Raw genomic sequence first — 115343 nt, forward strand, 5'->3', positions numbered from 1 at the left:
TCATCGCGGCCCTGCGCGCGCGGGACGCGGCTTGCGCCGAGATCGCCATGCGGTTTCACCTGACGGCCACGCACCTGCTGTTTCGCAGCCAGCGCAAGCCGCCGGCGGACACGTAGGGTTGGCCCCTTTTCCTGAAGTCTTCTATGTATTCGCCCCAGATTCTTGTTGCCCTGTTCGTGCTGCTGCTTGCCGTGGCCATTCCGCTTGCGACCATCGTGGTGCAGTTGTTCCGGCTGGCGCAATGGGCGTCACAAGGCGACCCGGCCACGCGCGGCGAGCCCCCGCGCTTCACCGGGCCGGTGCTGGCGCTGCTGTTCAGCACGCTGGCCGCCAGCGATTTCACGGCGCTTGAGCCGCTGCGCAGCATTGCCGAACACAACCCGGTGCCGCTGGCCGCGCGCGCCTACTTCACCGTGGCGATGCTGGTGCTGGCGGTGCTGTCGTGGGCCTACGGCGGCGCAGTGCTGGACCGGCTGCTGCGCCGCCTGGGGCTGAAGCGGGACTGAAGCCCAGGCCTTCACCCGCTTATTGATCAGGGCCCAGCGCTTACGGCTTCCAGCCCTGCGCCTGCATCCGCGCGTCAATCCACGAGGTGTCCAGCGTGCCGGCGGCAATCTGCGCCATCATCCGTGCTTCGACTTCCATCTTGGCCGTGGCCGCTGCATAGATCGCGTCCACCTGCTCATACGGCACGCACAGCAGGCCGTCTTCATCGCCCAGGATCAGGTCGCCCGGCGTGATCGTCATGCCGTCCAGCGCAATCACCGTATTGATCTCGCCCGGGCCGTCCTTGTAGGGGCCGCGATGCGTGATGCCGGCCGCATACACCGGAAACGAACCCCGACGGATGGCGCCGCAATCGCGGATGGCGCCGTTGATCACAATGCCGGCCAGACCGCGCGTTTGCGCGTAGGTCGTCATGATTTCACCGATGATGGCGTTGGTGAGGTCGCCCCCTGCGTCCACCACCACCACGTCACCCGGCTGGGCCAGTTCCAGCGCCTTGTGCACCAGCAGGTTGTCGCCGGGGCGCGTGCGCACCGTCAGCGCGGGGCCGGCCAGCGAACTGCCGTCGTGCATGGGGCGCAGGCGCGCCCCGCCCGCCGTCATGCGCCACATGCAATCACTGATGTTCGCCACGGGAATGGGGCGGAATTTTTCAACCACATCACTGCTGACCGCACGCGCGCGCGGGTGGATGTCAAAGCCGATCATGGGGTGCTCCAGGTGCTGTCGATGTGGGCTTATTGCTTGGGAATGCCGGCTTCCTGCACGACCTTGCCGAAGATGTCGTGGTCGGTGCGGTGGCGCTTGGCCAGGTCGGCAGGGGTGCCCGCCATGACGCTGTAGCCGGCGGCTTCCAGCTTCTTCACCAGTTCCGGCTTGGCCTGCGATGCGTTCAGCGCCTTGTTCAGCGTGGCCACCACGTCGTCGGGCGTCTTGCCCGGCGCCATCAGCCCCCACCAGATGGTCTGGTTGATGGACTTGAAGCCGCTTTCAGCGAAGGTGGGCACATCGGGCAAGGCGGGCGAGCGGGCGTCCGCCACCACGGCCAGCGCGCGCACCTTGCCGCCACGGATCTGCGGCAACAACGATGCGACGGAACCCGTGTAGAGGTCGATGCGGCCGCTGGCCAGATCGGGAAACGCCTGCGACCAGCCGCGATACGGCACGTGCATCAGTTCCATGCCGGCCGCCTTGCGCCACAGATGGCCGATCAGGTCGCCGCTGCCGCCGATACCGGGAATGCCCAACGACACTTGGCCGGGGCGCGCCTTGGCGGCCTTCACCACGTCGTCCAGGGTCTTGTAGGGCGAATCGGGCACCACCACGAATACGCTGGGTGACGACGCCACCAGGCCGACCGGTTTGAAGTCCTTGAAGGTGTCGTAGCTGAGCTTGTTGTAGAGCCACGGGTTCAGCACGATGTTGTCCGTCTGCGCCATGACCAGCGTGTGGCCGTCCGGCTTGGCGCGCGCGGTGGCGTCCAGCGCCAGGTTGCCGCCCGCGCCCGGCTTGTTTTCCACCACGATGTTCCAGCCGGTGTCCTCTGCGATGGCGGTGCCGATCATGCGGGTCAGCGTGTCGGTGCCGCCGCCGGGCGGAAAGGGCGAGATCAGCGTGATCGGGGCCGAGCCCATATCGGCCGCGCCGGCCGCGGCCGTCGAAACGAGCAGCGTGGTCGCGACCAGCAGTTTTTTCAGGGATGTCATTGTCTTCCTCACTATTTTGTTTGGGATGGTTCGGGCGGCCCTCTTTGGGGCCGGTCCTGGGATCTTGAATACTTAAAAGCTCTGGTCAGGACGTCCGCGCAAGCGGCGTCAGCCAGGCCAGGCGCGCTTCAACCGAATCCGGCACGTTGAACGAGCCGGCCTCGCGCGCCGCTTCGATGCCCTGGGTGGTGCGCGCGAAGAGACGCTCCACGCCATCCAGCACCAAGGGCTGCAAGCCGGCTTGCACCAGTTGTTCGCGGGCTTCGCGCACTTCGGCCAGACGACGCGGCGCATGCAGCACATGCGAGCGCACGAAGGAATCCACGAAGGTGGTGAGCGGCGTGCGGTCGATGTCCGACAGCACCTCGTACAAAGACGCGCGCAGGCCCATGCTTTCAGCGGCCACCATGCATTCGACGGCCAGGCTTTCCATGCCCTTGGTCATGATGCTGCGCAACAGCTTCAGGCGAACCGCATCGCCCGCCTGCCCGGCGATGGCCTGGGCTGGCGCGCCGCAGCCGGCAGTGAACGCCACGACCGCTTCCGCCCCCGTTCCGGCGCAAAGCAGCGGCGTGCGCGCGCCCAACAGCGCGATGGCGCCCATGATGGCAACGTCGGTGTAGGGAATACCGGTCGACGCGGCAACGCTGGCCGCCGCGCGCATGTCCGCTGCGCTGGCCGTGGTGAAGTCGGCATAGGCCGCGTCCTGGCGCAGATGCGGCAAGGCCTGCCGGGCGACGGCAAGCGCGGCGTGCCCGAACACGGCCGAGACCACGATGTCCGCCTCTTGCAGCCAGGGGCCCGGTTCGGCGTACAAGGCGCTGCCGAACGACTGCGCGCGCGCCTGCATCGGGGCGTCTTGCCGCAGTTCGCAGATGCCCACGATCCGGTGGCCACCCGCCACCCAGGCCTCGGCATAGCAACTGCCCACTTCCCCACAACCGATCAATGCGATTTTCATCATCGTAAGTACATTAAAAATACATACGGCGTTATAACGCACGGAAAAGGCCGGAATATACCCGTGTAAACCCGTGGTTTTGAACAATGAAAGTACATTAAAAGTACAAAACAGGCATCAGCACGGCGGTAGGCAATTGCTGGTAGTCTTGCCCCAGCCGCGTGGCCCCGCCGCCGCGCCCGCCTACCCTTATTCCCAAGCGAGTCCTCCATGACCTACCCCCTGTACGACGCCTCCGTTCCCGTCATCAAGCAGATGCTGTCCGCCTTGTCCGACGTGCTGAAGAAGGCCGAAGCGCACGCCACCGCCAAGAACATCGACGCGGCCGCCTACCTGGGCGCGCGCCTGTACCCGGACATGTTCCCGCTGTCGCGCCAGGTGCAGATCGCCACCGACTTCGCCCGTGGCATCACGTCGCGCCTGACCAGCACCGACGTGCCGTCCTGGCCCGAAGGCGAGGCCACGTTTGCCGATCTGCAAGCCTTGATCGCCAAGACGCTGGCGCACGTGGGCGCGTTCATGCCGGAACAGTTCGAGAAAAGCGCCTCGCTGGAAATCGTGCTGCGCCCGGGCACGCCCAAGGAAAAGAAGCTGTCGGGCAGCGCCTATCTGCTGCACTACGGCCTGCCGCAGTTCTTCTTCCACGTCACCACGTCCTACGCGATCCTGCGCCACAACGGCATCGAAGTGGGCAAGCGCGACTACATGGGTACGTACTAAGTTGGCGTGGCGGCCTCCCGCGCATCAGGCGGGGCGGCCGCTGAATGATTCAGGGTTTTCCCTGATCGAATCGGTGTCGATTCTGGTGTCGTCTGTTCGTCGTAGCCATACGACCCACTCACTTTTCAAGGCGGACACACCATGACTACCGGCACCGTGACTTTCCACCGCGTCCTGCGCGCCACCCCCGACCGCGTCTACCGCGCCTTTCTCGAGGCCGACGCCGTCGCCAAATGGCTGCCCCCCTACGGCTTTGTCTGCCAGGTCCATCAACTGGACGCCAAGGTTGGGGGCATCTACAGGATGTCGTTCCGCAATTTCGGGTCGAACCAGATCCACGCCTTCGGCGGCGAATACCTGGAACTGGTGCCCTCGGAAAAGCTGCGCTATTCCGACCGCTTCGACGACCCCAACATGCCGGGCGAGATGATCACCACGGTGACCTTGCGCAAGCTCAGTTGCGGTACCGAAATCGCCATCGAGCAAAGCGGCATCCCCGCCGCCATTCCCACCGAGATGTGCTACCTGGGCTGGCAGGAATCGCTGATGCAGTTGGCGACGCTGGTGGAACCGGACGTGTCGGAGTAAGGCCCGAGGCCCCAAGACCCCGGAAGGGGAACCGCAAAGCGCTACGACCCGCGGCCGCCCTGGAACACCATGGCCGGCCGTACCGCATCGCAGCCCCCTTCCCACTCTTTGCGCATCCGACCCAGGAAGTCGCCGTCGACACGATGTTTTTCGTCGTGCAGCACCTCTTGCATGGCGGTGGCGATGCGGTCAATGACGGCTTCCGGCTGCGCGACGCCGCACACCGTGCGGCCAAACTGCAGCAGCGCCTTACGGGTCGGATACTCCCTTTTCTTGTTCAGCTTCAGCGCCAGGGTGCGATCCGACAGAATGCGCCCGGATTGCGGATCTTCAAAGTCGTACACGCTTGTGGTCACGACGTCGAACAACGGCGCCAAGGCGGCGGGCGCAGCGCCCGGGTGGCGATACAGCAGGCCGAAATTCTTCAGATGTGCATCGCCGTTGCGCACCAGGACCGATAGCGTCACGTAGTCGAAAAAGCGGGCAAGGCTCTCATTGCGGTTCGCGCCGCACAACAGGCCGATCAGTTGCGCAATCGTCTCGTAAGAGCTCAGGTACTTTTCGCGGGCGGTCTTGCGCAACAGCACCGCCATGTCTTCAAACCCCAGTTGCTGGCCGCCATCCAGATCAAAGCGGCGCATCACGAATAGCGATCCATCATTCGACAGCCAGAAGTCCGGCACCCGGATGCCCGCTTTTTTCGCGGCGCTCATGCACAGGAACTCGTTCTGCGCCAGAAAGGCATAGTGCTCGCCGGCGGCTTTCACGATGAGATCAGGCGTGAATGGGGTCGACTTGTCGACGATGGCCTGTCCCGCCACGCCCTCCGCGTCCGGCATCAGGACCTTGGGCTGGAAACCGGAGATTCCGGACGTGAGATAAGCACTGACCAAATGGTCGAAAAGTTCAACGCTGGCCCCGCTGGCCAATAGCGTCGACAACCCGACCTCGGGGCGCAGCGGCGGCATCTCGCGCCCGGGTTCGCGGTATCGCAATCGGCCGATCTGGTTGCTGCCCGTCAACGCCAGAAGACGCATATCGTCCAGCGCCACCGCTTTGCCAAAGCGCTCCCAGAGCTTTTCGTACAGATAGCCCTCGGGGCGGTTCATCGCAAAAATGGGCGGCAATGCGGTGTCGGCATAGCTTTCGGCGCGATGCGGCATGATCAACGACACCTCGCGGTCCTGCTCGGGGTGGGTGTAGTTGAAGACAAACCTGGATTCTTTTTCCAACAAGCCCGACTCGCCTTGCGGGGTGCTGATCTCCAAACGCTTGATCTTGTCGGCCTTACTCATCGTCCAGGCGCTCCACGTCATCGTAGTTGATGCCCGCGGTGTCGATGCGTAGCCCCATGTTCAAGGCGGCAAGCGCTCGCATGATGGCATGCAGGCCGACGTTTTCGCCTTTCTCGATCTGAATGATGAGTTGGCGCGGCACACCCGCGCGCTCGGCCAGCGCAGCCTGGCTGAGCTTGCGCTGCTTGCGTTCACGCTGAAAATTCGCGCCGAACTGCGCGGGGAAAACGGCGGTGGAAAAGTACGGCATAAGCGGCATTCCTGGGCCGTAGCGGCCGGATGATGGCTATACCGTACATCTAGCGAGGGTAAAAATGTACGATAAAACAGACTTTTTTTATTTCTTTTAATCAAATGTCGGCTATTTCGTACAAATCCACCTGCTCTGAGGGTTGACTACCCGCCCCTATTTCCGCCGCCCCGCCTCAACCTGGATCTTCAGTTCCACTTCCGGCTTGAAGCCCATGTCCAGCCCGAAGTCCAGGCCAAAGTCCTTCCGGCTGAATTCCGTGGACACGTCCGCGCCGCAGACCTCGCGCTTTTCCATGGGGTGGTCGATGCACTTGAAGTCGTCGATGTCCAGCTTCACCCGGCGCGTGACGCCGCGCAGGGTCAGGTCACCGGTGGCTTCCTCGGGGCGGTCGCCGTCGAACTTGGTGAAGGTGCCCTTGAACGTGGCGGTGGGGTAGCGAGCGGCGTCGAAGATGTCGGGCGCGACCGCGTGCTTGTTCATTTCATCGTGGCCGAAGTCCACCGAATTGATGTCCACGGTGACTTCAACGGTGCCGGTGCGGGCCTGGCGGTCCAGCACCACCACGCCCTGCGATTTGTTGAACTTGCCGCGCCACGTGGACAGGCCGCCGAAGTGATCGGCTTCGAAGCTGGGATAGGTGTGCGAGGGGTCGATGTCGTAGGTGACCGGCGCGGCGGCGGCGGACAGCGACAGGGCCAGCGCGCTTGCGCCCAGCAGGGTCGGGATCAGCTTCATCAAGGTTCTCCTATTCGGCGTAGCCGGGGTTGCGGCGATCCAGGCGGCGCAGCAGGCCCGGCCAGGCCAGCGACGCCTTGTATGCGCGGTCGGCGGGGGATTCGACGGCGGCGCGCGCCAATACCTCGGGCGGAATGAAGACCAATTCGCCGCCCCCGGCCTGCGCCCGCACCTGCGCCATGCAGGCGGCTTCCAGGCGGTGCATGGCCTGGAACGCTTCGGCCATGGTCTGGCCCACGGTCAACAGGCCGTGATTGCGCAGGATCAGGTAGTTGTTGCTGCCCAGGTCGTGCACCAGGCGCGGTTGCTCTTCGGGGTTCAGCGCCAGGCCTTCGTAGTCGTGGTAGCTAAGCGAACGCAGCGCAATGAAGGCGAACTGCGACAAGGGCAGCAAGCCCGCCTTCTGCGCGGACACGGCCACGCCGTTGATGGAATGCGTGTGCAAAACACACATCGCGTCCTTGCGGGCCGCATGGATACAGCTATGGATGGTGAAGCCGGCGGGGTTGATGTCGTATTCCGAATCCATCACCTTGTTGCCGTGCAGGTCGATCTTGACCAGGCTGGACGCGGTGATCTCGTCGAACATCATGCCGTAGGGGTTGATCAGGAAATGCTCGGTGCCGGGCACCTTGGCGGTGATGTGCGTGAAGATCAGGTCGTCCCACCCGAATAGCGCCACCAGCCGATACAAGGCCGCCAGGTCGGTACGCACCTGCCATTCCGTTGCGCTGACCTGTTCGCGCACGCTGTTGCCTTGCTTGCTTACCGTATCCATCCCATCTCCAGTTTTCGTTTTGAGTGTCTTGAATCTTGGTGGCGATGCCGCCACGGGTCCGCTGAATACTGTATTAGTTTTGGACCGGTTCGGCATAGGGGCCATGCGGCGTCGTCCGTCTGATGCAAACAATTTTCCTGGCCCGCGCCCTCCATCCGCTCTGCCGCCGGGCTTTTCGCTTGCATAATAAAGGCCGCCCCCTCGCCCGGAGACCCGCCATGCCACAAGGCCCCCACCGCCGCCTGTCGGCTTTTTTCCAGTCGCACCTGGAATCGCTGTCTGGCGTGGGTTTGCTGCTGGGCACCCTGTTCTTCGCGGCCTCGCTCACCCCCACGCTGGTTCCCCGCACCCACCTCACGCAGGGCGTGCTGGCGGGCGCCTGCCTTGCGGTGGGTTACGGGCTGGGCGTGTTGTGGCATTGGCTGTGGGCGTATATGGAACTGCCCGAACCCCGGGGCCGCGCGGCGCGCATCGTCAACGCGACGATCACCCTGGCCTGCCTGGCCGTGCTGGTGTTGTTTCTGTGGCGCGCGGCCCATTGGCAGAACACGATCCGCGCGCTGATGGACATGGCGCCCGTGACCAGCGCGCATCCCTTCAAGGTCAGCGCGACCGCCTTGCTGACCTTTGCCGTGCTGCTGGCGCTGGGCCGGCTGTTCAAGCTGGTGACGAGCGCGCTGGCCGCGCAGGTGCGTCGCGTGGTGCCCCGGCGCGTGGCCAACGTGGCGGGTGCGGTCATTGCCATCGTGATCTTCTGGTCGCTGGCCAACAACGTGCTCTTTCGCGCGGCGCTGCATGTGCTGGACGCCTCGTTTCGTGAGTTTGACGCGCTGCTGGAACCCGATCGCCCGCAACCCACCGCCCTGGGCAAGACGGGCGGCCCCGAGTCGCTGATCGGTTGGCAACAACTGGGCCGGGCCGGTCGGGAATTCATTGCGTCGGGTCCCAGCGCGAGCGACATCCGCGCCATCACGGGGCGCGACGCCATGGAGCCGATTCGCGTCTACGTGGGCCTGCCCGGGGCAGACTCCCCCGCCGCCCGCGCCAAGCTGGCGCTGGCCGAAATGAAGCGGGTGGGTGCATTCAATCGGTCTACCTTGGTGGTGGTGACGCCCACCGGCACCGGCTGGATCGACCCCGCTGCGATGGACGCGCTGGAAACCCTGCTGCATGGCGACGTGGCCAGCGTGGCTTTGCAGTATTCCTACCTGTCCAGCCCGCTGTCGCTATTGGCCCAGCCCGAATACGGCTCGGAAGCGGCGCGCGCGCTGTTCGCCGAGGTCTACGGCTACTGGACGACGCTGCCCAAGGCCAGCCGACCCAAGCTGTACCTGCATGGCCTGAGCCTGGGCGCCATGAATTCCGCACGGTCGGCCGAGCTCTTCGAAATGATCGGCGACCCGATCCAGGGCGCGCTCTGGAGCGGCCCGCCCTTTGAAAGCCGCGTGTGGCGCACCATTACCGACGCCCGCAACCCCGGGTCGCCCGCCTGGCTGCCGGAATTTCGTGACGGCGCGTTCGTGCGCTTCATGAACCAGCACGGCTCGCCCGTGCCGGCCGACGCGCCTTGGGGCCCCATGCGCATCGTGTTCCTGCAATACGCCAGCGACGCCATCACCTTCTTCGACTTCCGCGACCTGTACCGCCGCCCCGCCTGGATGTACCCGCCCTACGGCCCCGACGTGTCGCCCGAACTGCGCTGGGTGCCGGTGGTGACCATGCTGCAACTGGCGCTGGACATGTCCGTCAGCACCGAGACGCCCATCGGCTTTGGCCACGTCTACGCGCCGCAACACTATGTGGACGCCTGGCTGGCCGTGACGGGCGCGCCGGACTGGACGCCAGACGCGCTGGCCAGCCTGAAGCGCCACCTGATCGCGCGCGCCCAAGCCGCCATGGACGACCGCAACGACGGCCAAGCGGCATACGAAAATCGCGGGGGATAAGGCCAGTGGACCCGACATGCCAGACGCGCTGACGTCATTCTTTCGCAGCGGCAACATGCTGCGCAGCCGCGACGTCAGCACACGCGTGCTGACCGCCACCCTGGATGTGCCCGCCCCACCGCCCCGGCTCGTGGCCGATTGGCAACGCGAGATCACGTCGCGGCTGATGCTGGACGCGGGCGACGTCGAGCAGATGCCCCTGGCCCGCACGCAAACGCGATGGCCCGAGACCGCCCGCTGCATCCAGGCCATGCGGGACTGGACGCGCGCGCTGGGCTGGCAAGACGTGCTGGCGCACAGCGACATGGCCTTGATGGCCTGCCGGGGCGCGCGCTACCACCACGACGGCGGGCAATATGGCGGCGCGGCTTTCTGCAACCTGTTCCTGAGCGACGACAAGGGGCTGGACGTGCATTTTCCGGGCACGGGACATCGCATCCCGCTGGTGCGCGGCACCGCGCTGGTCTTCGACACCTGCCAGCCCCACGCCGTGGTGCCGCGCAATGGGAGCCGCTTTGATGAAGCGGACTTTCCGGCCGACCAGGACTTGTCGCAATTGTTCCTAAGCTGGGAGCTGCCGATCGACACCCCCGCCGTGGCGCAAACGCTGGGTATACGCTTTGATGTCGCGCCGCAGGCCGCCGCGCGTTGCGATGACGAGCAGGTCTGGGTGAATGGCGCGCGCGCCGAACTGGATCCGGCTTGCGGGCAGTGGCTGGGCTAAGGGTTCGGGCCCCGCTTGCGCCCCTGCTTGCGCCATTGCCGCGGCTTGTATTCAGTGACGCATGTGCGTGCCGGCAACGTCCCTGATTTCCCTCTGCCGCCGCTGCGTGCGCCACGGGCTACGTGTCAGCCGCCGCCGCTATACTTTTCCCCACGCGGTGTTTCCGACCCGCTTTTCCAACCCTAAGTTACTTGCCGCGCAGCGCCCTCGCTGCGCCTTTTTATGCCCGCCTTGATGGACATGCCGCGCCCGCTATCCCGGGCGTTTTTCCGCACCGCCCGCCCCCTCGTTGCCGCCCTCGCCGCCGCGCTCTTTGCCGCCCTGGCCTTGGCTCCCGCTCCGGCACGGGCCGCCCCGCCCACGCTGGCCGAATGCAACGGCATCAAAGACCTGGCTTTCGTCGCCCATCTGGATGACGACCTGCTGTTCATGAACCCCGACATCGCCTCCAACGTCGAGGCGGGCGGCTGCGTGCGCGTCGTCTACCTGACCGCCAGCGACGCCGGTGAAGGCGAACCCTATATGCTGGGTCGCGAACGCGGCGTGCGCGCGGCCTACGCCTACATGGCACACAAGCCCGACGTCTGGAAGGCCGACACCGGCATTGCCGCCGGCCGCCAGATTGCGCGCTTCACCTTGCAAGACAATCCGCGCGTGCAGTTGTGGCACATGCGCTTGAAGGACCCATGGCTGGGCAAGGGTTGGGGCAGCCTGACGCCGCTGAGCCGCACGGAATCCGAACCCGGCCATGACGTCGATACGCTGGGTCCCTATGCCGAAACCTACTCGCGCGAGCAATTGGTCGACACCCTGGCCGAACTGATCCGCCAATATGCGCCAACCACCGTGCGCCATCTGGACGACACCATCGCCGTGCCGTACACGCAATTGTGCTGGCGCTGCGCGGGCCATGGGCACCCCGACCACATCGCCAGCGCAAGGCTGGCGCGCGAGGCCATGCTGCGCGTGCCCGGCAACTATGCCGAAACCGGCTACATCGACTACCCCAGCCAGGAACGCGCCACCAACCTGGCCGATTCCGAAATCGCCAGCAAGTCGGTGATCTTCCAGCACTACGCCTGGAACGACTACCACTATTGCGCCGGCCCCACCGGCTGCAAGGAACCGGCCGGCCCCGCTGCCGCCTGGGTGCAACGCGCCTATTACGTATCGCGCCAGGACATCGCGCCGCAGTTGTACCCGGACGGGCGCGGCGGATTGGTGGTATTTGCGGCGGGAGAAACCAGTGCCGCCGTCAGCCACTGGGACTCTGGCCAACGCCGCTGGCAAAGCCTGGGCGGGCGCACCACCGGCCCGGTGGTCTCGTTTGCCCATGCCGACGGCACGGCCGGCCTGATGGCGCGCGATCCGCTGGGCGGCGTGTGGGCCAACAAGCAACGCCACGACGGCACCTGGCAGGGCTGGCAAGCGCTGGGCGGCCTGCGCGTGACGCAGATTCCGGCCGTGGCGCCGCGCGGCGAAGCCGCCGCCGTGGCGCTGGGCTATGACGGCCTGCTGCACTGGATTGCCCCGTCCGGCATCGATGGCAGTTGGAGCACCTGGCAGGCCCTGCCGGCGCTGGACGGCGTCACCGGCGCACCGGCCGCCGCGCGCGGGGCCGACGGGCGCTACGTGGTCTTCGCCAACACCGCCCAGGGCAAGCTGTTCTACACCCGTCAACTGCCCGCCTCGCAAGGCAAGCAGGCCCCCTGGCAAGCCTGGCGCCCGGTAGCCGCGCCGATCACCGCGGGCGGCCTGGCCGCCATCCGCAACCAGGAAGACCGCGTCGAACTCTATTTCCGCGAACGCGGCGACAACCATCTGACCAAGCTGGTGGAAACCGGCGACACCACCGACCTGAACATGGACTGGAGCCCCCCCACCGACCTGGGCCTGCCCTTCATCGGACGCCCCGCCATCCAGGCCGACGCACGCGGCAACGTGATGCTGGCGCTCTTGGAACGCGCGGGCGGCCCGCTCTGGCTGGTCGAGCGCGGCATACCCATCAAGCTGGACGCCGACGCGGCCTCGCCGCCCGCGCTCAACATCATCGACGGCGTTGTCTATGTCGTGGCCCGCAGCGCGGGCGGCCCGCAACGCTATCAAGTGCTGTCACGCCGCAATGGCGCCTGGGCGGAACGCCTGACGCTGGACGGCGTGCCGGGCAGCGGCGGCGGCCCCTTCGCCGCGATGGCGGCACGCCCGGCCGACCTGCCCAACCTGGGCGCGAATGCCGCAAGCAATACCGTCGTGGTGCGTCCCTCGGCCAACGACAGCGGCACGCTGACGGTGGAACGCATGCCCACGCAGGCATCGCGCACCGCCACGCGCTAGCAGGAAGGGTCCGAAATCCTAAGTGAAATGCCCGCCACGCAGCGCGGCGGCAACCTCGTCCAACACCGGGCCCCATGCGTGGGGCTCGGGTTGGCGAAACAGCCGCATGGACGGATACCAGGGCGTGTCGGCGCGGTGTTGCAGCCAGCGCCAGTCCGGCGCAAACGGCAGCATGACCCACACCGGGCAGCCCAGCGCGCCAGCCAGATGCGCCGGCGCGGAATCAACCGACACCAGCACGTCCAGCAGCGTGATCAAGGCGGCGGTGTCGTCGAAGTCCTGGATGCCATCGCTTGGAGACACCAGCGCCATGCCGGGCGGCGGCATGGCTGCCTGCGCCGCCGCCGGGCCTTTTTGCAGGCTGATGAAGGAGGCCTGCGCTTGAGCCAGTGGCGCCAGGTCGGCCAGGTTCAGGGAACGTTCCGCGTCGTTTGGATGACTGGGCCTGCCGGCCCACACCAGCCCCACCCAGGGCCGCGGCAAGGCCGCCAGGCGCTCGCGCCAGTGCGCCACGCGCAGCGGGTCGGCGCGCAGGTAGGCCGTGCGCACCGGCAGGTCGTTCAGGCGCAGGCCCAGCGCCAGCGGCAGGCTCATCAATTCGCAATGAAAGTCGAACGCGGGCGGCAGCGTGCCCGCCCGAATGATCTGATCATGGCCGCCACCGCGTTCGGCCAGCGCATGGCATTCCGTATTGACCTCCAACACCACCCGCGCCCCGCTGCGCTCTCGCGCCCAGGCCAGCAGCCGCAGAAACTGGAAGGTATCGCCATAGCCTTGTTCGTCATGGATCAGCAGGGTTTTGCCGGGAATGGCCTGCCCTTCCCAACGCGGCTTGTGCATCGGCCGGCCTAGCATCGTGGTATGCGGCATCTGGTAGCGAAAACGGTATTCGCGCCAGCCGGTGTCAAAGTCGCCTTGCTGCAGCGCGACCTCGGCCAGGTCGAAGCGCGCACCGGCATCGGCAGGCGTGGCTTGCACCAGGTTTTCAAGCAGCGCGCGGGCCTCGTCCAGCTTGCCCTGTTTGCGCAATGCCTGCGCCTGTCGTCGCGCCTGTGCCAGAGCTTGCGCCAACTCGGCTTGCGCGGGTGGGCCGGCACGGGTGCCTTCGGCCCCCATCGCCGCAGCGCGCGCAAGCTCGATCTGCCGCAGATTCTGGTGCGCTTGCGGCATCAAGGGGTCGATGTCGATGGCGCGGCGCGCCGTGGCCAAGGCCGCGTCATGTTGGCCATCATCGCTTAAGGCCACCGCCATGTTGCCGAGGGCTTGCGCGTAGTTCGGATTCAGCGCCAGCGCCCGGCCATAGTGCAGAAGCGCCTGCGCGTTGTCGCCCAGACGCTTGCAGGTATTGCCCAGATTGTTGTGCGCCTCGGGGCTGTCGGGCAGGATCGCGGCCACGCGCCGCAGGCAGTCCAGGCTGTCGACCAGTTGGCCAGCCTCTTGCAGGATGATGCCCAGGTTGTTCCAGCCCTGCGCCTCGTCAGGCGCCAACGCCACCGCGCGCCTTGCCGCGCTTTCCGCTTCGGCCAGCGCGCCCTGGCGGCGGCAGATTTCAGCCAGGTTGCCGTGATAGCTGGCGGGCGCAAGCGGCGACCGGCAGGCGACGCGCAGATGCTCGATCGCCACCTTCGGCAAGCCATAGGCGTGGGCCATCAAGCCCAACAGGTGCCGGGCATCGAGTTGGTCCGGCGCCACGTCCAATACCCGCAGACAGAGCTGCTCGGCTTCTGGCGCCTGGCCCGCGTTCCAGTGCGCATACGCCTGGCTCAACGCGGCGGAAACGGTCAATGGCGCAACAGAGGAAGGGGTTTGCTTGGCCAAGATGTCAGCGCCGCGGCGGCGCGCCCGAATCGGAAAAGCTTGATTATCCCCGCAGCGGCACCGAACGTTCGCCATCAGCCGCAGAGCCAGTCCCCGTGCGGCTCGCCGCTTGCGCAAGGGGGGATAAATCGATATCAGCAGGCAAAAACACCACTTTTTCAAGCAAATGCCAGAACGGCAAATACGGTATTAATGACGCGGAATTTTCCCGCCCACTGATAAGCCATTCCCGAAACCTCCTCTGCCCCCCTGATGCGGGCGTCGGACACACGCGCGTTTTTTTCTGACGCGTCGAGGAATGTCCGCCCCCCCTTGGAGGACCGCATTTTGAATCACATTTACCGGCTGGTATGGAATCGTAAATTGCGCGTCTGGCAGGCGGCGTCGGAACTGGCCACGCAATCGCGCGGCGGGCGCTCATCCGCGCAGGGCAATGTCGCGGCGCGCATGCCGCGTTACGCGGCCGGGCTGGCGCTGGCGTTTGGGCTGAGCGGCGTCAGCGCGGCGGTGCAGGCGGCCTGTTCGGTTGTCGACGTCACCGTCACGTGCACGGGCGCGGCCGATCCCGGCGCGCCCGGCTTTGCCAGCAATGCCAACCTGCTTGATGTGACCGTGGAGCTTGGCGCCACGGTCGGCGTTGACCCCACGACCGGCGGCACGGCCATGAGCCTGACCGGCAGCAATATCACCTTGAGCAATGCCGGCCGCATCGACGCCAATCTGCTTGGTGCATCGACGGGCGCCTCGTCTGGGCTGGTGGTGGGCAATGCGTCCGCAAGCACGATCCACATTTCGAACCTGGCGTCGGGCACGCTGGGCGGCGTGGTGGATTCGATAAGCCCGCTGCCCAGCCTGGCCGGTCTGGCGTTGGCCGTGCAGAACGGTACGGGCGGGGTCAGCCATCTGACAAATGCGGGCATCATCCAAAGCTCGCCCAGAGCCGGCATGTCGACGTCAAACGCGGACATGCCGGTGATCGCCGCATATGGCGGCGGCCGCGTGGACTTCGTCAATCAAGGCACGATCACGGGACGGATCGGTTTCCAGGCGACCGGCACGCCGGGCGTGGGCCACAGCTTTGTGAACGCGGGCACCATCCTGGGTGGCGTGTCGCTGGGGCAAGGCGGCAACAACACCTACACGGCAGTGTCGGGTTCGTACCTGGCGCGAGGCACCGGCCTTGCCATCGCAGACTGGTTCGTGGCCGACATACCGGGGCTGAGCTTTGCGCCGCCCGGCACGGTGGATGGCGGCACGGGCGCGGGCGACACGCTGGTGCTGCAAAACGTATTGCCCTCGGCCGGCGTCGGCGTCGGCACCGGCGGCGGCGTCATGTCCATATCGGGCAACACATACATCAACTTTGACGTCTTGCGGGTCAATAGCGGCTCGTGGAACCTGGACGGCGTGTTGCTGAACAGCAGCGGTGTCGCGGAACTGAATGGCGGCCAGGCCAACCTAGCCGACGGCAGTGTGTTGGGCACCGCCGAGATCCGGGCAAACGGCGGCGCCATCGCCCTGGCCATGGGCGGCCAGACGCTTGCCAACAACATCGTGCTGGGCGCCCAGGGCCTGCGCACGACGGGGGCAAACGATTTCACCCTGTCGGGCAACCTGTCCGGCTCGGGCGGCTTGACCAAGGAAGGCGCGGGCACGCTGACGCTGATCGGGACGAATTCCTATACCGGTGTGACGCTCATCAACGCGGGCACCTTGCAGGTTGGTGACGGCGCCGTGTCGGGCAGCATTGCCGGCAACGTGAATATCGCCAGCGGCGCCACACTGGCCTTTGACCGTAGCGACCGCGTGGTGTTCGGCGGTGCGGTGAGCGGCGCGGGCCAATTGCGCCACGCCGGCGCGGGCACGCTGGTGCTGACCGGCCAGAACACTTTTACGGGCAACACCCTGATCGACACGGGCACGCTGCAAGTGGGCGATGGCGGCACCATCGGGTCCATCACCGGCAACATCGCCAACCAGGGCAGCCTGGTCTTCAACCGTTCGGACGACCTCGTCTACGCGGGTGCGATATCCGGCGCGGGCGGCACAAGCAAACTGGGCGCGGGCGCACTGGTCCTGACCGGCGACAGCAGCGCCTACACCGGCATCACGCAGTTGTCGGCGGGCACCTTGCAAGTGGACGGAAAACTGGGCGGCAGCGTGCTGGCGGCAACGGGTACGACGTTGGCCGGCGCGGGCGGCTTGAACAGCGTCACCGTGGGTTCGGGTGCAACGCTGTCGCCGGGCAACGCGACCACGCAGCAGCGCCGCATGACGCTGTCGGGCGACCTGACTTTCCAACCCGGCTCCACGTACCGCGTCACCAGCACGGCCAACGGGCAGAACAGCAGCGTGCAGGTGGCCGGCACCGCCAACCTGGGTGGCTCGGTCGTGCAGGTGGGTGAAAACGGCAACTACGCGGCCTCCACCACCTACACCATCCTGTCCGCGAACAACGGCGTGCAAGGCCGCTTTGACACCGTCTCCAGCAACCTGGCGTTTCTGACGCCGTCGCTGTCCTACGACAGCAATCGGGTTGACCTGGTGGTGAACTTGAAGGACGTGCCCGCGGACGGTGGCGGCTCGCGCCCCATCGAATTCGCCGATGCGGCCGTCACCGGCAACCAGCGATCCGTGGCTGGCGCACTGCAAAGCCTGCCCACCAACAGCGCGCTTTACCGGCACATCCTGAACCTGCCCAACGGCGCGCCACCCGAAGCGTTCGATGCGCTGTCCGGCGAAGCCCACGCCAGCACGGTGTCGGTGCTGCAGAACGTAAGCGGCTCGTTCACGCAAATGCCGATGACGCGCCTGCACGCCAACCTTAACGCTGGCCAGGTTCCCGGCGCGCCCACCGCGCAACTGGGCATGGGCGACGCGGCCTCGTTGCCCCAGTCGGCCGCGCAACCCTTGTGGACCCAGGTCTTCGGCAAATGGACCACGCTGGCGGGCGACAGCAACAGCGCCAAGACGACCCAATCGGACGCCGGCGTCACCATCGGCGGCGACGTGGCCGTGGGCGGGGGCTGGCGCTTGGGTGGCGCGGTCGGCTACGCCAACAGCGACAGCCGCACCCGTGAACGCGCCTCAAGCGCCGAGACCGACAGCTACAGCATCGCGGTATACGGCGGCAAGGCGTTCGATGCGGGTCCGGGCAAGATCAACCTCAGCCTGGGCGCGGCCTACTCCTGGCACGATGTGGACACCCAACGCAGCACCGCCGCCGCCGGACTCGACCAGACCCTGAAAGCCAGCTACGGCGCCAGCACCAGCCAGTTCTTCACTGAACTCGGCTACGCCGCGCCCGTCAACGAGCACCTGACGCTGGAACCCTTCATCGCCGCCAACTACAGTGACCTGCGCACGCGCGGCTTTACGGAATCAGGTGGTGACGCGGCGCTGCGCGGCCAAAGCAGCCGCAACGACATCACCACCACCACGCTGGGGCTGCATGCGCTGACCACGTTCGACAGCGCGGGCGCACGCGGCTACGCGCGCGGCACGCTGGGCTGGCGCCACGCCTTTGGCGACCTGAACCCGGCCAGCGTGCTGGCTTTTGCGCAAGGGGGAGATTCGTTCACGGCAACCGGCACGCCGGTCGCGCGCGATGCGGTGGTGGTGGAACTGGGCGTGGGCATTGCCGTCAGCAAGCGCACCACGGTGGGCGTGAGCTACGGCGGGCAGTTCGGCGACGGCAACCGCCAGAACATCGGCACGCTGGACGTGCGCTACCGCTTCTGATCGACGTGCTAGGCGAGGTGCGGCGCGGGCGCCAGCCGGCGCACGGTTTGCAGTACCTCGGCCGGTTCGGCCGGCTTCTGCAGATACGCCGCATAACCTACACAGGCCGCGCCCACTTCGTGTTCGGGGCGGCCGCTCAGCACCAGCACGGGGGTGTCGCTCAGGTAGGCGTTTTCACGCATGGCGGTCAACAGCGCGCCGCCGTGCATGCCCGGCATGGAGAAATCGGTAATCACCAGGTCCGGGCGCACCGCCAGCATCTGTTGCAGCGCGGTCAGGCCGTCGGTGTGCGTCGTTACCTCGTACCCTTCGCCGCCAAGGAACTCGCTCAACATCTCGATCAGTACGGGCTGATCGTCGACAACAAGAATTTTCGTCATGGTGTTCAATGCCACATGGCGCGGCGTTGGTATGTTTGGTCGCCCGGGCCAGGTCGCCAGCGCCCTTTCAGGAAGGCGCAACGGCTGGGGGCAGAAAAGCACCTGCGTCGCTTCATGGACCTTGGGCGCTTTCAAGCGTACGCGGAAAGCGCAGGACGACGGGCGGTATAAGGCGGAATCCTAGGGCATGCGCGTCGTTCATGTTTGAAGGAATTGTATCGGGACGAAACGGCTCGGCGGGCGCGTCGACACCCCGTGCCAGCACATCAGGACACATCTATGGTTGGATCGCAGGTTCGAATCACCCTGTCGTTGATCGCCCCGACGCTGGTGCTGATCTTCGCCATTACCTTTATTGGCATTTGGTGCGTCTACCGGCGTCGCACCTACCTGTTGCATCTGGCGACCGGCTGCGCGCTGTTTGCCGCGGGCGCGGTGTCACAAATTCTGTATGTGCCGCGCGACTCGGGCGCCAACGCGCTGGTGTCGGGCCTGCTGTACACGGCGGCGGTCTGCGCGGCCACGCAAGGCATCTTGAAACGGGCAGGCCGAGCGCTGCCGTGGCGTGTCTATGCCATCTTCTGCGCGGCCATCATGGTGGCGCTTTGGTACTTCTTCTACGTCGACCGCAACTTGCTGGTGCGCGTGTATGTGCTGAACATCGGCTATGGCGGCTTGCTGTGCGTGGCCGCCCTGCGCATGCGGAAGGCGGCCACGGGCAGGCGGATCGACACCGCGCTGTTTGTCGTCCTGCTGGCGTTCGGCTTGCATTTTTTACCGCGCACCTTATTGAGCATCGGCGCGCACGCGCCCAGCGGGCCGCTGGCTTTCGCCGATTCCCCGTTCTGGCAGTGGCTGCAACTGTCGCTTGCCGTCTTCAGTGTGGGGCTGGCGATTACGCTGTTGCTGGCGATTGCCGCCGACACCATCGAAGAGGTGCGGCATGAAGGCGACAAAGACTGGTTGACCGGCTTGCTGAACCGACGCGGCTTCGAATCGCGCCTGCGGCCCCTTCAACAAGGCGGCCCAGACCCTGCCGCGCTGATCGTCTGCGACGTCGACCATTTCAAGCGCATCAATGACGTGTACGGCCATGGCGGCGGCGATACGGTGCTCAAGGAGGTGGCGCGCGTGCTGGGCCTGTCGGTACGCAAGCGCGACGTGCTGGGGCGGATAGGCGGAGAAGAGTTTGCCGTTTACCTGCCCGCCACCGACTTCCAGGAAGCCTGGCGCTGCGCCGAACGATTGCGCGCCGCCGTGGCCGACACCGTGCGCGCCCCCGACCAGGCCACGCCCGTCACCATGAGCCTGGGCGTGGCCGCCGCGAACGGCGCGGAAAACTGGGAATCGTTGTTCCGCCGCGCGGATGAAAAACTCTACGCCGCCAAGCGCGCGGGCCGCAATCAAGTGGCGGCTTGAGCGGCAAGCCCGCCCCTACCCCAGCGGCGCATCCCGAAACGAACGCTGGTGCGCCGTTCCGCCCGCGGCGCTCAGGTTATAGGCGGTATTGACCAGGCCGATGTGTGAAAACCCTTGCGGAAAATTGCCCACCAGCCGCTTGCGCACCACGTCGTATTCTTCCGCCAGCAGCCCCAGATCATTGCGCAGCGACAGCAGATGGTCGAACAGGCGATGCGCGTCATCCAGCCGGCCCTGCATGATGTAGGCATCGGCCAGCCAGAAGCTGCACGCCAAAAACGCACCTTCATCACCCGCCAGCCCATCGTCGCTGTGCTCCGTGGAATAGCGCAGCAACAAGCCATCGCGCAGCAACTCGCGTTCAATGGCCTGCACCGTACCCGTTACCCGCGGATCGTCCGCCGGCAGGAACCCCACTTGCGGAATCAGCAGCAGGCTGGCGTCCAACGCCGTGCCGCCGCAGTACTGCACGAAGGTGTTGCGCTGCGCGTCGTAGCCACGCGTGCAGATGTCGTGGCGGATCTCGTCGGCCAGCGCGCGCCAGCGGTCCACCGGCCCTTCCAGGCCGAAGCGCTCGCAGGACTTCACGGTGCGGTCCAGCGCCACCCAGCACATCAGCCGCGAATGCGTGAACGCGCGCGTCGGCCCCCGCATTTCCCAGATGCCGTGATCAGGTTGACGCCACAGCTCTTCCAACGGCGTGAGCAACACCTTCTGCATGCGCCACGCCTCGGCCAGCGGCGCCAGTTCCGCCACGCGGGCCGCGTGCAGCGTCTCGATCAATTCGCCATAAACGTCCAACTGCATCTGCCCCGCCGCGCCATTGCCCAGCCGTACCGGCCTGCTGCCCTCGTAACCCGGCAGCCAGGGAATATCGTGTTCCGGCAGCCAGCGTTCCCCCGCAATCCCGTACATGATCTGCAATTGGTTGGGGTGCCCCGCCGCCGCGCGCAACAGCCATTGCCGCCACGCCTCGGCCTCTTCGCGGTAGCCGGCGTTAAGCAGCGCATACAGCGTCAATGCAGAGTCGCGCAGCCAGCAATGCCGGTAGTCCCAGTTGCGGCTGCCGCCCAATTGCTCGGGCAGTGACGTGGTGGGCGCGGCGACAATGCCGCCCGTGGGCTGAAACGTCAGCAGCTTCAGCGTGATCAACGACCTGACGACCGCGTCACGCCGCTGCCCCGGCCCGTTTCCCCAATGGCAGCGCTTGGCCCATTCGTGCCACCACGCAATCGTGCGCTCCATGCTTTCCATGCGATCCGGCACAAAGTGCGGCGTCTTGTGCGATCGGTGGTACGACAAGGTGAACGGCACGGTTTCGCCTTGGCGCACCGTGAAGTCCGACACGGTTTTCATGTCGCGCCCTTGCAGCGGCACGGCCGTGTGCAGTTCGACGGCGTCCGGTCCGGCGATGGCGCTCAGCCCGTAATCGCGGCGCCGCACCCAGGGCACCGCCTGCCCGTAGTTAAAGCGCAGGGTCAGCGCCATGCGCATGTCCACCTGGCCGGACTCGCCTTGCACGATACGCACCACGTCCACGCGCTCTTCGTCGTCGCTAAGCGGCATGAAGTCGTAGACGCGCACCACCCCGCCAGGCGTTTCATGGCGCGTCTCCAGCACGGCGGTGTCGGGCAGATAGCGACGCGTGGTGGTGTGGTCGGCGCCATCGGGCGCAAGCAGCCAGCAGCCGTGGCTGTCGTTACCCAGCAGGGCGGCGAAGCACGCGGGGGAATCAAAATGCGGCAGGCACAGCCAATCTATCGAGCCGTCGCGCGCCACCAGCGCGGCCGACAACATATTGCCGATCAAGCCATAGTCTTCGATGGGTTTGGACATGGCTCAGCCCGCCCCGCGAAATTCGGGATACAGCGTCATGCCGCCGTCAACAAACAAGGTGGACCCCGTGACGTAATCGGAATCGTCGCTGGCCAACCAGGCCACCGCGCGCGCCACGTCCTCGGGTTCGCCAATGCGTCCATACGGAATCAGCTTGAGCAATTCCTTCATGCTGTCGGGCGTGTTCCAGGCGGGTGCATTGATGGGCGTGCGGATGGCGCCCGGCGCTACCGAGTTGACACGGATCTTCATCGGCGCCAGCTCTTGCGCCAGCGACTGCATCAGCAAGGACACACCGCCCTTGGACGCCGCGTAGTTCGACTGGAACGCCCACGGTATGACTTCATGGACCGAACTGATGAAGATGATTTTTCCGGCGGCTTCACCTGCCGGTGGCGGTGGCGTCCGATTCAAGAACATCCGCGCCGCCGCGCGGGCGCACAGAAACTGGCCGGTCAGGTTGGTGTCGATCACCTTCTGCCACTGCGCCAGCGTCATGTCCTGAATGGCGGCGGGCTGTTCAATGCCGGCGTTGTTGACCAGGATGTCCACCGTCTGAAAGTGGTCCGACGCCAGGCGGAACAAATTTTCGACGTCGTCTTCGCGGCTGATGTCGGCCGGGGCCGCAATGGCCTGCCCGCCCGCGCTGACAATCTCTTGCACCACCTCGGCCCCGCGCCGCGCGGAATCTTCATTTGGCCGGTGGTTGACCACCACCCGCGCCCCCGCCGCCCCCAGCGCCAGGGCAATGCCACGCCCGATGCCGGAATTCGCGCCCGTGACGATCGCCACGCGCCCAGACAGATCCACTGCATGCCGCATGTTGTTCTCCGCTGTCGAAGTTCAAGCGGCCAGCTTAGTCCCGGAGCGGCGTGCGGTTCAACCCACTTGTGCACAGCGTAGTGTCGGACGCTAGGCTTCCATCTGGGGATAGGCATCGAACGTTTCCTTCACCAGCTCCCGCAGCCACACAATGGCCGGGTCCTGATGAAAGCGCGGGTGCCAATGCTGGCGCAGCGCGAAGGATGGCAGCGGCAGCGGCGGCTCCAGCACCCTGACGGACCCATAGCCGGCAAAGACATTGCCCAGCTCTTGCGGCACGGTCGCGATCAAATCGGGATGCTGATCTATCAACAGGGGCACCACCAGAAAGTGTGGCGTCGACAAGTAGATGTGGCGCGTGATGCCCTGCTCTTCAATGGCGCTGTCATAGGCTTCCGACGAGCGGCCCGCCAGCGTCACCACAATCTGCGGCATGCGCTGAAATTGCTCCAGCGTCATCACATCGCCCACTTCGGTGTTCTTCACGCTGACCAGCGTCACGAACTTGTGCATGAACAACTGTTGCTGAAACAACCCGGAAGGCGCGGCGCGCAGCGACCCCAGCACCAGATCCACCTCGCCGGAAGCAAGCAGGGGTTCGATCTGCGGCAGCGGAACCTGGCGCGATCGCAGCGTGCAATGCGGCGCCAGCTTGCGCAGCCGTTTGATCAACGGCGGCAGGAACACCAGCTCGCCCATGTCCGTCATGCACAGCGTGAAGGCGCGCCGCGCCACGGCCGGATCGAACTGTGCTTGGGACAGCACCTGCGCCCGTATCGTGGCCATCAGGTCCAGCACCGTGGGCGCCAGGCTTTCGGCCTTGGGCGTGGGCAACATGCCCTGCCCCGTCTTCACAAAAAGCGGATCGTCAAAAAACACACGCAGGCGATTCACCGCATGGCTCATCGCGCTTTGCGACAGGTCCAGTTGTTCCGCCGCGCGCGTCACGCTGCGCTCGCGCAGCAAACTGTCAAAGACGGCCAGCAGATTCAAGTCCAGCTTGTCGTTATGCATGGCATGCATTTCCAGTATTCGAGCAATGACATTGACGCATATTCCGCGCCTGCCTATCTTGATGTCAAGCGCCGCGCAGATCGGCGTTCCCCAACGAGGAGACACACTTTGATATCCCATACACGCCTCATATCCGGGGCGCTGCTGTCTTGCGCCCTGCTCACCTGTCGCCCCGCCCTGGCTGATATCAGCGTGGGCGTCGTACTGTCGTTGACCGGGCCCGCCGCCTCATTGGGTGGCCCCGCCAAGAACGCCATCGACCTGCTGCCGCGCGAACTGGACGGCGAACCCATCCGCTACACCATCCTGGACGATGCGTCCGACACCACCCAGGCCGCGCGGGCTTTCCGGCGGCTGGTCGACGAACACAAGGTTGACGTCATCCTCGGCACCTCAGTCACGCCGTCTACCTTGGCGCTGGTGCCCATCGCGCTGGAAAAACAAGTGCCGCTGCTGAGTCTGGCCGCCAGCGTCAAGATCATCGAGCCGATGGATGCGCAACGGCGCTGGGTGTTCAAGGTGATCCAGAACGAAAATCTGATGGTCGCCACCACCCTTGCCCACATGCAGAAAAACGGGGTCAAGACGCTGGGCTACATCGGCTTTGCCGACGCCTATGGCGATAGCTGGCTGGCCGAGACGCGCAAGCAGGCCGAGCAGGCCGGCATCAAACTGGTCGCCACCGAACGCTATGTGAAGACCGACACCAGCGTGACCGCGCAAACCTTGAAGCTGTTGGGCGCGCGGCCGGATGCCGTCTTGGTGGCCGCGTCGGGCACGCCTGGCGCGCTGCCGCAAAAATCCCTGCGTGAACGCGGGTATCAAGGCGGCATCTACCAAACCTACGGCATCGCCAACCGCGAGTTCCTGCGCATTGCCGGCAAGGACGCCGAAGGCGCCTTGTTCGCCGTGGGGCCGGTGGTTGTGGCCAGCCAGTTGGACGCCGCCAACCCCATTCGCGCCGTGGCCATGGACCTGACCCAGCGCTACGAATCCACCTATGGCAAGGACTCCATGTCGGTATTCGCCGCCAACGCCTGGGACGCCAGCCTGGTACTGCAACGCGCGTTGAAGACGGCGCTGGGCACCGCAAAACCCGGCACGGCTGAATTCCGCTTGGCGTTGCGCGACGCGCTGGAAGGCACGCGCGACACCGTCACGTCGCAAGGCGTTTCCACGATGTCGCCCACCGATCACGTGGGGTACGACGCGCGCGCCGCCGTCATGGTGCAAATCAAGAATGGCGCTTGGCGCTACGTGCAATAGGAGTCACGCGATGTTCATCAAAAACACCTGGTATGTCGCCGCCTGGGACAAGGAAGTAAGCGCCGACGGGCTGTTCGCGCGCACCCTCATCGGCGTTCCCGTGCTTATGTATCGCAACCGCGCGGGCGAGGTCGTGGCGCTGGAAGACCGGTGCTGCCATCGCGGCGCGCCGCTATCCGTCGGGCGACGCGAAGGCGATTGCGTGCGCTGCATGTATCACGGCCTGAAATTCGACGCGACAGGCGCCTGTGTGGAAGCGCCCGCGCAAGCCCGCATTCCGCCGCAGGCGCGGGTACGGACCTTCCCGGTGGTCGAACAGCACCGGTGGATCTGGATCTGGATGGGTGACCCCGAGCGCGCGGACACCTCGCTGATTCCCGACACGCAATGGCTGGATCACCCTGACTGGCGCAGCCAGGACGGCTACATCCACTACGACGTCAACTACCTGCTGATTGCCGACAACCTGCTGGATTTCTCGCATCTGCCCTTCGTGCACCCCACTACCCTGGGCGGCGGCGAAGACTATGCCGCGGTGTCGCCCAAAGTGGAACGCCTGCAGGACGGCGTGCGCATCACGCGCTGGACGATCAACACCGAGGCGCCCGCCTTCGCCGCCAAGGTCAAGGATTGGCCCGGCCGCGTCGACCGTTGGAACATCTATAACTTCACCATTCCGGGCATCCTGGTCATGGACTCGGGCATGGCGCCCACGGGCACCGGCGCGCAGGAAGGCCACCGCGTCGACGCCGCCGAGTTTCGCGGTTGCCAGGCGCTGACCCCGGAGACCGAATCGTCCACGCACTATTTCTTTGCGCACCCGCACAACTTTGCCATCGACCGCCCCGAGGTCACCGCGTCCATCCACCAAAGCGTCGTCACCGCGTTCGACGAAGACCGGGACATCATCACCGCGCAGCAGCGGTCGCTGGCGCTGGCCCCCGACTTCAAGATGGTGCCGCTGTCGATCGACGCCGCCTTGTCGCAATTCCGTTGGGTGGTGTCCCGGCGCGTGGAAGAAGAGCGGCAAGCCGCGCCCGCCGTCATCCCCATCGCCACCGCCCAGGAAGTGGCCTGACATGCGGCCCCTGATCGTCAAGCACATCACGCGCGAGGCGCAAGGCGTTGTGAGCCTGCTGCTGCGTAACGAAGATGGCGCCAACCTGCCCGCCTATGAGGCCGGCGCGCATATTGATGTGGACGTGGGCAAGGGATTGATTCGCCAGTATTCGCTGTGCGGCGACCCCGCCCAGCGCGACCATTACCGCCTGGGCGTGGCCCTGGCGCCGGCGTCCCGGGGCGGTTCGCGCCATATCCACGACGCGCTGCGGGTGGGCGACACCCTGCGCGTGGGCGAGCCCCGCCAACGGTTCGGCCTGCACGCTCAGGCAGCGGCGCATGTATTCATTGCCGGCGGTATCGGCATCACTCCCTTCCTGGGCATGATCCTGGCGTGCGAGCGTCGCGGCGAACCCTGGACCTTGCTGTACTGCGCGCGCAGCCGACAGCACGCGGCCTTCCTGGAAGATCTGGCGCCATACCCGGATCAGGTGCACCTGCATATGGACGACGAGCAGGCCGGCGTGCGCTGTGATGTCGGCGCGTATCTGGAACGGGTTTCGCGCCCCGCGTCGCACGTCTATTGCTGCGGGCCGGCCTCCTTGATGGACGCAGTGGGTCGGGCCTGCGCTGAACGGCATGTGCCCGGGGCGCATTTTCATACCGAGAGATTTTCGGCGCCTGACCTGGCCGGTCGCGCCATGTCCACCGGCGCCACCAACACGGGCGAGCCAGCATCCCACGGTGTCGGTGCCTTCACAATTGTCCTGGCGCGATCAGGCGGCCAATACACCGTACCGGCCGACAAATCGGTGCTTGAAGTGCTGGAAGACGCCGGCATCGCGTGGCCGCATGCGTGCCGCGAAGGGCTATGCGGCAGTTGCGAAGCGGGGGTGCTGTCGGGTGCCGTCGACCATCGCGACTACGTCCTCAGTGATGCGCAACGCGAGGGCGGCGCCTGCATGATGATCTGCGTATCCCGGGCAAGCGGCGTTTTGGAACTGGATATCTAGAGGCAGGCGGACTGCGACAAAATCCTGTTGCGTATTGGTCGCGCCGCGCTACAGTAATGCACCCTCTTCCACCCCGATTTCGGAGCGCCAGCCATGGAATTCGTGATACCCAGTACCGCCGACTTGACGCTGTTCATCAGCGCCGCCCTGGTCTTGCTGGCCATTCCCGGCCCGGCGGTGCTCTACATCATTACCCAGTCGGTAGAACAAGGCCGCAAGGCGGGGCTGGTGTCGGACCTGGGCATCCACACGGCCACGCTGGTGCACGTGTTGGCGGCGGCGCTGGGCTTGTCCGCCCTGCTGGCATCTTCCGCACTGGCGTTCAGCATCGTGAAATACGCGGGCGCGGCATATTTGATCTGGCTTGGATTGAAAAAAATCCTGACGCGTCCCGCTCCCGCCACGTTGGATGCACCGACCAAGTCACGCCGCTATGGCCGCATGTTTCGCGACGGCTTCATCGTCAACCTGCTCAACCCCAAGACGGCCCTGTTCTTCCTGGCGTTCCTGCCGCAGTTCGTGGACGTCAGCCGTGGGCACGTGGCCTCGCAGGTGGTGTTTTTGGGACTGGTGTTTGTCTTGCTGGGCCTGCTCAGCGACGCTTGCTATGCCATGGCAGCCAGCGCGGCGGGCCGCTGGCTGCGCCGCAGCCGCGCCTACCTGCACTTTGAACGTTATGTAGGCGGCGCGATGCTGATTGGCCTGGGCATCACGGCGGCACTGGCGGGCAACAACGGCAAGAAGTAATCGAGACTGCGGACGACGCTAGCTCTCGCGGATCAGCGTCGTCGAAAACTCGTAGCGGCCGGCTGGATGGTGCGAGCAGGACACTTCGACAATATGGCCGGCCTGGTCCTTGTAATGCCGCAGGATGAACAGGCCTGGCGATTCCGACGCCACGTCCAGTTCACGCGCCACGGCCGCAGGCAGCGCGCAGGCGGATATCGTCTGCTCGACGGACGCGATGCGCCTGCCGTAATGCTCTTCGATCAGTTCCGACACCAGGCGGTCGGGATGTTCCCGCGCCAGCTTGCGCACGCCCTTGTAGTGCGCGTCCACGTACAGTTCGGTCCACACGACCGGCGGCTGCCCTTCGGCACCGCGCGTGGATGAGAACTTCAACCACCGAGTGCCCGGCCCCACCCCCAGCCGCACGGCCAGTTCCACATCCACCACCACTTCCTGAATCTGCCGGATGCTGCGCGGCGTGCGCGCGGCCAGTTGCACCAGGTCTTCCAGCGAACGCAGCGACTGGCTGAAACCGGCCTTGGAGCGGGCGGCAATGACCTCCGTGCCGCTGCCCCGACGACGCGCGATCAGGCCCAGGTCCTGCAACTGGCGCAGGGCGGCGCGGACGGTATGGCGGCTGGCCTCGAACTCTTCGGCCAGGGCGTTCTCGGCGGGCAATACCGTGCCCACGGGATAGACCTCGGCCGCGATGCGTCGCGCCAATTCTTCCGAGATACGGGTGTACAGCGTGATGGACATGGCAAGGGGCGAAATGACGACACCCCGCATTCTATCTGCTGCCCCGGCGCCACCCGGCTCTACGGGTAATCCCCGGCGTTGACGTTCCCTTTTGCGCCTGCTTAAATGTACGTACAACTTTTATAGAGCGTACATTTATGCCGGTTTCCGTCCTTGAATCCACCCTGTTCAAAAACATGTTCGGCACCGCCGCGATGCGCGCGGTGTTTGACGACGCCGCCACCGTGCGGCGTTATGTAGAAACGGAAGTGGCGCTGGCCCGCGTGCAAGGCAGGCTGGGCATCATCCCCGTGTCGGCCGCCGATGCCATCGAAGCGCGCGCCGACGCCGCCGCCCTGGACATGGACGAACTTCGCGCCGAAACCGAGATCGTCGGCTACCCCATCCTGCCGCTGGTACACCAGTTGTCGCGCCAGTGCGGCGCGGAGGGCGAATACCTGCATTGGGGCGCGACCACGCAAGACATCATGGACACCGCCACCGTGCTTCAGGTGCGCGATGCCCTGACAATCATCGACGACGATCTGGCGGCACTGGACGGCATTCTGGATGCGCTGGCGTTGCGGTATCGCGATACGCCGATGGCCGGCCGTACCCACTTGCAGCATGCGCTGCCGATCACCTTCGGCTACAAAGCCGCCGTGTGGCTGCTGATGGTGCGCCGCCATCGCGAGCGGCTGGCGCAACTGCGGCCGCGCGTGCTGATCGGCCAGTTTGGCGGCGCGGCAGGCACGCTGGCCTCGCTGGGCGAACAGGGTTTGGCGGTGCATGCGGCATTGATGCAGGAACTGGGCTTGGGCGCCACCCCCATCACCTGGCACGTGGCCCGCGACGGCTTGGCCGAGACCGTGCAATTTCTTGCCCTGGTCGCCGGCTCGCTCGGCAAGATCGCCGTGGACATCATGCTGATGATGACGAACGAACTGGGCGAAGCCTTCGAGCCGTTCGTGAAGGGTCGCGGCGCGTCCAGCACCATGCCTCAAAAGCGCAATCCGATCTCGTGCGAACTGATGTGGAGCGCGTCCAAGACGGTGCGCCAGCATGCCGGCCTGGCGCTGGACGCCATGCTGCAAGACTTTGAACGCGCCACGGGACCGTGGCACATCGAGTGGTCCGCCGTACCGGAAGCCTTTGTGCTGACCGCGGGCGCGCTGCATCAGGCGCGCTTCATGCTGGGCGGGCTGGAAGTGGACACGGCCCGCATGGCAAGCAACCTGGACCTGTCCGGCGGACTGATCGTGGCCGAAGCCGTGATGATGGGCCTGGCCCCGCACATCGGCCGCCAGACCGCGCACGACATCGTGTATGACGCCTGCCGCATCGCCGCCACCACGCGCGGCCGCCTGGCCGATGTGCTGAAAAAAGATGCGCGGGTCACCCAGCGCCTGGCCGACGACGCCATCGAACACCTGTGCGACCCCGCTAATTATCTGGGGGCTGCCCCCAAGATGGTGGACCAGGTGCTGGCCCACCCCTACACCGGGCCAGCCTGAAAGGCAGCCTTTTCTGATTCATAAAAAGACAGCAGCACAACGGAGACAAGTCATGAAGAACTGGATGGCGGCATTGACCGTCGCGGGCGCGTTCGCCTTGCCGATGGGCGCGCAAGCGCAAGACAACTACCCTTCCCGGGCCATTACCTGGATCGTTCCCTTTGCGGCGGGCGGCCCCACCGACGCCATGGCGCGCAACGTGGCGAACCGCGTTGCGCAAGAACTGAAGCAGACCATCCTGGTTGAGAACGTGGGCGGTGCGGGCGGCACCATCGGCGCGGCCAAGGCCGCCAAATCCGCGCCCGACGGCTACACCTTCCTGGTAGGCCATATCGGCTACATGGCGGCGGCGCCGTCCCTCTACGCCCGTTTGCAATACGACCCGGTAAAAGACTTCCAGGCCGTATTCCGCTTTCCCGACACGCCGCTGGTGCTGCTGGTGGGAGAATCGTCGCCCTATAAATCCGTGTCGGACCTGATCGCTTACGGCAAGCAGCATCCCGGCAAGCTCAACTTCAGCAATGCGGGCGTGGGGTCTACGTCGCACCTGGTGGCGGCCATGTTCACCAGCCAGGCCGGCATCACCGTCACCCCTATCGCTTACAAGGGCGCGGGGCCGGCGCTCAACGACCTGATGGGCAATCAAGTGGATGCCATGTTCGACCAGACCAATACGGCGTTGCCGCAGACGCAGGGCGGCAAGGTTCGGGCGCTGGGCCTGACCTCCGCTGAGCGCATGCCGCAGTTTCCGAACGTGCCCACCATGGCGGAAAAAGCGATACCGAACTTCCAGGTGTCCACGTGGTACGGCTTGTATGCGCCCAAGGGCACGCCCGACAAGGTGGTCCAAACGATGTACCAAGCCTGGCAGAAGGCGCTGGCCGACACCACGTTCACCGGAAAGATGGTGGAACAAGGCATCAAGCTGCTGCCTGCCGATCAGTACGCGCCCGCCGCCTTCCAGCAGTTCACCGCCGACGAAGGAAAACGCTGGGCGCAGGTGATCAAGCAAGCCGGCATCACCTTGCAGTAAGGATGAGCCATCATGCGCGTCGTCGCTGCCACGGATATTGAATCGAGTATTGCCGACGCGTTGCAGGCCATCAGCCACACGCATCCGGCGGACTTCGTGCAAGCCCTGAAGGCGGCGCACACGGTCGAAAGCAAGGCGGCGGCCCGCCATGCGCTGCTGCAACTGCTGATCAACAGCAAGCTCAGCGCGCAAGCCCGCCGACCCGTCTGCCAGGACACGGGCGTGGTGCACATCTACGTCAGCATGGGGATGGATGTACGCATCCAGCATGACGGCCCGGGCCCCACGCCCAGCCTGCAAACCATCGTCAACCGAGGCGTCGCCCGCGCCTACGGTTGCGCCACCAACCCACTGCGCGCGTCGATGATTCAAGACCCGCTCGGCGCACGCCGCAACACCCGCGACAACACGCCCGCTGTCCTGCAAGTCGACCTGGTCGAGGGCGAGGAACTACGCTTGACCGTCGTCGCCAAGGGCGGCGGCGGGGATGCCAAGACGCGCTACGCGATGCTCAACCCCAGCGACTCCGTTGCGGATTGGGTGGTGTCGCAATTGCCGGGCATGGGTGCGGGCTGGTGTCCGCCCGGGGTGCTCGGCCTGGGCATCGGCGGCACGCCTGAACAGGCGGTTGCCCTGGCCAAGCGCGCCTTGTTTGCGCCCATCGACATGGCGCAATTGCTGGCGCGCGGCGCCGGCAAGCCCGAGACCGGCAAACCCGACGCCCTTACGCCCGAAGAACAGCTACGCATCGAGGTCTACCAACGGGTCAACGCGCTGGGCATCGGCGCGCAGGGCCTGGGCGGCGACACCACGGTGCTAGACGTGAAGGTCGCCACCGCGCCCTCGCACGCCGCGTTGTTGCCGGTGGCGCTGGTACCCAACTGCGCCGCCACGCGCTTTGTGTCCTTCGACATGCCCGCTGCCGGACCCGCGCGGTTCCCGCCGCCCGACCCAGCAACCTGGGACGGCATCCCGGACGCGCTGCCCACGCAGGAAGGCAGACGGGTAAACCTGGACACCCTCACACAAGCCGAAGTCGCCACCTGGGCGGCCGGTGAAACGCTGTTGCTGTCGGGCAAGCTGTTGACGGGGCGCGACGCCGCCCACAAACGCATGGCCGACCTGCTGAACCAGGGCGCCCCCTTGCCGGTGCCGCTGCGCGGTCGCGCGCTGTACTACGTGGGGCCGGTTGACGCCGTGGCCGGCGAAGCCGTGGGGCCGGCCGGGCCGACCACCGCCACACGCATGGACAAGTTCATGCCGCAACTGCTGGCGGACACCGGACTGCTGGTGACGATAGGCAAAGCGGAACGAGGCCAGGTAGCCATCGACGCCATCAAACAGCATGGCGCCGCATACTTGAGCGCGGTCGGTGGCGCCGCCTATCTGGTGGCGCGGTCCATCACGTCGTCCCGCGTGGTGGCGTTCGCGGACTTGGGCATGGAGGCCATCCACGAATTCGACGTGCGCGACATGCCGGTCACGGTTGCGGTGGATGCCTTGGGCCGAACCACGCATGCGGTCATCCACATTGAGGTGCAGCGGTAAACACTTTGTGGCAGCATGCCGATCCATGCAGCCGGAGCAGGCAGCCGAAGCAGGCAAGCCGCACGGCTCGCGCCCCATCACCACGGAGTGTCACTCGTATGAAACTGAAGGCCTTGACCCTGGGTATTCTGATTGCCGGCGCAGGCGCTACACAGGCGGCGACGGTAAAGGAAGTCTTCAACGGCGCCATGTTGGGCACGGATCAGCGTTACTTTGAGTCGATCGCCGGCGTGCCCCGCGAATCCTCCGGCAAGGACCACGTTTTCGTGGTGCAGAACTGCCAGATCACGGCGACCATCGGCAACGGCAAAGTGTCCGCGCTGCGCATGGAATTGGCCAAGGGTTGCGAGGCCGACCTGCGCAGCTTCATCGGCGAAGATGCGCCCCGCGCCGGGCAGACGATCACCCCTGGCGTATTTGGCCGGGGCCAGCGCTACACGGCCGACTGCCTGACGCAGTGCGGCAACGCGGCGGACCCGTCGGCCTTCGCGCTGTGGACGGCGCCGCGCTCGTCGGGCGGCATGGAAGTCTTGATGGAAATGGTGCTGGCCGGCGACAAGGCACTGGACGCCGCCGACCAATGGGAAGCCCAGATGAAAAAGGCCGTGGGCGAGGACTACGTGCTGAACACCAAGTTCAACTGCGAAACCCGCTTCGACGACGCTGCGGCGGCCGCGTTCAAGGACGTGCCGGTCAACGCCATCACGATCGGCTACGGCTTGCCGACACAACGCTGCCAATAGCGCGCAGCCCATACCGCGCTGCCAAAAAAGTGGTCTGGTGGCACCCCAAAATGTGGCCTGAATAGACCAGCCACCCTCACCCTACACTTTCCGCTTCGCGTCCCGGCCGGCAATCTTTTGGATGCCGGCCGGGTGCCTTTCAAAGTGTGGAGTGATTTCATGAACCCATCGCCGGCCGGCCTGCGCGCCGCCGACTTTTTCTCGCCGACCGTCGCGGCGCTTATTTCCGTGCTGGTGAATTACGGCGGCACGTTCGTGCTGGTGTTCCAGGCGGCCGAACTGGCTGGGTTGACGCCGGGGCAGACCGCTTCGTGGGTATGGGCGGTTTCCGTGGGGGTGGGCGTCACGGGTGCGTGGCTCAGCTTTCGCTACAAGGAACCGATCATCACGGCCTGGTCCACGCCGGGCGTGGCGTTCCTGGCCACGGTGATGCCGTTCACGCCGTATGGCGAAGTCATCGGCGCCTACATCGTTTCCGCGCTGGGCTTCGTGGTGCTGGGGATGTCAGGCGCCTTTGAAAAGCTGGTCCGCCTGATTCCGGGCGGCATCGCGGCGGGGCTGTTGGCGGGCATTCTGCTTCAGTTCGGGGTCAATGCCTTTGGCGGCGCCAGCGTCGACCCGCTGCTGGTGATCGTGCTGGTGATTGCGTACGCGCTGCTAAAGCGGTTCACGTCACGCTTCGCCGTGGTCGGCATACTGGTGATCGGGCTGGCGATGCTGATCCTGCAAGGCCGCATCGACTTTTCCGCCGTCCACCTGAGCCTGGCCACGCCGGTATTCGAGATGCCCCGGTTTTCGCTCAATGCCTTGCTGGGGGTGGCGCTGCCCTTGTTCATCATTACGCTGACGGGTCAATACATGCCCGGCATGCTGGTGCTGCGCAACGACGGCTTCAAGACCAGCGCCAACCCGATTCTGGTGACCACGGGGCTGGGCTCGTTGCTGATGGCTCCGTTTGGCGCGCACGCCTTCAATGTGGCCGCAATCACCGCCGCCATCTGCACGGGTCGCGACGCGCATGAAGATCCGCGCAAACGCTACATCGCGGGCCTGGCGTGCGGCGTGTTTTACATCCTGGTGGGCACGTTCGGCGTCACGCTGGCCACGCTGTTCATGGTGCTGCCCAAGGCGTTCATCACCACGCTGGCCGGGCTTGCTTTGCTGGGGGCCATCGGCGGCAGCCTGGCCAATGCCATGGCCGACGCCCGCACCCGCGAGACCGCGCTCATCACCTTCCTGGCTACCGCCGCGAACGTGACCATGCTGGGCGTAGGCGGTGCGTTCTGGGGGCTGGTGGCCGGCCTGACCGCGCATCTGTTGATCCATGGCGGGCACCGCACGCTGGTCGGCAGCACGGCAAAGCCCTAGGCGCGGCGGGCGGTCAAGACGTTTCGCAATCGCAGCACCGAAGCCTCAATCTCGTGCTCCGCCAGCGACGCATACCCCAACAGCCATCCTTCCAGACGCTCCGCGCCCGCATACAGGCGGCTGATGCCCGGCAGCACCAGGCCGGCGTCGGCCGCTTGCCGGATGGTCTTGGCTTCGGACCATCCCGGCTGCAACAAGCACGGCACCTGTAGTCCGCCCGGCGGCTTCACCGCGGTGGCGATGCCCGCCAGATGCCGGCCAATCGCCTCCAGCATGCATGCCCGGCGCGCCGCATACAGCTTGCGCATCGCGCGCACATGCGCGTTGTAGTGGCCGTCTTCCATGAAGCGCGCCAGCGTCAGTTGCTGTACCTGCGGCGTGTGGCCGTCCATGATGCTGCGCGCACGCGCGAAGGCGCTGACCAACTCGCGCGGCAACGCCATGTATCCCATCCGCAGTCCGGGAAACAGCGTCTTGCTGAAGGTGCCCAGATACAAGGTCCGTTCAAACGGGTCCACCCCCTGCACGCAGGCCGTGGGTACGCCGTCGTAGTGGAATTCGCTGTCGTAGTCGTCTTCGATGATCCACCTGCCGTGGTCATGGGCCCAGTGCGTCAGCATCAGCCGGCGTTCCAGCGACAAGGTGGCGCCCGTGGGATATTGATGCGACGGCGTCACGTAAACGCAACGAGCGCCGCTTTGGTCCTGGCGCAGCAGGTCCATGCGGATGCCTTGGGCGTCCACGTCGATCGGCACAACTCGGGCTTGCGCGGCTTCGAACGCCTTGCGGGCGCCGAAGTAGCCGGGGTTCTCCATCAGGATGGGGCCGTCCGCGTCCACCAGCAATTGCGCGCACAGGTACAGCGCCTGCCGGGTGCTGCTCAACACCAGGATCTGGTCCGCCGACACCCTGGCGCCGCGCTCCAGGTTCAGATAAGCGGCAATCGCGCGGCGCAGTGGTTCCGCGCCTTGCGGGTCGCCATGCAGCAACGCGCTGGCGCGGTGGTCCTTCACGACCTGGCGCTGCAAACGCTCCCAGACATCAGTGGGAAACGTGCGCGTTTCGGGCAGGCCGGTGGCAAACGCCTTGACGGCCTGGTAGTCCGCCACGCCGCCGCTGTCATGGATTCTCTTGCCGCGCTGGCTCAGGCCGGATCCAGCCAGTGCTGCCGGAGTCTGCGCGCCGGCAACGCGACGCGGCGGCATGCGCCGGCCCGCCGCGCCTTGCAGCACCGCGCCCACCGTGTCGGATACGTAGCTGCCCGAGCCTTCGCGCCGGACGATGTAGCCATCACGGTGTAGCTGCACATAGGCGTTCTCGACGGTGTCGCGCGCCACCCCCAGGGACAGCGCCAGCCCGCGCGTGGCGGGCAGCTTCACGCCCGCGCCCAAGGCCCCGTCCAGGATCAACGCGCGTAAGGCCCGCTGGATGCGCTGGTGCAGGTCCAGACGCTGAAACTCGGCGTCGCCCATCCGCATCTTGAGCGTGTCGAGCTCAAACGTTTTTACCGTAGGGTGCGGTCTCGTTGCCATGCCTGGGTGCCAATCGGGGAAAAGGCGTCAACTTTACCCCGCCGCCGGCCATCGGATCATGGCGCAGCGTACTTCCCGCCCTACCGCCCAGCCGGAATCAATCAGGGCGTTACCTGATAACCGCGCTGCTGCATGCAGCTGGCATAGGCGGAAGACGCCTGGCTCGCGTCTTGCCTGTCGTCGCGGCGGTCCTGGCGCTGGCGCGAGCCGCCCACGACCGCGCCGGCCACTGCCGCGTCCTTGGCCTGGTTCTGTCGGTATTCCTGCTTGACGTCGTCGTCCATCCGGTCGTAGGCCTCTTCATGTTGCCGGCCGCGCGCGCCGGCCACCGCCGCGCCCGCCGCCGCGCCTGTCGCGGCGCCCCGGGCACGGCCGCCCGACGGCGTGCTGTCCGCGCTGCTGGTGCCGCCGGCCTGCGCCTGGCACGCGGCGATGTCCTGCTGCATGAGCTCGGCAGACTGCCCTTTCAATGGCGTGACGGTTTGTGCCGTGGCGCTGAAGGCCAGCGTCGAGAGCAGAAAGGCAGCGCAGGGAATGATGGATTTTTTCATTGAAATCTCCACACTTGCGGTGAATAACCCTGGAGTTTTCAATGTAGCCCCGCCTACCGCGCGGGTGCGGGTAGCGGGATACCCAAGATGGGGTATGGAGTATTGGTCGGAAAGCGGCAGCAATTACACAGGCGCTTTCGTCTTGAATGCCATGCGCATCGCACGTCCGGCCAGCTCGAACAAGCTGCGCGCAGCCGGCGTCAGACCCAGCATGTGGATGCACGCATGGACCATGCCGGGCAATCGGTGTGTGTCGGCCGCCACGCCACCCTCCCGCAGGCGTTTCGCATAGGCTTCGCCTTCGTCACGCAAGGGGTCGTACTCGCTGACCAGCACCGTGGCGGCGGGCAAGCCCGCTGCCGTCTGCAACCGCAACGGTGACGCATGAGGCAATGCGCCCTCCGATTCGTTCAGCAGGTAGGTAAACCAGCAGTACCGCATGGTCTCTTCGGCCATGAAAAAATTACGGCCGTAGTCTTGGTAGGACTGCGCGCTGAACGCATAGTCCATCACGGGATAGAACAGCAGTTGATGGGCGACTGCCGGCCCCACCCTGTCGCGCGCCATGATCGCTGCGGCGGCCGCCAGATTGCCGCCCGCGCTGTCTCCGCAAACGGCGATGCGCTGCCTGTCGATGCCCAGCATGTCGGCGTTGACGCTGACCCATTGCAGGCCGGCGTACACGTCTTTGACCGCCACGGAAACCTTGTGCTTGAACGCCAGCCGGTAATCCACCGAGTACACCTTGCAGCGGGTGGCGTTGGCCAAGGCACGACACGGGTTGTCGTACAGATCAAGCGAACTCCGGAACCACCCGCCACCGTGCGCGAACACGATGGCGGGCATGGACTTCTTTTTTCCGCATCCGGCAGGCGTATAGGCTCTGATCCGCAACGGCTGCCCGTCGTGGCACGTCGCCTGCAAATCGGCGACGGCATCCACGGCTTCTGTATCGCCTTGCAGGGCGCGCAGCCTGACTTCGGTCGCGGCGCGGATCTCTTGCAGCACCATCGGCGTGGACAGGCTGGATAGCTTGACCAAGAAAGCGCTGATGTGAGGGTCGACGGCCATGTTCAGGCCTCCCGCAGTGGTTATTGGTCAGTGGCGGCCCCGACCGCATCGCTGTCCTGCGCAAGCAACGCGGTCAGGGCCGACTGACACGTTTCAGGTCAGCGCCATCCCGCCATCCACCCGCAAGACGACGCCGGTAATGAAGCTGCTGTCATCCGACGCCAGGAACAAGGCGGCGCGCGCCAATTCGTCCGGGGTCGCCATCCGTCCCAGCGGAATGGCCGAGGCCATGCCTTGCTCGAAGGCCGCGCGGTCGGCGTCGGCCACGCCCAGCTTTTCCAGGATGGGCGTGTCGGTGGGGCCGGGGCTGAGGACGTTGACGCGGATCTTCCTGCTCTTGAACTCCAATGCCCAGGCGCGCGCAAAGGCTTCGACGGCCGCCTTTGAGCCGGCGTAGACCGCGTGGTGCTCCAGCACCTTGGCGCTGGCGATCGAACTGGTCAGGATGATGCTGCCGCCATCGCACATGACCGGCAACGCCTTGGTCACGCCGAAGAACAGCGCCCGCGTGTTGACGGCGAACTGGCTGTCGTAGCTGTCCACGCTGACCGCCGTGGACGGTTCAATGTGGTTCATGCCGGCGTTGGCCATGTAGATGTCGATGGGGCCAAAGCGTTCATGCACCTGTGCCATCAGGCGGTCGTGCGTGGCCAGGTCGGCCACGTCGCCCACCACGCCGAAGGCGGACGCGCCAAGCGCCGCCACGGCGTGGTCCACCGCGCCTTGCCGCCGCCCCAGAATCGCGACGCGCGCGCCTTGGGCGACAAAGGCCTGGGCCGTGGCAAACCCGATGCCGCTATTGCCGCCCGTGATGACGGCTGTTTTTCCTGCAAGCTTCTTCATGTGTATTCCTTGATTGATATCGACGGGCGGCGTGGCGCTTAGAAGTCCCAGATGACCGGCACCCAGCGATAGGCGTCGCCTTCCACCGCGATGCGGCCGACGGACGGGAACGGCAAGTGCGCTGCCACCAGCAGCCCACGGTTCTGCGCCAACTCTTCGAACAGGCCGATGCGGACGCGAGTCGATTCTTCGGGATCATGTTCAAAACCGTTCTGCCATTCGGGGTGGTCAAAGCCCACCGGAAACATCGCGTCGCCGGCAAAGGTCAGGCGTTCGCCGCCCGACACCAGGTCAACCACGGCGTGCCCGGGCGTGTGGCCGCCCGTGACGCGCACGAAGACGCCCGGCGCAACCTCGTGCTTGTCCTGGAAGATGTGCAGGCGGTCGCGGTATTCGTTGTAGAAAGCGGTGGCGGTGGTCTTGAGCACCGCCGGCACCGGCTGGGGCATGACGGTTTGCGAGAAATCGGGCGAGGTCCAGAAGTCGACTTCAGCCGCCGAAACGTGGATGCGCACGTCGGGGCGCAAACGCCGCTTTACCTCGTCGACCAAGAGGCCGCCCACGTGATCCATGTGCATATGCGTGATGATCACGTCGGTGACCGACTCCAGCGCGATGCCGGCAGACTCCAGGCGTTGCGGAAACATCCCGGCGCGCGGAAAGCCTGGAAACTGTCCGCCCAGGCCGGCGTCGATCAAGATGGTCTGCTTGCCGCTGCGCGCCACCATCACGTTCAAGGGCCAGTCGAACGCGTCGGGCGGCATGAACATATAGTCCAGCCAATTCGCCAGCTCGGCGGGATCGACGTTGGTGGCCATGGTGGCGGTAGGCAGCGGCAGCACGCCGTCGCTGACGACCAGTGCGTCAATATCGCCCACTTGCACGGCGTAGCGGGAAGGGACCAGATCCACGGGTTGGTGGGCGTTGGCTGGTTGGATGTTGTCAGTGGCAAACATGGCAAATCTCCTGAGGGGTGGCCGGGCCGGCCGCAATGAAGAGGGGGGTGATGAACAGCGTGATGAACAGCGGTACAGCACTGCGGCTAAGCACCGCAGTGAAAAGGCCCCGTCGCGCGATCAGGCGCGCAGGAAGGCCAGCAAGTCAGCGTTGATGCGCTCTTGCATCGTGGCGGTCAGGCCGTGCGGCGCGCCGGGGTAATAGATTTCCTTGGCATGCTTGACCAGCCGCGCGGCCTTCTTGGCGGAGTCGTGCAGCGGCACGATCTGGTCGTCTTCGCCGTGCATGAAAAGCGTCGGCACGCTGATCTTTTTCAGGTCTTCCGTGAAGTCCGTTTCAGAAAACGCCTTGACGCATTCATAGGCGTTCTTCTGGCCGCTTTGCATGCTCCACAACCAGAACTGGTCCAGCATGCCCTGCGACACCTTTGCGCTGTCGCGGTTGGCGCCGTAGAAGGGCACGGCCAATTCTTTGTAGAACTGCGAGCGGTCACCGGCCACGCCCTTGCGGATGCCGTCGAACACCTCGATGGGCAGACCTTCGGGGTTGGATGCCGACTTCACCATCACCGGCGGCACCGCGCCGATCAGCACGGCGCGCGCAACGCGCCTGGCGCCATGGCGGCCGATGTAGCGCACCACTTCGCCGCCGCCCGTGGAGTGGCCAACCATCGTGATGTTCTTCACGTCCAGCGCCTCAAGCAGTTGCGCCAGGTCATCGGCATAGGTGTCCATATCGTTGCCGGACGAGGGCTGCGCCGACCGGCCGTGGCCGCGACGGTCATGCGCAATGACGCGAAAACCGTTCTGCGCCAGGAAGTGCATTTGCCCGTCCCAGGCATCCGCGTTCAGCGGCCAGCCGTGCGAGAACGTGACGACCGGGCCGTCGCCCCAGTCCTTGTAGTAAAGCTGCGTGCCGTCCTGGGTGGTGAAGGTATTGGAAGTCATGGATGTGCCCTGGTGGGTTTGCGAATTGCGTTGCGGTTTGCCTTGCGGATTGAGTTGCGAACTGGCTTGCGCGCCAAGCGCGAAAGCGCTGGCCGCCAGCGCCGCGCTGCCGGCAAGCAGCGTGCGGCGGGTGGCGTTGGCGGTGTTGCCGATGTCGTTGTGGGAGTCGTTCATGAATGCCCCTTGGGTGGAAAGAAGATGACGAGGGCATCGTAGGTCTGGCCCTCCAGGCGCGGTAGGTCCTCGACGGGAAGCGCACTGTTGTGCCGCGAGCACCAATGCGCATCGGGGCGGGAATTGTTGTCGCGCGCACAACACCATGCGTCCTTTGCCACGCCTACCGCGTCGCGCGCCGCGTCTCTAGCATGGGGTCCGTCGTTGCATGGGCACGGTTGCGCAAGCGCCTTTGCCGCAACGCCATTCCCTCCACTTCTGATAGAAGGGCGAAAAATCGTGAACACAGAACGTTGCGGCACCTTGACCCTCGCCTCCCATGCCGCCGCATGAGTGGGTCGCGCAGTACGGCGCGCTATTGGTCTTTCTTAACGTGCTGGGCGCGTCGCTGGGTCTGCCGCTGCCCGTCATGCCCACACTGATCGCCGTGGGCGCCTGCCACGCGCTGCAGCCCGCCGGCTTATGGGTGACGGCCATGCCGCTATGCCTGATGCTGGGCGCGGCCGTGGTGGCCGGCGTGCTGGCGGATCTGATCTGGTATGTGGGCGGCGTGCGTTATGGCCCACGCACGCTGAACACGGTGTGCAACCTGACGCTGTCGCGCGATGCCTGCGTCACGAAAACCGAAAAGTTCTTCGGTCGCTGGGGGGTGCGTCTGCTGATCGTGGCGCGCTTCGTGCCCGGGCTGTCGTTGGTGGCCGTGCCGCTTTGCGGCGCGATGGGTGTGCGCTTGCGGTCTTTCATCTGGCACGACTGCGTGGGCGTGGCGCTATGGGCGTCGGTGGGCCTGGTGCTGGGCGCAAGCTTCGCGGCGCAGATCCATCAACTGCTGGCGGCATTGTCGGCGGTGGGTGGCCAGGCGCTGATCGCGCTTGGCGTACTGGCGGCGACGTATCTGGCGTACCGCTACGCACGGCGCGTGCGCCGGTCGCGGGCGCAAGGCAAGCCGCCGATTGGCACGCTCTGACGTGGCGGGCGGACATGACAAACCTGCCCGCGCGCAGCCGCTTCGCGCTTGTCGCCGCTTGCGCGCTGCGGCAAAATACGTGGCTTCACGCCTCCCTTCCCCGGGCGTTGGCTCCCCCCATGACCGACTCCGCGTCCCTCTTCGAGTGTCACCGCCCCCGCCTGTACGCCATCGCCTATCGCATGCTGGGCGCGGTTGCGGAAGCGGAAGACGTGGTGCAGGAAGCGTGGCTGCGTTGGCACGGCGCCGATCGCGACGCGGTGCAGAACGCCGAAGCCTGGCTGGTCACGGCCACCACGCGCTTGTCCATCGACCGCCTGCGCGCCGCCAAGGCTGAACGCGCTAACTACACGGGTGTCTGGCTGCCCGAACCCATGCTGATGGACGCGCCGTCCACCCCCGAACAACTCCACGAGCTGGCCGACGATGTGTCGGTGGCGTTTCTGTTCATGCTGGAACGCTTGTCACCCGACGCCCGCGCGGCCTTCCTGATGCGCGACGTGTTCGACGCCGACTATGAAGACATTGCGCAAACGCTGGACAAGACCCCGGCCGGCGTCCGCCAACTGGTGCGGCGAGCCAGGCTGCAATTGCGCGAGGGCACCCCGCGCGAGACGGTGCCGCGCGCAACGCTGCACCGCCTGCTGCTGACCTTTGCCGACGCCATGCAGCGCAGCGACTTTCACGGCCTGCACGCCTTGTTGAGCGACGACGCCGAACTCATTGGCGACGGCGGCAACAAGGTCACAAGCTTTGCCAGCCTGGTGGGCGGCAAGCGCCTGGCGCAACTGTTCTACGCGGGCAAGCGCCGCTACCGTGATGCCTTGCATGTGGACGTGGTGCAGGTAAACGGAGAATGGACGCTGCTGCGTTTCATTGATGGCCAGCTTGAATCCGTGCAGTCCTACGAGACGGACGGCGAGCGCCTGACGCGGGTGCTGGTGCAACGCAATCCGGACAAGCTCGCGCGCATCGCAGCGGCGCTGGCGCGGCAAGGCTGATCGCCGCCGTCTACGCCAGGGCGGTGTTGCATGCCGGGCAACATGGTGGTCCCTCGCGCGGGCCTACCGCCGCGCGGACGGCACTTCTACGATGGGCTTGTCACACCTCCACCAAGGACACGCCATGTCGAAGATCACGAAGTTCGGGTTGCCGTTTCTCGCCGCCAGCGCATTGCTGAGCCCGCTTGCCCATGCCGCGGCCCCGGCCCACTCCGCCACGCCCGCCGATGCCATCGTCACAGAACTCATGACAAAAGCCCTGCCGGATATTCCCGGCAAGGATGCAGTGATGATCACGGTGGACTATCCGCCCGGCGCGGTCGACCCCGTTCACCGCCACGACGCCTATAGCTTCGTGTACGTGCTGGAAGGCAGCATCGTCATGCAGGTCAAGGGCGGCAAGGAAGTGACGCTGACCCCGGGCCAGACCTTTTTTGAAGGGCCGGACGACATCCACACCGTGGGCCGCAACGCAAGCCAGACCCGGCCGGCCAAGTTCCTGGTGGTGCTGATCAAGAAAAAAGGGGCGCCCATCCTGACCCCTATTCAATAAGGGACTTATCAAACTTTGCGGTACCAGACTGGCTTTCCCTAGAGGGAAGCCAGTTTTTTTTTGCGTTCCGTGTCACAAGATTGCCCCGCGCGCCGTCTTAGCAGTAGGATCAACCAAAATCGCGGCGCCGCCATCATGTCGACACCCTCCCCTGCCATTCCCGCCCCCAATGGACCAGATTCCCTGGCCGACAGCTTCGCCACCAGCTATGCCGGCGTGGTGGCGTTTCTTGCCGTTGCCACCGAAGGCAACTTCGCCAAGGCGGGCGACCGGCTGGGCATCGGTCGCTCGGCCGTCAGTCGCAGCGTGCAGAAGCTGGAAGACCAGTTGGGCACCCGACTGTTCGTGCGCACCACGCGCAGCACCTCGCTGACCACCGAGGGCCAGCGCTTTTACGAGCAATGCCATCCGGGCGTGGCACGCATCATCCAGGCCCTGGACGACATGCGCGAACTACGCGAAGGCCCGCCCTCTGGCCAACTGCGCGTGTGCTCAACGGTGGGCTTTGGCCGCAAAGTCGTTGCGCCGCTGTTGCACGACTTTCGCGAAGCCAACCCGGGCATCTCGTTGGAATTGCTGCTGGATGACGGCCCCACCGATTTCACGACGGACCGCGTTGACGTGTCGTTTCGCAATGGCCGCATGGAAGACAGCCAGGTGATCGCCAAGAAGGTGATACCCATGCAGATGCTGCTGTGCGCGTCGCCCGCCTACGCCGCCGCGCACGGCCTGCCGGGCAGCGTTGACGAGATCGCCGCCCACAACTGCGTTAACTTCCGCCTGGCGTCGGGGCGCGTGTACGAATGGGAATTCAAGGTGGCGGGGCATCTGCGCAAGGTGGCGCCGCCCGCCATGCTGACCTTCAACGACGCCGACCTGGTGTTGCAGTCGGTGCTGGACGGGCACGGCATCGCGCAGATGGCCGCGTATCAAGTCTGCGACCACTTGCGCGCGGGCAGGCTGGTGGCCTGCCTGCCGCAACATGCGCCCGACGACCGTGGCCATTACCTGTGCTTTCTAAGCCGCCAGCATCTGCCGGCGCGCATGCGCGTGTTCATCGACTACATGACCGAACGCATCCGCGCCATGGATCTGCAGATTCTGGACAGCCTGCTGCCCAAACCAGCATAGGCCGCTGACACCCAGGCCCCTATTGGGTCAGGGCCACCACGCTTTCGATGCCGCCCTGGGCCATCTTGGCATACGGACACAAGCGTTCGGTGTTGCGCACCAGTTCTTCGGCCACGTCGCGGGCCACGCCGGGCAGATGGATGTTGACCTCGGCCTTCAGCGCATACAAGCCATCGACCGGGTCGCGACCGAACGACACGGTGGCCGTCACCGACGCTTCCGGCAACGACAGGCCCGAACGTTCGGCCAGCATACTCAGCGCGCCATGAAAGCACGCCGCATAGCCGGCCGCGAACAATTGTTCGGGGTTGGTTCCCCCGCCCTTGCCGCCCAGCTCAACGGGCAAGCGCAGTTCTACAAATAATTCGCCATCATCAGAAATGGCAATGCCCGAGGCGCGGCCATGCGCGGCCTCCCCGCCGCGCACCGTCACACTGGTGGTGTAGAGGGGATGAAAATCCCCTCCCCGGTACTTGTCCAGAAGAGCCTGGGAAGGCGGCCGCAGTTTGCTCATGGTGTTCCTTGTCTCCGCCGCTAGTTTCCGCCGCTAATTTCCGCCGCTGCTTTCCGCTGCTATTTTCTTGCGCCGGAATTTGCACCCGACTGACTGAACCAGGTGTCGAAGTCGATCTTGCCCAGGCGCGGGGTCGATCGTGGCACCAGCGTGTCGTCGTTGAGCAATGCGCCAAAATAGCGCGCGCCCGGGTCCGCCTGCACGCGGCGGGTGTCGCCGATTTTACCCAGGTAGCGCTGCACCAGATCGGCCAGACGCACCTTCTCCGGGCCGGCGATTTCCACCGTACCGTTCACCGGCGCACCCAAGGTGGCGTCGGCCATGGCCAGCGCCACGTCGTCCGACGCAATCGGCTGCACATAGGCGGGCGACAGCCGTATCTCGTTGCCCTGCGCGCCCGACTGCACAATGCCGCCCAGAAACTCGAAGAACTGTGTGCTGTGCACGATGGTGTACGGAATACTCCCCGCTTCAATCAGGTCTTCCTGCGCGATCTTGCCGCGAAAGTACCCGCTTTCCGCCAGACGATGCGTGCCTACCACCGACAGCGCAACGTGATGGCGCACACCAGCCCGCGCTTCGGCCGCCAGCAGGTTGCGCCCCGAGGCCTGAAAGAACGCCAGCACCGCCGCGTCTTCAAATGATGGCGAGTTGGCCACGTCAACCACCGTGTCCACGCCCGCCAGCGCATCATCCAGGCCCTCGCCGGTCACCGTGTTCACGCCCGTGGCGGGCGAAGCCGCAGTGGCCTCATGGCCACGCTCGATAAGCAGTGTGACGAGCTTCGACCCGATCAGGCCGGTACCGCCAATGACTAGGATTTTCATGATGCGTCCTTAGCTGAATATGGCTTTGTCCAGGCCGTAGGCTTTGTCCGCCGAACCGGGCACGGTACGAAAGCCGACGTTCAGGCGGTTCCAGCCATTGATGGCCATGACCGCGAAGCTGAGATCCGTGATTTCTTTTTCGGACAAATCACCGCGCACACGCTCGTAGATCTCGTCGGACACGCCGTGCGCGCCCAGCGTGGTCAGCGCTTCGGTCCAGGCCAGGCAAGCGCGTTCGCGCGGCGAAAACTCGGTGGATTCGCGCCAGATCGCCACATGATGCAGGCGCAGTTCGCGTTCGCCCTGGATCTTGGCTTCTTTCACATGCATGTCCAGGCAAAAGCCGCAGCCGTTGATCTGCGACGCGCGGATCTCGACCAGGCTCAGAATGGACGATTCAATCGCGCTCTTCTTCAAGAGCATGCCGAATTCGACGAACTTCTTGAACAGCTCGGGCGATTGCGCAAAGGCGTTAAGACGTTGACTCATGGTGATTCTCCTGGATAGGTGGGCGTGTTCCGGCTGGGCTCAGCCGGCGATTACGCGTGCTTGAACGACGCCCAAATCGTAGGTCGGCTGACAGCGCAGCAGTAGACCCGGGCAAGGGACCATGGTGTTGCCTGGCGCGCAACAATCAACAGAGGCTTGACTTAGTACTTATCTGATTTTGCGAGGGGCGTACTCCAGGCGGCTTGAAACTTAATAGACTCGATGGCTATCTCGTTTGCTTTGGAGCAAAGGTATGTCCGGACGAGCCATCATTCGAATTGGCGACACGACGAGCCATGGCGGCAGCGTCTTGCAGGGCGTCAATTTTTACAACATCGACGGTCGGGCGGCATCGGGGCTGGGGCACATGGTGAGTTGCCCACAGTGCCAGGGAACATTTCCTATCGTGGAAGGCGTTCCTTCCTTTACGGTAGACGGCATTCAATTGGCGGTCGCGGGCATGCGGACATCTTGCGGCGCCAGGTTGATAGCCAGCCAGGACATAGCCGTTCTTGAAGCCGGACTCGGTGGCGGTGATCGCGCGGGTATCGGGAATGGGAGCATGTCGAACAGCCTGTACAGCAATGACCATCTCCCATCAACGACTACGCATCGCGCTACCTGCCGTCACGTCGACACGGCTATTGCCCTTGCCGAATATATCGTCCGAGAAATGAAGACCAATCCCTTCTCCATCGAAGGAAGGAAAATCGCTGCGGCCAACAGCGCCGATCCCGACGCGCGAACCGCCGAATGGCAAAAGTTTCCTTGGCACGAAAAGTTGGGTGGAAGGCCGGACTTTCGCGCCGCCGCCATGGGCCAAAAGGCGGCCGCCTACGCCATGTGGGCCGAGCGCGTTGGCCCCAATCGGCCCTGGGACCACAAGCCACTCCTACGCCAGAGGCTGGGAACAGAGGGCTTGAATCGCGGTTGGCACAAGTTTGGCGATTTTGACTACTACTACGATATTTGGTCCAACATTCACTACGGTTACGTAGGCGTGGCGCTTGGATTCAGCCAGGCCGAGTTGCTTAATGGCGCTGGGTTGGCGCAGGCGCTCTTTGATTCCTATCAGTCAGCGAAGGATGGAAGGCTTCCTCGGATGCAACACCATCCGGGAAACGGCCCGTGGCCTGCCAATGCGGACGATGCGTCCGACCACATTTCCATCAAACTTGGCTGCGACCTATACGCCGCTGCAAAACCTCACGAGCTAGATACTGCGACCTTGCTGCAATGGATTGCCTCTGTACCCTTGCCCTGGGGCGTGGAAAATTATTCAGCGAAGGAATTCCATGACTGCAATCGTTGAACGAAGGCCACAATGCGCTTCCTGTTGACCTGCCTCGGCGTTGTTTGCGCAATCGTGGCGGGGTTGTGGGCAAGTGTCGCGCTATGGGGGGCTTTTTCTCCCGTCGTGCTGCTGCATTATTCAAAGGATGGTCAGGCCCCGCTCAGTGTCTTTTTCAATGACAACGACGACACGTTGAAGCTCGGCATGGCCCCCGGTCAAACCTTGATGTTTCGTACCGCGATGTTCCCGGCACCAGACATGTGGATCTTGATTACTTTTCCCGGTGCAAGCTCTGACCACATCGAGCTCACGAAACCGTTTAGCAGGGTTGATGTATTCATTGGTGCCGGGGCACTGATCGAACGAACAGAGAAGGATGAGCGGTTTTTTGCGCGCGTCTGGCCGGCAATACCCAACGACGCCCGATAAGTCGAAAGCCTTCACATCGACTTGATTCCATCTTGCCTCCCCCCCACAATATCCCGCTAGAATGCGCGACATCATGCGCGCAACTTCGTCTTCTCTGACTCGCGGCAACGCCGGCCTTTGGCTGGTGTTGATGCTGTTTGCGCTGAAGGCGATTGTGCCGCAGGGCTTCATGCCTGCTACCCATCAGAGCGGCACGCTGATTCAGTTGTGTTCCGCTGCCGGCCCCATCTGGGTGCAGGGGCCGTCAAAGCCAGACCAGGCGCCCGACGAACGGCATGCGGCGCAAGCCGCCACGTGTCCGGTGGGCATGGCGCTTGCCGCCGTGGCGCTGCCGCCCTCGCCTGTCTTGTTGGTGGCGATGGTGGCCGTGATGGTGCATCCGCAGGCGGCACGCGCGCCGCCCGCATCCATTCATCCTTCGCTTGTTGGGGCGCCGCTGGGCGCGCGTGCCCCGCCTCTCGTCTCGGTATTTAGCTGATTCCCTTGCCGCCTTCGCGCGGCCTGTCTTCGCTTACCGAGAAATCTCATGACTTTTTCTTCCGCCAGGGCGCGCCGCGCCCTGAAGCGGCGCGTGGCCATTCGCTTCGCCATTCGCTTCGCCAATCGCTTCGCCAATCGCGCCACCAAGCGCGTGGCCATGGGCATGGCTACCTGCAGCGCGCTTGCCCTCACATCCGTACTGCACGCGCAACCCGCCCCCGTCGCCACCCTGCCCGCGATTTCCGTGTCGGGCGATGCGCCGTCACCCACCTTGCTGGAACCCACCACCACCGGCAACCTGTTGGGCCTGACGCCGTTCGAGACCCCCGCCAGCATCGAGATCATCAGCAACGAGCAGTTGCGCGCGCGGGGCGCCACTACCGTCACCGATGCCATCACCCAGGCGGCGGGCATCAGCGCCATGCGCCATCCGGGTAACGGCGGGTCGTCGCTGTCGTCGCGCGGGTTCACCGATTCCAATTCGGTTGCCCAGTTGTATGACGGCGTGCGCCAGTACGGCGGCGTGGGCCAGACCTTCATGTATGACCCCTGGGCCGTGGACCGCATTGAAGTGCTGCGCGGCCCCGCGTCGGTGTTGTACGGCGAAGGCGCCATCGGCGGCGTGGTGAACGTGATCCCGAAGAAACCCACGCGCGGTCCCATTGAAAACGAGCTGATGACGACCATCGGCACGCACGACACCCAGCGTTTCGGGTTTGGCAGCGGCGGTGCGCTGGATGACAAGTGGTCGTACCGGCTGGACATCAGCGGCAACCACACGGATTCCGGGATCAGCCTGGGGGACTCGCGCGACGCCGCCGTCACCGCTGCCTTGCGCCTGGACGTATCGCCCGAGCTGAACTTCACGCTGACGCAAGCCTATGCATGGCAGGAACCCACCCGCTACTTCGGCACGCCCCTGGTCGACGGCACGATGAATTACGGCCTGGCCAGGCAAAACTACAACGTGGCCGACAGCAAGATCATCTACCGCGACAGCCGCACGGAACTGAAGGCGGAATGGTCGCCCAACGCCGCCACCACGGTAAGAAGCCGCGTCTATTACATCGGCAGCAATCGCGACTACCGCAACGCCGAAAACTACACCTGGCTGCCGGGCAACCTGATCGAACGCAGCGGCTACACCGAGATTGGCCACGACCAGGAACAGACGGGCACCGTCACAGATGCCGCCTTCGACGGGCATCTGTTCGGCCTGGCCAACAAGGTGGCGGTGGGCTTCGAGCTGAACCGCGCGTCGCTCAAGCACACCAATAATTCGCCTTACTCCGGCACGTCGGTGGTGGATGCCTATGACGTGGACCACGGCCGCTTCATCAACGTCGCCGGCACCACGCCGCGCTACCGCAACACGGCCAGCCAGTACGCGCTGTTTGCCGAAGACAGGTTGATGCTCAATAGCCGCTGGTCGCTGCTGGCGGGGCTGCGCTACGACCATATCGACTTGAAGCGGCGTGATCTGGTGGCCGACGAAACCGCTTATCGCACCACGTTCAGCAATGTCGGCTGGCGGGTAGGCACGGTGTACGACGTGCTGCCCACCGTGTCCGTTTACGCGCAATACGCCGAGGCCGCCGACCCCATCGGCAGCCTGCTCTTGCTGTCGCCCGCCAACAAGAACTACGAACTGTCGCAGGGCAAGCAGGTGGAGATCGGCGTGAAGCAGACGTTCTGGGACAACAAGGGCCAATGGACCCTGGCGGCCTATCACATCAAGAAGAACAACCTGGTCACGCGCGACCCCAACGACCCGGCGCTGCGCATCCAGGTGGGCGAACAATCGTCGCGCGGGGTCGAGGCCACGCTGGGCGTGGAACTGACGCCCGCCTGGCGGCTAGACCTGAACGCCGTGGCGCTGCGCGCCCGCTACGACGACTTCAACGAATCGGTGGGCGGCGTTGCCGTGTCGCGCAACGGCAACGTACCGACGGACGTGCCCGAGCGCGTGGCCAATGCCTGGCTCAGCTGGAAGTTTGCGCCGCAGTGGACCGCCAGCGCCGGCGTGCGCTACGTGGGCAAGCGCTATGCGGATGCAGCCAACCGATTGGAGATGGCGGGCTACACCACCACCAACCTGGCGCTGCAATGGGAACCTCGACGCGACCTGAGCCTGGCTCTGCGCGCGTTCAATGTGTTTGACCGCCAGTACGCCGAAACGGCCTACTACAACCAGACGCAATGGCTGGTGGGCGAGGGCCGCCGCGTGGAGCTCAGCGCGAATTACCGGTTCTGATCGGAAGCCTGGCCTGACAGGGCGGCGGGCGGCATCAGCAGCAAGCGGGTTGCTGCCCGCTGCCCGCTGTCCGCTGTCCGCGCTGTCACGGCAATCTGATACGATCCCCGCGTTATCCGCCTGCGTCCCCTCGTGCACGCATCGACCCATCATGCAAGAAGACGCACCGGCCCAGTGCTGGGCCTTGATCATCGATGATCATCCGCTGTTTCGCGCCGGGCTGCGCTTATCGCTTGGCGAGGTGGCGCGCCTGCGTGATATCCGGGAAGTGGACGCGATTCAGCAGGCCTTGCGACAACCCTGCCAGGAGCCCGGGCTGATCCTGTTGGACGTATGCCTGCCCGGTTTGAATGGGCTGGACGGCATCAGCCTGTTGCGCCGGCACTTTCCTCGGGCCGCCATTCTGGTGCTGTCCAGCATGGATCAGAACGAGGGCCGCGCCCTGGCGCAACAACGGCAGGCAGACGGTTTTCTAAGCAAGTCGGCACATCCGGATCAAATCGTCCATACCGTCAATGCGTTGCTGGATGGTCGTTCGTGCTGGGCGTCGCCCACCACCGACCCCGCGCCCACCGTGCATCTGACGCCACGCCAATTGGAAGTGCTGGAACGGGTGGGCGAAGGCCAGACCAATAAAGTCATTGCCCGCGCCCTGGGCTTATCGGAAAACACCGTGCGCGTACACGTGTCAGCCATTCTCGACGCGCTGGGCGCCGGCCGGCGCACCGAGGCCGTCACGCGCGCAAGGCGTCTTGGCCTGATCCGTTGAAGGGGCCGGCATCGCTTGCGCCGCGCCGTCCGGGGTATCCGGCTGCGCGCCAGCACGGCGAGCCACCAGGTTGCGCGCGCCCGCGTGGCCGCGCTCGGCCGCCGCCAACACCAGGTCATCCACGATCAGCGCGTGCCCGTCCTGGCCTTCATGCCTGGCCAGGCGAAACAGAGCGTCCGCGTTGCCGCCAAACGCCGCCTGCCGCAATGCGAACAGCTTGGCATCCTGGCGTCCGGGAACCTTACGGGCGCGAAACTGGCTGATGTCCACGCCCTGCTCGGCCAATGCCTGGATGGCCGCTTCATGTCCGGCGCGAGCGGCCCGGCGATAGAAGACCAAGGCAGCATCCGGGTCCGGCTCCACGGCGTAACCGTGGGCAAAGAAGGTGGCAACGCGGAACATCGCTTCGGGATCGCCCATCACGCCGCTTTGCATCACCACCTTGAACAGCGTGTCCGTCGGAGTCGCCCGGCCAAGCGCTCCCAGACGCTCGACGCCCAGCGCGGCCGCCGCGTCCCCTTGCGCGGCGGCTTGTCGGAACCACGCCCCCGCGCGCGCGGGGTCAACGGGAACGAAGACGCCAACTTCGTGAAAGCGGCCTATCCAGTACTGATCGCGCGCCTGCCCGCGTTGGGCGCTGTTCAGAATGGCCGCATAGTTGCGACCATCGTCCGGCAGCGGCGCGGTCGGCATCGCGCTCGGTGTGACCGTCGCGCAAGCCTGGGGTTGGGCAACGGCCACGCTCGCCACCAAGGTAGCTGACACCAGGCCGGCAAGGCCCAGCACGCGGCGGCTGGCGCGGCTGATGCGCCCCATCAAGCGCCCGGCCGTCGATGGCCGCAAGCGGAGTTCTGGACGCGTCATGCCCGCTCCACGCGTTACCACGCCACCTGCCTGCCCAGCTTTGCCGCGGCGTCGGCGCTGCGATGCCGCCACGCCAATTCATACCAGTCATTCGCCAGGGCGGCGTTTGGCGGGGTGTAGCGGCCGCGCTCGTAAAGCGAGCCGATGCGGAACATGGCCTGAGCGTTGCCACGTTTGGCTGACCCTTCATAGATCATGACGATCTGGCGGTCCGTCAAGGCTTCGGCGCCCAGGCCAGGGTGGTCGGCCGGCGATAGCGTGCCGGACTCAAAACCGTGCGCAACACGCACCAGCGCGTCCAGATCGCCCGCAATCGCCGCCTTGACGGTGTAGTGCAAGGCCTTGCGCGCAGCCTCCGCCTTCGCGGTACCCGGCTTCGCATCCACCTCGGGCCCGAAAGGCTCTCTTGCCAGCCGCCGCATCGCCGGCAGGTAGCCGCGCTCGGCGGCGCGCTCATAGCCCTGCATTGCCTTGGGCAGGTCTATCTCGGTGCCGTAGCCTTTCTCCCGAAAATATGCCAGCGCATACTCGGCCAGCACATCGCCCTTGGCCGCTGCACGCACGAACCAACGCACTCCCAGGGCAGCGTCGTATTTGACCCCCTTGCCAATGCCGGGGAAGTACCCCAACGCATACGCGGCCTCTGCCACTCCCGGCTCATCGGCATTGGAAGTGGCCGCGCGTTCCAGATAGGCCAGCGCGGGCGTATACGCCCCGTCCGAAGGAAGCTTGAGCATGCGGTCCATGAACACCTGGATCAGGCCGGTGACGTTGCCTTGCGCGGCCGCGCGCTCAAACCACATCAGCGCCGCCTTGTCGTCACGCGGCACGCCGTATCCACCCGTGGCCAGTTGAAGCCCGTACCACGCCTGTGCTTGCGGCAAGCCCGCCTGCGCCAGCGCAATCAGGGTGGCGCGGGCATCGGCTGCGCCTGCCGAGGCGGGCATGACAATGTCACGCACCGCGATGCGGTAGCGCGCCACCTTGTCGCCCGCGCGGGCGGCCGCGGTCAGCGATGCCAGTTCGGCGTCGGGAATGTCGGCATCGCGGCGCCATGTATTGCGGCTGAAGCGCGGCGCTTCCAGAGCTGGGGATGTGCCGGGTCGCACCGAAATATCGGTGGGCGCAAGCGTCAGCAAGGACGCCTGCGTCGGGTTCGCGGCGGACTGGCGCGATGGGGGTTCGGCCGCCGCCACGGCCACAGCCAGGGCCAGAACCGCACCCAACGCCGCCCGGCGGATGTTATTGCCCGTCATCATGGGACCGCAGCCATTTGATGGCGCCATCGTGACCACGTTCGGCGGCCGCCTTGAACATATCCGTGCGCGTTCCTACATATTCGGACCGCTGCGCCATCGCGAACAAGGCGTCGGCATTGCCCCCGTAGGCGGCCTGCTTCAGTGCGTACTCCTTCGCGGAATCGTCTCCTGGGGGGGTGCGCTCGCGATACGACGTCGATTCTCCGACCAGTTGGCGCAGCGTGGCGATTGCATCGGCATGGCCAGCCTGCGCCGCCTTTTTGTAGTGTTGGATCGCCAAGGATTCGCTGGCGTGCACCCCGTATCCGACCTCGCGAAACGTACCCATTCGGAAATTGGCTTCAATATCGCCCAGCGCCGCGCGATATTCCACCACGTCGGCCAGCGAACTGCTCGGAGGCTTGGTACCCGGTTTGCCCAGGCGCGCAAGCGCGGCCCGCCCCTGCTTGCTGCCGCGTTCGGCCGCCTTCCGATACCACTGCCCCGCGCGGGCCGGATCAATCGGCACGAATTCGCCACGTTCAAAGATCTGGCCCAATTGCACCATGGCATTGACGCTGCCTTTCTCGGCGCGATTCACTTGCGAGCGATAGTAGACCGCGTCCTTGGGCGGCGCCTCGGTGGACGCGGCCGACAAATCGTCTATGTCGAAGAACGCCAATGCTGTCGGCGGACTTGCCACAGCCATCAAACACGCCAGCAACGGCGGCAAATATCTTTTCATTTATTCTTGCTCCCTTGATCGGCGCCTGCTTGCAGGCTCACCGCCCCGCCTACGGCCCTGCTCACTTTCCTGCGCGCAAGGCTAAACAGGCCGACGACCGGTGTCCATAACACATTAAGACTATGCGCCCGTGCGCGGCGCCAGCACCTCGCCGATGGCGGCGCGCAGCTTGCGGCTGCTGACGGGTTTGTGCAGCAACGCCGCGCCCGTGGCCTGCGCTTCACGCAGGCGATCAGGCGCCGCGTCGCCGGTGATGATGATGGCGGGCACGTTGCGGTTGAACCGCGCATTCAGCGCGGCGATCAGATCCACACCGGTATGCCCTTGGCGCAGCCGGTAATCCACAATCAACAGGCCAGGCGGCTCCGTCAACAAGGGCTGCGCCTGCGACCAGGATTCAGCGGCAATGCACTCGCACCCCCATGCCTGAAACAGGTCGCGCATTGCCCGCACGATGTCCTCGTCATCATCCACCACCAGCACGCGCATTCCCTCCAACGCGCCATCGTCGCCACCTGGGTCGACAGCCTCGTCGATGTCGCTGCCACCCGCTGACGGCAGCAGCACGCGGAACATTGATCCACGCCCAAGACGAGACGTCAGCAGCAAGGGCAGTTCCATGGTCTGGCACAAGCGCTTCGCAATGGCCAGGCCCAGGCCAAGCCCGCGGCGGCGGTCGCGCTCGGGGTTGCCGATCTGAACGAACTCCTGAAACACCCTGTCCCGGTCCTCGGGCGCAATGCCGATGCCGGTATCCCATACCTCCAGGCTCACCTGCCTGCCCCGTCGGCGGCAGGCAATCAACACGCCGCCTGTCGTCGTGTAGCGCAGTGCATTGCTGATCAGGTTGCGCAGAACCAGCTCGGTCAGCGCCGGATCCGCGTGCACGGCCAGCGGCGTATCGCGGCTGCGGTAGACCAGGCCCTTGGCGTCAGCCATCGGTCCGAACTCCCTTTCCAGCCGGGACAACAGGTCTTGCAAGGCGAACGCGCGCTTGCGGGGATGCACCACCCCGGCCTCCAGACGCGAATAATCCAACAGCATATTCAGCATGTCCCCGGCCGAGGCCGACACCGCTTGCGCACTGTCCAGCAGCGCTTGCTGCCTGGCCGCGAGCGGTTCCCGCGCAAGCAGATCCAGGAACAAGCCGAGCGCATGCAGAGGTTGCCGCAGATCGTGGCTGGCGGCGGCCAGGAAGCTTGACTTGGCGTGGTTGGCCGCCACCGCATCCGCGCGCGCCTGTTCGCGTTGCAGAGATTCCAAACGCAAGCGCTCCACCAGTTCGACGTTGGAAAACTGTAGTTCCAGGCTATGCCTGGCGGCCTGCTGCGCCCCCGCGGCGAACGCGGTCATGCACACCAGGTAAATCAGGCACAGCACGCCCAGGGCAAGAAGCAAAGGCGATGCGCTGAGGGCGCAAGCGATCGTCAGCGGCAGCAAGGCCGGGTAGATATAGGCACAAAACAAGGGCATGCACGAAGACGTGATGGCATACGTGCCGGCGCCATGCGTGATGATGCTGACCATGATCAGCAATAGCGGAATAGGCTCGGCGGGATTCAGCACCAGCAAGGGAAGCACGCCCCACACCAAGCCCGCGCTGATAAAGACGCCGGCCAGCGTGGTGAACCACGTGGCCGCTCGTAATGGGCGCGACCGCATGCGCCGCAACACGGCAATGGTCACCACGTTGAGCGTCCAGCTGCAGGCCAGCCACACATAGCCGATGGGGTTGCCAAACAGCATATGCAGCACAACAGCGGCTAGCAACCCCAGGGCGCTTGCCCCCACGATGCCGCCGCCCAACAGATGATCGACGATCAGCTTGGCCTGCTCATTGAACAACCTGTCCGCCGGTAACCGCCAGGGATGAACCAACTTGCGCGTCGCAGCGCCGATTGCGGACATTCGCTCTCCTGAATCCTCGCATTCCGGCCCAGACTGTACCCGCACCGGCTTGCTGGCGGCACCCGGGATATTACGGTGGCGCATCCGCGATCAATCGACCCTAGCTACCGATAAAACGCCCCCGGCGACACGCCGAAGTGCTTCTTGAACATGGCCGCGAACGCGCTCTGGCTGGTGTAGCCATGTTCCAGCGCCACGTCCACCACCCGCGCGCCACCTGCCAGGCGTTCCAGCGCCAGCAGCAGCCGCGCCTGCCGGCGCCACTGCCCCAGCCGCATGCCGGTCTGTTGTTGAAACTGCCGGTGCAAGGTGCGGGTGGACAGGTGCAGCCGGGCCGCCCATTCGTCCAGCGTCAATGCCGCATCCGGCTCGCGCATCAAGGCGTCGCAGAATTTCCTGAGCCGCGCGTCCGCCGGCATGGGCAGGTACAAGGGCAGCACCGGCAGGCTGCGCAATTCCTGCAACAGCAGGTGCAGCAGATGCCAATCGCGAGACCCGGAGCTGGGTGGCGCGGCAAGGTCAACGTCCACGGCCGCCACGATCAGTTCCCGCAACAAGGACGAGATGTCCAGCACGCAACTGCGCGCGGGCAGGTGGGCGGTGGCGCGGCCGTCGACGAACACGGTGCGTACTCGCACCGCGCCGTGCATGCGGACGGAGTGCGCCACGTTGGCCTCTAGCCAGACCCCGCGCGTGGGCGGCACCACCCATCGGCCGCCTTCGGCGTCGATGGTCATCACGCCCTGGATGGCGTATAGCAATTGCGCACGGTCGTGGCGATGGGGCGCGATGACATGGCCGTCGGGGTAGTCCACCGCCAAGGCCGCGGCGGGCGCGCCGGAAGCCGCGAAGGTGGCGTCGAAGCGGGAATCTTCCATGTTGGCGGTTTTGTGAGATTGGCTGTTTTGCGATATGGGCAGTTTTGTGAGATTGGCAGTTTTGCGATAACTGGCGACATAGTAGCGCCAGACGGACGCCTGCCCGGGCGGCACCATGCAAGGCTCGTTCTGGAGACCTTCATGCCCATCACTTCCCTGCTCTTTCCATTCATGGCCATCGTGCTGTGGGCCGGCAACGTCATCGTGTCCAAGCTGGCCGCCTCCGCAATTTCCCCCACGGCCATCACCTTCTACCGCCTGATCCTGGCGCTGGCGCTGATGACGCCCTTCGTGCTGCCGTCGCTGCGGCGCAACTGGTCGTCGGTGCGGCCGCACCTGGGCAAGATGGCAATCAGCGGCTTGCTGGCCATGGCGCTGTTCCAGAGCCTGTCGTACCGCGCGGCAGAAAGCACCACGGCCACCAACATGGCCATCGTCACCGCGCTGGTGCCCTTGTTGACGGCGATACTCAGCGTGATCGTGCTGGGTGAAGCGGTGACGGTGGGCATGGCGCTGGGCGGCGTGCTGTCGTTCACGGGCCTGTTGTACGTGGTGGGCCAAGGCGACATCGCCGCCATCGCGCGCAACGGCGTCCATGTGGGCGACCTGCTGATGCTGCTGGCGTCCTTGTCCTACGCGCTGTATGGCGTGCTGCTGCGCCGCTGGCGCTTGTCGATTCCGGCATGGCAGGCGGTGTACCTGCAAGCCGTGGCCGCACTGGTCTTCATGCTGCCCTTCTTCCTGATGCTGCCGGCGGGCGCGGCGTCGCTGGACGCTCGCACCTTGCCGCTGATTGCCTACGCCGGCATCGGCTCATCCATTCTGCTGTCGTTCTTCTGGATTCAAGGGGTGAAGCACCTGGGGCCGAACCGGTGCAGCATCTTCATCAATCTGCTGCCCGTGTTGACGGCCGTGCTGGCCGTGGCGATGTTGGGCGAACAGATGCACGCCTATCACGTCATCGGCGGCAGCATGAGCTTGATAGGCGTGCTAATCGCGCAGACGGTGCACAAGCCGCTGCACGCCGCGCGCGCCCTCGCCTGATCAGAAGTCCACCGTTGCCGACAACAGCACCGTGCGCGGCGCGCCGATGGTCAGGCCGTTGGACGAGGCCGACGCCCAGTAGGCTCTGTTGAAGACGTTTTCCACGGTGGCGCGCAGCGTGACGGGCGTGTTGCCGGCGCGCCAGGCGTAACGCGCACCCAGGTCCACGCGCGTCCACGCGGGGATTTCCTGCGTGTTCCTGGCGTCCAGATATTGCGAGGTGGTGCGCAAGGCGCGCGCCGACACGGTCAAGCCGGGCGCGAACGGGGTGTCCCATTCCACGCCCAGGTTCATGCTGTAGCGCGGCGTGCCGGGGGCCACGTTGCCCTCGGTCGTGGCGTTGCCGGTTTTGGTGAGGCGGCCATCCAGGTACATCACGCCGGCCAGCAGGCGCACATTGTTGACGGGCTCGCCGAACACGTTCAATTCCAGACCGCGATTGCGCTGCATGCCGTTGACGGCATACACGCCGGTGACCGGGTCTGTCAGCCCACTCGGGCGGCGAATCTGAAAGGCGCTGAAGGTGGCGCCGATATCGCCGTAGTCCAGCTTCACGCCGGCCTCGACCTGCTCGGACTTGATCGGCGCGAACACTTCGTTGGCATTGACGGCGGTAAGGGGCGCGGTGGGGCCTTCGCTCAGGCCTTCGATGTAGTTCGCGTACACCGACACGTTCTGCGTGGGCTTGCCCAACAGCGCGATGGCCGGCGTGACTTTGCGCTTGTCGTAACGGCTGGTGCGGTTGCCGGTTTCGTCATACTGCTCGGTAACCACGCGCTGCGAGCGCGCCCCCACCGTCAGTTGCAGGCGTTCGTCCCAGATCGATAGCGTGTCCGCCAAGGCCACGCTGGTCAGCCGGGATTCGCCGGATTTGGGAATGTCGGTGTCCAGCCCCGCAAGGGAAGGCGCGGACGTGGGCAGCGGCGTATAGAGGTTGGAACGGACAGGGTCGAAGTCGTAGCTTAGGTTGCCGAAGGTCTTCCGGAATTGCGTGGCGCTTAGCGATACGGCGTGCGACACCGCGCCGGTTGCAAAGCGGGTGCGCGCGCCGATCTCGCCGGTATGCACGCTTTCGTCGCGCAGGAAATACGTGGGGCTGGCCGAGAAATTGCCGGCCGCATCGCGCGTGGTGACGTTCATGCGCAGGAATTTGTAGTCGCCGTCGCGCGCGCCAAACGCGCCATAGACCATCGTGCGGTCGGTGATGTCGTGTTCGGCGCGCAAGGCGATGTAGCTGTCGCGCGAATTGGCGTAGGTCCAGTCGGGCGCGTAGCCACGGTCGACGCGCTTGGCGTCCGGCACGGGCACGCCCGCCGCCACGCCCACGCGCTCCTGTGGGGCGTCGACCTTGCGGTCTTGATGGCCGACGTCCGCCGACCAGCGCGTGCGTTCGCCCCGGTAGTCCAGGCCCAGCGTCATCAGGCCGCGCGTGGTGTGTTGCGAGCCCACGCCCGTGTCGCCACCCTTGTAGGCGCCGTTGACGCGGATGCCCAGTTCGCCCTTGTCGCCAAAGCGTTGGCCCAGGTCCACATGGCCGCCCGCCACGTTGTGCGTGCCGTAGCTGGCGGTGACTTGCCGGGTGGGCGTGTCTTCCGCCCGCTTGGGCACCACGTTGATCGCGCCGCCCACACCGCCCGACGGCGCCATGCCGTTGAGCAAGGCGTTGGGGCCTTTCAACACTTCAACGCGTTCAAGGCTTTCCACGGCCAGCGCGTAGGTGGGCAAGACGCTGTAAAGGCCGTTAAAGGCAATGTCGCTATTCAGGACCGGAAAGCCCCGAATGGAAAACTGGTCGAAGCGGCTGGTCCGGGGGTTGGTGTTCTGCACCGAGGCATCGTTGGACACCACGTCGGCCACGCTCTGCGCTTGTTGTTGCTGCATCAGGGTGCTGGTGTACGCCGTTACCGAAAAAGGCGTGTCCATGATGCTTCGTTCGCCCAGCATGCCGACGCTGGCGCCGCTGGCCACCTGGCCGCCGGCAAACGCGGGCATCAAGCCGCCGGTGTAGGCGCCCGTCACCGTTACCGCTTCCAACTGGGTCACCGCATTGGAGGGCACGGCGGACAAGGTGTATTCATTGGCCCCGGCCGGAACGGCGCGCAGGCCCGAGCCCGACAGCAGCGCGGCAAAGCCTTCCGCCACCGAGTAGTTGCCGTTCAGCCCCGATGACTGCATGCCTTGCACCAGCGTGCCCGGGAAAGACAAGCGCACGTTGGCCTGGGTGGCGAATTGCGACAAGGCCAAGCCTAGCGGGCCGGCGCCTATGCGGTAGTCGCGGGTGACGGACTGGGTGGCGGGTGCCTGGGTTTGCGCCATCGCACCGACGGGCAGCAATACCGAAAAGCACAGCAGCACGGCCGCGCGGACCGGGGAAGAACGAAATTGGGACATGAAGAAAGCACCGCGGGTAGAGTTTCGGGAGAACGGACAGGGGTCACGCCACGGCCCGATCCCGGCTGGGTTTCAGGGCCTCTATCCTGTACACCGAACGACGCGGAAAAAGATGCCAACGAGAATGCGGGGAATGGCGGCTATGCGTCGCGCGCCTGGATCTGCACCCAGTACCGCGTGCGCGAGGCCACGCGCACCGGCAGCGTGCGGGCCAGTAACGCCAGGCTGGCGTCCGTGTCCCGCAGGGAAAACGAGCCGTACACGCGCAAGTTCGCGACCTCGCTCGTGCAGTGCAAAAAGCCCGGGCGGTAGCGGGCCAGGGCGCGCGTCCAGTCGGCCAGGCGCATGTTGTCCGCCGTCAGAATGCCGCTGGTCCATGCGGGTGAGATTTCTGGCAGCGCCGTATCGGGCTGCGTCATGGCGGTATTGAACCTGGCCTGCCGACCCGCGCGCACGATCTGGCCGCCGCCCTCTTTGGGGCGTACGTCCACCGCGCCTTCGTAGACGTCAACCAGCGCGTCGTCTTGTTCCAGGCTGACCGTGAACTGCGTGCCGATAGCCTGCACGCTGCCCATCGGCGTCTGGACAAGAAACGGACGCGCGGGCACGTGGGCATCCCGCGCCGTCGCCACGAAGATCCGGCCCGCCCGAAGCGACAGCAAGCGTTGCGAAGCTGAGTAGCGGACGTCTACCCGCGTACCGGTATCCAGCGTCATGCGCGTGCCATCCGCCAACGTTGCCTGCCGGATCTGGCCAGTGCCGCTTTCCAGGTCCGCTTGCATGGCTCGCCACGCCGTGTAAGCCACCGGACCCGCGACCGCCAGCCCCAGCAGGCGAGCCGCCAGACGCCGGCGGTCCGGCTTGGCCAGCCCCTTCAGCGCATGCGCGCGCAGGGGGTGCGGCACTTGCCCAAAGGTACCCAGCACGCGTTCGGCCCGAGCCCATGCCTGCGCATGCGCGGGGCTGCGGGCAATCCAGCGGGACAGGGCCTGCAAGCTGGCGGGGTCATCCGGGGCATCGTGCAAGCGGGCCATCCAGCCCGCCGCTTCGGCCAACAGCGCATCCGGAATGTGCGGCGCGTTCATGGATCAATGGCGGTCAGGCACGCCAGGTATGCCTGCTGCATATGGCGGTTGACGGTGCGCACCGACAGGCCCGTGGCGGCGGCAATCTGCGCATACGTCAGGCCGTCCAGTTGCGACATGAGGAACACGCCGCGCACCCGCGCCGGCATGGCGTCCAGCATGCGGTCGATGCAGTACAGCGCTTCCAGAATCAAGGCCCGGCTTTCCGGAGACGGCGCGGTGTCGGCGGGCAGTGCGGCCACCGATTCCGCGTAGGCCTGTTCCACGCTGCGATGCCGCCAGAAGTCAACGACCAGGCCTTTTGCAACGTGGGTCAGGAAGGCGCGCGGCTCGGGCATTTCCAGCGGGCGGTTGCTGGAATAGACGCGCAGGAACGTGTCGTGGGCCAGGTCCGCCGCATCCCAGGCGTTGCCCAGCCGCTTGCGCAGCCAACTGTAGAGCCATTGATGGTGGTCGGCGTAAAGGCCGCTAAGGGCCAGCCGACGAGGCGCGATGGATTGGGACATGGGAGCGGGAGGCGGCGCGGAATGTCGTATTGATAATGAGTAACGTTAATAATAACGGAAACCCATGCCGCTACCCCGGTTCATCCGAACAGATTGATCCAGCCCATGGCCTCGCCGATGAACAGCATCTGGGACATCAACAGCAACGCCACCCACCCCCAGCGCCACGGGCGCATGCCTGTCCAGGCTTCACGCGAGGGCGCGACCGGTGCGCCGGCATGCCCGGCCTTTGCCCTGAGCGCGGCGCTGCCGCCCGCGATGCGCAGGCCGTAAAGATAGGCGCCAGTCAGGCACAGCGTGGTCAGCGCCGCGCCGAAGATGAACCACACCGCGCGCACGGGCCACGGCCCGAACGAGCCGAAATGCAGCGGGTCCGCCATTTCCGACAGGCGCTGATGCGGGCCGAGATCGGCCGCGCCGCGGCGGGCGACGGCCTCATCGGACAAGGGCAGCCGGATGGCATTGGCCCGGTCGCGAACCAGCCACGCCTGCGTCTGCCCTTCCACCTGCCCCGCCCGGCCATCGGCATCCAGCCGCAAGACACGGATGTCCAGATCGGGCCAGGCTTGACGCACGCGCGCCACGGCCACGTCCAGCGTCTTGGCCGTAAACGGCGCGGCGGCGCGTGGCGCGTCCGCGGTGGTGATGGCGGGCAGCGGCGGCGCATGCCCGCCCAGCGATTCGACCAAATACCACAGCCCGGTCAACGCAATCAGGGTGCTGAACCACAGGCTCCACACCGCCAGCAGCCGATGCGTATCGCCCCAGGTCAAGCGACGTTTTCCCCGCCGTGGCCACGCCAGAAAACCCCGCCACCAACGCTTGTAGACAACCAGCCCCGTCGTGATCAGCACCAGCAGCGGTATCGACAAGGCCGACACCAAGGGCACGCCATAGCGCGTGGGCAGAAACAGATGTCGGTGCGTGTTGCGCAGCCAACGCTGCAGGCTGAACCAGGACGTATCGCCGGTGACAATGGCGCGGTACGGGTCGATCCATACCAAGCGTTGTTCCCCTTGTGGCGTGCGCATCAAGGCCCGGGCGGCGAAGTGGGAAGCGTGGGCGGCAGTGACGGATTGCAGCGTCCAGCCCGGGCGCGCCGCTTGCGCGGCCTGGACCATGTCACCCCAACTTGCGCGCTGCGCGGCCGGATCGACGCGCATCGCGGGCTGCGCCAGCCAGTCCAGCTCGGTGGAAATGACGGCCAGCGTACCGGTCAGGCAAATGAACGCCATGAAGAGGCTGAGCTTCAAGCCCGCCCAGCTATGCAGCGCGAACCACCATTTGCGGTGGGAGGGGCCGGTGGATAGCTGGCGTGAAGTCGGGCTGGGCGGAGTCGAAGGGGATTTCATGCGGGCACGAGTGACTGAGGGCACCGGCGAAAAGCGGGGGCTCATATCAAGGTCACCGTCCAACGGCGAAAAAGATGCCAACACGATCCCAACGTAATGGCGAACCCATCGCGCCAAAGGAAAAACCTATAGGCGCATAGGAAAGCAGTATTTGAATTGATCTGACCGCCTGCCTAGCATGGGTCCGCACGCATCACACACAAAAAAGTTCGCGCCAAGCGCGTCAATTCAGGGGAATTCGATGTTTGACCACAGTAAAGCCCGTTCAGCCCGTTGCCTGCGCGCGGTCCTTGTCGGCGCACTGGCCTTTATCGGCCAGGCAGCCCATGCTCAGCCCGCCTATCCCGACCATCCCGTACGCTTGATCGTCCCGCAATCCGCGGGGTCCGGGGCGGACGTGGTCGCCCGCTTGTTGAGCGAAAAGATGGCAAGCGCCTTGGGCGCTTCTGTCGTCGTCGAAAACAAGCCTGGCGCGAACGGCATTGTGGCCACGTCTTATGTGGCCAAGGCGCCCGCCGACGGCTACACCCTGCTGTTGGCGGGCGTGTCCCAGATGAGCTTCAACCCCAAGCTGTACAAGAGCCTGCCCTACGACGCAAACAAGGATTTCACCTATATCGCGCCGGTGGTCGACACGCCCTTCGTCCTGGTCGCGGGAAAGAGCAGCCCCTACAAGAATCTGCCGCAACTGCTGGCCGCCGCCAAGGCCGCCCCGGACAGCATCACGTTCGCCAGCGCCGGGGCCGGCAATTCCACCCACTTGTCGACCGAGATGATCGCGGCAGGCGCCGGCATCAAGCTGCGCCACGTTCCCTACAAGGGCTCTGGCCCGGCGCTGAATGCCGTGATTGGCGGACAGGTCGACGTCATGACCAGCGTGCTGGGTTCCGCGTTGCCGCAGATCGAAGCGGGCAATGTGATTCCGTTGGCGATCCTGGCGGAGCAGCGCGCCAGCGACCTGCCCAATGTGCCCACCTTGAAGGAAGCAGGCATACAAGCCCCTGCCATGCCGGGCTGGTTCGCCTTGATGGGCCCGGCGGGAACCGACAGCGCCATCGTGAGCAAGCTGAACGGGGCGATACAGGCCGCCATTGCCGACCCGGCCGTCAACAAGCGACTCAAGGACCTGTACTTCGTTCCGATGCAAGGAAGCGCCGACGCCATGCGTGCCCGGGCAGAGGACGACGCCAAGGTATGGGGCGAGTTCATTGCCAGCACCGGCGTCCAGGTCGATTGACGCTGACGTACCGCGGCCCCGGCCCTTGCCCACGACACCTGGAGATTTCCAATGAAGACGCTATCCCTGCTCGCCGCCCTCGCCAGCGCCCTGACGATGCTCTCGCCGGCGCACGCGCAACAAGCCGCGGCTTGGCCAGACAAGCCCGTCCGGATCATCGTGCCGTTCGCGGCGGGCGGCTCGACCGACATCGTGGCACGCAAGGTGGCCCAACGATTGGGCCAACTGACGAACCAGCCGTTTGTCGTCGAAAACAAGCCCGGCGCGGGAGGGACGCTGGGAGCCGCCTACGCGCGGGGGCAGCCGGCCGATGGCTATTCCCTGTTCCTGGGCACGGTCAGCACACAATCCGTTGCGCCGTTCCTGTACAAGACCCTGCCCTATGACCCGCTGAAGGACTTTCGAGGGCTGGCGATGATCGCGTCCGTTCCCAACGTCGTCGTCGTCAACAAGGACCTGAAGCTGCACGATCTGAAAGGGCTGATCGCCACGGCCAGAAGCAAGCCGGGCGGCCTGACGTATGGGTCCAGTGGCCTGGGCTCGTCCAACCATTTGGCGACCGAGGCCTTGCGCGCCAGCCTGGACATTCCCGTGACCCATGTTCCCTATCGAGGCTCCGGCCCCGCCTTGACCGACACGATGGCGGGGCACGTGGACTTCATGCTGGACGTGGCAATGACGTCGTTGCCTTACATCAAGCGTGGCGACCTCAACGCTGTTGCCGTCACGTCCAGGCAACGCCTGGATGTCTTGCCCGACGTGCCTACCGTTGCCGAACAAGGTTTTCCGGACTTTGAAGCGCTGGGATGGTTCGGGCTGTTCGCCCCCGCGCAAACCCCCGAAGACGTTGCCGCGAAAATCGCGGGCTTAGTGCGTCAAGTCGTCACCGAGAAGGAAATGACCGCCTACTTCGAAGTGCAAGGCGCCACCGCCAGCGGCGTCACGCTGAAGGACTTCGATGACATCGTCGCCGCCGACCGCGCCCATTGGGGCAAGGTCGCAGAACTGGCGAAGATCAAGCCTGAATAGCAAGCGGCGCGTCGTCAGTTTTTCCAGCTGACGCCCGCCCATCGCCCCGTCTCCACCAGGTCGCACGCGACCTCTATCAAGGTCTGGTGGATGTGCGTGCAGACCACGCTTTTTTCGGTAGACAAGGACATGCAGACCGACACCCTGCGGCTGAACGCCTTGTCTGCAATCGGCGTGGACACGATCCGGTCGGACTCGGCCTCCGGCCCCACCAGCGCGGACGAAGGCAGCACGGTCCAACCTTTGCCCGCGCGTACCAAGCCAAGCAACACCGACACCGCGCTGGTTTCCGCAACCAGCGTCAAGGGCAAGGCGTCGTCCGCGAACGCGCGCGCGGCCAGCACACGGATCGAATTGGGAAAGCTGGGAAGCACCAGGGGCAACTCCGCCATGCGTTGCAGCGATATCGCATCCACGCCCAGCGCGGGTCCGACCAGATACAGGTTTTCGACCAGCAGCGGCGTCGTGGTCATGCGAGCCGGCTGCGGCTGGACGTCCATTGCCACCGCGATATCCATGCGGTGCAGGGAAACCGCCACGGCCAGGTCGGCGCTGCTTCCCTCGATCACTTCAAGCAACACCTCCGGATACCGCTGCGCCACCGCTTCAATCAGCGGCACCGCCAGCACGCGAGACGTACTGGTTGGCAGCCCGACCGTGACATGGCCCGCCGGTGTGTCACGCCCGTGCTTCAACGCGGATTTGGCCTCTTCCACTTGGCGCAACACCATCTTGGCGTGCCGGTACAAGAGCTTGCCCGCGTCGGTGGCGCGTACCCCGCCCGGGCCTCGGAGCAGCAAGGGGGTCTCAAACTCGCGTTCAAGGTTGGCCACGTGCTGGCTCAAGGACGGCTGTGCAATATGCAAGGTTTCGGCGGCGGCCGTAATGCTTTCCAGCTCGACGATGCGGGTGAAGTACTTGAGTTGTCGGAAATCCATCGGTAATTCCTATATCACGCTCGGATCATATTCAACGATGCGCTTGAATAGATGCCCCCTGCGCGTAATCCCTAGGAAATTTCAGCCTGGCACGCCCTGCGAGCCACATCGCTTTTTCCTATACCGATATCCACATTGCATATTGGTGCGGTCGATTGCACGTCAATAACATGGCTTGTGCAGTCGCTGCGGCCCCGTGTCCAGCGCATTTTTTTCACCAAGATTCCAAGGAAGTCCATGCCGTCGTACCCGAAAAACGAAGATGTGGCCTGGGTGGTCCCGCCGCAGGCCTACGCGGACACCCGACCCGGGATTTACGCGATCCCAACGCCGCGTTCCCGCTACCTGACGATGCGCGATGGCTGCCGCCTGGCAGTTGATATCTATGTTCCAGAAGGCACACCCGAACGCGGTGATGATCCGGCGCCCGCGCAGTTTCCCGCCATCGTGCTGTTCACGCCTTACTACCGCCGCTTCAAGCTTCACCCGGACGGAGTCGGCGAATGCGCGCCCAATACCGCCAAGTTCCGGGATTACTTCGTGCCGCGTGGATACGCCGTCGTCGTGATCGACGTGCGCGGCACGGGCGCAAGTTTCGGCACGCGCGACAGCTTCCGCTCGCCGCGCGAACGCGACGACAGCCGCGAAGTGGTGGAGTGGATCATCACGCAACCGTGGTCCAGCGGCGTTGTGGGCGCCACCGGCATCTCTTACCTGGGGGCCGCCTCTGATTTTCTGGCCAGTACCGGCCACCCGGCGGTGAAGGCCATCGCCCCATTGTTTTCGGTATGGGACACCTACACCGACAATTACTTTCCGGGCGGCATGCAGCTCAAGGCGCTGACGCAAAGCTACGACGACCTGATGGTCGCCCTGGACCATGACCGACGCGAGATGCTGCATCGGTTCGTCTACTACGCAAACCCGCACTTTGAAGGACCGCAGCCGGTAGACGAAGATCCGGAAGGCGAACTGCTGAAAACCGCCATCCAGGAACACCTGGCCAACTTCCGCCAGACGGAGTTCATGCCCGAGTTCCGCTTTCGCGAAGACCCCCTGCCCTACGATGCGCAGTTCAGCTCGGCTACGTTCAGCCCCTACAGCCTGGCCGAACAGATTCCCCCAGACGTGGCCGTGCTGTCGGTATCGGGCTGGATGGATGGCGGCGGCTACATGAACGGCGCTATTTCGCGCTATCTGACCTTGTCGAAAAACCCCAGCCACCTCTTGCTTGGCCCCTGGGACCATGGCGCGCGCATTGATGTGTCACCGTGGCGCACGACGCAGATGGCGGACTTTCCCTGGCTTGCCGAAATTCTGCGGTTCTTCGATCACTATCTGCTGGGCAAGCCAACGGGCCTGGATGCCGAGGCGCCGATCCACTACTACGCGCTGCACTCGGAACAATGGCGTAGCGCCGCGCAATGGCCGCCCTACGACCAGGGCAAAGACAGTTCTCTGTACCTGGCACCCGCCTTGGCGCTTGAGACCGCCCCGCCGCCCAGCCCATCGCATCAAGCCTATCAAGTGGACTTTGCCATCGGTACCGGCGCTGGCACCCGCTACGAGCGCATTGCCGCCATCAACAGCACCGAGTATTACCCTGACTGGCAAGGACGCGGCGACCGCATGTGCAGCTTTACGTCCGCACCGCTGGAGGCGGCGGCGGAATTGGCGGGCCACGCCGTGGCGGACCTATGGGTCAGCAGCAGCGAGCCCGACGCTGCCCTGTTTGTCTACTTGACCGAAATCGAGGCCGACGGCACCGAACGCTATGTGACCGAAGGCCTGTTGCGCCTGCTGCATCGCAAGACTTCACCCTGCCCGCCGCAATACAAGACCACGTGGCCCTTTCGCACATTCAGCCGGCACGATGCGCGGCCGCTGACGCCGGGGAAATTCGAGCGTGTCGAGGTTCCCCTCTTGCCCACCGCCTGGCAATTCCAGCAGGGCAGCCGCATCCGGGTATCGATAGCCGGCGCGGACAAAGACCACTGCGGGCAGGTTCCTCACGGCCGCCCGCCGCTGTTGAAGATCGGCACGGGCGGCGATCATGCTTCACGCATCGACCTGCCGCTTGCGCCGGTTCCACCAGGCATGGCCAGCAATGAGGCGAAGCCATGACCGCGCCGTTCAGCTTGTCTCAATCGGAAATCGACATCCTTCGCGCCGCGCTCTCTCACACCAAATCCGCGGAAGAGCCCGACCCCTTGCTTGCCGCGTTGGACGGCATTGCGCAGCGCGCGGTCGGCCACCGTTTGTTCACCGCCTTGCGTTATGACCTGACGGCCGGCACCGCACATCGCCTGTACAGCAGCGCCCCCGACCGTTATCCAGCCAGCGGCACCAAGTTGATAAGCGCGGCGCCGGCCATGCAGAAAATGCTGGCGACGGGCAAGCCCTTGCTCACGCCCGACGCGAATGCGGTTCGCATCAACTTCCCCGACGCCGACGCCATCTTTGCCTTGAATTGCCAGAGCGTGCTGAACATTCCGGTGTACGGCCGGGGCCGCCTGCTTGGGCAGATCAATCTATTGCACGCGGCGAATCACTACACGCCCGCGCACACCGACTTCTGCGCGGGCTTGGCGGTCATCGCTGCTACGGCATTCCTCTGATCAACGCCCCCCGTCAGGCGGCACCGGCGCCCCATCCACCAAACGCCAGATCCCCAACGGGTTGTCTTGTTGCACGGCCTCCGGCCGCAACCCATCCGGCAGATCCTGATAGCACACCGGTCGCAAGAACCGGTCAATGGCGGTTGCCCCAACGGACGTGTGCATGGCGTTCGACGTGGCCGGGTACGGGCCGCCATGCACCATGGCGTGGCTGACTTCCACGCCCGTGGGAAAGCCATTGGCCAGGATGCGGCCGCACTTGCGTTCCAGCACGCTTAGCAAGGCGCGGGCGGGGGCATGGTCGGGCGCGTCCAGTTGCAGCGTTGCCGTCAACTGGCCTTCCAAGTGCTCGGCCACGTCCAGCACTTCTTGCCAGCCTTGCGCACGAACGATAACGGAGGCGGGGCCGAACATCTCGGCCTGCAAGGCCTCGTTGTTCAACAGATTGCGCGCGCTGGTCACGTAGAGCGCGGCCTGCGCCGCATTGGCTTGTTCGCGCGCGGCACTGCCGTTTGCCACGGCTTCAACGCCCGGCACGGCCTGGACCTGCTGGCGGCTGCGGTTGTACGCGGCGCAGATGCCGGGCGTGAGCATCACCTGCGCGGCCTTGGAGGCCAGCGCGTCGCTGGCGGCGGCAATGAATCGATCCAACTCTGGCCCATCGATGGCGATGACCAGGCCGGGGTTGGTGCAGAACTGGCCCGCGCCCAGCGCGAGTGAATCCACGAAGCCTTGCGCGATGGCCTGCCCGCGCGTCGCCAGCGCGGCGGGCAGCACGAATACGGGGTTGATGCTGCTCATTTCCGCATACACGGGGATGGGTTCGCGCCGCTGGTTGGCAATGTTGACCAGCGCCAAGCCGCCTTGCCGGGAGCCCGTGAACCCCACGGCCTTGATGGCCGGATGCGCGACCAGCGCTTCGCCGATGGTTCGGCCCGCGCCGATCAGCAAGGAGAACACGCCTTCAGGCATGCCCGTGCGTTGCGCGGCTTTTTGCACGGCGCGGCCCACCAGTTCAGACGTACCCAGATGCGCGCTGTGCGCCTTGACGATGACCGGGGCGCCGGCCGCCAGAGCGGATGCCGTGTCGCCGCCCGCCACGGAAAACGCAAGCGGGAAGTTGCTGGCGCCGAACACGGCCACCGGCCCAAGCGGAACTTTTGCCTGGCGCAAATCCGCGCGCGGCAGTGGCTGACGTTCGGGTTGGGCAGTGTCAACAATGGCGCCCAGAAAGTGGCCGTCGCGCACCACTTGGGCAAACAGACGCAGTTGGCCGATGGTGCGGCCACGTTCACCCGTCAGCCGCGCCACGGGCAAGCCGCTTTCCTGGTGAGCGCGCTGAATCAGCGCGTCGCCCAGCGCCAGGATTTCATCGGCGATCGCCTCCAGGAATTCCGCGCGGCGAGCCTGCGGAAGATGGCGATACGGGTCGAAGGCGGCGGCGGCCAACGTGGCGGCACGCTCCACGTCAGCGTGCGTACCCAGGCCGAAGCTTGGTTCCGCGATGTCGGCATTCAAGGTGGGGTTGAAGGCGCATTGCGAACCGGCGGTGCCGCGCACGGCGGCGTGACCGATGAGCATTTCTCCAGTGATCTGCATGATTGAATTCCTTGGATAAAAGTCAGATGAGGTGGATGTCGACACGCAGGGATCAATCATCCAGCGGCTGGCCACTGCGATCGCGCGCAACCGCCACCGCAATGATGGACACCACCGCGCACGCCGCCAGGAACAGCACCACGGGCACATAGCTGCCGCTGTAGTAGGCGATGAGCGCCGTGGCGATCAGCGGCATGGGGCCGCCCACCAGCGCCGCGCCAATCTGATAACCCAGCGACATGCCGGTGTAGCGGATGGCGGGCGGAAAGGCTTCCGCCAACAAGGTGCCGATCATGGCGCCGTAGCTGGCCCAGATGACCCCAAAGCCCACGGCAATCGCCAGGCCCGCGGCCCACACCGACTTTTGATCCAGCAGCCAGAAGTACGGAAAGATCCACAACAGAAAGGCCACGCTGCCGCCGATGAACACATTCTTGCGGCCGATGCGATCAGACAGATGGCCAAAGAACAGCATGCACGGAAACGCGATCAGGGCGCAGACCAGCACAATGTTCAGAATGGTCGAACGCGCAAAGCCGTGATCCATCATGTACGAGATGGTGAAGGTGGCGTACAGAAAAAAGGTGGAAGTCTCGACAACCTTCGCGCCAATGGCGATCAGCACTTCGCGCCAGTGGTGCTGCAAGGTTTCCTTGAGCGGAATGCGGGCGCTGCTGCGCGTGGCCTGGATCTTCTTGAACGACGGGGTTTCGCCCACGGCGTTGCGGATCCACATGCCCACCATCACCAACACGATGGAACCCACGAACGGAATGCGCCAGCCCCAGGACTGGAACGCTTCTTCGCTCATGCTTGCGCTAAGCAGCGACGTGATGACGTTGCCCAGCGCCAGGCCCAGCACCGCGCCGGTTTGCGGCACGGCCCCATAGAAGCCGCGCTTCTTGCGTGGCGAATATTCCACGGCCAGCAACACGCCGCCGCCCCATTCGCCGCCCAACGCCAGCCCCTGCATCAGGCGCAGCAGCGTCAGCAGAATGGGCGCGGCCAGGCCAATTTGCGCGTAGTTGGGCAACATGCCCATCAGCACGGTGGACAAGCCCATCATCGACAGCGTCATCGCCAGCGTCTTCTTGCGGCCGATGCGGTCGCCGATGTGCGAGAAGATCACGCCCCCCAGCGGGCGCACCAGAAAGGCCAGCGCGAAAGTGGCCAGCGCCAGCATCTGGCTGACCAGCGCGTTATCGCTAGGGAAAAACTGCTTGGCAAAAATAATGGACGACATGGTTCCGTACAGGAAATAGTCGTACCACTCGATGGTGCTGCCCACCGCGCTGCCCATCAGCGCGCGGCGGCGCTCGGCATCGGGAACCAGGGTTTCTTTGTCGGCGGCGGTCAGGCCAGGGTTGGAACCCCCAACGGATAGGGTGCTCATGTCTCCACCTATTTGGATTGTTTAGTTGTTTGATTGTTTGAATACATAGCGCCATCCCATGCGGATGCGGGATGGGGCTTCAGGCGCGCACGTCTTACGTCGATGCGCGCAGCATCGCCACGTAGTCGTCGGCGCTGGCGTCGCGCGGGTTGGTGCGGTGGCTGTGGTCGGCCAGCGCGCCCTTGACGATTCGTTCGTAAAGGTCTTCCGTGACGCCCAGTTCGCCCAAGCCCGTCGGCAGGTTCAACGCGCGGCTCTTGTTGGCCAGGGCCTCTTCCACCGACAGCGTTGCTGGCAAGCCCATGGCTTGGGCCAGCCGCGCAATCTTGTCTTCATGCGCCACGGTTTCTGCGCCACGGTTAAAGCGCACCACCGCCGGCAGCAGAATGGCGTTGAGCGTGCCGTGATGCAGCTTGGGGTTGATGCCGCCCAGCGAATGGCTCAGGCTGTGCACGCAACCCAAGCCCTTCTGAAACGCCAGCGCCCCTTGCAAGGACGCGCTCATCATGTTGGCGCGCGCCTGGACGTTGCCCGGCTCGTTGACCGCCACTTCAATGTGACGCCACGCGCGCCACAGGCCGTCCAGCGCAATGCCGTCGGCAGGCGGGTTGAAGGCCGGCGCCAGAAAGGTTTCGATGCAGTGGGCAATGGCGTCCATGCCGGTGGCGGCGGTCAGGCCCGCGGGCAAGCCCAGCGTCAGCTCGGGGTCGCAGATGGCAACTTTGGGAATGACGTGGGGCGACAAGATGCCCACCTTGCGCCCATCGTCCAGGATGATGATCGCGCCTCGGCCCACTTCACTGCCGGTGCCCGCCGTGGTGGGAATGGCGACGATGGGCAGCGTGGCCGCCGTGATGTTCTGCACCCCGCCTTCAATCAAGGCGAACTGGCGCAGCGGGCCCTCATGGCGCGCGGACACCGCCACGGCCTTGGCCAGGTCGATGGAAGAGCCCCCACCCACGGCGATGACGCCGTTGCAAACCGCCTGCTTCAAGCTGGCCACGCCCGCGCGCACCGCCGCTTCCGATGGGTTGGGCGGCGTGTCGTTGAACACGGCCAGATTCGCGTGGCCCAGCGCCGACTTCACGCGGTCTACGATGCCAACCGCTTCCACGCCCCGATCGGTCACGATCAAAGGTTTGGTAATACCCAGGCGCTCACAGACCTCGCGCAGGTCCGCCAGGACGCCGGCGCCGAAGTGAATTTCGGTGACGTAATTGATCAGTGCCATGCTGCCTCTTTTCCTTGAAAACTTGGACCAGATAAGAAGGCTGAAGTCTAGGCATGGACGGCGGGTCGGTACACTGACGACTTTCTATACAGCTATAACTTTTATTCATGGCAAACGTTCCCCCCAGCCTGAATTCGGTCATGTCGCGGCTGCATGCCAAGCAGCTCCGACTGCTGATCACCATTGAGGAATGCGGCTCGCTGCTGGCCGCCGCCGACAAGATCGGCCTGACGCAGCCCGGCGCCAGCAAGGCGCTGCGCGAGCTTGAGCAGACCTTGCAGGTGGAACTGTTCGCGCGCACCAACCGAGGGCTGATACCGACCGAGGCCGGCCTGTGCGCGCTGCGTTTTGCGCGCCTGATCCAGGCGGACATCAACAAGCTGCGCTTCGAACTGGACGCCATTGCCAGCGGTGCGGGCGGCCGCCTGGCCATCGGCACCATCATGGGCGCCGTGCCGCTGCTGACCGATGCCGTCACGCACCTGTTGCGCCAGCAGCCGCGCATGTCGGTGGAGATCGTGGAAGACACCAGCGAGACCTTGCTGGGCCTGATCGAACGCGGGCGACTGGACGCGGCCATCTGCCGGTCGTCCGTCGGGCGTAACCAGGAGCTGTACGAATCCATCGTCATCAAGCCCGAGTCGCTGGCCGTGATTGCCAACGTGCGCCATACCGCGATGGGCGCGGACGCCGTGGACCTGCGCGAATTGCAGGACAGCCGCTGGGTGGTCTATCGCGCGCACATGCCAATGCGCCGGCTGCTGGAACGTGAATTCCACGAAGCCGAATTGAATTTCCCGCTGCACCTGATCGAGACCACCTCGGCGCTGGCTACGTTGACATTGCTAAGCCGCAACACGGATCTGGTCGCGCTGGTGTCGGAGGACGTCGCCAACTACTTCTGCCGCAACGGCTTGGTGGGCACGCTGGCCTTGGCGCTGAAGTCGCGCAGCGAGCCGTATGAACTGGTGTTCAGGAAGGGCGCGCCGAAAAGCCCGGCGTTGAGTCTGCTGGTGGAGGCGTTGATGCGGGAAGGGAACGCGGGGGTGGCGTAGGGATCGTCACGCCGCCCCACCCTGCCGCGCGCCCATCATCGAGCGCGACAGGCGGCTGGCCGTGGAAAGAATGGCTTCTTTATGGCCTAGCAGCACGGCTTCATTCAAGCGCGAGATCGGGCCCGAGATGCAGATGGCGCCCAGCAAGGTCCAATTGATGCCATAGACCGGCGCGGAAATACTGGACACTTCCGCGTCGCGCTCGCCCAGCGAGATCATGTAGCCGGCGCGCCGCACGGCCTCGTACTCTTCGCCCGCTTCGCCTGAAAACGCCAGCAACACGCGGCCCGGACTGCCCAGGTTCAATGGCAACGCCGCGCCCACGCGCACGTGGTGGCGGATGGACTTCGGCCCTTCCACACGCGCCATGCAGATGCGCTGATTGCCCTCGCGCACGTAGAACGTTGCGCTTTCCCCGGTTGCGCCCGACAGCTCTCGCAGTACGGGCTGCACCAATTCCTGCACGTTGAAGGTGGCCTGATAGCAGGCGCCCAGCCAGCCGGCCGCCCGCGCCAGACGCCATGTGCCATCCGGGCGCTGCGCCAGGTAGTCGTCCATGGCCAAGGTGCGCGCCAGGCGCAACACCGTGGATCGGTGGCAACCCGTGCGGCGGCTCAGTTCCGCCAGCGTCAAGTGCGCATCGTCAATGCCGAAGGCTTCCAGGATGCGCATTGCGCGTCTGACCGCGACCACGCCTTCCTCGGGCGCATCGTCTTCGGGGGCAACGTCTTCGGTGATGCGCGCGTCGTCCGTGGCGTCATCCGTGGCGTCCTCCATGGCGGCTTCCCGCTTGGATTTATCCACTTTGCCGCCTTTCTTGTTGCCGCTTTTGCTGTCTTTGATATCGACCATGGTACGCAACACGTTTCGCTGTACGAACCTGGATTGTATTAGGCGGAACACGATCGCACAATGCGCGGATCAAAACAACGACTGGAGACAAACCATGAAAGTCATTGCGCGCGTGCTGTCTGGCTTGGCGCTCATCTGCGTGGCGGGGTTGAGCGCCGCCCAGGGCTACCCCGACAAACCCATCCGCCTGATCGTCCCGTTTCCGCCTGGCGGCGGCACGGACGTGCTGGCCCGCGAAGCGGCGCTGAAGGTGGCCAAAAACACCGGCTGGAACATCGTCACGGAAAACCGCCCGGGTTCTGGCGGCAACATCGGCGTGGACGCCGTGGCCAAGTCGGCGGCCGACGGTTATTCGCTGGTGCTGGGCCAGACCAGCAACCTGGCCATCAACCCCACCCTGTACGCCAAGCTGCCCTACGACCCCGAGAAGGACCTGACCGCCATCGGCCTGGTCGCCGACGCGCCGCTGGTGTTGGTGGTGCCGGCCAATTCCCCGCTGAAATCATTCGACGACATGCTCGCGGCGGCGCGGGCCAAGCCGGAATTGCTGACCTACGCCAGCTCGGGCAACGGCACCGTGGCGCACCTGGCCGCCGTGCAATTGCAGAATGCGGCGAGCATCAAGCTCACCCACATCCCGTACAAGGGTGCGGCCCAAGCTTCCAATGATTTGATCGGCGGGCAGATCGACATGTACCTGTCGTCGGTTCCCACGCTGATCGGCCACATCCGCAACGGCAAGATGCGCGCCCTGGCGGTGACGGCTGCGCAACGCGCGTCCGATCTGCCTGACGTGCCCACCATCGCCGAACGCGGCTATCCGGGTTTTGAAGCCGTGACCTGGTTCGGTCTGGCCGCGCCGGCCGGCGTGCCCAAGGAAATCGTGCAGCGCCTGAATGCGGAATTCAACAAGGCATTGCAAACCCCGGACCTGAGCCAGAAGTATCAGGAACAGGGCGCGCGCGTGCTGACAAGCACGCCTGAAGACTTCGCCAAGCTGATCCACAACGACCGCATCCGCTGGGCCAAGATCGTGAAGGATTCCGGCGCCCGCGTCGAGTAAGCCCGCATGTCCGTGCCCTACCCATACTCTGCTGGCTTGGCGCCCGCCGCCGTGGCGGTTCCCGACGGCGCTTGCGATTGCCACATCCACGCCTACGACGCGCGCTACCCCGCCGTGCCCGGCGCGCGGCTGTTGCCGCCGGACGCGACGATGCAGCAATACCGCGCCATCCAGGCCAGGCTGGGCACGCAGCGCGCCGTGTTGGTAACGCCGTCGACCTATGGCGCGGACAACCGAAGCATGCTGTCGGCCCTGGCCGAACTGGGCGAACAGGCGCGCGGCGTGGCCGTCATCGACGGCTTGGAAACCGACGCGCAACTGCAAGCGCTGCATGCGGCGGGGGTGCGCGGCATCCGGTTCAACCTGTCGCTAGGCGTGGTGAATGCCGTTGCTCAGATCGAACCATTGGCCGCGCGCGTGGCGCCGCTGGGTTGGCATGTCCAGCTACTGATGCCGCCAGACCAACTGGTGCAGATCAGCGATGTGCTGGCGCGCCTACCCACCCCGCTGGTCTTTGACCACATGGCGCGCATTGCGCCGAACCAGGCTGGCACGCACCCGGCCCACGCCCTGGTCCTGCAATGGCTGGGCGCGGGCCGTGCCTGGGTGAAGTTGTCCGGCGGCTACCTCGTTAGTGAACAGCGCTCGGTGCAAGACCCGGCGCTTGACGACCTGGCCCGCTCCTTCATCGACGCCAATCCCGATCGCGTGCTCTGGGGCAGCGACTGGCCGCATGCCTCGGCATCGGCCGGGATGCAGCCCATGCCCGATGACGCGCACCAGCTTGAGCAGCTTGCTCACTGGACCCGAACGGACGCCACGCTGCACCGCGTTCTTGTGCATAACCCGGCGGCCCTCTACGGCTTTCCGGCATGAAAAAAATATTCAGGAGACAAGCATGACATTGACTGACACCCCCTCGTTTGCGCGCCGCCGCTTCCTGGCACTGGGCGCCACCGTGGCCGCCAGCGCCGCGTTCGGTGTGCGCGCCGCGCAAGACTGGCCCGCCGGCCAGACCATTACCTGGGTCGTGCCCTACCCGGCCGGCGGCAGCACCGACGTGCTGGGACGCGCCGTGGCCCAACAACTGGACGCGCTGCTTGCCACGCGCGTCATCGTCGACAACCGGCCCGGCGCCACCGGCACCATCGGTGCGGCCCGCGTCGCGCGCGCCGCGCCTGATGGCCTCACGCTGCTGGGTACCTCGATCGGGCCGCAGGCCATTGCCCCCCATGTGATGGGCAAGCTGACCTATGACCCGGTCGCCGACTTCGAACCCATCATCATGATCGGCACCATTACCCATCTGCTGGTGGTGGGCGCGGCCCAGCCCTACCGGACCGTGGCCGATCTGCTGGCCGCCGCCAAGGCCGCGCCGCAAGGCCTGGCCTACGCCTCGGGCGGCACCGGCACCATCCTGCACATGCAGGGCGAATTGCTGCAACAGAAAACCGGCACGCGTTTTTTGCACGTGCCCTACAAGGGCGACACGCCCGCGCTGCAAGACACGCTTGCCGGCCAAGTGCAGTTTGCGTTTCTGCCGGCGGCCGCCGCGCTGCCGCATGTGCAATCGGGCGCGCTGCGCGCCCTGGCCGTCACGTCCGCGCAGCGCCTGCCCGTGCTGCCTGATGTTCCGACCATGCAAGAAGCCGGCATTCCCGATTTCGTGGCCGAGCAATGGCAGGCCGTCTTCGCGCCGGCCGGCACGCCGGCGCCTGTTATCCAGCGGCTTAACACCAGCATCGGCAAGGCGTTGCAAAGCCCGTCCTTGACGGAATTGGCGCAGAAGCTGGGCATCACGCTGGTCGGCGGATCGCCGCAGGTGCTGGACCAGACCCGCAAGGCCGACTTCCAGAAGTGGGGCAAGGTCATACGCGAATCCGGCATCCAACCCACCTGACATTTCCCCCATTTTTTACACAGGAGCCGTTATGGCAAACCAGGACATCATCAAGGACTTTCCCCGCGTCGACGCCGATGTCGTGCGCCGCGCCGCGCAATTGCAACCCGCCATCCTCGCCGACGTGGCCGGCCGGCGCGGCGCGCTGCATGGCCGGATCCGGCCGCTGGATCCGGCCATGAAACTGGCCGGGCCCGCGTTTACCGTTGAAGTCCGGCCGGGCGACAACCTGATGATTCACGCGGCGATCTCGCTGGCCAAGCCCGGCGACGTGCTGGTCATCGATGGCAAGGGTGACCTGAGCGCCGCGCTGATGGGCACCATCATGATGAACGCCTGCCGTCAGTTGGGGCTTGCCGGCGTGGTGATCGACGGTGCCGCGCGCGACACCACCGAGATCATCGAAATGGGCTACCCGGTGTTCGCCGCCGGCGCCAACCCCAATGGCCCCACCAAGAACGTGCCCGGCCGCATCGGCCACCCGGTATCCGTGGGCGGCGTCACCGTCAACGCCGGTGACTTCATCATTGGCGACGCCGACGGCTTGGTAGTCGTGGAACGGGAAAAAATCGAAGGCCTGCTGCCCGCCGCCGAAAAGAAGGTGCGCGACGAAGCCGCTCGTATCGCCGCCATCCAGGCCGGCGACACCGAAGCCAAATGGCTGACCGCCGCTTTGCGCAGCGCCGGCGTGTTGAAGGAAGGAGAGTCGCTGTGAATCCCCCCGCCGCCGCGAAGCCAGCACTACTTGTCACCGCGGCTGACCTGGCCCCCGAGGCCCTGGCGCTGCTGGAAGGATTCAACATTGTCTATGCGGGCAAGACACCGACCGAAGACGACATTGTGGCGCTGTGCCGCCAGCATGATCCCGTGGCCATCATCGTGCGCTACAGCAAGGTCGGCGCCGCCGCGATGGACGCCGCGCCGTCCTTGCGCGTGATATCCAAGCACGGCAGCGGCACCGACACCATCGACAAGGCCGCCGCCGCGCAGCGCGGCATCGACGTGGTGGCGGCGGCGGGCGCCAATGCTGCCGCCGTGGCCGAACAAGCGCTGGCGCTGCTGTTGGGTTGCGCCAAGTCCCTGGTGACGCTGGACGCGCGCATGCGCGGCGGCCATTGGGACAAGTCCACGCACAAGAGCATGGAGCTGGACGGCAAGACCATCGGCTTGATCGGGCTGGGCGCCATCGGCCGCCGCTTTGCGGCCATGGCGCATGGCATGAACATGCGCGTCATCGGCCACGATCCCTATGCGCAAGACTTGCCTGCCTACATCGACACCGTGCCCTTGCAACAGCTCTGGCAGGAAGCCGACGCGATCTCGCTGCACTGCCCGTTGACGGATGAGAACCGTGGCCTGATCAACGCCGACACGCTGGCACAGTGCCGGCCCGGCGTGATCCTGGTGAACACCGCCCGAGGCGGTCTGGTGGACGAAGGCGCGTTGCTGGCCGCCGTGCGGTCTGGCAAGGTCGCCGCCGCCGGCCTGGACAGCTTCGCCGTCGAACCCATGACGGCCGGCCACCCCTTCCAGCATGAACCGCGCATCGTCCTCAGCCCGCACATCGGCGGCGTGACCCGCGCCGCCTACGTCAACATGGGCGTGGCGGCGGCGCGCAATGTGCTGGCGGTGCTGGCCCGCAACACCAGCGCAGCCTAAGGAACCACAACATGCCGCAACGTTGGAAGCACGCGCCCGCCAACAGCAACTGGGGTGAGTTCGGCCCGGATGACCAGCGTGGCCGCATGAACCTGGTTACGCGCGCCAAAGTTCTGCAAGGCATTGCCGAAGTTCAAGAGGGCAAGACCTTCTGCCTGTCGCTGCCGCTCGACTTGCCCGGCGGCACGGCGTTGAACCCCAAGCGGCTGCCGACGCAGCGATACGCCACCTTGCGCGACGGAAAAAGTGCTGGCGCGCAAGGCTACTGTTGGTCCTACGCCTCAGAAGACCCGCTGCTTACCGATGTGGTCTGCGACGACGTGCTGCTGATGAACACGCAGTATTCCACCCAGTGGGACAGCCTGGCGCATATGGGCAGCCGCTTCGATGCCGATGGCGACGGCGAAGCCGAAGCCGTGTTCTACAACGGCTTTCGGGCGGGCGTGGAGATCATGGCGGCGCGGCCCGACCCGCAAGCCAGCGCTGACTGGGCCCGCTATCCCGGCCCCCACGCCAGCGCGCTGGGTATAGAAAACCTGGCCGAGCACGGCGTGCAGGGCCGCGCGGTGCTGATCGATCTGGAAGCGCATGTCGGCCGCGAGCGTACCGCCATCGGGTATGAACGGCTCATGCGCATCATGCAGGCGGATGGCGTCGTGATCGAACCCGGCGACATGGTCTGCCTGCACACCGGTTTTGCCGACATGTTGATGGCCATGAACGGGCAACCGGATGTCGCGCGTCTGCATGCAAGCGGCAGCGGTCTGGACGGGAATGACCCCCGCCTGCTGCAATGGATCGTCGAGTCGCGCCTGGCCTGTTTGATCGCGGACAACCCGGCGGTGGAACTGGTGCAAGCCATCAACCTGAGCGGCGCGTCCACGCCCTTGCGCCGCCCCCGCCTACCGCTGCACGAGCACTGCCTGTTCAAGAACGGCATTCATCTAGGTGAACTGTGGTGGCTGACGCCGCTTGCGCGATGGTTGCGCGCCCACGGCCGCCATCGCTTCCTGCTTACCGCCCCCCCGCTGCGCCTGCCCGGCGCGGCAGGCTCCCCTGCAACCCCCATCGCCACCGTCTGATCCCGCGATTTTTTTAACAGGCACAGCAGCCGGCACAGGCCGCAAGCCAACCACGCACGAAGGAGACAAACGTGAATACTTTTCGTACGCTTACCCGCCTACCTTCCCTTGCGCTGTCGGCGGCCGCGCTGACGCTATGCGCCGACGCAGCCCTTGCGCAGTACCCGGATCGCCCTGTTCGTATCGTCGTCGGCTTTTCCCCCGGCGGGCCGACCGACGTGGTCGCGCGTGCCTTCGCCGCCTATGCCGCGCAGGCAATGGGGCAGAGTTTTGTGGTGGAAAACAAGCCTGGCGCCAACACCATTCTTGCCGCCGAAGCCGTAGCCAAAGCCGCGCCTGACGGCTACACACTGTTGGTGGGCGCCACCAACCACACCATGATCCCCGCGCTGTACAGCAGTCGCGTCAAATTCGACGCCTTGCGCTCGTTCACCCCCGTGTGCGCGGTAGCGGTCAGCCCGACAGTATTGGTGGTGGGTCCCGCCCTACCCGTGAAAACACTGGACGCATTTCTGGCAAAGGTGCGCGCGGAGCCCGGCCGCATTACCTATGCCACGCCGGGCACGGGCAGCTCGGGCCATTTCGCCACGGCGCAATTCCTGAACCTGACGAAGACGTCCATGAACCACATCCCCTACAAGGGAGCGTCGCAGGCCATTGCCGACCTGCTGGGAGGACAAGTCGATAGCTCGCTGGCCACGCTGGGTTCGGTACTGCCGCAAGTCGAATCCGGCAAACTGACCGCGCTGGCGGTGGCCGCGCCCCAACGCCTGCCGCAGCTACCGCAAGTGCCCACCTTTGACGAGGCGGGCGTCCACGGCTACACCGCCGACGCGTGGTATGGCGTGCTTGCGCCGGCAGGCCTGCCCCAAGACGTGCGCAGCAAACTGGAGCAGGTGGCCCGGGATTTCGCCCGCGCGCCCGCCACCGCCAAAAGCCTGGATGCGCTGGGCATGCAGGCAAGCCAAACTTGCGGCAACGATTTCAACGCGCAACTGGCCAGCGAGATCGATGCGAACCGCAAGCTGGCCGAGAATCTGGGGCTAAAAGCCGATTGAGCCGGGCCCGGATATAAAAGCAAACAAAGAAAAAATACTCATCATCCAGAGGAAGACAAATGACGTTTCTTACCCACCCCTACGCGCGTCGCAAGACTGCGGCATTGATCCTGGCCTTCGCCGCCCCGCTGCTGGGCATGTCCGTCTCTCACGCAGCGGACACCTGGCCCGACCGTGCCGTGCGTATCGTGGTGCCCTACGGGCCGGGCGGCGCGGTCGATGTGGCCACGCGCAAAATGGCGCAAATGCTGTCCAGCCAGACCGGACAGAGCTTCGTCGTGGAAAACAAACCTGGCGCCACCGGCACCATCGGCGTGAGCCAGGTCGCGCGCGCAACGCCCGACGGCTACACGCTGGTGGCCAACGACACCACGTATTCCTTGCTGCCGTACATCTTCAAGAAGCTGCCCTTCGACCCCGCAGAGGACCTGCAACCCGTCTCGGCCTTCGTCTTCGCCCCCATGGCCTTGGCCGTGTCGGCCGACAGCAGCAGCCACACACTTGACGACCTGATCGCGCAAGCCCGCGCCAAACCCAACATGATTACGTACGGATCGGGCGGGCCGGGCACTACCCCGCATTTCGCGGCCGAAGCGTTGGGCCTGGCGACCGGCGTGAAGTTCATGCACGTGCCGTTCAAGGGCGCGGCCGAGGCCACTCAGGCCGTGTTGGGCAAGGTGATCGATTTTCAGTTTGCGTCCACCACCGGCGTCATGGGGCCGGTGCAAGGCGGCCAGCTAAGGCTGCTGGCCGTCAGCGGCAACAAGCGCCTGCCGGTGTTGCCCGACGTGCCCACCTTTGCCGAAGCGGGCGTGAAGGACTTTGGCGTGGTCAACTGGACCGGCCTTTGGGCGCCAAAGGGCACGCCCCCGGACGTCACCGATCGGCTGCAACGCGAGATCGCCACCGCCATGGCTTCGGAAGAGATGAAGACGTTCGCCACCAAGATGGGCGCGGAGCCACGCGCCGCCAACGCCACCGAGTTCCGCGGCATCCTGGCCGATAGTGGCCAGATGTGGGGCAAGGTGGTCCGCAGCATCGGCTTCGACGCGAAGTAAACAAAGGAGGATTCGCCATGTTCTACCTGCATGCCCCAGAAGTCGTTGACTTTCAGGTGTGGTCGGCCATGCCCGACCACTTACGTCGCCTCCGGCGCAGCGCCTGGGCGGACGCGAACCGCGGCGGCATGCCGGTCGACTCCTTTCTTGAAGGGCCTGTCTTTGATGCGTCCGGCAACCTCTACGTCACGGACATCCCCTGGGGCCGCGTGTTCCGGATCACGCCGGACCGCGAATGGTCATTGGTGGCCGAGTACGACGGCGAACCCAACGGCATGAAGTTTCTGGACGCCGGCCGCCTGCTCATCACTGATTACAAGAACGGGCTGATGACGCTGGACATCGCGACCGGGTCCGTCACGCCGTATCTTGAACGCCGCAACAGCGAACGCTTCAAGGGCGTCAACGATCTGATCTTCGATACCCAAGGCAACCTGTACTTCACCGACCAGGGTCAAAGCGGACTGCACGATCCCAGCGGTCGCCTGTACCGACTGCGGCCCAACGGCCAGCTAGACCAGTTGCTGGGCAACGTACCCAGCCCGAATGGCGTGGCCTTGTCGCCCGACGAGCGCGTGCTGTACCTGGCCGTTACGCGCGGCAACTGCGTGTGGCGCGTGCCCCTGCTGCCCGACGGCAGCGTCAGCAAGGTCAGCCAGTTCTTTACGTCCTACGGCCCCAGCGGCCCCGATGGCCTGGCCGTCGACACCGAGGGCAACTTGCTGGTCTGCAACCCCGGGCTGGGCTATGTGTGGCTGTTGAACCATCGCGCCGAACCCAGCATCGTCTGGCGCAGCGTCACGGGCGCGTCCACCACCAACCTTGCCTTTGGCGGCGAAGACAGACGCACGCTGTTCTGCACGGAATCGACCAGCGGCTCGATTCTTTTTGCGTCCGCGCCGCACGCGGGCCTGCCTCTGGCGCGCGAAGCCTGAAAGCGCCAAGCAAGAAGCGCCGCGCGACCCTCTGCTATTTGACAGTGTAAAACGACCGTTTTACATTGGACGCATGGATACCAAGACACAGCTGATCTCCACAGCGGAACATCTTTTCAACCGACACGGTTTCACGGCCACCGGCATGGACCGCTTGACCCAGGGCGCCGGCATGTCAAGCCGAACGCTCTACAAGCACGTGGGTAGCAAAAACGCGCTGATCGCCGCCGTACTCACCGAGCGGGACAAACGTTTCTTTGCGCAGATTCAAGCAGCAATCAGCGTCGACGCAATCTTCAAGGCGCTTGAAAACTGGATGAAAACCGAGGACAACCTGGGTTGTCTGTTCTTGCGTGCCTACGCGGAAACCGGTGGCGACACACCGGAAATTGCCGATGCGGTGTCCGCGCACAAGGCAGCGTTCTGGCGAAAGATTCGGGAAGTCGTCTCGGCGGAAACCGGGGGCCGCAGCGACCCGGTGCTGGCCGAACAGATCTTGGTCTTGTTCGAAGGCGCAACGGCGGCCGCCATCTATCGCGGCGCAAAATCCGTGAAGGCCGCACGCTTGGCGGCCATCGCCCTGGTGGAACGGGCGCGGCCATGAGCGTTGCGCTGAGTCCCGCCGCAACGCTGGGCGCAACCGGCTTTGCGCTGATCGCCGTCTGCTACGGCTTTGCCCGCTTTGCCTTCGGCTTGTTCCTGCCGCAGATCGATGCTGACTTGTCCTTGTCGTCGACGCTAAGCGGCCTGATCTCGGGTGGGGCCTTCCTGGGCTATTGCCTCGCCATTGCGCTGTCGGCCTATTTGACCGAACGGATCGGCCCTCGCGCTGTCGCCATCGGCGCGGCCCTGGTTGCGGCGGTGGGCATGGCCGGCATCGCCGCCGCGCCCTCGGCGCCCTGGCTGGCGGGCGCGGTCATGCTGGCGGGATCCAGCACGGGACTGGCCTCGCCTCCCTTGGCCGCAGCCGTAACCGCAGCGGTCAAGCCGAACCGGCGGAACGCCACCAACACCCTCATCAACGCCGGCACCGGTGCGGGCGTGGTGTTGTCCGGCCCGGTGGCGCTGATGATGGGAGATCAATGGCGCCTTGCTTACTCGGGCTTTGCGGTCGTGGCGGTCGGTCTGGCGTTCGCCGCGGCGCTTACCCTGCCGCGAGGTTCCCAGGCAAGCACGAACAATACCCATGGCTTACCGTCCCTTAACGGCGAGCTGCGGCGTTTGATCGCCGCCGCCTTCCTGACCGGCGCGGCCAGCACCGCGATCTGGTCCTTTGGAGCGCAGTTGGTCGCGCTGCGGCTCGACTGGAGCAGCGCTGGCGCGGGCCTGCTGTGGATCGCCATCGGGGCGGCCGGCATTGCGGGCGCGGGCGCGGGGCATCTGATTGCGCGGTTTGGCATGGACCTGGTCCATCGCGTATTCCTGGCGGCAATAGCGGCAGGCATGCTTATGATCGGCATCACAGGCACCTCGGCTGCCCTGACCCTGGGCGGCGGCCTGCTCTTTGGCGTCGCCTACATCATGCTTACCGGCGTCTATTTGCTATGGGGCGTCTTGGCGCTACCCGACCGGCCCGCCACGGGCGTGATGATCGCCTTTCTTGCGCTTGCGATCGGTCAGACCGCCGGGGCCGCCATCTTCGGACTGTTGATGGAGCATCTGACCCCCGATTACGCGGTGGTTATTTTTGCGTGCCTTGCTATCACGGCGGGATTGGCGCGGGCTGAAGAGGCAAATCCACAACCGTGTGTGGCGGGTCGATAGCGTGCGGCGCGGGAGGGATTGCTTGCTGTTGCTTCGGGTTGCCAGTCCCGCAGGGCAGCGTCGCGCTCAGCGCTTTCAAGACGAAAGAATCTACAACATGACTTGCATGAGCCGATGCTTTTTTCATTGAATCCGCGCCTTTCAACATTTGCTGAAGGGCTCACTTTCACTGAAATTAATGTGCAGTATCCAATCAGCTCTTCACCTCGCAGCCCACGTGTTAACGTAGCCGCCACCCCACAGCCCCACCCTACTCATGCAAAGCCGCTCCCTGCGCGCTTTCCTGGCGCTACACCAATTCGGCACCGTGACCGCTGCCGCGCAGGCCGTGCATTTATCGCCCGCGGCGGTCAGCGTTCAGCTTCGGAATCTGGAAGAGGAGCTAGGTGTCGAGCTATTCGTGCGCACCGGCCGTTCCATCCTGTTGAACGACCGCGCGCATCAGCTCCTGCCCCTTGCCCGGCGGGTCTTGGACCTGGAAAGCGAGATGGCGTCGTTGGGCAATTCCAGCCGTCTCAAGGGCAGGCTGGCGCTGGGCATCATCACCAGCACATTAAGCGGGGGGCTGCCGGATGTGCTCAAGCGCCTGGGGGCCGAACATCCTTCCCTGGAATTGCGCATTACCGCCAAGCGGTCGCCAGACCTTGCGTTGCAGGTGGAAGCGGGCTTGCTGGATGCGGCGGTGATTTCGATGCCGCCGCCGCATTTTTCCACGACGCTTTGCTTTCACGAGCTGTATACCGAGCCCCTGGCGCTGGTCATGAGCGCCAAGCGCAATTTCACCAACGTCAAAGCCGCGTTGGAGGAATATCCCTATATCGCCTTCGACAAAACCACCTGGATCGGCAAGCAGATCGACGCGTTCATCCAGGACAGCGGTGTGTCGGTGCGGCCCACGATGGAGCTGGACTCGCATGACGCCGTGCTGTCCATCGTGCGCCATGACATCGGCGTCACCGTCCTGCCCGTGCTGAAAGGCCCCGCGCGCAGCGACGGCGCGCTGAAATTCATTGACCTGCCGGGCCTGTATCGCACCGTGTGCCTGGCGGTGCGCCACGCCAATAACGACAGCCGGACCACGCAGGTGCTGGTGAACTGCTTCCGGGAATTCGGGGAATCGTCTCCGCTGGCGAAATAGCCGTCGTGCTTGTCATTTCACGAGCATCGTATTTGCCGATGCTCAGATGTAAAAAAATTAGCTTTTGATAAACCTCCTGCTTTCTTAGTATGGATCTTGGCATCGTGCATGGGCCGGATCACAGCAAGCGGCCAGTGCCGTCGGAAGGAGGAGTTTTGAACATCGTCGTGACTGAATTCATGGACGCGCCCGCGGTCGAGCGACTGCGGGAAAAAGCAGACGTCACCTATGACCCGAAGCTGGTCGACGACCTGCCACGCTTGTGTGAACTGGCGGCCACCTGCGACGCACTGATCGTGCGCAACCGCACGCAGGTGCGCGGCGAACTGCTGGCGTCGCTCAAGCGGTGCAAGGTGGTGGGACGGCTGGGAGTCGGCCTGGACAACATCGACCTGGCCGGCTGCGAACAACAAGGCATACAGGTGTTTCCCGCCACCGGCGCAAACGCCAATAGCGTTGCCGAATACGTGATCGCGACCGCGATGCTGCTGCTGCGCGGCTCATATGCATCCTCGGCGGCGGTCGCGGCGGGCGAATGGCCGCGCGATGCGCTGTCCAAAGGCCGGGAGATCTCGGGCAAGACCCTGGGCTTGCTGGGTTTTGGATCAATCGGGCAATTGACCGCACGCTTGGCCAAGGCGCTGGGCATGGCTGTCGTCGCGTTCGACCCGGCGTTGGCGCATGACGACCCGCTGTTCACGAAGCTTGGTGTCGCGCCCGCCGCCTTGGACAGCGTGCTGGCGCAAGCAGACGTGCTCAGCTTGCACATGCCGCTGCTGGAGTCCACGCGCAATCTGCTCGATGCAACGCGCATACAAGCGATGCGGCCCGGCGCCGTCCTCATCAACACCGCGCGTGGCGGCATCGTTGACGAGGCCGCCGTGGCAAGCGCCCTGCGCAGCGGACAACTTGGCGGCGCCGCCCTGGACGTCTTCGACGTCGAGCCGCTTGCCCCGGCGCCGCACTTCCAGGGCTGCCCGAACCTTATTCTTACGCCCCACACAGCAGGCTTGACCACCGAATCCAACCAACGGGTAAGCAGTCTGGTTGCCGAGAAGGTCTTGGCGGCGCTGGGCTGATTTTGCAACACTGCATTGGCAGCACCGACCTTGCAGCACCGACCTTTGCAACACCATAAAAAAATACACGGACAGGAGACAAAATGATTACCAGAAGAATGTTGCTGGCCTCGGCCCTTGCGCTTGCCGCCATCGCCCCCGCCGCCCAAACACAAGCCCAAGCACAGGCACCAGCCGCCGACTACCCCGCCAAAGGCAGCGTGCTGAAATATGTCGTGCCGTTCCCGCCGGGCGGCTTGACGGACGTCATGGCGCGACTGGTGGGCCAACAACTCAGCGAGCGCCTGGGCGTTACCGTGGTGGTGGAAAACCGCCCGGGCGCGGGCGCCATGATCGGCGCCGAACAGGTGTCGCGCGCGGCGCCCGACGGCACTACGCTGCTGGCCATCACCATGACGCATTCGGTGAACGCCACCTTGCTGCGCGACAGAAGCCGGTTCGACATCACCAAAGACCTGAAGCCCGTCGCGCTATTGGCTTCGACACCGATCCTGGTCGTGGTGCCGGCCAACAGCAAGATACGCACGCTGGACGACCTGGCCAAGGCGGCAAAGGGCAAGGAACTGAATGCCGGGTCCAGCGGCGTGGGCACGCCATCGCACCTGTCACTGGCCTTGTTCAACCAGATCAATGGCACCAACATCCTGCACATCCCCTATGCCGGCGGCGCGCCGTCATTGACGGACCTGATGGGCGGACAGCTTGATGTGATCTTCAGCAACTACGCCGAGTCCCTGCCCTACGTGCAATCGGGCAAGCTGCGCGCCATTGCCATTGCAAGCAAGGCGCGCAATCCGCAAGTGCCGAACGTGCCGACGTCCGCCGAGGCAGGCATGCCGAAGCTGAACGTCGAACAATGGACCGCCGTCATGCTGCCCAGCGCCACCCCGGACGCGATCGTTCAACGCCTGGGCAAAGAACTCGTCAGCATCATGGCGCGACCCGAGGTCGCGGAAAAAACGCGCTCGCTAGGCTTTACCGTCGATGCACGCGGACCGGCGGATTTCGCGCCGTTCTGGAACAGCGAAGTGCAACGCTGGCGGGCACTGATCCAGTCGGCAGGGATCACCGCGCAATAGCATCCCTGCGCGGGGGACGATTGCGTGCTCCCCGCATGCCCAGGGCAAGGGCGAAGCAAGGGCCAGGCCGAAACAATAGCAACAATAAATTTCCAAATCCGCCCTTTGGCTTGGCCCTCGTCCTGGCGGCTGCCCATGCCGCCGACATGGCCACAACCCTCGCCCTTTGTGGGGTTCCCACCCTGAACCTATCCTCAGGGGCAAGCTGCGCCCTCGCCCGGCTTCCCACCCGCCTGGCCGGCGCCATGTTTCAGGCAGCGATCCGGGTGTTGCGGCGCCCTCCCAAATCAGTAGCATGCGCGCTCACTCATCTGACTCAGCCCCCCCCTAAAAAGGACCGCTCCCATGACGCTGCCGCGACCGCGCGTTACCCTTTCCGCCATGACGCTCGCCCTGGTCTTGTCAGGCTGCGTGAACGTGCCGACATACACCGGCGAAGGCACCATGGACGACCCGCGCTACGCGCAATTGGTGGACCTGATCGGCGAGGCCCTGAAGGCCGACATGGCCGTGGTGCTGGTCGCCGACGTGATGCCGCACGCGACCTTGAACGACGCGCAATCCATGACCAAATGGACCGGCAACACAATCTGGATGCACGAGCAGCAGCCGAAAATCACCTTCGGTCGCAAGTTCCAGAACAATTCGCTGCAACGAGACAAGAACACCACCTACCTGTTCAAAGCCTTCGAAGTGCATATCCTGCCCCCAGGAAAGTACCTGCTCACCGGCGGCGACGACTACAAGCTGAATGCCTTGCTGGACCAGGTGGGCGCGCGCAGCGGCCCAGTGGGATCGGGCCGTGGCGCCAACGGCACCGCCTATCTGTCGCCGGAACTCTATCGCGAGTTCTACAAGGAAACCAACTGGCACGAAGGCACGACCGGCAGCCAGTTGAAGACGCGCACGGTCTGCACCGCGGTACACCGGGCCTCAGGCAACTGCGTCAGTTGGGGTGAAGAGCAATACACCGAAACTACGCAAGGCTCTCGCGCCGGCTACTACGAAGAGACGGCTTCGCGCGATATCCCCGCCATCAAAGTGCAGTCGCGCGTGCCGCCCAAGCTGGCGCTGGCCAGTTTTACCCTGAAGGGCGGCCAACTGGTGCTGAGCCAGCGCATGCACATGAAAACGCCCAGCTACCAGTACAAACAGTCGGGCTGCCGCGCAGTCGACCCCAAGATGATCGAATGCCCGCTTGAAGACTTCACCGTCTACACGCGCCCGGCGCCGATGGATTTCGCGCAGAAGCTCATCGCGCAGCGCCAAAACCTCAGCGATGCACAACGGCAGTTGTTAGCCACCCTGCAACCCATGCAGATCATGCCGTTGGGCAAGCAAGGCATGGAAGATCCGACCTGGGGCGTTCCGCTGTCGATGGGTAAGGCAAAATAACGCATGACCCCACGCCAGCTCCGCTATTTTCTGGAAATCGCCAACAGCGGCAGTTTGTCGCTGGCCTCGGCCACGCTGCGTATCGCGCAGCCCGCGCTTAGCCAGCATGTGGCGGCGCTGGAAGCGGAGTTGGGCGTGGCCTTGTTCGAACGGCATGCCAAGGGCGTCACGCCAACGGCCGAAGGCAAGCGTCTGCAGCAGCGCGCCATGTCGATTCTGGAACAGTTGGAATCGCTGAAGACCGACGTGCTGGCGCCCACGGGCAAGCCGCGCGGGCCGGTGCGGGTATGCCTGGCCCGATCGTTGGCACAGGTGGTGGCTGCGCCACTCGTGCGGTACGTTGAACAGGCTTATCCCGACGTTCGACTGTTGTTGTCCTCGGCCTTGTCCAGCGAGGTGCGCTTGGCCCTGCAAACGCGGCAGTTGGACGTGGCGCTGATGCCCAACGCGTTCGAGTTGCCCGGGCTGTATTGCAAGCCGGTGTATGAAGAAGGCTTCTCGCTGTTCGGCCTGGAATCATTGTTCGACCGGCCAGGAAAGACGATGGCGTTCTCAGCGATCGGGTCGCGTCCGCTGGTGGCGCCCGACCGCGACCACGACCTGCGCCGCCTGATCGAACGCACAGCGCTGGAGCTGGATTGCCCGCTGAATGTGAAGTACGAGATCAACGATCCCGAATTGAATTTTGCCTTGGTGCGCGACGGCGTGGCGTTTGCGATCCTGCCCAACAGCGTCGGCCTGGAACTGGCGCGTGGCGATAAGGCCATGGGTGAACGGCGTCTGGTCCGGCCAGCCATTACGCGCATGCAATCCATTGTCCGCGTGGCCGAAGGCGCGCCGGACAGTACGATGCTGGCCATGGAACAGGCGCTGGAAACCGTGTTGCGCACGCTGGTCGCACGCAAGGTGCTGCGCGGAAAACTGGCATAAGAAAAAACTTATATAAAACGCAGATAAATAATATTTGTCTTCAGGTCTGACGCAGCCGTACGCTACTCCAAAAATGGCGCATCAAAAGCGCCGATACGGAGACAAGCATGCAAGTACGACGCAGACAGTTCCTTAGCGCCATGGGCGCCGCCGTGTGCTGTAGCGCGCTGCCGATCAGGCTGCTACAGGCCAGCCCCCCCTTACGCATGCTGGTGGGTTTTGCCCCGGGCGGCGCGGCCGATCTGGTGGCCCGCGCGCTGGCCGACGGCATGCGTGCATCGGGCTACACCCTCATCGTGGAGAACAAGGCCGGCGCAGGCGGCCGCATTGCGGTCGACTCGCTATTGGCGGCGGGCGGCAATGGCAATACCGTGCTGTTCACCCCCTCCACGAACCTGACGCTGTATCCGCATCTATACAAAGACCTGCGCTACACCCCGGCGGATTTCACGCCGCTGGGCACCGCCAGCCAGTTTGATTTTGGATTCGCGGTGGGCGCCGACAGCCCTGCAAAGACGTTGCAGGAATTCCTGGCTCTGGCGCAAAAGAACCCACGCATGGCGGTCTACGGCACACCCGGCGCGGGCACCGTCATGCACTTCCTGGGCGTCATGCTGGCGAACGCCAGCAAGGTTCCCTTGACGCCGATTCCATACAAAGGTGGTTCATTGGCGCTGACGGACACCGTGGGCGGCGTTCTGCCCGCGCTGATCACGACGCTGCCCAACCTGATTCCCATGCACAAGGCCGGCAAGATCCGCATCCTGGCCATGACCGGTTCGGCGCCATCGGCGGCGCTGCCCGACGTGCCCACCTTTGCCACGGCGGGCTATCCGTCGCTGACGCTGGCCGAGTACTTCACGCTCATCGGCAACAAGACCCTGCCCGCCGACCAGGCGCAAGCATTGGCGCGGGCCGTGACCGACGCGGTGCGTTCGCCGGCGTTTGCAAAGATCATGCAGCAGCAATTCTTCGACCCCAAAGTCACCACACCCGACGCCTTGAAACAACAGATGGAACGCGAAGATGCGTTCTGGGGCCGGGTCGTCAAGGACAGCGGCTACACCCCCGAGGCCTGACGCGCCGCGCGCATGGCCTGGCCATATCCAGGAAGCACAATGAAAGGCAAAAACATCGTCGTCATCATGTCCGATGAACACAATCCCGCGTTCATGGGTCGTTCCGGACATCCGTTCATCAAGACACCAAACCTGGACGCGCTGGCCGCGCGCGGCGCACGCTTTCCGAACGCCTACACGCCCAGCCCGATCTGCGTACCGGCGCGCGCGGCGTTCGCCACCGGCCATCGCGTGCACCAGACCCGCCATTGGGATAACGCCATGCCGTACGTAGGTGATCCACAAGGCTGGGGCCATGTGTTGCAGCAGCAGGGCATCAACGTTGAAAGCATCGGCAAGCTGCACTATCGCAATGAAGAAGACCCGGTCGGCTTCGATGCGGAACATATCCCCATGCACGTGGTGGGCGGGCACGGCATGGTGTGGGCGTCGATCCGGGACCCTTACTTGCCGGTGGCAGGGCGCAAGCGCATGCTGGGCGATCGCATCGGCATGGGCGAATCGCCTTATACGTCCTATGACAGATCGGTGACCGAACGCACGCTTGAGTGGCTGCGCGCGGCGGCCGATCGCGGTGAACCGTTCGTGTTGTACGTGGGTCTGGTAGCGCCGCATTTTCCGTTGATCGCGCCTCGGGATTTCTTTGACCTGTACGACGCCCGGCAGATTCCCCAAGCCAAGCTGCATCCGAAAGACGGCTACGCACGCCATCCCTGGGTGCAGGCCTACGCAGAATTCGAGCGCAGCGAAGACACCTTCCAAAACGAAGACGAGCGCGTCAATGCGTTCCTGGCGTACTACGGACTGTGCAGCTTCCTGGACAGCAACGTGGGCCGTATCGTGGACGCACTGGGCACGCTCGGCCTGGCCGATTCCACGCATGTGGTCTATACGTCGGATCACGGCGACAACGTGGGTGCGCGCGGGCTCTGGGGAAAATCCACGCTCTACCAGGAAAGCGTGGGCATTCCCATGATCGTGGCCGGCCCCGACGTATCGCCTTCCGTCTGCGATACCGCGGTGGACCTGCTGGACCTGTATCCGACGATCTTGCAGGCGGTGGGTGTGGACCCGGCGCCGCACATGGGCACGCGGCCCGGGCAGTCGCTGTTCGATATTGCGCGGCAAGCTGTTGATGATGACCGCGCCATCCTCAGCGAATACCACGCGGCGGGCAGCAACACCGCGGGTTTCATGTTGCGCAAGGGGCCTTGGAAGTATCACCACTACGTGCGCTTTCAGCCTGAACTGTTCAACCTGGAGTCGGACCCCGGCGAACTGCATGATCTGGCGGGCGACCCCGCCTATGCCGCTGTGCTGGCGGGGATGAAGGCCGCGCTCTACGCGATCTGCAATCCCGAAGACGTGGACCGGCAGGCCAAGGCCGACCAGGCCGCGTTGATTGAACGCATGGGTGGGCCGGAAGCCGCCTCGACGATGGGTTCTAGCGGCGCAACGCCCGCCCCCAAGGTGGAGCAAGCGGCATGAATGGGGTTGAACAGCATGTGGATGAGCGATACCTACAGGACTGGAGTGGCCTGACACGGGGCGTGCCCAGCGTCGTGCACCGGCCCGTCACCACCGACGAGGTGGCCGCCCTGGTCCGCGATGCGGATCGGCAGGGCCGCAAGATCACCATCCAGGGCGGCTTGACCGGGCTGGCGGGCGGCGCAGTGCCGGCCGATGGCGACGTGGTCATCAATATGGAGCGCATGAACCGCATCGAATCCATCGATGCGGTCGAAGGCGTCATGCAGGTGCAGGCGGGCGCAACCTTGCAACAGGTGCAGGAAGCCGCGCTTGAGGCCGGTTGGTTCTTTCCGGTGGACATGGGTGCGCGCGGCAGTTGTCAGGTTGGCGGCAACGCCGCCACGAATGCCGGCGGCACGCAGGTGGTGCGCTACGGCACCATGCGCGACTCGGTGCTGGGGCTGGAAGCGGTCATGCCCGATGGGTCGGTGGTGACGTCGTTGACCCGCCTGGTCAAGAACAGCGCTGGCCTGGACTTGCGGTTCCTGTTCATCGGGTCCGAAGGCACGCTGGGCGTGATCACCCGCTTGACCTTGCGCTTGCAGCCCGATCCCGGCGCCCCCGCTACGGCGCTGGTGCAGGTGCCGGACACGCAATCCATGGCCTTGTTGCTGCGCCATCTGAAGAAGACCTTGGGTCCGCAACTGAGCGCCTACGAATTCATGTCGGCGCCATACCTGCAACGCGCCAGCGACCTGGCGGGCGTGCCCCTGCCCTTACCGGGAGACGCCCCCTGGAGTGTGCTGATCCAGGCTAGCGGTCTGGCCGGCATGGATCCCCAGGCGGCCCTGGAGAATGCGCTGGAAGGCGCGCTGGAAACGGGCTTGATCAGTGACTGCGCGGTGGCGTCCAGCCTGTCGGACGCCCAGAAGTTCTGGCGCCTGCGGGAGTGCATCCCCGAATTGCTGACTGCGTTGAAACCCACGGTGAACTTCGACTGTGGCCTGCCTTGGGCGGAGATGCCGGCTTTTGTCGCTGAAGTCGAGGCCGCGCTGAAGCAGAAATACCCCAACGCCGCGCATTTGTTCATGGGGCATTTGGGCGACAACAACATCCACATCCTGACCGGTCCGCACGCGCAAAGCGAATGGCTGAGCGTGGAAGAGCTGGTCTACGGTGCGCTGCGCGACCGGCAGGGCACGATCAGCGCCGAGCACGGCATCGGCTTTCTGAAGAAGCCCTTTTTGTCCTATACCCGCAGCGACGGCGAGATCGCGTTGCTGAAGCGGCTGAAGCGCGCGTTGGATCCCAACAATACGCTGAACCCGGGCCGCGTCATTGATTGACGCTCGCACGTCGCGACGTGGCGTAACGGCCTATTTTTCTGTGAAAGCATGACGATCGGTGCTCAAGTCCCCGCAATCTGCTTCAACACCGCCGCCACAATCGCCTCGGGCCGATCTTCCTGCACAAGATGGCCCGCGTGCGCGATCGGAATGCACGGCGCGTCTGAGATCAGCGCCGCCAAGGCCTTGCCTTTCGCGTACGGAATCCAATTGTCGTTCTCGCCCCACAGCACCTGCACCGGGCAGTCCATCCGGCGATACATACCCTGGACCTCGTCCGTGTACTGCTGATCCATCTGTGCAATCTGGCGGTAAAAAGCCGCTTGGCCGACCTGGCCCAGCCACGGCTGGCTATACACGTCCAGCGCTTCGTCCGACAGCGGATGGTAGGCCGCCGTCTGTAGATAAGCGTGCAGCAGCGCGCGATGCATATAGTCGGGCATGCCGGCAAACGCGCCCTCGTGTTTGCGCACGTGCTGCACGAAAGGCGAGCCCCACGGGGCCAGGGCCACGGCGTCAAAGATCGTCAACGATCCGTAGCGCAAGCCGTCCAGATAATAGGCCCGCAACGCGGTGGCCCCGCCGAAGTCATGCGCCAGGACGTCTGGGCGGTCAAGTTCCCATTCCTTGAACAAGGCCGCCAGCACCTTGTTCTGCACGGCCAGCGACACGTCTTGCCCGTCGCGCATTTCAGATTGTCCATAGCCCACCAGGTCAAAGACATAAACCGTTCTGCGATCCGCAAACGCCGGCACGATGCGGCGCCATACCTGCGAGGAAAACGGCGTGCCGTGAATGGCCACCAACGGCGGCCCTTCCCCGCACGTTCCCCACCTGACGGCGTTGCCCTCGATGATGGATGTGTTCGGCAAATGCAGCACAGTCATCTCCTTTTTTTCATATAGCCATTTAGCTGACGTGGCTGCAACGGCAATTGTCGGTGCCGGCGTCGTCGGCTAAGAAAGCCCCCGCATGCCCTCGCACAGCTTGCGTATCGCCGCGATGTCACCCTGCCTGGCCATGCGCCGCAGTTGTTCGCTGAAGTCCTTCAACGCGGCATCACGCACCCGTAGCGCCAGGGCCCAGTCGATCAGGTCCGAGATGGCGCCGCTGTCCAGCAGCAGCCGCACTTGCGCCAGGTCGGCGTCGGACAGCCGCGGCGTCGGCTGCGTGACGGCTTCCACGTCGTTGCCGGCGTGTTTGATCGGCAGGTGCAGCAGCCGGCTCAACACATGGCGTAGCTCGACCAGGCTGATGGGCTTGAGCAAGCTGGCGTCATAGCCCGCGCCGCCCCAGGCCTGGGTGTCATGAGGCGTTGCCGACACCGCGATGACGGGCAGGTCTGGCCAGCGCGCGCGGGCCGCCGCCAGCACGGCCGGGCCGTCGACACCCTCCATGCGATGGTCCGTCAAGATCAGGTCGGGCCGCCGGGCGTCTTCGGCGCCGATGCGCGCCACCATGCCCTGGCCATCGGCCTCGCTGTCCACCTGAAAGCCCATGCTGGCCAGTTCCTCGACCAGGAATTCCCGAATCTCCGGCGTGTCCTCGGCCAACCACAGGCGCTTGCCGGATCCGTCCAATGCCGGCAGGACGTGCGGCGCAGCGGCAATGTAGTGATGCGAGATGCGGGATTCGTCCATCTTCCTGACCGGTAGCGTGACGCTGACCCGCGTCCCCTGCCCCACCTCGCTCTCGATACGGATTGCGCCCTTCATGCGCTGCACCCATTGCTGGACGATGGGCAGGCCAAGCCCCACACCCGGCTGATTCTCGGCGGAAGCCAACCGCTGGAAAGGTTCGAAGATGCGCTGCCTGTCTTCCGGCGCGATACCGCATCCCGTGTCGCGCACCGACAGCGCAAGCCGTCCCGATGCCCCGCTCGTGTCATCGGCGTCGGGCGCGGTGTAGTCGGCGGTCAGGGTCAGGACGCCGCCGCGCGTGAACTTGGCGGCGTTGTCGATCAGGTTGGACAGCACCTGCCGCACACGCTTGCCATCCATTTCCAACACGGCCGGCACCGAGTCCGCCACCCGAAACACGAACTGGTTGTTATGCCTTGCGGCGATCGGCGCGGATTCCTTGGCGACGGCATCCAGCAAGGCGTGCACGTATTCAGGAGACACGCGCAACGCCTGGCCGCCGGCGCCAGCGGCGTAATCGATCAGGTCGTTCACCATGCCCAGCATGTGGTCGGCGCTACGGCGAATGATTGCGCCGCGCGGCGCGTCGTCACGGCCGCCCGCCTGGATCAGGTCCGCGAATCCGATGATCGAGGTCAGCGGAGTGCGCAGGTCATGGCTAATGCGCGCCAGGAAATCCTGACGCACGCGGCCGGCTTCATCAGCATGGATGAGCGCCTCCTGCAACGCTTGCGTGCGCTCTCTGACGGCCAGGTCCAAGCGCTGGTGCTCGCGTTCGCGCGCCAGTGTCAATTCGCGCTCGACCGCCAGTTTTTCCTGTCGATGCTGGCGTGTGCGTCCATGCACCAGCACCGCCAGCATCAGCGACACCGACAACAGGTCCCAAGCCACCTCCGGCCCGCCTTCCCAGCGCCCGGGCAGCAGCCCGTTGATGAAAGCCAGCCGCAGGAAGAGCAATGCGCAATACACCGCGAAGGACAAGAGGAAGATCCGCGCATTGGCATGCCCGCGCCGCCAGCCGTCGGCCATCGAGACAGGCCAGACCAGCCCCCACAGCAAGACCAGTCCGACCACGGCCTGCGCGCTGGCGCGATACTCGCCCAGCGCCGCCCAGACCGAGCCCGCCAGGCCCAGGGCGATCAGCACGCCATACACCCAGCGCCAGAGCCGCACCCGATGCAGGTCCGCGAACCGCATCACAGTAAAGCCGAACACCGTGGCCGCCAGCGTCCCCAGCACACTGGGCGCGCGCAGCACCATTTCGCCGCCGCCCGTCAGCACATAGCGGTACAGCAAACCCTGAAACGACAGGCTGTAGAGAATCTCGATGATGATGGCCGCGGCCAGAAACACGAACACCTGATCGCGCTGGGCCACGCCCAGTACCCCGGTATAGAAGGCCACCATCAGCAGCGCGCCGATCAGCAGCGCCAGGACCACCGTGCCGCGCTGCGCCGCGTCCACGAATGCCGCCGGTGTCCACAAGGTGGGTTCCATGCTGATGGCCGAGCGGCTCTGCACCCGCACCAGTACCGTCACGCGTTCACCCGGAGTCAGCGGCAGCGTGGCCACCGACACGGAAGACGGCACTTCGCGCAGGGCGAGCGGCTCGCGGTTGCCTGCCAGCACGATTTTGAAGGGCTGCCGTTGACCGTCGTGATACAGGTAGAAGCGCACATCTTCCAACCTGGGTACGCCAAAGGATAGCCAACGTTCCAGGAAGCTGTCGGTGGGGTTGTGCACGTCCAGCTTCAGCCAGTACACCGTTGGCGAAAAGCCCCGGTTCAACCAGCCGGGCGTCACGGGTTGCCAGGGACCGTCCAGAACCTGGCTGACGTCCTGAGTCCCGTTTGGGTCTTCCTGCCCCACCAGTTCGTGGTTCAGCGGCAGTTTGCCGGTGACGGTGCTCAGGTCCACGGACGCCGGCGCGGCCTGTGCCAACGCAGGCAGCACAAGGCAAGCCAGGGCCAATGACAACGCGGACAACAAGGTCAATACGGGCAGCAACGACAACGGAGGCCGCCAACCTGGGCAGCCAAGACGGCGATCAAGCATAGGGATCAAATTCCTGGCGCAAGGCCGTGGGCGGCATGCCGAAGCGTTCACGAAAGGCGGTGGAAAAATTACCCCGGTTGCCATAGCCCACGGCTTGCGAAATGGCCTGGATGTCCAGGCTGGTCTCGCACAGCAGGCGGCGCGCCTCGCGCATGCGCTCTTCCCGCAGGAACTCGAAGACGGTGGTTCCCGCACAGCGTCGGAACGCCTGATTCAGCCGCCGCGCGTTGGTGTTCAGCGCCTGGGCCAGGGCCATCAGTTCGGGCGTGTGATCCAGCCGTTCGCGCAGCAGCTTGCGCGCCGCGCGAAACAGGACGCCATCCAGCGTGGCGCCCGCCGCGGCGGCGGATGTGCCGTCTTGCGCGCTCGCCTCGGCCACGGCCGGCGCGGATGCGGGCGCAGGCGCAGACGTTGAAGCCACCCGCAGATGAATCAGCAGGCGCAGGCGCACTTCCTCGAAATCAAACGGTTTGGTCACGTAATCGACGGCGCCCGCCGACAGCCCCGCCACCCGTTCGCCGGGCAGGCAGGCCGCGGTCAGGAAGATGATCGGGATGCCGCGCGTGGCTTGGTCGGCCTTCAACAGGCGGCAGGCCGCGAGGCCGTCGCAGACCGGCATGCTTACGTCCATCAGGATGATGTCCGGCTGCACCAGTTGCGCCTTGCGATAGCCGTCGTTGCCATCCTCGGCCACATAGACCCGGCAGTCCTGGCTGGTCAGGAAATCCACGAGCAGCATGCGGTCTTCGGGACGGTCTTCGACGACCAGCACGCGCAAGCCGGCGAGCTGGCCTGAAGCCAGCGGGAAAAAGGCGTCGTTCATGCCACGCATTTTTTCATGCCAGCCGACGCTCGCGTTGGTAACAGGAGACAAAACCGAGGCCGTGGCCCGAATAATTTTCCTTGCGGCAAACCTACCTGGCATTCCAGCAAACCTCGGCAATGGAATATTTGCGTACTTACGCTAATGTTTGTTACAGCGCGAAACTGGTCAGGCTTGCCTTTTTCCCGGGCTTTTTGGCGTCGCCGCCACAGGCCTGCAAAACCTGAAATTCCCTGCATTTTCCGGTACCTGGCCAGTGACGGCGTCGCGAGCGAAGGCTTATTTCAGCGCTTGGCGGTTGCAAAAATGTTGTGTAGCCAAGCGTGAGTCATATGTCAAATAGCTTCCGTCAATTCTATATGTAACAACCCGCCGTCTGATCCTCCATGCGCCGCTTATCCCGATTCTGCCGTCCCCTCGTCTTCTGTCTGACCCCCATTTCCTTGCATGTTGGCCTTGCCTGCACAGCCCTGGCGCTGGCCGCCGGACCGGTCCTGGCACAAAGCGTGCGTCCGCAATTGCCGTCGGCCGCCGAACCGGGCCGCGCCCTGCCGCAGCCGGCCATGCCGGAAAGCACCACCGCCTCGCCGCAGGTCACGGTGCAGCAGGGCAGCGCGTCCGAGGCGCCGGCAGGCGCCGACAAGCTGAGCTTCACGCTGACCAGCATGCGCGTGGACGGCGTCACCCACTATTCCCCCGAGACAATCAGCGCGTTCTACCAGGGGCTGGTGGGCAAGACGATCACGGTGGCCGATGCCTTCAAGGTGGCCAATGACATCGAGCTGCTCTACCGCAACGACGGCTACGTGACCACGCGCGTCATCGTGCCTGAGCAGACGGTCGACGGCGGCATGTTCCGCATCGTGGTGGTCGAAGGCTATGTGTCGGACGTGAAGTACGACGGCGATATCGGCCCCGCGCAAGCCGCGGTTGAAAAACTGGTGCAGCGCCTGCGCGGCGTGCGCCCGATCAACGTGGCCGAGGTCGAACGCCAACTGCTGTTGGCCAATGACCTGAGCGGCATGATCGTGCGCGCCTCGCTGGAAGCCTCGCCCAAGGAAGTGGGTGGCTCGGTGCTGGTCGTGCACAGCGAGCGTAAGCCCGTCGATGCGCGGCTGGGCTTTGACAACCGCGGCTCGCCCTACCTGGGCTGGAGCGAAATGACCGGCCAGGTCACGCTGAACTCGTTCGGCGCGCGTGCCGACACCTTCACGCTGAGCGGGCGCCTGGGCTTTCCGGCCTATCGCAGCCAGGCCGTGGCCGGCAATTACGACATGCTGGTTTCCGACAGCGGCATGACCTTCGGCCTGGCCGCCAGCTACGCCAAGAGCGAGCCGGGCCGCGACCTGGCCCCGCTGAACGTCGCCAGCGACGTGCAGGCCTACACCGCCACACTGACCTATCCGCTGATCCGCTCGCGCCTGGAAAACCTGCGCGCCTTCGGCATGTTCGATGTGCGCAACGTCGCCACCGACATCACCGATACCCCCTTCACGCGCGACCGTTTGCGCGTGCTGCGCGCGGGCCTGAGCTATGACCGCACCGACAGCTGGAACGGCATCACCGCCATCCGCGGCACCGTGCACCAGGGCCTGGACGTGATGGGCGCCACGCAGGAAGGCTCCGAGCTGGCTTCGCGCGCCAAGGGCCGTTCGGACTTCCTCAAGCTCACCGCCGAGCTGACCCGCCTGCAACAGCTCACCGAGCGCCTGTCGCTGGTGGCCACCTTTGCTGGCCAATACAGCGCCAGCCCACTTTTGGCCAGCGAGGAATTCGCGCTGGGCGGCCCCAACTTCGGACGCGGTTACGACGACGGCGAAATGTCCGCCGACTCCGGCGTGGCCGGCTCGCTGGAACTGCGCTACGCGGTGTCCACCGACAACTTCCTGCCGCATGGCGCGCACGTCTATTCGTTCATCGACGGCGGCCGCATCTGGTCGCGCAGCGAAAGCGCCCCCTTGACGCGTGCCAACGTGTCCTCCTTCGGCGCGGGCATGCGCGCCAACCTCAGCAAGAACCTGTACGCCACGTTTGAAGTGGCCAAGCCCACCAGCACGGATGTCCTGACCCAGGGCAACAAGAATCCCCGTGTGTTCTTCAGCATTTCGGCGCAGTACTAAGCAGCGAACGACAAGAGACCGACCATGAATCGCAATTCCCGCAGCCTCGCCCCATCCGCTCGCCGTCCGCGCATGAAGAAAGACGCCGCCCTGCCCGCGCTCAGCACGCTGGCCGTGCTGATTGGTTCGCTGGCCTCAAGCGGCGCGCACGCCAACCCCACCGGCGGCAACGTGGTGGGGGGTGCAGCCACCATTGTGGACCGGGGCAACGGCACGCTGGACATCAACCAGTCCAGCGGCAAGGCGATCATCAACTGGAAAGACTTCAGCATCGGCGCCAACGAGACGGTCAACTTCCGTCAACCCGGCGGCAAGAGCGTCACGCTGAACCGCGTGGTCGGCAATGACCCTTCGGCGATCTTCGGTCGCTTGAACGCCAACGGCACGGTGATGCTGGTCAACCCGAACGGCGTGGTGTTCGGCAAGGGTGCGCGCATCGACGTGGGCGGCCTCGTTGCCACCACGGCAAACATCAGCGACAAGGACTTCCTGGCCGGCAACTACAAGTTCAACCAGGCCTCGTCCAAGGCCAATGCCATGATCGTGAACGAAGGCACGATCAGCATCAAGGACAGCGGCCTGGCCGCGCTGGTGGCGCCGTCGGTACGCAACTCGGGCGTCATTCAGGCCAAGCTGGGCCGCGTGGCCCTGGCGGGCGCCAAGACCGTTACGGTTGATTTCCAGGGCGACGGGCTGCTCAGCTTCGACGCCACCTCCACCGTCAATGAACTGCCGAAGGATGCCAACGGCAAGCCGGTGTCGGTGCTGGTCACCAACAGCGGCGTCATCCGCGCCGACGGCGGCACCGTGCTGCTGACGGCACGCGCCGTCAAGGGTGTGATCGACAACGTGGTCAACACCGACGGCATCATCAGCGCCCAGTCGGTGGGCATGCAGAACGGCAAGATTGTCTTGGCGGGCGGCGATGCCGGCACCGTCAAGATCGCGGGCCAGGTCGACGCCACGGGCGCCAGCGCGGGCCAGCAGGGAGGCAAGGTCGTCGTCACTGGCGAACACGTGGACGTGGCGCGTGGCGCAACCATCGACGTATCGGGCGCCGCGGGCGGCGGCGAGATTGCATTGGGCAGCCTGGGCGTGGCCCCGGACAATGGCTCGGCCGCGTTCAGCGGCAAATCGTCCACCGTCAAGGTAGCGGCGGGCGCCACGTTGAAGGCCGATGCGCTTGTCAAGGGCAACGGCGGCAACGTCACGATGTGGTCGAACGACGCCACCGCCTTTGCCGGCAGCCTGTCCGCGCGTGGCGGAGAACAAGGCGGCGACGGCGGCTTTGCCGAAGTCTCCAGCAAGAAGAACATCGGCCTGACCGGCTCGGTGGACATGCGCGCGCCCAAGGGCAAAACGGGCCTGCTGCTGATTGACCCGACCGACCTGCGCATCGTCGATTCCGGTAACGGCTCTGGCGCGCTGGACGGCAGCGCGGGCGACGGCACCGTCAACGGCGGCGATGCCAACGCAGCCAACAACACCGTGTCGCGCGGCCTCTTGGAAAGCCTGGCCGGCACCACCAACATCAAGCTGGAAGCCACCGGCCAGATCACCATCGCGGACATGGCCGCGATCAATCTGCAAACCACCTCGGGCAACAGCTTCACGCTGCGTTCGACGCAAACGGGCGGCATCCGCTTCGAGAATTCCAATACCGAAATCAGCACCCAGGGCGGCGCCATCACGCTGGAAGCACTGGGCGTGGGCAGCACGCTGGACAACATCGGCAAGCTGAACAGCCGGGGCGGCGCGATCACGCTGAACGCCACCGGCGACATCAACCTGGCCAACGTTATTGACGCCGGCAGCGGCGCGGCGCTGGTCCGCACCAGCGCGGGCAGCATCCGCAATGTGGGTGGCGCCAACCAGGTGGTGGCGGGCAACACCGTCACGCTGGACGCCAGCGGCGGCAGCATCGGTGAAGCCGGCAACGCGGTCAACACCCAGACCACCCGGCTGGCGCTTGCCACCGGCGGCAACCTGGCCGTGGCCAACCGCTCGGTGCTGAGCACGCTGGACATCACCAGCCGCCATGCGCAATCGGGCGTCAACAACACGTACGCGCTGACATCCAGCGGACTGACTTTCTCGCTGACGGACAACGGCAGCTACCAACTGAACACGGTCGACCAGGCCGGCCTGAACTTCTCATTCACCGGCGACCGCACGATCAACGCGGGCAGCATCGCGCTGGGCACCGGCGCGCTGGCGCTGACGTCGACCGCGGGCGACATCCGGGCGCGCGACAGCCTCAGCAACATCACTGCCGGCAGCATCGCGCTGAAGGCCACGGGCAGCACCGGCAACAACGGCGCCATCGGCTCCTCGGGCCTGGCGCTGAACACGCAAACCGGCACGCTGACGGCCGCCAGCGGCAGCGGCGGTGTGTACGTGAACAACACCGGCAACCTGGCGCTGCGCGCCATCGACACCACCGGCGCGCTGTCCGTCTGGACGGGCGGCCAGTTGACGCTGGGCGCCATCAAGGCGGGTGCGTCGTCATCGCTGACCTCGGGCGCCAGCAGCATCCTTGATGATGGCGATGACGCCACCTCGATCGCCACCAACGCGCTGACGTTGTCGGCACAGAACGGCGCCATCGGCGCCGCGTCGCGCGCCCTGAAGACCAACGCCAACAGCGTGTCCGCCACCTCGGGCGCGGGCGGCGTGTATCTGGACAGCACCAGCAACAGTCTGACCATCACCCAGGCGCAGGCCAACAACGCCGCGATCGTGATCAACGGCGCAGGCTCGGTGTCGGCCAACAATGTCAGTTCTTCGGGCGGCGCGGTCAACCTGACCGGCAACAGCATCTTCGCCGGCGAGATCAACGCCGGCTCTGGAAACGTCACCCTGACCGCGCGTGCGGGCAGCATCACGGGCTCGTCGGCGTCGCTGATCACCGGCAACCTCGTCACCCTGCTGGCCCCGGCTTCCAACAGCAACTACACCGTGGGCACGGCGGGCACCTACCTGCGCACGGCGGCCGGTGAACTGCGCGCCACGGGCGGCAGCATCTACCTCAACCAGGCCCAGGGCTCGGTGCTGCTGGATGACCTGAAAGCCAACAACGGCATTTCGGTCATCGGCGTGGCCGACCTGACCGCGAACAAGCTGGACGCCGGCACCGGCACCTTGTGGCTGAACGCCCAGGGCGGCAGCATCCTGCGCGCCAACGCCAACAGCGAACTGCTGGGCAACAGCATCAACCTGCAGGCTCAGCGCCACATCGGCACGGCCAGCGATCACATCAAGACCGCCACGACCAACCTGACCTTGGGTAGTGGCGGCGACATCTACATCGACAACCCCGGCAAGACGCTCACGTACCTGGCGGTCAGCAACTCCCACGCCGACCCCCTCCGAAAGAACATCCTGCTGGTGTCCGCGCCCTACCTGGCGTTTGACGTCAATGACGATCTGGGCAACGCCTACGAACTGAAGCAGGTCTACAGCTCGTTGCTGAACCAGTTCATCTTCAGCGGCGACCAGACCCTGAAACTGGGCAACATCCGCGCGGGCAGCAGCGTTGCACTGACGTCCACGCAAGGCAGCATCCTGGACGATGGCATCGTGGATACGCGCGTTACCGCCAACTCCGTCACCCTTAGCGCCAACCAGGACATCGGCAGCGCCACCAATGCCGTCTCGGTCAACGCGCCCCACCTGTCGCTGAGCACGCGCGGCAACCTCTACGCCACCGACATCGCCGACCTTTACACACTGACGGTCACCGCGCGCCACAAGGCCGAGGATGACCGCTACGTGCTGGACGTGCGCGCCCCGTCGCTGCTGTTCAACATCACCGATGACATCGGCGGCCATACGATTCACGAAGTGCGCGACAGCAACTGGGTGAACTTCAACTTCACCGGCGACCGCGACATCACGGTTGGCAGCATCGACACCGGCTACAACGGCAGCATCTCGCTGAACACAACGGGCGCCATTCTCGACGACGGCGACAAGAGCACCCAGTTGCTGGCCAACTCGGTGTACCTGTATGCCGGCCGCGCCATCGGCGCCACCGGCACGGGCTATCTGGACATCCTGACCAGCAACCTGTCCGGCACGGCCAACAATGGCGGCTTCTACGCCCAGTTGCCCAAGCCCACGGGCGCCAGCAACACCACCGGCGTCATCTCGCTGGGCAACATCACCGCGACCGACGCCGTGCAGATCGACGCGCGCCAGGGCGACCTGCTGCTGACGGGCACGGTGCGAAGCTGGAACGACGACGTCACGCTGAACGCGGCCAACGGTTCCATCCTGGGCAACGGCGCGGGCAGCGTTTATGCCGGCGGCAGCGACATCTTCCTGACGGCCACGGGCGCGATCGGTGGCCTGTATTCGGGCAACGTAAGCTATGTGGGCGTGGGCGGCGCGGGCCTGGTCAACGTGCAGGCCAACGCAGGCGGCGACCTCTACCTGAACGGCGGCAACAGCAACATCAAGCTGACGTCGCTGACGGCGGGCGGCCAGCTTGGCTACATGCAGTTTTCCGGCAACACGACGGTGGGTAGCGTGCAGGCCAACGGACCGGCCTCGCTTGCCAACAGTTCGGGTTCCATCCTGGACGACGGCGACGCCGCCACGAAGATCCAGGCCAGCAGCATCGCGCTGTCAGCCGGTGGCGTACTGGGTGCAGCCGGCGCCGCGCTGACCTTGCAAGCCCCCGACGTCAGCCTGACCAGCGGTGGCGACATCATCGCCAACAATCTGAGCGGTCTGACCCGTCTGGCCGTCACACGCAATGGTTCGGCCTACGGCTCGTACGCCATCACCGCACCCAACCTGTCGGCCTTCACGCTGACGGACGACGCCAACGGCATTCATCTGAAAGACATCGCCAGTTCGAGCGATCTGGACTTCGCATTCTCGGCCAACGGCAAGCACCTGCTGGTGGGCAACGTCGATGCCGGCTCGGCCGGCAAGGTCAGCCTGGTGTCGGCCGGCAACATCGCCAACGACGACCTGGACAACCCCGGCGCGATCCGCGCGGCCACGGTCTCGCTGACGGCGGGATCCAGCGGCTCGATCGGCTCGTCGGCCACTGGCGGCACGCTGGCCCTGAATGGCACGTCGGCGCTGAGCTTGAAGGGCAATGACTTCTATGTAGACAGCGATACCGTCCTGCAGAGCCTGGCCATCAACAGCTTGCGCGCAGCGGGCGGCGCCAGCACGATCGCCATCGGCGGCGGCGCGGGCCAGACCATCCGCATCACGGACGACGGCACCACGCAGTACCTGGAGCAGATCACCGGCGGACTGACGGACTTCAGCTTTACCGGCCGCAAGAACATCCAGGTAGGCGCCATCACCGCCAGCGATTTGGTCAGCCTGACCACGGCCGGCGGCGGCGTCTATTCCAGCATTACCAGCGATGCCGGCACCGGCCGAATCACGGCGGGCACGGTCAAGCTGTCGGCCACCGGTAGCGACAACTACACCGCGCGCGATGCCAACACCGGCGCAATCGGCAGCAGCGGGCGCGCCCTGCGCACGGCGACCAGCACGCTGGCCATTGCGAACAACGGCGACATCTTCTTGAACAACGGTGGGCAGGCGCTTGACAGCCTGGACCTGAACCTGACGCGCCGCGACGCAGCCAGCACCACGGTTCCCGACACCAACGCATATTCCTTCTCTGGGCTCGGAGCCCAATCGCTGTCGATCTCCGGTGGCACAACCCTGTCGATCGCGGCGAGCATGAGCAACGCCGCATTGGCCATCAGCGCCGATTCCGCCATCGCGACCAACACGATCAACATGGGCACGTCGGGTTCGGTGTCCCTGACCTCGCGCTACGCGAACAGCCTGCTCAGTCCGACCATCTCGCGCAGTTCCGGCACGATCACCGGCAACAGCGTCACCTTGAACGCGCTGGGCGCCAATGGCAGCGTGTCGGCGTCAACCAGCGCCAACCACCTGTCGATCGGGTCGGCGGGCAACGTCGCCGTCTCCAACAGCAAGCAGTTGTCGTCGCTGTCGCTCACGGCAAACCACAGCAACACCACCGGCGCGCAGACAAATTCGTACGCCATCTCGGCCACCGGTCTGACCTTCTCGATGAGCGATTCGACCGGCGTCAATGGGCTGACGATCAACACCGTCTCAAGCGCGAACGATCTGGCGCTGTCGATTGCTTCGGATCGCACGCTGAGCGTCCACAATGTCGCAACCGGCGCGGGCGGCTCCGTCACCTTAAGCAGCAACAACATCTACGGCAACAGCAGCAGCGCCAGCAGCCCCAATATCACCACGGGCGAGCTGACGCTGAACGGCGGCTCGGTCACGGGCACCTACAACACCAACCAACCGCTGTATGTCAGCGTTGACAAGCTGTCTTCGAATCTTCGCGGCAGCCTGTGGCTATCGAATAACAAGACGCTGACGCTGGGCAACAACAGCGCCCTCGGTTGGGCACGCGTCGACGTCACCAACGGATCCATCCTGCAAGGCGCGGGCAGCAACTTCATCACCCCCTCGCTGACGCTGACCGCCACGCAGTCCATCGGCGCCGGTGGCAACGCGATTCAAACGGACACCCGCCAACTGACCACGCAGACCGGCCACGACCTGTATCTGAACAATGCCTCGAACCTGTTCAGCCTGAACGTCACCGCCAACCACGCGGACCAGGGCGTGAACAATATCGTCCAGGTAGCGGCCCAGGGCCTGACGTTCAACCTTACCGACACCGGCGCCTACAACCTGTTCGACCTGCGCGACACCACCGGCCTGAACTTCTCGTTCTCGGGTGACCGCACGCTGAACATCGGCAGCATCGACACCGGCCCCGCGCATACCGTCAGCCTGGCCGCCATTGGCGCCGGCAGCAACATCGTCAACCTGTCGCCCACGTCGCACGTCACGGGCGATTCGGTGAACTTGTTCGCCACGGGCCAGATCGGCACAGGCTCGACCGACAAGATCAGCACGACCACCAGCGACCTCTACCTGACGGCCGGCAGCCACGTCTTTGTGGGCAACGACCGCGACCTGTCCAGCCTGTCGCTGTACGCCACCGGCGTGTCGCCCGCCACCTATGACATCACGTCGGACCAACTGATATTCGACGTGGCACACAACGGCCGCCTGCAAGCCAACCTGGTCCGCGACAACACCGGACTGAACCTGACGTTGTCCAGCAACGTCGGCCAGGACATCGGTGTCCTTGATACGCAAACCACCGGCACCGTGCGCCTGTCCACCAACGGCAGCATCCTGGGCAGCGCCGACGACAGCCAGCGTATCACCGCCGCCCAGGTGTCGCTGACTGCCCAAGGCACGGGCGGCATCGGCGCCGAGGGCCGCGAAATCAACCTGTCCGCCCCGGTGCTGAACATCCAGAACACCGGCGACGTTTACATCGATTCCGACACGCACATTGATACGCTGTCGCTGTACTCGATGGGCAACGACGCGCGTTCCTACAGCATCAATTCACCGACCCGCGAAGGCGGCACCATCGCCTTCACCGCCACGGACGGCGGCAGTGGCAGCACGGCCGGCCTGGTGCTGGGCAACATCACGGATGCGGGCGGCCTGAACCTGAGCGTTACCAGCGACCGCAACATCACCGTCGGCACCATCAACGTCGGCTACGACAATGTTGCGCTGACCGCGCGCAACAGTTCACTGCTGGGCGACGGCGATGCCAACACCAAGATCGACGCCGCCGCGCTGACCCTGAACGCCAACACCGCGATCGGCGCCGACGGCGCCGGCAACGCCATCGACACCCGCGTCAGCACGCTGACCGGCCGCGCCGCTGGCGGCGGCGCGTTCATCACGGTGGAAGGCAATACCAGCCTGCCCAGCCTGACGTCGGTGGGCGCCAGCGCGGTCAGCAATACCGTCGGCGATATCGAGCTGGGCTCGGTCAACACCAACGGCAACGACTTCACCGTCAACAACACCGGCGGCTCGATCCTCAGCGGCACAATCGCCAACGCCACCACGGTCAACTTGACGGCCAACGGCTCGATTGGCAACAAGAGTGCCATCCGCACCACGAATCTCAGCGGCGGCACGACGACCGTCAACCTCAGCGCCAAGCAGACGGCCACGGCGGACGGCAGCATCGCGCTGACCGAAACCTACGGGCTGCGCGCCGCCTCGGTCAGCGGTGATGGCAACATCACGCTGACGGCCGATACCGCCAGCGCCGGCCGTGATCTGGTGGTGGGCACCATCAGCACCAGCGGTGGCGCGGTCGCGTTGACGACCAGCCGCGGCAACATCGTCGGCGCGGACAACAGCAACCGCATCACCGGCAAGAGCGTCACCCTGACGGCCGACTACGGCTCCGGACGCAGCATTGGCTCGAATGCGACCCGGCTCCATCTGGACACGCCGTCGCTGACGCTGAACACCCCGGGCAGCATCTATGTCGACAACCTGGCCGACCTGACCGACCTGAGCATCAACCGAAGCAACGCAACGGGCAGTCAGAATGGCAGCGCTGGCGTCCTGGCCATCAGCGCCCAGAACCTGACGTTCAACGGCGTCGACAGCGGCAACAACACCGCGCTGACCACCGTTCGCGACAGCACCGGCCTGAACTTCACGTACAAGGCGATCGGCTCGATCACGCTCGACGACATCAACGTAACGGCCAATGGCTCGGTCAACCTGTCGACCAATCCCTACTACTACACCGGCGGCTCCATCCAGGGCATGAGCGGCACGTCGAAGATCACGGCGGGCGACCTGGCGCTGTCCACCGCGTCGGGCGACACCAGCAACGCGATCGGCTCGTCCAGCCGCGCCCTGAACACCCAGGTCAACAACATCTCGGCGACCGCCTCGGGCGGCATCTGGCTGAAGCAGGCGGGTTCGATCAACCTGGGCAACCTGCGCGCGGGCGAAGACCTGTCTGTCACCACCACCACCGGCGACATCCTGGTTGGCACGGTCAGCTACGGCACCGACAAGACGCTGACCTTGAACGCCCAGAACGGCAGCATCCTGGACGGCGGCGGCGCGATCACGGGTTCGGGCAACGGCGCCATCACGCTGAGCGCGAAGAACGGCATCGGCACGAACGATGCGGCCATCAAGATCGCCGCGCCGAACAACCCCGTGTCCGCCACCGTGACCGGCGACGGTTCCTTGTACCTGGACAGCACCACCAACCTGCTGGGCGGCCTGACGACCTCGGTCGCCAACGGCGAAACGCGCGTCACCTCGTCGGGCAATCTTGTCCTGAACAGCATGACGTCCGCCACCGACGCCGCCGGCAACGGCATTTCGGTGAAGGCCTCGTCGGGCAACATCACCGTCAAGAACGTGCAGGCGGGCGCCACCCAAGGCCAGATCACGCTGGACGCCGAAAATGGCTACGTCTTGGCCGACGCGGCCGGCGCCACCATCAAGGCGTATGGCGTGGCGCTGAACGCGCGCTACGGCATTGGCGCCAACACCACAACTGGCCGCATCAACGCCACCGGCCAGCGCGTTGAAGCCACCACCACCGGCGCGATGTACCTGGCGGCGGACAACAACGCCGTCTACTCCTACCTGTCGGGCAATACCATCGACATCGCGGCGGCCGGCAACCTGCAGATCGCCAATGCCATTGCCAACAACGGCAGCGGCACGATCAGGATCGTGGGCAACGGCACGAACAGCCAACTGGTGGCCGGCAACATCGACGCGGGCACCGGCACGGTCAACATCGACTACAGCAAGGCCGGCAGCACCATCGTTGACGATCGCGAGGAATCCACGCGCATCATCGGCAATTCAGTCACGCTGAAGGCCGGTGCGGGCATCGGCGGCGCCGCAGGCTCAGCCGACAACGTGCAGACGACCGCCGCCATCATCACGGCGGAAGTCACCGGCAACGGCTCGATCTTCCTGGACGACGACCGCGCGGCCGGCACGACGCTGAATTCCATCATCACGCAGAACGGCGCCATCGGCATCACCACCGCTGGCCCCACGCTGGTGACCAGCGCCTACACCCGGACCAACTCGGCGGACAACGACATCGCCATCGCCACGTCCCAGGGCAACCTGTTGATCAACACGATCAACGCCATGGATTCGGGCGACGTCACACTGACCGCCGCCGGATCCATCCTGGGCGCGCTGGCGGGCAACCTGGTCTACGGCAACAGCCTGACGGCCACCGCCGGCGGCAGCATCGGCGCAGCCACCAATCTGGCCAACGGCACGGGCGGCATCGCCCTGCGCACCAACCTGGCGTCGCTGGGCGACCTGACGACCGGCGCCGATGGCGCGGTGATCGTTCTGAACAACGTGGGCAGCCGTGCCCTGACGCTCAACGGCGACGTGACGCAGACGGGCGACAACAGCTCGGTGTACCTGCGTTCGTCCGGCGACCTGGACGCGCGTTCGGGCCTGTCCAATACGGCGGACAACCTGCTGCTGTCCTCGGCCGGCACGCTGACTGTTGCTGGCGCGGGCGTGCAGGCCAACAACACCATCACCCTGGCGGGCGGGCACGATGTGGTTGCCGCAAGCGCCACGCCGCGCGCCATCGTCGCCCGGGGCGATACGCTGAACTTCACGAGCGGCGCGGCAGGCGGCAATACGGTATTGACGACGGAAGTCGCCAACGCCAACGTCAGCCTCACCGGCACCACCGTGCCGGCCGACCTCACGTTGAACAACACCGGCGCGCTGACCGCCGCGCTGTCCACCGCCAACGGCAACATCACGGCCAACGCCACCGGCACGCTGGATGTGTCGGCCACGGCCAGCGGCGGCAACCGCACTATCGACCTGAGCTCGCAGCACGGCGACGTGGCCTTCGGCCTCATCGATGCGGGCGCCGCGAACGGCAGCGTCATCCTGGCCGCCGCCGAAGGGTCGCTGCTGGGGTCGGGTATCAACATCACGACCAACAGCCTGGATCTGACCAGCATGACCGGCATTGGCGACGCCGGCGCCGCCTTCAACACGTCGGCGCGCTACCTCACGGCCAACGTCCTGGGCACGGGCGACATCCTCGTGGACGGCACTGGCGCCTTGACGCTGGGCCGCATCGCCACCGCGGATGGCCACATCCAGATTGCGTCGGTCGATGACCTGATCAGCTCCGTCGGGCTGTCCGCCGGCAATCATGGCGACATCTTCCTGGGTTCGGTCTTGGGCAACGTCGGCGTCAACCACGCCATCGCCAGCAACGAGGCCAACAACCTTGCGGTGATCGGCGCGCAGATCGGCCTGGCGGCCGTCAACACGGCTGGGTCCCAGAGCTACGACGGCGACGTCACGCTGAACGGCGACCTGACCGGCACGTCCATCGACATCACCGGCAACGCCACGCTGGCTGGCGGCAAGCGCACGCTGACCGCCTCTGGCGCGGACGGCATCGTCGCCGTCGGGGGCCTGCTGCAAGGCGGCGGCCAGCAAGCCGTAATCGTCGCCAATGACGGCGACGTGATACTGGGCGGCAACGCCAGCAACCTGGCCAGCCTGAACATCGACGGCGCCCACATCGACCTGCAAGGCGTCAGCACCACCGGCGCCCAGCAGTACAACGGCGACACCACACTGCGTGGTCAGTACACGACGGCCAACGGCGCCTTCGGCGTCGATGGCGCCACGGTACTGGGCAGCGGCGTCAACGTGGCCACCGGCGACGGCGCGGTCACGTTCACGGGCGAGGTCTCGGGCGCCAACGCGCTGACCGTCACCATCACCGGCACCACCACCTACGGCGGCGCCATCAACACGGCGTCGCTGAACCAGGCCGGCACGGGCATCACCGCCCTGAATGGCGGCAGCGTCACCACGACCGGTGCGCAGCACTACGCCGGCCGCGTGGTGCTGGGCGACGATGCGGCGCTGAGCGGCAGCACCATCACCCTGGCCGACGGCGCGGATGGCGCCCACGCGCTGGAGATCGATGGCGCCGCATCGCTTGCGGGCGCCATCGGCGCCAACACCAAGCTGGCCAGCCTGACCGTGACCGGCCCCGCCACGCTGACCACCAGCAGCATCGCCACCACCGGCAATCAGCACTATCAGGACGCCGTCACGCTGGGCAGCGACCAGTCGCTGTCCACCACTACCGGCAGCGTCACGTTCGACGACGCGCTGATCGGCGCCCGCAACCTTGTCATCGACTCGACGGCAGGCGGCGACATCAGCTTTAACGCCGTGGGCAGCGCCGGGCAGCGCCTGGGCAACCTCACCGCCAACACCGCCGGCGCCACCACCTTCAATGGCGCGGTGTACGCCGCGTCGGCGCAGACGGATGCCCCGGGTACGGTAGCCATCAACGGCGGCCTGGTCGACACGACAGGCACGCAGACCTTCCGCGAACTGGTTACGCTGGGCGCGGACACCGTATTGAAGGGCAGCACCGTCAATCTCTTGGGCGGCGGCGACGGCGAACACGGCCTGACGATCGACGGCGAGACCGTGCTGAAGGGCGCGTTCGGTGCGCAAGACGCGCTGGCCAGCCTGACGATCAATGGCACGTCCAGCCTGGACGGCAGCATCGGCACCACGGGCGACCAGTCGTACCACGGCGCGGTCACCCTGGACGGCGACGCCGCGCTTGCCACGCAGGGCGGCAACATCACGTTCAACGACAAGGTCGCCAGCAGCCACGGCGACGGCCACGACCTGTCGTTGGCCGCCGGCGCGGGCAACGTCACCTTCACGGACACCGTTGGCGACAACGCGGGTGGCCGCCTGGGCGACATCACCATCGCCAGCAACGGCGCCACCACGCTGACCGACGTGGTCTACGCGGCATCGATTGCGTCGGACGTCGGCGGCACGATCGCCATCAACGGCGGCCTGGTCGACACCACCGGCACGCAGTCCTACGGCGAACGGGCCATCTTCAGCGGCGACACCGTATTGAAGGGCAGCAGCGTCGGCCTCTTGGGCGGCGGCGATGGCGCACACGACCTGACGATTGACGGCGACGCCGTGTTGAAGGGCCCGCTCGGTGCGCAGAACGCGCTGGCCAGCCTGACGGTGAACGGCAAGTCCACGCTGGGCGCGGGCAGCATCGCCACCACGGGCGACCAGTCGTACAGCGGCGCGGTCACGCTGGGCGGCAAGGTCGCGGTGGCCAGCCGCGACGGCGACATCCGCTTCAATGACGCGCTTGACGGCGGCTACGACATGACCGTATCCGCGGGCAAGGGGAACGTCGACTTCACCGCCCCGATCGGGCAAGGTTCGCGTCTGGGCAACCTGACGGTGGCCGCCGCGGGCGACATCGTCCTGGACGGTCCGGTCCGCACCGCCTCGCTGCAAACCAGCGGCAATGGCGACGTGCTGATCAACGGCGGTTCGGTCAACACCACGGGCGCGCAGCAATATGGCCAGCACG

At 65.2% G+C, this 115343-nt stretch carries 93 protein-coding genes (2 of these 93 only partly in view); 54 read left to right on the forward strand and 39 right to left on the reverse strand.

The genetic code is table 11. The features are described 5' to 3' along the window. Together WBR68_RS10465 and WBR68_RS10470 are read left to right on the forward strand one after the other, a co-directional pair. Nucleotides 1-116: the 3' end of a GntR family transcriptional regulator gene (locus WBR68_RS10465; protein WP_050445438.1), read on the forward strand. It extends 541 nt beyond the left edge of the window; the window shows 116 of its 657 coding nt (coding positions 542-657); the start codon falls outside the window, past its left edge; the stop codon is at nt 114-116. A 27-nt stretch (nt 117-143) separates the two neighbouring features. Continuing rightward, nucleotides 144-506, forward strand: coding sequence for a hypothetical protein (locus WBR68_RS10470; protein ID WP_230694120.1), 363 nt, complete (start codon nt 144-146; stop codon nt 504-506). Nucleotides 507-546: 40 nt separating this feature from the next. Here WBR68_RS10470 and WBR68_RS10475 read toward each other — a convergent pair whose 3' ends face one another. From WBR68_RS10475 to WBR68_RS10485, 3 genes are all read right to left on the reverse strand, one after another. Next, complete coding sequence (locus WBR68_RS10475; protein WP_127185635.1) at nt 547-1215, reverse strand: RraA family protein; 669 nt, start codon at nt 1213-1215, stop codon at nt 547-549. Nucleotides 1216-1244: 29 nt separating this feature from the next. Then, entirely contained in the window at nt 1245-2213 is a 969-nt protein-coding gene (locus tag WBR68_RS10480; RefSeq protein WP_230694121.1) for a Bug family tripartite tricarboxylate transporter substrate binding protein, read from the reverse strand. Nucleotides 2214-2298: 85 nt separating this feature from the next. Then, nucleotides 2299-3177, reverse strand: coding sequence for an NAD(P)-dependent oxidoreductase (locus WBR68_RS10485; RefSeq protein WP_230694122.1), 879 nt, complete (start codon nt 3175-3177; stop codon nt 2299-2301). A 207-nt stretch (nt 3178-3384) separates the two neighbouring features. On the opposite strand from WBR68_RS10485, the gene WBR68_RS10490 reads away from it, so the two are divergent. Both WBR68_RS10490 and WBR68_RS10495 read left to right on the forward strand, forming a co-directional pair. Beyond that, nucleotides 3385-3894 (forward strand): DUF1993 domain-containing protein, encoded by a 510-nt coding sequence (locus WBR68_RS10490; protein WP_230694123.1) that lies wholly within the window; start codon nt 3385-3387, stop codon nt 3892-3894. A 141-nt stretch (nt 3895-4035) separates the two neighbouring features. Then, the gene (locus WBR68_RS10495; RefSeq protein ID WP_230694124.1) at nt 4036-4482 is read left to right on the forward strand and encodes an SRPBCC family protein; all 447 of its coding nucleotides are present in this window, start codon (nt 4036-4038) and stop codon (nt 4480-4482) included. Nucleotides 4483-4523: 41 nt separating this feature from the next. Here WBR68_RS10495 and WBR68_RS10500 read toward each other — a convergent pair whose 3' ends face one another. From WBR68_RS10500 to WBR68_RS10515, 4 genes are all read right to left on the reverse strand, one after another. Next, entirely contained in the window at nt 4524-5777 is a 1254-nt protein-coding gene (locus WBR68_RS10500; RefSeq protein WP_230694125.1) for a type II toxin-antitoxin system HipA family toxin, read from the reverse strand. Then, nucleotides 5770-6027 (reverse strand): helix-turn-helix domain-containing protein, encoded by a 258-nt coding sequence (locus WBR68_RS10505; RefSeq protein ID WP_050445445.1) that lies wholly within the window; start codon nt 6025-6027, stop codon nt 5770-5772. The genes WBR68_RS10500 and WBR68_RS10505 overlap by 8 nt, the downstream gene beginning before the upstream one ends. Before the next feature lie 156 nt (nt 6028-6183). Further along, nucleotides 6184-6765 carry a YceI family protein gene (locus tag WBR68_RS10510; RefSeq protein ID WP_230694126.1) on the reverse strand — a complete coding sequence of 194 codons (582 nt, stop codon included), beginning with the start codon at nt 6763-6765 and terminating at the stop codon, nt 6184-6186. A gap of 10 nt (nt 6766-6775) precedes the next feature. Beyond that, nucleotides 6776-7543: a class II aldolase/adducin family protein gene (locus WBR68_RS10515; RefSeq protein WP_230694127.1), complete on the reverse strand. Its 768-nt coding sequence runs from the start codon at nt 7541-7543 to the stop codon at nt 6776-6778. A 218-nt stretch (nt 7544-7761) separates the two neighbouring features. Between WBR68_RS10515 and WBR68_RS10520 the strand changes: the two genes are divergently transcribed. The 3 genes from WBR68_RS10520 to WBR68_RS10530 all read left to right on the forward strand — a co-directional run bounded on the left by WBR68_RS10520 (nt 7762) and on the right by WBR68_RS10530 (nt 12547). After that, nucleotides 7762-9489, forward strand: coding sequence for an alpha/beta hydrolase (locus WBR68_RS10520; protein ID WP_230694128.1), 1728 nt, complete (start codon nt 7762-7764; stop codon nt 9487-9489). Nucleotides 9490-9505: 16 nt separating this feature from the next. Further along, the gene (locus WBR68_RS10525; RefSeq protein ID WP_050445449.1) at nt 9506-10213 is read left to right on the forward strand and encodes a hypothetical protein; all 708 of its coding nucleotides are present in this window, start codon (nt 9506-9508) and stop codon (nt 10211-10213) included. Between the two features lie 222 nt (nt 10214-10435). Further along, a complete protein-coding gene (locus WBR68_RS10530; RefSeq protein WP_230694129.1) occupies nt 10436-12547 on the forward strand; it encodes a PIG-L family deacetylase in 2112 nt (703 codons plus the stop codon). Nucleotides 12548-12565: 18 nt separating this feature from the next. Here WBR68_RS10530 and WBR68_RS10535 read toward each other — a convergent pair whose 3' ends face one another. Next, nucleotides 12566-14365, reverse strand: coding sequence for a tetratricopeptide repeat protein (locus WBR68_RS10535; protein ID WP_230694130.1), 1800 nt, complete (start codon nt 14363-14365; stop codon nt 12566-12568). 327 nt (nt 14366-14692) lie between these two features. Between WBR68_RS10535 and WBR68_RS10540 the strand changes: the two genes are divergently transcribed. Then, entirely contained in the window at nt 14693-18106 is a 3414-nt protein-coding gene (locus WBR68_RS10540) for an autotransporter domain-containing protein (RefSeq protein WP_230694131.1), read from the forward strand. Between the two features lie 8 nt (nt 18107-18114). On the opposite strand, the gene WBR68_RS10545 is transcribed toward WBR68_RS10540, so the two are convergent. Beyond that, nucleotides 18115-18486, reverse strand: coding sequence for a response regulator (locus WBR68_RS10545; protein WP_230694132.1), 372 nt, complete (start codon nt 18484-18486; stop codon nt 18115-18117). Between the two features lie 279 nt (nt 18487-18765). On the opposite strand from WBR68_RS10545, the gene WBR68_RS10550 reads away from it, so the two are divergent. Beyond that, nucleotides 18766-19905: a GGDEF domain-containing protein gene (locus tag WBR68_RS10550; RefSeq protein ID WP_050445453.1), complete on the forward strand. Its 1140-nt coding sequence runs from the start codon at nt 18766-18768 to the stop codon at nt 19903-19905. Nucleotides 19906-19920: 15 nt separating this feature from the next. On the opposite strand, the gene WBR68_RS10555 is transcribed toward WBR68_RS10550, so the two are convergent. The 3 genes from WBR68_RS10555 to WBR68_RS10565 form a co-directional block, all read right to left on the reverse strand. After that, on the reverse strand, nt 19921-21741 hold the full coding sequence (locus tag WBR68_RS10555) for a glycoside hydrolase family 15 protein (RefSeq protein ID WP_230694133.1): 1821 nt from the start codon (nt 21739-21741) through the stop codon (nt 19921-19923). A gap of 3 nt (nt 21742-21744) precedes the next feature. Then, a complete protein-coding gene (locus WBR68_RS10560) occupies nt 21745-22563 on the reverse strand; it encodes a glucose 1-dehydrogenase (RefSeq protein ID WP_127185645.1) in 819 nt (272 codons plus the stop codon). Between the two features lie 90 nt (nt 22564-22653). After that, nucleotides 22654-23577 (reverse strand): LysR family transcriptional regulator, encoded by a 924-nt coding sequence (locus WBR68_RS10565; RefSeq protein WP_198158129.1) that lies wholly within the window; start codon nt 23575-23577, stop codon nt 22654-22656. A 108-nt stretch (nt 23578-23685) separates the two neighbouring features. Between WBR68_RS10565 and WBR68_RS10570 the strand changes: the two genes are divergently transcribed. The 4 genes from WBR68_RS10570 (at nt 23686) to WBR68_RS10585 (ending at nt 27662) form a co-directional block, all read left to right on the forward strand. Continuing rightward, nucleotides 23686-24843, forward strand: a complete 1158-nt coding sequence (locus WBR68_RS10570) for an ABC transporter substrate-binding protein (protein ID WP_230694134.1) — start codon at nt 23686-23688, stop codon at nt 24841-24843. A gap of 10 nt (nt 24844-24853) precedes the next feature. Further along, nucleotides 24854-25921: an aromatic ring-hydroxylating dioxygenase subunit alpha gene (locus WBR68_RS10575; RefSeq protein ID WP_127185648.1), complete on the forward strand. Its 1068-nt coding sequence runs from the start codon at nt 24854-24856 to the stop codon at nt 25919-25921. Nucleotide 25922: 1 nt separating this feature from the next. Further along, nucleotides 25923-26915, forward strand: coding sequence for a PDR/VanB family oxidoreductase (locus tag WBR68_RS10580; RefSeq protein ID WP_230694135.1), 993 nt, complete (start codon nt 25923-25925; stop codon nt 26913-26915). A 93-nt stretch (nt 26916-27008) separates the two neighbouring features. Continuing rightward, entirely contained in the window at nt 27009-27662 is a 654-nt protein-coding gene (locus WBR68_RS10585; RefSeq protein WP_050445460.1) for a LysE family translocator, read from the forward strand. Between the two features lie 18 nt (nt 27663-27680). Here WBR68_RS10585 and WBR68_RS10590 read toward each other — a convergent pair whose 3' ends face one another. Beyond that, nucleotides 27681-28433: a GntR family transcriptional regulator gene (locus tag WBR68_RS10590; RefSeq protein ID WP_230694136.1), complete on the reverse strand. Its 753-nt coding sequence runs from the start codon at nt 28431-28433 to the stop codon at nt 27681-27683. A gap of 107 nt (nt 28434-28540) precedes the next feature. Between WBR68_RS10590 and WBR68_RS10595 the strand changes: the two genes are divergently transcribed. The 5 genes from WBR68_RS10595 to WBR68_RS10615 all read left to right on the forward strand — a co-directional run bounded on the left by WBR68_RS10595 (nt 28541) and on the right by WBR68_RS10615 (nt 34588). Beyond that, nucleotides 28541-29896, forward strand: a complete 1356-nt coding sequence (locus WBR68_RS10595; RefSeq protein ID WP_127185650.1) for a class-II fumarase/aspartase family protein — start codon at nt 28541-28543, stop codon at nt 29894-29896. 52 nt (nt 29897-29948) lie between these two features. Beyond that, a complete protein-coding gene (locus WBR68_RS10600; protein WP_127185651.1) occupies nt 29949-30929 on the forward strand; it encodes a Bug family tripartite tricarboxylate transporter substrate binding protein in 981 nt (326 codons plus the stop codon). A gap of 12 nt (nt 30930-30941) precedes the next feature. Then, nucleotides 30942-32477, forward strand: coding sequence for a fumarate hydratase (locus WBR68_RS10605; protein WP_127185652.1), 1536 nt, complete (start codon nt 30942-30944; stop codon nt 32475-32477). A 98-nt stretch (nt 32478-32575) separates the two neighbouring features. Next, nucleotides 32576-33220 (forward strand): hypothetical protein, encoded by a 645-nt coding sequence (locus WBR68_RS10610; RefSeq protein ID WP_230694137.1) that lies wholly within the window; start codon nt 32576-32578, stop codon nt 33218-33220. A 159-nt stretch (nt 33221-33379) separates the two neighbouring features. Then, a complete protein-coding gene (locus WBR68_RS10615) occupies nt 33380-34588 on the forward strand; it encodes a benzoate/H(+) symporter BenE family transporter (protein ID WP_230694138.1) in 1209 nt (402 codons plus the stop codon). On the opposite strand, the gene pdxR is transcribed toward WBR68_RS10615, so the two are convergent. The 6 genes from pdxR to WBR68_RS10645 all read right to left on the reverse strand — a co-directional run bounded on the left by pdxR (nt 34585) and on the right by WBR68_RS10645 (nt 40663). Further along, nucleotides 34585-36120, reverse strand: a complete 1536-nt coding sequence (pdxR, locus tag WBR68_RS10620; protein ID WP_127185655.1) for a MocR-like pyridoxine biosynthesis transcription factor PdxR — start codon at nt 36118-36120, stop codon at nt 34585-34587. The two genes, WBR68_RS10615 and pdxR, sit on opposite strands and share 4 nt — an antisense overlap. Before the next feature lie 101 nt (nt 36121-36221). Continuing rightward, nucleotides 36222-36671, reverse strand: a complete 450-nt coding sequence (locus tag WBR68_RS10625) for a YMGG-like glycine zipper-containing protein (RefSeq protein ID WP_127185656.1) — start codon at nt 36669-36671, stop codon at nt 36222-36224. 123 nt (nt 36672-36794) lie between these two features. Then, the gene (locus WBR68_RS10630; RefSeq protein ID WP_230694139.1) at nt 36795-37742 is read right to left on the reverse strand and encodes an alpha/beta hydrolase; all 948 of its coding nucleotides are present in this window, start codon (nt 37740-37742) and stop codon (nt 36795-36797) included. A gap of 93 nt (nt 37743-37835) precedes the next feature. Further along, nucleotides 37836-38585 carry an SDR family NAD(P)-dependent oxidoreductase gene (locus WBR68_RS10635; RefSeq protein ID WP_050445467.1) on the reverse strand — a complete coding sequence of 250 codons (750 nt, stop codon included), beginning with the start codon at nt 38583-38585 and terminating at the stop codon, nt 37836-37838. Nucleotides 38586-38623: 38 nt separating this feature from the next. Continuing rightward, nucleotides 38624-39541, reverse strand: a complete 918-nt coding sequence (locus WBR68_RS10640; protein WP_050445468.1) for an MBL fold metallo-hydrolase — start codon at nt 39539-39541, stop codon at nt 38624-38626. A 120-nt stretch (nt 39542-39661) separates the two neighbouring features. Then, nucleotides 39662-40663, reverse strand: coding sequence for an alpha/beta fold hydrolase (locus WBR68_RS10645; RefSeq protein ID WP_230694140.1), 1002 nt, complete (start codon nt 40661-40663; stop codon nt 39662-39664). 319 nt (nt 40664-40982) lie between these two features. On the opposite strand from WBR68_RS10645, the gene WBR68_RS10650 reads away from it, so the two are divergent. The 4 genes from WBR68_RS10650 (at nt 40983) to WBR68_RS10665 (ending at nt 44315) form a co-directional block, all read left to right on the forward strand. Then, a complete protein-coding gene (locus tag WBR68_RS10650; RefSeq protein WP_050445470.1) occupies nt 40983-41630 on the forward strand; it encodes a DedA family protein in 648 nt (215 codons plus the stop codon). Nucleotides 41631-41749: 119 nt separating this feature from the next. Then, on the forward strand, nt 41750-42631 hold the full coding sequence (gene sigJ, locus WBR68_RS10655; RefSeq protein ID WP_230694141.1) for an RNA polymerase sigma factor SigJ: 882 nt from the start codon (nt 41750-41752) through the stop codon (nt 42629-42631). 124 nt (nt 42632-42755) lie between these two features. Continuing rightward, nucleotides 42756-43184 carry a cupin domain-containing protein gene (locus tag WBR68_RS10660; protein WP_050445472.1) on the forward strand — a complete coding sequence of 143 codons (429 nt, stop codon included), beginning with the start codon at nt 42756-42758 and terminating at the stop codon, nt 43182-43184. Between the two features lie 135 nt (nt 43185-43319). After that, nucleotides 43320-44315, forward strand: coding sequence for a LysR family transcriptional regulator (locus tag WBR68_RS10665; protein ID WP_050445473.1), 996 nt, complete (start codon nt 43320-43322; stop codon nt 44313-44315). Nucleotides 44316-44334: 19 nt separating this feature from the next. Here the strand turns inward: WBR68_RS10665 and WBR68_RS10670 are convergent, their stop codons facing one another. Genes WBR68_RS10670 through WBR68_RS10680 form a run of 3 tightly spaced genes read right to left on the reverse strand, consistent with a single transcriptional unit; the run spans nt 44335 to nt 46145 of the window. Beyond that, nucleotides 44335-44829 (reverse strand): Ohr family peroxiredoxin, encoded by a 495-nt coding sequence (locus tag WBR68_RS10670; protein ID WP_050445474.1) that lies wholly within the window; start codon nt 44827-44829, stop codon nt 44335-44337. 59 nt (nt 44830-44888) lie between these two features. Next, the gene (locus tag WBR68_RS10675) at nt 44889-45656 is read right to left on the reverse strand and encodes an SDR family oxidoreductase (RefSeq protein ID WP_230694142.1); all 768 of its coding nucleotides are present in this window, start codon (nt 45654-45656) and stop codon (nt 44889-44891) included. A gap of 9 nt (nt 45657-45665) precedes the next feature. Next, entirely contained in the window at nt 45666-46145 is a 480-nt protein-coding gene (locus WBR68_RS10680; RefSeq protein ID WP_230694143.1) for a carboxymuconolactone decarboxylase family protein, read from the reverse strand. 253 nt (nt 46146-46398) lie between these two features. On the opposite strand from WBR68_RS10680, the gene WBR68_RS10685 reads away from it, so the two are divergent. From WBR68_RS10685 to WBR68_RS10705, 5 genes are all read left to right on the forward strand, one after another. Beyond that, nucleotides 46399-47457 (forward strand): polymorphic toxin type 44 domain-containing protein, encoded by a 1059-nt coding sequence (locus WBR68_RS10685; RefSeq protein WP_230694144.1) that lies wholly within the window; start codon nt 46399-46401, stop codon nt 47455-47457. Between the two features lie 12 nt (nt 47458-47469). After that, entirely contained in the window at nt 47470-47868 is a 399-nt protein-coding gene (locus WBR68_RS10690; RefSeq protein WP_230694145.1) for a hypothetical protein, read from the forward strand. Between the two features lie 73 nt (nt 47869-47941). Further along, nucleotides 47942-48346, forward strand: a complete 405-nt coding sequence (locus WBR68_RS10695; protein WP_127185661.1) for a DUF2946 family protein — start codon at nt 47942-47944, stop codon at nt 48344-48346. Between the two features lie 165 nt (nt 48347-48511). Further along, nucleotides 48512-50602 carry a TonB-dependent receptor gene (locus WBR68_RS10700; protein WP_370641220.1) on the forward strand — a complete coding sequence of 697 codons (2091 nt, stop codon included), beginning with the start codon at nt 48512-48514 and terminating at the stop codon, nt 50600-50602. A gap of 151 nt (nt 50603-50753) precedes the next feature. Continuing rightward, the gene (locus WBR68_RS10705; RefSeq protein ID WP_050445478.1) at nt 50754-51371 is read left to right on the forward strand and encodes a response regulator; all 618 of its coding nucleotides are present in this window, start codon (nt 50754-50756) and stop codon (nt 51369-51371) included. On the opposite strand, the gene WBR68_RS10710 is transcribed toward WBR68_RS10705, so the two are convergent. The 5 genes from WBR68_RS10710 to WBR68_RS10730 form a co-directional block, all read right to left on the reverse strand. Next, nucleotides 51291-52235, reverse strand: a complete 945-nt coding sequence (locus WBR68_RS10710) for a tetratricopeptide repeat protein (protein ID WP_230694147.1) — start codon at nt 52233-52235, stop codon at nt 51291-51293. The genes WBR68_RS10705 and WBR68_RS10710 overlap by 81 nt on opposite strands. Nucleotides 52236-52249: 14 nt before the next feature. Continuing rightward, nucleotides 52250-53494 (reverse strand): SEL1-like repeat protein, encoded by a 1245-nt coding sequence (locus tag WBR68_RS10715; protein ID WP_230694148.1) that lies wholly within the window; start codon nt 53492-53494, stop codon nt 52250-52252. Next, nucleotides 53478-54182, reverse strand: coding sequence for a tetratricopeptide repeat protein (locus tag WBR68_RS10720; RefSeq protein WP_230694149.1), 705 nt, complete (start codon nt 54180-54182; stop codon nt 53478-53480). Before WBR68_RS10720 ends, WBR68_RS10715 begins: the two co-directional genes overlap by 17 nt. Nucleotides 54183-54338: 156 nt before the next feature. Beyond that, nucleotides 54339-56126 (reverse strand): ATP-binding response regulator, encoded by a 1788-nt coding sequence (locus tag WBR68_RS10725; protein ID WP_230694150.1) that lies wholly within the window; start codon nt 56124-56126, stop codon nt 54339-54341. Between the two features lie 104 nt (nt 56127-56230). Further along, nucleotides 56231-57004 (reverse strand): AraC family transcriptional regulator, encoded by a 774-nt coding sequence (locus WBR68_RS10730; RefSeq protein WP_230694151.1) that lies wholly within the window; start codon nt 57002-57004, stop codon nt 56231-56233. Nucleotides 57005-57145: 141 nt separating this feature from the next. Between WBR68_RS10730 and WBR68_RS10735 the strand changes: the two genes are divergently transcribed. Further along, nucleotides 57146-58048: a DMT family transporter gene (locus WBR68_RS10735; protein WP_230694152.1), complete on the forward strand. Its 903-nt coding sequence runs from the start codon at nt 57146-57148 to the stop codon at nt 58046-58048. On the opposite strand, the gene WBR68_RS10740 is transcribed toward WBR68_RS10735, so the two are convergent. The 4 genes from WBR68_RS10740 to WBR68_RS10755 all read right to left on the reverse strand — a co-directional run bounded on the left by WBR68_RS10740 (nt 58049) and on the right by WBR68_RS10755 (nt 63382). Continuing rightward, nucleotides 58049-60439, reverse strand: coding sequence for a TonB-dependent receptor (locus tag WBR68_RS10740; RefSeq protein WP_230694153.1), 2391 nt, complete (start codon nt 60437-60439; stop codon nt 58049-58051). Between the two features lie 140 nt (nt 60440-60579). After that, nucleotides 60580-61524: a FecR domain-containing protein gene (locus tag WBR68_RS10745; RefSeq protein ID WP_230694154.1), complete on the reverse strand. Its 945-nt coding sequence runs from the start codon at nt 61522-61524 to the stop codon at nt 60580-60582. Continuing rightward, on the reverse strand, nt 61521-62030 hold the full coding sequence (locus WBR68_RS10750; protein ID WP_050445486.1) for a sigma-70 family RNA polymerase sigma factor: 510 nt from the start codon (nt 62028-62030) through the stop codon (nt 61521-61523). The genes WBR68_RS10745 and WBR68_RS10750 overlap by 4 nt, the downstream gene beginning before the upstream one ends. Before the next feature lie 80 nt (nt 62031-62110). Continuing rightward, nucleotides 62111-63382: a PepSY-associated TM helix domain-containing protein gene (locus WBR68_RS10755; RefSeq protein WP_230694155.1), complete on the reverse strand. Its 1272-nt coding sequence runs from the start codon at nt 63380-63382 to the stop codon at nt 62111-62113. A 241-nt stretch (nt 63383-63623) separates the two neighbouring features. On the opposite strand from WBR68_RS10755, the gene WBR68_RS10760 reads away from it, so the two are divergent. Together WBR68_RS10760 and WBR68_RS10765 are read left to right on the forward strand one after the other, a co-directional pair. Next, on the forward strand, nt 63624-64619 hold the full coding sequence (locus WBR68_RS10760; RefSeq protein WP_230694156.1) for a Bug family tripartite tricarboxylate transporter substrate binding protein: 996 nt from the start codon (nt 63624-63626) through the stop codon (nt 64617-64619). Nucleotides 64620-64670: 51 nt separating this feature from the next. Continuing rightward, a complete protein-coding gene (locus tag WBR68_RS10765; RefSeq protein WP_230694157.1) occupies nt 64671-65648 on the forward strand; it encodes a Bug family tripartite tricarboxylate transporter substrate binding protein in 978 nt (325 codons plus the stop codon). A 14-nt stretch (nt 65649-65662) separates the two neighbouring features. Here the strand turns inward: WBR68_RS10765 and WBR68_RS10770 are convergent, their stop codons facing one another. Further along, the gene (locus WBR68_RS10770; protein ID WP_230694158.1) at nt 65663-66586 is read right to left on the reverse strand and encodes a LysR substrate-binding domain-containing protein; all 924 of its coding nucleotides are present in this window, start codon (nt 66584-66586) and stop codon (nt 65663-65665) included. Between the two features lie 237 nt (nt 66587-66823). Between WBR68_RS10770 and WBR68_RS10775 the strand changes: the two genes are divergently transcribed. Then, complete coding sequence (locus WBR68_RS10775) at nt 66824-68710, forward strand: CocE/NonD family hydrolase (protein ID WP_230694159.1); 1887 nt, start codon at nt 66824-66826, stop codon at nt 68708-68710. Continuing rightward, nucleotides 68707-69204, forward strand: a complete 498-nt coding sequence (locus WBR68_RS10780) for a GAF domain-containing protein (RefSeq protein WP_230694160.1) — start codon at nt 68707-68709, stop codon at nt 69202-69204. The genes WBR68_RS10775 and WBR68_RS10780 overlap by 4 nt, the downstream gene beginning before the upstream one ends. Here the strand turns inward: WBR68_RS10780 and WBR68_RS10785 are convergent, their stop codons facing one another. The 3 genes from WBR68_RS10785 to WBR68_RS10795 form a co-directional block, all read right to left on the reverse strand. Further along, nucleotides 69205-70803 (reverse strand): aldehyde dehydrogenase (NADP(+)), encoded by a 1599-nt coding sequence (locus tag WBR68_RS10785; protein WP_230694161.1) that lies wholly within the window; start codon nt 70801-70803, stop codon nt 69205-69207. Nucleotides 70804-70855: 52 nt separating this feature from the next. Further along, entirely contained in the window at nt 70856-72196 is a 1341-nt protein-coding gene (locus WBR68_RS10790) for an MFS transporter (protein ID WP_230694162.1), read from the reverse strand. A gap of 94 nt (nt 72197-72290) precedes the next feature. After that, nucleotides 72291-73427 carry an iron-containing alcohol dehydrogenase gene (locus WBR68_RS10795; RefSeq protein ID WP_230694163.1) on the reverse strand — a complete coding sequence of 379 codons (1137 nt, stop codon included), beginning with the start codon at nt 73425-73427 and terminating at the stop codon, nt 72291-72293. A gap of 107 nt (nt 73428-73534) precedes the next feature. Here WBR68_RS10795 and WBR68_RS10800 point away from each other — a divergent pair, with 107 nt between their 5' ends. Next, nucleotides 73535-74482, forward strand: a complete 948-nt coding sequence (locus WBR68_RS10800) for a LysR family transcriptional regulator (protein ID WP_370641212.1) — start codon at nt 73535-73537, stop codon at nt 74480-74482. 6 nt (nt 74483-74488) lie between these two features. Here the strand turns inward: WBR68_RS10800 and WBR68_RS10805 are convergent, their stop codons facing one another. Continuing rightward, on the reverse strand, nt 74489-75154 hold the full coding sequence (locus WBR68_RS10805) for an IclR family transcriptional regulator (RefSeq protein WP_370641221.1): 666 nt from the start codon (nt 75152-75154) through the stop codon (nt 74489-74491). Nucleotides 75155-75428: 274 nt separating this feature from the next. On the opposite strand from WBR68_RS10805, the gene WBR68_RS10810 reads away from it, so the two are divergent. The 19 genes from WBR68_RS10810 (at nt 75429) to WBR68_RS10900 (ending at nt 95369) form a co-directional block, all read left to right on the forward strand. Beyond that, nucleotides 75429-76397, forward strand: coding sequence for a Bug family tripartite tricarboxylate transporter substrate binding protein (locus tag WBR68_RS10810; RefSeq protein ID WP_230694165.1), 969 nt, complete (start codon nt 75429-75431; stop codon nt 76395-76397). Between the two features lie 6 nt (nt 76398-76403). Next, on the forward strand, nt 76404-77273 hold the full coding sequence (locus tag WBR68_RS10815) for an amidohydrolase family protein (RefSeq protein ID WP_230694166.1): 870 nt from the start codon (nt 76404-76406) through the stop codon (nt 77271-77273). A 22-nt stretch (nt 77274-77295) separates the two neighbouring features. Then, nucleotides 77296-78297, forward strand: a complete 1002-nt coding sequence (locus tag WBR68_RS10820) for a Bug family tripartite tricarboxylate transporter substrate binding protein (RefSeq protein ID WP_230694167.1) — start codon at nt 77296-77298, stop codon at nt 78295-78297. A 31-nt stretch (nt 78298-78328) separates the two neighbouring features. Then, the gene (locus WBR68_RS10825) at nt 78329-79012 is read left to right on the forward strand and encodes an RraA family protein (RefSeq protein ID WP_230694168.1); all 684 of its coding nucleotides are present in this window, start codon (nt 78329-78331) and stop codon (nt 79010-79012) included. Then, the gene (locus WBR68_RS10830; protein WP_050445495.1) at nt 79009-79956 is read left to right on the forward strand and encodes an NAD(P)-dependent oxidoreductase; all 948 of its coding nucleotides are present in this window, start codon (nt 79009-79011) and stop codon (nt 79954-79956) included. Before WBR68_RS10825 ends, WBR68_RS10830 begins: the two co-directional genes overlap by 4 nt. An 11-nt stretch (nt 79957-79967) precedes the next feature. Next, a complete protein-coding gene (locus WBR68_RS10835) occupies nt 79968-81038 on the forward strand; it encodes a cyclase family protein (RefSeq protein ID WP_230694169.1) in 1071 nt (356 codons plus the stop codon). A 71-nt stretch (nt 81039-81109) separates the two neighbouring features. Continuing rightward, nucleotides 81110-82096: a tripartite tricarboxylate transporter substrate-binding protein gene (locus tag WBR68_RS10840; protein WP_370641213.1), complete on the forward strand. Its 987-nt coding sequence runs from the start codon at nt 81110-81112 to the stop codon at nt 82094-82096. 59 nt (nt 82097-82155) lie between these two features. Further along, nucleotides 82156-83154 carry a Bug family tripartite tricarboxylate transporter substrate binding protein gene (locus WBR68_RS10845; protein ID WP_230694170.1) on the forward strand — a complete coding sequence of 333 codons (999 nt, stop codon included), beginning with the start codon at nt 82156-82158 and terminating at the stop codon, nt 83152-83154. 17 nt (nt 83155-83171) lie between these two features. Then, nucleotides 83172-84089: an SMP-30/gluconolactonase/LRE family protein gene (locus WBR68_RS10850; protein WP_230694171.1), complete on the forward strand. Its 918-nt coding sequence runs from the start codon at nt 83172-83174 to the stop codon at nt 84087-84089. Next, on the forward strand, nt 84043-84693 hold the full coding sequence (locus WBR68_RS10855; protein ID WP_230694172.1) for a TetR/AcrR family transcriptional regulator: 651 nt from the start codon (nt 84043-84045) through the stop codon (nt 84691-84693). The genes WBR68_RS10850 and WBR68_RS10855 overlap by 47 nt, the downstream gene beginning before the upstream one ends. Continuing rightward, complete coding sequence (locus WBR68_RS10860; RefSeq protein WP_230694173.1) at nt 84690-85853, forward strand: MFS transporter; 1164 nt, start codon at nt 84690-84692, stop codon at nt 85851-85853. The genes WBR68_RS10855 and WBR68_RS10860 overlap by 4 nt, the downstream gene beginning before the upstream one ends. A 256-nt stretch (nt 85854-86109) precedes the next feature. Then, nucleotides 86110-86991 carry a LysR family transcriptional regulator gene (locus WBR68_RS10865; RefSeq protein WP_050445499.1) on the forward strand — a complete coding sequence of 294 codons (882 nt, stop codon included), beginning with the start codon at nt 86110-86112 and terminating at the stop codon, nt 86989-86991. A 155-nt stretch (nt 86992-87146) separates the two neighbouring features. After that, nucleotides 87147-88070, forward strand: a complete 924-nt coding sequence (locus WBR68_RS10870; RefSeq protein WP_255695985.1) for a hydroxyacid dehydrogenase — start codon at nt 87147-87149, stop codon at nt 88068-88070. An 83-nt stretch (nt 88071-88153) separates the two neighbouring features. Continuing rightward, on the forward strand, nt 88154-89149 hold the full coding sequence (locus tag WBR68_RS10875) for a Bug family tripartite tricarboxylate transporter substrate binding protein (protein WP_230694174.1): 996 nt from the start codon (nt 88154-88156) through the stop codon (nt 89147-89149). Between the two features lie 345 nt (nt 89150-89494). Beyond that, the gene (locus WBR68_RS10880) at nt 89495-90544 is read left to right on the forward strand and encodes a hypothetical protein (RefSeq protein WP_230694175.1); all 1050 of its coding nucleotides are present in this window, start codon (nt 89495-89497) and stop codon (nt 90542-90544) included. Nucleotides 90545-90547: 3 nt separating this feature from the next. Further along, nucleotides 90548-91474 carry a LysR family transcriptional regulator gene (locus WBR68_RS10885; RefSeq protein ID WP_050445502.1) on the forward strand — a complete coding sequence of 309 codons (927 nt, stop codon included), beginning with the start codon at nt 90548-90550 and terminating at the stop codon, nt 91472-91474. A gap of 107 nt (nt 91475-91581) precedes the next feature. Next, nucleotides 91582-92553, forward strand: a complete 972-nt coding sequence (locus WBR68_RS10890; protein ID WP_230694176.1) for a tripartite tricarboxylate transporter substrate-binding protein — start codon at nt 91582-91584, stop codon at nt 92551-92553. A 39-nt stretch (nt 92554-92592) separates the two neighbouring features. Further along, nucleotides 92593-94041 (forward strand): sulfatase-like hydrolase/transferase, encoded by a 1449-nt coding sequence (locus WBR68_RS10895; protein WP_230694177.1) that lies wholly within the window; start codon nt 92593-92595, stop codon nt 94039-94041. After that, a complete protein-coding gene (locus tag WBR68_RS10900) occupies nt 94038-95369 on the forward strand; it encodes an FAD-binding oxidoreductase (RefSeq protein ID WP_230694178.1) in 1332 nt (443 codons plus the stop codon). The genes WBR68_RS10895 and WBR68_RS10900 overlap by 4 nt, the downstream gene beginning before the upstream one ends. A gap of 62 nt (nt 95370-95431) precedes the next feature. Here WBR68_RS10900 and WBR68_RS10905 read toward each other — a convergent pair whose 3' ends face one another. From WBR68_RS10905 to WBR68_RS10915, 3 genes are all read right to left on the reverse strand, one after another. Continuing rightward, nucleotides 95432-96256 (reverse strand): alpha/beta fold hydrolase, encoded by an 825-nt coding sequence (locus tag WBR68_RS10905; RefSeq protein WP_370641214.1) that lies wholly within the window; start codon nt 96254-96256, stop codon nt 95432-95434. Between the two features lie 69 nt (nt 96257-96325). Continuing rightward, complete coding sequence (locus tag WBR68_RS10910; protein WP_230694180.1) at nt 96326-99064, reverse strand: hybrid sensor histidine kinase/response regulator; 2739 nt, start codon at nt 99062-99064, stop codon at nt 96326-96328. Beyond that, a complete protein-coding gene (locus WBR68_RS10915) occupies nt 99057-99896 on the reverse strand; it encodes a response regulator transcription factor (protein ID WP_230694181.1) in 840 nt (279 codons plus the stop codon). The genes WBR68_RS10910 and WBR68_RS10915 overlap by 8 nt, the downstream gene beginning before the upstream one ends. A 497-nt stretch (nt 99897-100393) precedes the next feature. Between WBR68_RS10915 and WBR68_RS10920 the strand changes: the two genes are divergently transcribed. Then, complete coding sequence (locus WBR68_RS10920; protein WP_230694182.1) at nt 100394-102007, forward strand: ShlB/FhaC/HecB family hemolysin secretion/activation protein; 1614 nt, start codon at nt 100394-100396, stop codon at nt 102005-102007. Nucleotides 102008-102031: 24 nt separating this feature from the next. Beyond that, nucleotides 102032-115343, forward strand: partial view of a filamentous hemagglutinin N-terminal domain-containing protein gene (locus WBR68_RS10925; RefSeq protein ID WP_230694183.1) — the 5' portion only. The gene runs 1349 nt beyond the window's last position; only the first 13312 of its 14661 coding nucleotides appear in the window; its start codon is at nt 102032-102034; the stop codon falls past the right edge of the window.

The sequence above is a fragment of the Achromobacter sp. JD-1 genome (assembly GCF_038594925.1).
Lineage (GTDB): Bacteria > Pseudomonadota > Gammaproteobacteria > Burkholderiales > Burkholderiaceae_B > Achromobacter > Achromobacter spanius_C.

Excerpts from the sequence above, each read along its gene's own strand:
- WBR68_RS10470 (WP_230694120.1), top strand. The coding sequence starts at position 144 with ATGTATTCGCCCCAGATTCTTGTTGCCCTGTTCGTGCTGCTGCTTGCC.
- WBR68_RS10475 (WP_127185635.1), bottom strand. The coding sequence starts at position 1,215 with ATGATCGGCTTTGACATCCACCCGCGCGCGCGTGCGGTCAGCAGTGAT.
- WBR68_RS10480 (WP_230694121.1), bottom strand. The coding sequence starts at position 2,213 with ATGACATCCCTGAAAAAACTGCTGGTCGCGACCACGCTGCTCGTTTCG.
- WBR68_RS10485 (WP_230694122.1), bottom strand. The coding sequence starts at position 3,177 with ATGATGAAAATCGCATTGATCGGTTGTGGGGAAGTGGGCAGTTGCTAT.
- WBR68_RS10490 (WP_230694123.1), top strand. The coding sequence starts at position 3,385 with ATGACCTACCCCCTGTACGACGCCTCCGTTCCCGTCATCAAGCAGATG.
- WBR68_RS10495 (WP_230694124.1), top strand. The coding sequence starts at position 4,036 with ATGACTACCGGCACCGTGACTTTCCACCGCGTCCTGCGCGCCACCCCC.
- WBR68_RS10500 (WP_230694125.1), bottom strand. The coding sequence starts at position 5,777 with ATGAGTAAGGCCGACAAGATCAAGCGTTTGGAGATCAGCACCCCGCAA.
- WBR68_RS10505 (WP_050445445.1), bottom strand. The coding sequence starts at position 6,027 with ATGCCGTACTTTTCCACCGCCGTTTTCCCCGCGCAGTTCGGCGCGAAT.
- WBR68_RS10510 (WP_230694126.1), bottom strand. The coding sequence starts at position 6,765 with ATGAAGCTGATCCCGACCCTGCTGGGCGCAAGCGCGCTGGCCCTGTCG.
- WBR68_RS10515 (WP_230694127.1), bottom strand. The coding sequence starts at position 7,543 with ATGGATACGGTAAGCAAGCAAGGCAACAGCGTGCGCGAACAGGTCAGC.
- WBR68_RS10520 (WP_230694128.1), top strand. The coding sequence starts at position 7,762 with ATGCCACAAGGCCCCCACCGCCGCCTGTCGGCTTTTTTCCAGTCGCAC.
- WBR68_RS10525 (WP_050445449.1), top strand. The coding sequence starts at position 9,506 with ATGCCAGACGCGCTGACGTCATTCTTTCGCAGCGGCAACATGCTGCGC.
- WBR68_RS10530 (WP_230694129.1), top strand. The coding sequence starts at position 10,436 with ATGCCCGCCTTGATGGACATGCCGCGCCCGCTATCCCGGGCGTTTTTC.
- WBR68_RS10545 (WP_230694132.1), bottom strand. The coding sequence starts at position 18,486 with ATGACGAAAATTCTTGTTGTCGACGATCAGCCCGTACTGATCGAGATG.
- WBR68_RS10550 (WP_050445453.1), top strand. The coding sequence starts at position 18,766 with ATGGTTGGATCGCAGGTTCGAATCACCCTGTCGTTGATCGCCCCGACG.
- WBR68_RS10555 (WP_230694133.1), bottom strand. The coding sequence starts at position 21,741 with ATGTCCAAACCCATCGAAGACTATGGCTTGATCGGCAATATGTTGTCG.
- WBR68_RS10560 (WP_127185645.1), bottom strand. The coding sequence starts at position 22,563 with ATGCGGCATGCAGTGGATCTGTCTGGGCGCGTGGCGATCGTCACGGGC.
- WBR68_RS10565 (WP_198158129.1), bottom strand. The coding sequence starts at position 23,577 with ATGCATAACGACAAGCTGGACTTGAATCTGCTGGCCGTCTTTGACAGT.
- WBR68_RS10575 (WP_127185648.1), top strand. The coding sequence starts at position 24,854 with ATGTTCATCAAAAACACCTGGTATGTCGCCGCCTGGGACAAGGAAGTA.
- WBR68_RS10580 (WP_230694135.1), top strand. The coding sequence starts at position 25,923 with ATGCGGCCCCTGATCGTCAAGCACATCACGCGCGAGGCGCAAGGCGTT.
- WBR68_RS10585 (WP_050445460.1), top strand. The coding sequence starts at position 27,009 with ATGGAATTCGTGATACCCAGTACCGCCGACTTGACGCTGTTCATCAGC.
- WBR68_RS10590 (WP_230694136.1), bottom strand. The coding sequence starts at position 28,433 with ATGCGGGGTGTCGTCATTTCGCCCCTTGCCATGTCCATCACGCTGTAC.
- WBR68_RS10595 (WP_127185650.1), top strand. The coding sequence starts at position 28,541 with ATGCCGGTTTCCGTCCTTGAATCCACCCTGTTCAAAAACATGTTCGGC.
- WBR68_RS10600 (WP_127185651.1), top strand. The coding sequence starts at position 29,949 with ATGAAGAACTGGATGGCGGCATTGACCGTCGCGGGCGCGTTCGCCTTG.
- WBR68_RS10605 (WP_127185652.1), top strand. The coding sequence starts at position 30,942 with ATGCGCGTCGTCGCTGCCACGGATATTGAATCGAGTATTGCCGACGCG.
- WBR68_RS10610 (WP_230694137.1), top strand. The coding sequence starts at position 32,576 with ATGAAACTGAAGGCCTTGACCCTGGGTATTCTGATTGCCGGCGCAGGC.
- WBR68_RS10615 (WP_230694138.1), top strand. The coding sequence starts at position 33,380 with ATGAACCCATCGCCGGCCGGCCTGCGCGCCGCCGACTTTTTCTCGCCG.
- pdxR (WP_127185655.1), bottom strand. The coding sequence starts at position 36,120 with ATGGCAACGAGACCGCACCCTACGGTAAAAACGTTTGAGCTCGACACG.
- WBR68_RS10625 (WP_127185656.1), bottom strand. The coding sequence starts at position 36,671 with ATGAAAAAATCCATCATTCCCTGCGCTGCCTTTCTGCTCTCGACGCTG.
- WBR68_RS10630 (WP_230694139.1), bottom strand. The coding sequence starts at position 37,742 with ATGGCCGTCGACCCTCACATCAGCGCTTTCTTGGTCAAGCTATCCAGC.
- WBR68_RS10635 (WP_050445467.1), bottom strand. The coding sequence starts at position 38,585 with ATGAAGAAGCTTGCAGGAAAAACAGCCGTCATCACGGGCGGCAATAGC.
- WBR68_RS10640 (WP_050445468.1), bottom strand. The coding sequence starts at position 39,541 with ATGTTTGCCACTGACAACATCCAACCAGCCAACGCCCACCAACCCGTG.
- WBR68_RS10645 (WP_230694140.1), bottom strand. The coding sequence starts at position 40,663 with ATGAACGACTCCCACAACGACATCGGCAACACCGCCAACGCCACCCGC.
- WBR68_RS10650 (WP_050445470.1), top strand. The coding sequence starts at position 40,983 with ATGCCGCCGCATGAGTGGGTCGCGCAGTACGGCGCGCTATTGGTCTTT.
- sigJ (WP_230694141.1), top strand. The coding sequence starts at position 41,750 with ATGACCGACTCCGCGTCCCTCTTCGAGTGTCACCGCCCCCGCCTGTAC.
- WBR68_RS10660 (WP_050445472.1), top strand. The coding sequence starts at position 42,756 with ATGTCGAAGATCACGAAGTTCGGGTTGCCGTTTCTCGCCGCCAGCGCA.
- WBR68_RS10665 (WP_050445473.1), top strand. The coding sequence starts at position 43,320 with ATGTCGACACCCTCCCCTGCCATTCCCGCCCCCAATGGACCAGATTCC.
- WBR68_RS10670 (WP_050445474.1), bottom strand. The coding sequence starts at position 44,829 with ATGAGCAAACTGCGGCCGCCTTCCCAGGCTCTTCTGGACAAGTACCGG.
- WBR68_RS10675 (WP_230694142.1), bottom strand. The coding sequence starts at position 45,656 with ATGAAAATCCTAGTCATTGGCGGTACCGGCCTGATCGGGTCGAAGCTC.
- WBR68_RS10680 (WP_230694143.1), bottom strand. The coding sequence starts at position 46,145 with ATGAGTCAACGTCTTAACGCCTTTGCGCAATCGCCCGAGCTGTTCAAG.
- WBR68_RS10685 (WP_230694144.1), top strand. The coding sequence starts at position 46,399 with ATGTCCGGACGAGCCATCATTCGAATTGGCGACACGACGAGCCATGGC.
- WBR68_RS10690 (WP_230694145.1), top strand. The coding sequence starts at position 47,470 with ATGCGCTTCCTGTTGACCTGCCTCGGCGTTGTTTGCGCAATCGTGGCG.
- WBR68_RS10695 (WP_127185661.1), top strand. The coding sequence starts at position 47,942 with ATGCGCGCAACTTCGTCTTCTCTGACTCGCGGCAACGCCGGCCTTTGG.
- WBR68_RS10700 (WP_370641220.1), top strand. The coding sequence starts at position 48,512 with ATGGCTACCTGCAGCGCGCTTGCCCTCACATCCGTACTGCACGCGCAA.
- WBR68_RS10705 (WP_050445478.1), top strand. The coding sequence starts at position 50,754 with ATGCAAGAAGACGCACCGGCCCAGTGCTGGGCCTTGATCATCGATGAT.
- WBR68_RS10710 (WP_230694147.1), bottom strand. The coding sequence starts at position 52,235 with ATGACGCGTCCAGAACTCCGCTTGCGGCCATCGACGGCCGGGCGCTTG.
- WBR68_RS10715 (WP_230694148.1), bottom strand. The coding sequence starts at position 53,494 with ATGATGACGGGCAATAACATCCGCCGGGCGGCGTTGGGTGCGGTTCTG.
- WBR68_RS10720 (WP_230694149.1), bottom strand. The coding sequence starts at position 54,182 with ATGGCTGTGGCAAGTCCGCCGACAGCATTGGCGTTCTTCGACATAGAC.
- WBR68_RS10725 (WP_230694150.1), bottom strand. The coding sequence starts at position 56,126 with ATGTCCGCAATCGGCGCTGCGACGCGCAAGTTGGTTCATCCCTGGCGG.
- WBR68_RS10730 (WP_230694151.1), bottom strand. The coding sequence starts at position 57,004 with ATGGAAGATTCCCGCTTCGACGCCACCTTCGCGGCTTCCGGCGCGCCC.
- WBR68_RS10735 (WP_230694152.1), top strand. The coding sequence starts at position 57,146 with ATGCCCATCACTTCCCTGCTCTTTCCATTCATGGCCATCGTGCTGTGG.
- WBR68_RS10740 (WP_230694153.1), bottom strand. The coding sequence starts at position 60,439 with ATGTCCCAATTTCGTTCTTCCCCGGTCCGCGCGGCCGTGCTGCTGTGC.
- WBR68_RS10745 (WP_230694154.1), bottom strand. The coding sequence starts at position 61,524 with ATGAACGCGCCGCACATTCCGGATGCGCTGTTGGCCGAAGCGGCGGGC.
- WBR68_RS10750 (WP_050445486.1), bottom strand. The coding sequence starts at position 62,030 with ATGTCCCAATCCATCGCGCCTCGTCGGCTGGCCCTTAGCGGCCTTTAC.
- WBR68_RS10755 (WP_230694155.1), bottom strand. The coding sequence starts at position 63,382 with ATGAAATCCCCTTCGACTCCGCCCAGCCCGACTTCACGCCAGCTATCC.
- WBR68_RS10760 (WP_230694156.1), top strand. The coding sequence starts at position 63,624 with ATGTTTGACCACAGTAAAGCCCGTTCAGCCCGTTGCCTGCGCGCGGTC.
- WBR68_RS10765 (WP_230694157.1), top strand. The coding sequence starts at position 64,671 with ATGAAGACGCTATCCCTGCTCGCCGCCCTCGCCAGCGCCCTGACGATG.
- WBR68_RS10770 (WP_230694158.1), bottom strand. The coding sequence starts at position 66,586 with ATGGATTTCCGACAACTCAAGTACTTCACCCGCATCGTCGAGCTGGAA.
- WBR68_RS10775 (WP_230694159.1), top strand. The coding sequence starts at position 66,824 with ATGCCGTCGTACCCGAAAAACGAAGATGTGGCCTGGGTGGTCCCGCCG.
- WBR68_RS10780 (WP_230694160.1), top strand. The coding sequence starts at position 68,707 with ATGACCGCGCCGTTCAGCTTGTCTCAATCGGAAATCGACATCCTTCGC.
- WBR68_RS10785 (WP_230694161.1), bottom strand. The coding sequence starts at position 70,803 with ATGCAGATCACTGGAGAAATGCTCATCGGTCACGCCGCCGTGCGCGGC.
- WBR68_RS10790 (WP_230694162.1), bottom strand. The coding sequence starts at position 72,196 with ATGAGCACCCTATCCGTTGGGGGTTCCAACCCTGGCCTGACCGCCGCC.
- WBR68_RS10795 (WP_230694163.1), bottom strand. The coding sequence starts at position 73,427 with ATGGCACTGATCAATTACGTCACCGAAATTCACTTCGGCGCCGGCGTC.
- WBR68_RS10800 (WP_370641212.1), top strand. The coding sequence starts at position 73,535 with ATGGCAAACGTTCCCCCCAGCCTGAATTCGGTCATGTCGCGGCTGCAT.
- WBR68_RS10805 (WP_370641221.1), bottom strand. The coding sequence starts at position 75,154 with ATGCGCATCCTGGAAGCCTTCGGCATTGACGATGCGCACTTGACGCTG.
- WBR68_RS10810 (WP_230694165.1), top strand. The coding sequence starts at position 75,429 with ATGAAAGTCATTGCGCGCGTGCTGTCTGGCTTGGCGCTCATCTGCGTG.
- WBR68_RS10815 (WP_230694166.1), top strand. The coding sequence starts at position 76,404 with ATGTCCGTGCCCTACCCATACTCTGCTGGCTTGGCGCCCGCCGCCGTG.
- WBR68_RS10820 (WP_230694167.1), top strand. The coding sequence starts at position 77,296 with ATGACATTGACTGACACCCCCTCGTTTGCGCGCCGCCGCTTCCTGGCA.
- WBR68_RS10825 (WP_230694168.1), top strand. The coding sequence starts at position 78,329 with ATGGCAAACCAGGACATCATCAAGGACTTTCCCCGCGTCGACGCCGAT.
- WBR68_RS10835 (WP_230694169.1), top strand. The coding sequence starts at position 79,968 with ATGCCGCAACGTTGGAAGCACGCGCCCGCCAACAGCAACTGGGGTGAG.
- WBR68_RS10845 (WP_230694170.1), top strand. The coding sequence starts at position 82,156 with ATGACGTTTCTTACCCACCCCTACGCGCGTCGCAAGACTGCGGCATTG.
- WBR68_RS10850 (WP_230694171.1), top strand. The coding sequence starts at position 83,172 with ATGTTCTACCTGCATGCCCCAGAAGTCGTTGACTTTCAGGTGTGGTCG.
- WBR68_RS10860 (WP_230694173.1), top strand. The coding sequence starts at position 84,690 with ATGAGCGTTGCGCTGAGTCCCGCCGCAACGCTGGGCGCAACCGGCTTT.
- WBR68_RS10865 (WP_050445499.1), top strand. The coding sequence starts at position 86,110 with ATGCAAAGCCGCTCCCTGCGCGCTTTCCTGGCGCTACACCAATTCGGC.
- WBR68_RS10875 (WP_230694174.1), top strand. The coding sequence starts at position 88,154 with ATGATTACCAGAAGAATGTTGCTGGCCTCGGCCCTTGCGCTTGCCGCC.
- WBR68_RS10880 (WP_230694175.1), top strand. The coding sequence starts at position 89,495 with ATGACGCTGCCGCGACCGCGCGTTACCCTTTCCGCCATGACGCTCGCC.
- WBR68_RS10885 (WP_050445502.1), top strand. The coding sequence starts at position 90,548 with ATGACCCCACGCCAGCTCCGCTATTTTCTGGAAATCGCCAACAGCGGC.
- WBR68_RS10890 (WP_230694176.1), top strand. The coding sequence starts at position 91,582 with ATGCAAGTACGACGCAGACAGTTCCTTAGCGCCATGGGCGCCGCCGTG.
- WBR68_RS10895 (WP_230694177.1), top strand. The coding sequence starts at position 92,593 with ATGAAAGGCAAAAACATCGTCGTCATCATGTCCGATGAACACAATCCC.
- WBR68_RS10900 (WP_230694178.1), top strand. The coding sequence starts at position 94,038 with ATGAATGGGGTTGAACAGCATGTGGATGAGCGATACCTACAGGACTGG.
- WBR68_RS10905 (WP_370641214.1), bottom strand. The coding sequence starts at position 96,256 with ATGACTGTGCTGCATTTGCCGAACACATCCATCATCGAGGGCAACGCC.
- WBR68_RS10910 (WP_230694180.1), bottom strand. The coding sequence starts at position 99,064 with ATGCTTGATCGCCGTCTTGGCTGCCCAGGTTGGCGGCCTCCGTTGTCG.
- WBR68_RS10915 (WP_230694181.1), bottom strand. The coding sequence starts at position 99,896 with ATGCGTGGCATGAACGACGCCTTTTTCCCGCTGGCTTCAGGCCAGCTC.